General features: G+C 69.8%; 88 protein-coding genes, 1 tRNA gene and 3 rRNA genes (1 of these 92 running past the window's edge). 61 read left to right on the top strand and 31 right to left on the bottom strand.

What is annotated here, in order from left to right; genetic code table 11:
- Positions 1-531: 531 nt before the first annotated feature.
- The 5 genes from VT85_RS04920 (at position 532) to VT85_RS04900 (ending at position 8,042) form a co-directional block, all read left to right on the top strand.
- On the top strand, positions 532-1,593 hold the full coding sequence (locus VT85_RS04920; protein WP_068411382.1) for a peptidylprolyl isomerase: 1,062 nt from the start codon (positions 532-534) through the stop codon (positions 1,591-1,593).
- Positions 1,594-1,790: 197 nt separating this feature from the next.
- The gene (locus VT85_RS04915) at positions 1,791-2,105 is read left to right on the top strand and encodes a hypothetical protein (protein WP_068411379.1); all 315 of its coding nucleotides are present in this window, start codon (positions 1,791-1,793) and stop codon (positions 2,103-2,105) included.
- A gap of 67 nt (positions 2,106-2,172) precedes the next feature.
- Entirely contained in the window at positions 2,173-5,004 is a 2,832-nt protein-coding gene (locus tag VT85_RS04910; RefSeq protein WP_068411376.1) for a hypothetical protein, read from the top strand.
- A gap of 129 nt (positions 5,005-5,133) precedes the next feature.
- On the top strand, positions 5,134-6,471 hold the full coding sequence (gene thiC, locus VT85_RS04905; RefSeq protein WP_068411373.1) for a phosphomethylpyrimidine synthase ThiC: 1,338 nt from the start codon (positions 5,134-5,136) through the stop codon (positions 6,469-6,471).
- A 128-nt stretch (positions 6,472-6,599) separates the two neighbouring features.
- The gene (locus tag VT85_RS04900) at positions 6,600-8,042 is read left to right on the top strand and encodes a glycoside hydrolase family 140 protein (protein WP_082858363.1); all 1,443 of its coding nucleotides are present in this window, start codon (positions 6,600-6,602) and stop codon (positions 8,040-8,042) included.
- 100 nt (positions 8,043-8,142) lie between these two features.
- Here VT85_RS04900 and VT85_RS04895 read toward each other — a convergent pair whose 3' ends face one another.
- The 10 genes from VT85_RS04895 to VT85_RS04850 form a co-directional block, all read right to left on the bottom strand.
- Positions 8,143-9,570, bottom strand: coding sequence for a neutral/alkaline non-lysosomal ceramidase N-terminal domain-containing protein (locus VT85_RS04895; protein WP_068411370.1), 1,428 nt, complete (start codon positions 9,568-9,570; stop codon positions 8,143-8,145).
- Positions 9,571-9,631: 61 nt separating this feature from the next.
- Positions 9,632-10,801, bottom strand: a complete 1,170-nt coding sequence (locus tag VT85_RS28265) for an ATP-binding cassette domain-containing protein (protein WP_197491094.1) — start codon at positions 10,799-10,801, stop codon at positions 9,632-9,634.
- Positions 10,802-10,826: 25 nt separating this feature from the next.
- Entirely contained in the window at positions 10,827-11,996 is a 1,170-nt protein-coding gene (devC, locus tag VT85_RS04885) for an ABC transporter permease DevC (RefSeq protein WP_068411367.1), read from the bottom strand.
- 68 nt (positions 11,997-12,064) lie between these two features.
- Entirely contained in the window at positions 12,065-13,315 is a 1,251-nt protein-coding gene (locus VT85_RS04880; protein ID WP_068411365.1) for an FtsX-like permease family protein, read from the bottom strand.
- Between the two features lie 2 nt (positions 13,316-13,317).
- A complete protein-coding gene (locus VT85_RS04875; RefSeq protein WP_068411347.1) occupies positions 13,318-14,406 on the bottom strand; it encodes an HlyD family efflux transporter periplasmic adaptor subunit in 1,089 nt (362 codons plus the stop codon).
- Between the two features lie 259 nt (positions 14,407-14,665).
- Positions 14,666-15,433 carry a gamma-glutamyl-gamma-aminobutyrate hydrolase family protein gene (locus VT85_RS04870; protein WP_068411337.1) on the bottom strand — a complete coding sequence of 256 codons (768 nt, stop codon included), beginning with the start codon at positions 15,431-15,433 and terminating at the stop codon, positions 14,666-14,668.
- A gap of 592 nt (positions 15,434-16,025) precedes the next feature.
- On the bottom strand, positions 16,026-17,822 hold the full coding sequence (locus tag VT85_RS04865; protein ID WP_068411335.1) for a cytochrome b N-terminal domain-containing protein: 1,797 nt from the start codon (positions 17,820-17,822) through the stop codon (positions 16,026-16,028).
- On the bottom strand, positions 17,815-18,348 hold the full coding sequence (locus VT85_RS04860; protein WP_068411332.1) for a ubiquinol-cytochrome c reductase iron-sulfur subunit: 534 nt from the start codon (positions 18,346-18,348) through the stop codon (positions 17,815-17,817). The genes VT85_RS04865 and VT85_RS04860 overlap by 8 nt, the downstream gene beginning before the upstream one ends.
- Before the next feature lie 205 nt (positions 18,349-18,553).
- Positions 18,554-19,552, bottom strand: coding sequence for a DHH family phosphoesterase (locus tag VT85_RS04855; RefSeq protein ID WP_068411327.1), 999 nt, complete (start codon positions 19,550-19,552; stop codon positions 18,554-18,556).
- A 56-nt stretch (positions 19,553-19,608) separates the two neighbouring features.
- Positions 19,609-20,592 carry a GDP-mannose 4,6-dehydratase gene (locus VT85_RS04850; RefSeq protein WP_068411324.1) on the bottom strand — a complete coding sequence of 328 codons (984 nt, stop codon included), beginning with the start codon at positions 20,590-20,592 and terminating at the stop codon, positions 19,609-19,611.
- Between the two features lie 350 nt (positions 20,593-20,942).
- Between VT85_RS04850 and VT85_RS04845 the strand changes: the two genes are divergently transcribed.
- Positions 20,943-22,043 carry a hypothetical protein gene (locus VT85_RS04845; protein WP_068411319.1) on the top strand — a complete coding sequence of 367 codons (1,101 nt, stop codon included), beginning with the start codon at positions 20,943-20,945 and terminating at the stop codon, positions 22,041-22,043.
- A 120-nt stretch (positions 22,044-22,163) separates the two neighbouring features.
- Here the strand turns inward: VT85_RS04845 and VT85_RS27355 are convergent, their stop codons facing one another.
- Positions 22,164-22,340: a hypothetical protein gene (locus VT85_RS27355; RefSeq protein ID WP_156512679.1), complete on the bottom strand. Its 177-nt coding sequence runs from the start codon at positions 22,338-22,340 to the stop codon at positions 22,164-22,166.
- A 794-nt stretch (positions 22,341-23,134) separates the two neighbouring features.
- On the opposite strand from VT85_RS27355, the gene VT85_RS04840 reads away from it, so the two are divergent.
- The 4 genes from VT85_RS04840 to VT85_RS04820 all read left to right on the top strand — a co-directional run bounded on the left by VT85_RS04840 (position 23,135) and on the right by VT85_RS04820 (position 28,956).
- Positions 23,135-24,859, top strand: a complete 1,725-nt coding sequence (locus VT85_RS04840; RefSeq protein ID WP_156512678.1) for a hypothetical protein — start codon at positions 23,135-23,137, stop codon at positions 24,857-24,859.
- A gap of 389 nt (positions 24,860-25,248) precedes the next feature.
- On the top strand, positions 25,249-26,193 hold the full coding sequence (locus tag VT85_RS04830; RefSeq protein ID WP_068411305.1) for a hypothetical protein: 945 nt from the start codon (positions 25,249-25,251) through the stop codon (positions 26,191-26,193).
- A 127-nt stretch (positions 26,194-26,320) separates the two neighbouring features.
- The gene (locus VT85_RS04825; RefSeq protein ID WP_156512677.1) at positions 26,321-27,469 is read left to right on the top strand and encodes a S1C family serine protease; all 1,149 of its coding nucleotides are present in this window, start codon (positions 26,321-26,323) and stop codon (positions 27,467-27,469) included.
- Between the two features lie 77 nt (positions 27,470-27,546).
- Positions 27,547-28,956 carry a sigma-54-dependent transcriptional regulator gene (locus VT85_RS04820; protein ID WP_068411299.1) on the top strand — a complete coding sequence of 470 codons (1,410 nt, stop codon included), beginning with the start codon at positions 27,547-27,549 and terminating at the stop codon, positions 28,954-28,956.
- 75 nt (positions 28,957-29,031) lie between these two features.
- Here VT85_RS04820 and VT85_RS04815 read toward each other — a convergent pair whose 3' ends face one another.
- The 3 genes from VT85_RS04815 to VT85_RS04805 form a co-directional block, all read right to left on the bottom strand.
- Entirely contained in the window at positions 29,032-29,655 is a 624-nt protein-coding gene (locus tag VT85_RS04815) for a PEP-CTERM sorting domain-containing protein (RefSeq protein WP_068411293.1), read from the bottom strand.
- Between the two features lie 85 nt (positions 29,656-29,740).
- Complete coding sequence (locus VT85_RS04810; RefSeq protein ID WP_068411291.1) at positions 29,741-32,524, bottom strand: S8 family peptidase; 2,784 nt, start codon at positions 32,522-32,524, stop codon at positions 29,741-29,743.
- A gap of 389 nt (positions 32,525-32,913) precedes the next feature.
- On the bottom strand, positions 32,914-34,242 hold the full coding sequence (locus VT85_RS04805; RefSeq protein ID WP_197491093.1) for a hypothetical protein: 1,329 nt from the start codon (positions 34,240-34,242) through the stop codon (positions 32,914-32,916).
- 181 nt (positions 34,243-34,423) lie between these two features.
- Between VT85_RS04805 and VT85_RS04800 the strand changes: the two genes are divergently transcribed.
- The 18 genes from VT85_RS04800 to VT85_RS04715 all read left to right on the top strand — a co-directional run bounded on the left by VT85_RS04800 (position 34,424) and on the right by VT85_RS04715 (position 57,384).
- Positions 34,424-36,427, top strand: coding sequence for a M20/M25/M40 family metallo-hydrolase (locus VT85_RS04800; protein WP_068411289.1), 2,004 nt, complete (start codon positions 34,424-34,426; stop codon positions 36,425-36,427).
- 735 nt (positions 36,428-37,162) lie between these two features.
- The gene (locus VT85_RS04795; protein WP_068411285.1) at positions 37,163-38,434 is read left to right on the top strand and encodes a hypothetical protein; all 1,272 of its coding nucleotides are present in this window, start codon (positions 37,163-37,165) and stop codon (positions 38,432-38,434) included.
- A complete protein-coding gene (locus VT85_RS04790; protein WP_068411283.1) occupies positions 38,431-39,537 on the top strand; it encodes an ABC transporter ATP-binding protein in 1,107 nt (368 codons plus the stop codon). Before VT85_RS04795 ends, VT85_RS04790 begins: the two co-directional genes overlap by 4 nt.
- A gap of 146 nt (positions 39,538-39,683) precedes the next feature.
- On the top strand, positions 39,684-41,390 hold the full coding sequence (locus VT85_RS04785; protein WP_156512676.1) for a hypothetical protein: 1,707 nt from the start codon (positions 39,684-39,686) through the stop codon (positions 41,388-41,390).
- A 126-nt stretch (positions 41,391-41,516) separates the two neighbouring features.
- Complete coding sequence (carA, locus tag VT85_RS04780) at positions 41,517-42,677, top strand: glutamine-hydrolyzing carbamoyl-phosphate synthase small subunit (protein ID WP_068411279.1); 1,161 nt, start codon at positions 41,517-41,519, stop codon at positions 42,675-42,677.
- A 120-nt stretch (positions 42,678-42,797) separates the two neighbouring features.
- Complete coding sequence (locus VT85_RS04775; RefSeq protein WP_068421404.1) at positions 42,798-44,093, top strand: adenylosuccinate synthase; 1,296 nt, start codon at positions 42,798-42,800, stop codon at positions 44,091-44,093.
- A 99-nt stretch (positions 44,094-44,192) separates the two neighbouring features.
- Positions 44,193-45,005, top strand: coding sequence for an isoprenyl transferase (locus VT85_RS04770; RefSeq protein WP_068411277.1), 813 nt, complete (start codon positions 44,193-44,195; stop codon positions 45,003-45,005).
- Positions 45,006-45,104: 99 nt separating this feature from the next.
- Positions 45,105-46,016: a phosphatidate cytidylyltransferase gene (locus VT85_RS04765; RefSeq protein ID WP_068411271.1), complete on the top strand. Its 912-nt coding sequence runs from the start codon at positions 45,105-45,107 to the stop codon at positions 46,014-46,016.
- A gap of 255 nt (positions 46,017-46,271) precedes the next feature.
- Positions 46,272-47,189 carry a PhoH family protein gene (locus VT85_RS04760; RefSeq protein ID WP_231871454.1) on the top strand — a complete coding sequence of 306 codons (918 nt, stop codon included), beginning with the start codon at positions 46,272-46,274 and terminating at the stop codon, positions 47,187-47,189.
- 204 nt (positions 47,190-47,393) lie between these two features.
- Positions 47,394-49,592, top strand: coding sequence for an HD family phosphohydrolase (locus tag VT85_RS04755; protein WP_197491092.1), 2,199 nt, complete (start codon positions 47,394-47,396; stop codon positions 49,590-49,592).
- Positions 49,593-49,594: 2 nt separating this feature from the next.
- Positions 49,595-50,125, top strand: a complete 531-nt coding sequence (gene ybeY, locus VT85_RS04750; RefSeq protein WP_197491091.1) for an rRNA maturation RNase YbeY — start codon at positions 49,595-49,597, stop codon at positions 50,123-50,125.
- A gap of 40 nt (positions 50,126-50,165) precedes the next feature.
- Positions 50,166-51,458, top strand: a complete 1,293-nt coding sequence (locus VT85_RS04745) for a hemolysin family protein (protein ID WP_068411265.1) — start codon at positions 50,166-50,168, stop codon at positions 51,456-51,458.
- Between the two features lie 214 nt (positions 51,459-51,672).
- Positions 51,673-52,416: a DNA repair protein RecO gene (gene recO / locus VT85_RS04740; RefSeq protein ID WP_068411262.1), complete on the top strand. Its 744-nt coding sequence runs from the start codon at positions 51,673-51,675 to the stop codon at positions 52,414-52,416.
- 73 nt (positions 52,417-52,489) lie between these two features.
- Complete coding sequence (gene bamD / locus VT85_RS04735; protein WP_068411259.1) at positions 52,490-53,809, top strand: outer membrane protein assembly factor BamD; 1,320 nt, start codon at positions 52,490-52,492, stop codon at positions 53,807-53,809.
- A gap of 83 nt (positions 53,810-53,892) precedes the next feature.
- Positions 53,893-54,462 carry an LPS assembly lipoprotein LptE gene (gene lptE / locus VT85_RS04730; protein WP_068421390.1) on the top strand — a complete coding sequence of 190 codons (570 nt, stop codon included), beginning with the start codon at positions 53,893-53,895 and terminating at the stop codon, positions 54,460-54,462.
- A 22-nt stretch (positions 54,463-54,484) separates the two neighbouring features.
- The gene (gene folP, locus VT85_RS04725; protein WP_068411257.1) at positions 54,485-55,339 is read left to right on the top strand and encodes a dihydropteroate synthase; all 855 of its coding nucleotides are present in this window, start codon (positions 54,485-54,487) and stop codon (positions 55,337-55,339) included.
- On the top strand, positions 55,332-56,645 hold the full coding sequence (locus VT85_RS04720) for a glutamate-5-semialdehyde dehydrogenase (RefSeq protein ID WP_068411254.1): 1,314 nt from the start codon (positions 55,332-55,334) through the stop codon (positions 56,643-56,645). Before folP ends, VT85_RS04720 begins: the two co-directional genes overlap by 8 nt.
- A gap of 130 nt (positions 56,646-56,775) precedes the next feature.
- Positions 56,776-57,384: a hypothetical protein gene (locus VT85_RS04715; RefSeq protein WP_068411251.1), complete on the top strand. Its 609-nt coding sequence runs from the start codon at positions 56,776-56,778 to the stop codon at positions 57,382-57,384.
- Between the two features lie 79 nt (positions 57,385-57,463).
- Here the strand turns inward: VT85_RS04715 and VT85_RS29740 are convergent, their stop codons facing one another.
- Both VT85_RS29740 and VT85_RS04705 read right to left on the bottom strand, forming a co-directional pair.
- Entirely contained in the window at positions 57,464-60,058 is a 2,595-nt protein-coding gene (locus VT85_RS29740; RefSeq protein WP_068411244.1) for a VWA domain-containing protein, read from the bottom strand.
- 30 nt (positions 60,059-60,088) lie between these two features.
- A complete protein-coding gene (locus VT85_RS04705) occupies positions 60,089-60,625 on the bottom strand; it encodes an RNA polymerase sigma factor (protein ID WP_068411241.1) in 537 nt (178 codons plus the stop codon).
- A 273-nt stretch (positions 60,626-60,898) separates the two neighbouring features.
- On the opposite strand from VT85_RS04705, the gene VT85_RS04700 reads away from it, so the two are divergent.
- From VT85_RS04700 to VT85_RS04685, 4 genes are all read left to right on the top strand, one after another.
- Positions 60,899-63,199: a M28 family metallopeptidase gene (locus VT85_RS04700; RefSeq protein ID WP_068411238.1), complete on the top strand. Its 2,301-nt coding sequence runs from the start codon at positions 60,899-60,901 to the stop codon at positions 63,197-63,199.
- Between the two features lie 130 nt (positions 63,200-63,329).
- Positions 63,330-63,788, top strand: a complete 459-nt coding sequence (locus VT85_RS04695) for a BlaI/MecI/CopY family transcriptional regulator (protein ID WP_068411235.1) — start codon at positions 63,330-63,332, stop codon at positions 63,786-63,788.
- Positions 63,752-65,791, top strand: coding sequence for a M56 family metallopeptidase (locus VT85_RS04690; RefSeq protein WP_068411232.1), 2,040 nt, complete (start codon positions 63,752-63,754; stop codon positions 65,789-65,791). The genes VT85_RS04695 and VT85_RS04690 overlap by 37 nt, the downstream gene beginning before the upstream one ends.
- Before the next feature lie 269 nt (positions 65,792-66,060).
- Complete coding sequence (locus tag VT85_RS04685) at positions 66,061-67,551, top strand: APC family permease (protein ID WP_068411225.1); 1,491 nt, start codon at positions 66,061-66,063, stop codon at positions 67,549-67,551.
- Here the strand turns inward: VT85_RS04685 and VT85_RS04680 are convergent.
- Positions 67,540-68,427 (bottom strand): SDR family oxidoreductase, encoded by an 888-nt coding sequence (locus VT85_RS04680; protein ID WP_068421388.1) that lies wholly within the window; start codon positions 68,425-68,427, stop codon positions 67,540-67,542. The genes VT85_RS04685 and VT85_RS04680 overlap by 12 nt on opposite strands.
- Positions 68,428-68,590: 163 nt before the next feature.
- Here VT85_RS04680 and VT85_RS04675 point away from each other — a divergent pair, with 163 nt between their 5' ends.
- Positions 68,591-69,478 (top strand): ParB/RepB/Spo0J family partition protein, encoded by an 888-nt coding sequence (locus VT85_RS04675; protein WP_068421385.1) that lies wholly within the window; start codon positions 68,591-68,593, stop codon positions 69,476-69,478.
- A 50-nt stretch (positions 69,479-69,528) separates the two neighbouring features.
- On the opposite strand, the gene hemW is transcribed toward VT85_RS04675, so the two are convergent.
- The 3 genes from hemW to VT85_RS04660 form a co-directional block, all read right to left on the bottom strand.
- Positions 69,529-70,815 carry a radical SAM family heme chaperone HemW gene (hemW, locus tag VT85_RS04670; RefSeq protein ID WP_197491090.1) on the bottom strand — a complete coding sequence of 429 codons (1,287 nt, stop codon included), beginning with the start codon at positions 70,813-70,815 and terminating at the stop codon, positions 69,529-69,531.
- Positions 70,722-71,000, bottom strand: coding sequence for a NifU family protein (locus VT85_RS04665; protein WP_068421382.1), 279 nt, complete (start codon positions 70,998-71,000; stop codon positions 70,722-70,724). The genes hemW and VT85_RS04665 overlap by 94 nt, the downstream gene beginning before the upstream one ends.
- 178 nt (positions 71,001-71,178) lie before the next feature.
- A complete protein-coding gene (locus VT85_RS04660) occupies positions 71,179-71,523 on the bottom strand; it encodes an RNA recognition motif domain-containing protein (RefSeq protein WP_068411217.1) in 345 nt (114 codons plus the stop codon).
- A 333-nt stretch (positions 71,524-71,856) separates the two neighbouring features.
- On the opposite strand from VT85_RS04660, the gene VT85_RS04655 reads away from it, so the two are divergent.
- The gene (locus tag VT85_RS04655; protein ID WP_068411214.1) at positions 71,857-73,077 is read left to right on the top strand and encodes a PmoA family protein; all 1,221 of its coding nucleotides are present in this window, start codon (positions 71,857-71,859) and stop codon (positions 73,075-73,077) included.
- A gap of 3 nt (positions 73,078-73,080) precedes the next feature.
- Here the strand turns inward: VT85_RS04655 and VT85_RS04650 are convergent, their stop codons facing one another.
- From VT85_RS04650 to VT85_RS04640, 3 genes are all read right to left on the bottom strand, one after another.
- Positions 73,081-73,677, bottom strand: a complete 597-nt coding sequence (locus VT85_RS04650; RefSeq protein WP_068411211.1) for a 5-formyltetrahydrofolate cyclo-ligase — start codon at positions 73,675-73,677, stop codon at positions 73,081-73,083.
- A 346-nt stretch (positions 73,678-74,023) separates the two neighbouring features.
- Positions 74,024-74,806, bottom strand: a complete 783-nt coding sequence (locus VT85_RS04645; protein ID WP_068411207.1) for a UvrB/UvrC motif-containing protein — start codon at positions 74,804-74,806, stop codon at positions 74,024-74,026.
- Positions 74,807-74,997: 191 nt separating this feature from the next.
- Positions 74,998-76,083 carry a DUF4912 domain-containing protein gene (locus VT85_RS04640; RefSeq protein ID WP_068411204.1) on the bottom strand — a complete coding sequence of 362 codons (1,086 nt, stop codon included), beginning with the start codon at positions 76,081-76,083 and terminating at the stop codon, positions 74,998-75,000.
- A gap of 648 nt (positions 76,084-76,731) precedes the next feature.
- On the opposite strand from VT85_RS04640, the gene VT85_RS04635 reads away from it, so the two are divergent.
- The 13 genes from VT85_RS04635 (at position 76,732) to VT85_RS04575 (ending at position 87,559) form a co-directional block, all read left to right on the top strand.
- A complete protein-coding gene (locus VT85_RS04635; RefSeq protein ID WP_068411201.1) occupies positions 76,732-77,055 on the top strand; it encodes an AtpZ/AtpI family protein in 324 nt (107 codons plus the stop codon).
- 64 nt (positions 77,056-77,119) lie between these two features.
- Positions 77,120-77,944 (top strand): F0F1 ATP synthase subunit A, encoded by an 825-nt coding sequence (gene atpB / locus VT85_RS04630; RefSeq protein WP_068421376.1) that lies wholly within the window; start codon positions 77,120-77,122, stop codon positions 77,942-77,944.
- Between the two features lie 210 nt (positions 77,945-78,154).
- Positions 78,155-78,469 carry an ATP synthase F0 subunit C gene (gene atpE, locus VT85_RS04625; RefSeq protein ID WP_068411198.1) on the top strand — a complete coding sequence of 105 codons (315 nt, stop codon included), beginning with the start codon at positions 78,155-78,157 and terminating at the stop codon, positions 78,467-78,469.
- 153 nt (positions 78,470-78,622) lie between these two features.
- A complete protein-coding gene (gene atpF, locus VT85_RS04620; RefSeq protein ID WP_068421373.1) occupies positions 78,623-79,324 on the top strand; it encodes a F0F1 ATP synthase subunit B in 702 nt (233 codons plus the stop codon).
- Entirely contained in the window at positions 79,321-79,965 is a 645-nt protein-coding gene (gene atpH, locus VT85_RS04615) for an ATP synthase F1 subunit delta (RefSeq protein WP_068411194.1), read from the top strand. Before atpF ends, atpH begins: the two co-directional genes overlap by 4 nt.
- Positions 79,922-81,628, top strand: coding sequence for a F0F1 ATP synthase subunit alpha (gene atpA / locus VT85_RS28950; protein ID WP_068411190.1), 1,707 nt, complete (start codon positions 79,922-79,924; stop codon positions 81,626-81,628). Before atpH ends, atpA begins: the two co-directional genes overlap by 44 nt.
- A 102-nt stretch (positions 81,629-81,730) precedes the next feature.
- Positions 81,731-82,639: an ATP synthase F1 subunit gamma gene (gene atpG, locus VT85_RS04605; RefSeq protein ID WP_068411185.1), complete on the top strand. Its 909-nt coding sequence runs from the start codon at positions 81,731-81,733 to the stop codon at positions 82,637-82,639.
- Between the two features lie 99 nt (positions 82,640-82,738).
- Entirely contained in the window at positions 82,739-84,178 is a 1,440-nt protein-coding gene (gene atpD / locus VT85_RS04600; RefSeq protein WP_068411182.1) for a F0F1 ATP synthase subunit beta, read from the top strand.
- Between the two features lie 45 nt (positions 84,179-84,223).
- Positions 84,224-84,667: an ATP synthase F1 subunit epsilon gene (gene atpC, locus VT85_RS04595; RefSeq protein ID WP_068411179.1), complete on the top strand. Its 444-nt coding sequence runs from the start codon at positions 84,224-84,226 to the stop codon at positions 84,665-84,667.
- 161 nt (positions 84,668-84,828) lie between these two features.
- Complete coding sequence (locus VT85_RS04590; RefSeq protein WP_068411175.1) at positions 84,829-85,230, top strand: hypothetical protein; 402 nt, start codon at positions 84,829-84,831, stop codon at positions 85,228-85,230.
- A 560-nt stretch (positions 85,231-85,790) separates the two neighbouring features.
- Complete coding sequence (locus VT85_RS04585; RefSeq protein ID WP_068411172.1) at positions 85,791-86,339, top strand: RNA polymerase sigma factor; 549 nt, start codon at positions 85,791-85,793, stop codon at positions 86,337-86,339.
- The gene (locus VT85_RS04580) at positions 86,332-86,925 is read left to right on the top strand and encodes a hypothetical protein (RefSeq protein ID WP_068411163.1); all 594 of its coding nucleotides are present in this window, start codon (positions 86,332-86,334) and stop codon (positions 86,923-86,925) included. Before VT85_RS04585 ends, VT85_RS04580 begins: the two co-directional genes overlap by 8 nt.
- Positions 86,926-86,983: 58 nt before the next feature.
- Complete coding sequence (locus tag VT85_RS04575; protein WP_068411160.1) at positions 86,984-87,559, top strand: hypothetical protein; 576 nt, start codon at positions 86,984-86,986, stop codon at positions 87,557-87,559.
- Here the strand turns inward: VT85_RS04575 and VT85_RS04570 are convergent.
- Positions 87,547-88,458: a metallophosphoesterase family protein gene (locus VT85_RS04570; RefSeq protein WP_197491089.1), complete on the bottom strand. Its 912-nt coding sequence runs from the start codon at positions 88,456-88,458 to the stop codon at positions 87,547-87,549. The genes VT85_RS04575 and VT85_RS04570 overlap by 13 nt on opposite strands.
- Positions 88,459-88,505: 47 nt before the next feature.
- Positions 88,506-89,351, bottom strand: coding sequence for a CPBP family intramembrane glutamic endopeptidase (locus VT85_RS04565; RefSeq protein WP_068411154.1), 846 nt, complete (start codon positions 89,349-89,351; stop codon positions 88,506-88,508).
- Positions 89,352-89,771: 420 nt separating this feature from the next.
- On the opposite strand from VT85_RS04565, the gene VT85_RS04555 reads away from it, so the two are divergent.
- From VT85_RS04555 to VT85_RS04510, 10 genes are all read left to right on the top strand, one after another.
- Complete coding sequence (locus tag VT85_RS04555) at positions 89,772-91,022, top strand: c-type cytochrome (RefSeq protein ID WP_068411147.1); 1,251 nt, start codon at positions 89,772-89,774, stop codon at positions 91,020-91,022.
- 147 nt (positions 91,023-91,169) lie between these two features.
- A complete protein-coding gene (locus VT85_RS04550) occupies positions 91,170-92,018 on the top strand; it encodes a cytochrome c oxidase subunit II (protein ID WP_082858361.1) in 849 nt (282 codons plus the stop codon).
- Complete coding sequence (locus VT85_RS04545; RefSeq protein ID WP_068411144.1) at positions 92,015-93,859, top strand: cbb3-type cytochrome c oxidase subunit I; 1,845 nt, start codon at positions 92,015-92,017, stop codon at positions 93,857-93,859. The genes VT85_RS04550 and VT85_RS04545 overlap by 4 nt, the downstream gene beginning before the upstream one ends.
- A 96-nt stretch (positions 93,860-93,955) precedes the next feature.
- Positions 93,956-94,945, top strand: a complete 990-nt coding sequence (locus VT85_RS04540) for a COX15/CtaA family protein (RefSeq protein ID WP_068411143.1) — start codon at positions 93,956-93,958, stop codon at positions 94,943-94,945.
- The gene (gene cyoE / locus VT85_RS04535; RefSeq protein ID WP_068411141.1) at positions 94,942-95,874 is read left to right on the top strand and encodes a heme o synthase; all 933 of its coding nucleotides are present in this window, start codon (positions 94,942-94,944) and stop codon (positions 95,872-95,874) included. Before VT85_RS04540 ends, cyoE begins: the two co-directional genes overlap by 4 nt.
- 24 nt (positions 95,875-95,898) lie before the next feature.
- Positions 95,899-96,837, top strand: coding sequence for a heme-copper oxidase subunit III (locus VT85_RS04530; protein ID WP_082858360.1), 939 nt, complete (start codon positions 95,899-95,901; stop codon positions 96,835-96,837).
- 41 nt (positions 96,838-96,878) lie between these two features.
- Positions 96,879-97,292 carry a cytochrome C oxidase subunit IV family protein gene (locus VT85_RS04525; RefSeq protein WP_068411136.1) on the top strand — a complete coding sequence of 138 codons (414 nt, stop codon included), beginning with the start codon at positions 96,879-96,881 and terminating at the stop codon, positions 97,290-97,292.
- 126 nt (positions 97,293-97,418) lie between these two features.
- Positions 97,419-98,594, top strand: a complete 1,176-nt coding sequence (locus tag VT85_RS04520; protein ID WP_068411131.1) for a DUF420 domain-containing protein — start codon at positions 97,419-97,421, stop codon at positions 98,592-98,594.
- Between the two features lie 324 nt (positions 98,595-98,918).
- Positions 98,919-103,769, top strand: coding sequence for a Calx-beta domain-containing protein (locus VT85_RS04515; protein WP_197491088.1), 4,851 nt, complete (start codon positions 98,919-98,921; stop codon positions 103,767-103,769).
- Between the two features lie 93 nt (positions 103,770-103,862).
- Positions 103,863-104,117 (top strand): hypothetical protein, encoded by a 255-nt coding sequence (locus VT85_RS04510; protein ID WP_197491087.1) that lies wholly within the window; start codon positions 103,863-103,865, stop codon positions 104,115-104,117.
- Between the two features lie 9 nt (positions 104,118-104,126).
- On the opposite strand, the gene pyrF is transcribed toward VT85_RS04510, so the two are convergent.
- Positions 104,127-105,047 carry an orotidine-5'-phosphate decarboxylase gene (gene pyrF / locus VT85_RS04505; RefSeq protein ID WP_255376999.1) on the bottom strand — a complete coding sequence of 307 codons (921 nt, stop codon included), beginning with the start codon at positions 105,045-105,047 and terminating at the stop codon, positions 104,127-104,129.
- A 125-nt stretch (positions 105,048-105,172) separates the two neighbouring features.
- Between pyrF and VT85_RS04500 the strand changes: the two genes are divergently transcribed.
- The 4 genes from VT85_RS04500 to VT85_RS04485 all read left to right on the top strand — a co-directional run bounded on the left by VT85_RS04500 (position 105,173) and on the right by VT85_RS04485 (position 108,486).
- Positions 105,173-105,247, top strand: a tRNA-Pro gene (locus tag VT85_RS04500).
- A gap of 99 nt (positions 105,248-105,346) precedes the next feature.
- Positions 105,347-106,204, top strand: coding sequence for a uroporphyrinogen-III synthase (locus VT85_RS04495; RefSeq protein ID WP_068411120.1), 858 nt, complete (start codon positions 105,347-105,349; stop codon positions 106,202-106,204).
- 268 nt (positions 106,205-106,472) lie between these two features.
- Positions 106,473-107,711, top strand: coding sequence for an ABC transporter permease (locus VT85_RS04490; RefSeq protein WP_197491085.1), 1,239 nt, complete (start codon positions 106,473-106,475; stop codon positions 107,709-107,711).
- A gap of 67 nt (positions 107,712-107,778) precedes the next feature.
- On the top strand, positions 107,779-108,486 hold the full coding sequence (locus tag VT85_RS04485) for an ABC transporter ATP-binding protein (RefSeq protein WP_068411104.1): 708 nt from the start codon (positions 107,779-107,781) through the stop codon (positions 108,484-108,486).
- A gap of 134 nt (positions 108,487-108,620) precedes the next feature.
- Here the strand turns inward: VT85_RS04485 and VT85_RS04480 are convergent, their stop codons facing one another.
- The 5 genes from VT85_RS04480 to VT85_RS04460 all read right to left on the bottom strand — a co-directional run.
- Positions 108,621-109,232 carry a UbiX family flavin prenyltransferase gene (locus tag VT85_RS04480; RefSeq protein WP_068411101.1) on the bottom strand — a complete coding sequence of 204 codons (612 nt, stop codon included), beginning with the start codon at positions 109,230-109,232 and terminating at the stop codon, positions 108,621-108,623.
- Positions 109,233-109,277: 45 nt separating this feature from the next.
- Positions 109,278-109,661 (bottom strand): VOC family protein, encoded by a 384-nt coding sequence (locus VT85_RS04475; RefSeq protein ID WP_068411097.1) that lies wholly within the window; start codon positions 109,659-109,661, stop codon positions 109,278-109,280.
- Positions 109,662-109,956: 295 nt separating this feature from the next.
- Positions 109,957-110,064: ribosomal RNA gene (rrf, locus tag VT85_RS04470) — 5S ribosomal RNA — on the bottom strand.
- Between the two features lie 227 nt (positions 110,065-110,291).
- Positions 110,292-113,095, bottom strand: a 23S ribosomal RNA gene (locus VT85_RS04465).
- A gap of 791 nt (positions 113,096-113,886) precedes the next feature.
- A 16S ribosomal RNA gene (locus VT85_RS04460) occupies positions 113,887-115,343 on the bottom strand (it continues 66 nt past the right edge of the window).
- Together the 16S, 23S and 5S rRNA genes form the textbook arrangement of a ribosomal RNA operon.

Genomic DNA, 115,343 nt, shown 5'->3' with positions numbered 1-115,343 from the left:
CGCTTCGCAAACCCGATGGAGCGATCCGCCGCGCGAGCTTGCGACGGCCCCGACGGCCGAGCCCGCCGAAGGCTTCGCGCCGGCCGAACTCCCGGTCGCGGCCGATGACGCGCCGCCGCTCCCCCCGGCCCTCGAAGCCGATCCCACGCCGACGCCGACGCCGACGCCGGCTCCCGTCGCTGCCGCCGCCGCCGCCCTCGCCGAGCCCGAAGGCGATCCCCTGCTGGGGCCGAGCCCCGAGCTGATGCCGGCGATCGACGTCCCCGCTCCCGAAGCCGCCGACGCGCCGGCGCCCGCCCCGGCTCCGGCGCCCACCCCGGCTCCCGCTCCCGCTCCGGCCGAGCCCGAAGGCGATCCGTTGCTGGGGCCGAGTCCCGAGTTGATGCCGGCGATCGAGGAGAAGCCCAAGGCCGCTCCGGCCCCCGAGCCAGCCCCGGCCCCGGCTCCGGCTCCAGCCGAAGAGGGTCCGGCCCTGGCCCCGGCCCCCCACTCGAACCCGCCGCGCCGGAGCCGGCGGCTCCGCCCACGGCGTTGCGCCGGTCCGCGCCTCGCGACGGCGCCGTCCGTCAGGTCTCCGCGACGACGACCGCCCCCGCGGTCGACGTCGTCGACGACGCCAACTGGAAGGAGGCGGGCCGCGCCGCGGCCCGCGTCGGCGACGAGGTCATCACGCTCCGCGAGCTGGTCGCGGCCGTCAAGGAAGTCATCCGCAAGCAGGGGGGCAAGCCCGGACAGCTCTCGCGCGAGGAGCAGAACACGATCGCCAAGTACGTCCTGGCCTCCCTCATCGAGCGCACCCTGCTGATCCAGGAGGCCAAGCACCAGCTCAAGGACGAGAAGCAGATCACCCGCCTCCAGGACGCCGCCGACAAGTACTGGCGAGACGAGGAGCTCTCTCCCCTGCTCCGCCAGAACTTCGCCGAGGACGAGACCCAGCTCAAGCGGAAGCTCGAGGAGGCGGGGCGGTCGCTCGACGCCATGAAGCACACCTTCCGGCAGGAGTTCCTCGCCCACGTCTTCATGCAGCAGAAGCTGAGCGGCAAGATCGCCGTCGGCCTCCCGGAGATGCTGGAGTACTACAACAAGCACGTCAACGACAAGGAAAACCTCCGCTCCGCCGCGATCGTCTGGCGCGAGATCCTGGTCGACAAGGCGCGCCACGCCTCGCCCGCCGAGGCCCGCGCCAAGATCGACGCCCTGCTCCTGCGCCTCCGCAAGGGCGAGGACTTCGCCGCCCTGGCCGCCGCCGAGAGCGAGGGCCCGAGCCGGATCAAGGCCGACGGCGGCCTGATGGAGACCGCGCCGGGCAGTTACATCGTGGCCGAGGTGAACCAGGCCATCGAGTCGCTCCCCCTGAACGCCGCCAGCGACGTCATCGAAGGACCTTCGAGCTTCCATATCGTCCGCGTCGAATCTCGACGCGCGGGCGGCCCCGCCTCGTTCGCCGAGCTGCAAGACAAGATCCGCCGCGTCCTCCAGGCCGAGAAGACCGAGCACGAGCGCCGGGCCCTCCTCGCCACCATCCGCAAGAAGACGTTCATCACCACCATCTTCGACGGCACCGAGAGCGACCCTCGCCAGATCAGCCGGTGACGCCGGCTTCCGTCCCTTCTCCTTCTCCTTCTGCTTCCCCTCTCCCCCTCCCTTTCCCTTTTGCGTCCAGCCCGCCTCACCTCGTCCCATCCCGCCCTGCGGCCCTGGTCGCCGTTGCCCTGAAAGCGCCTCCGGGGTATCCTGACCCCAGCCCGGGACCGAAGCCCGGGTCGAACCGCGAAGAGGAGCGCCGCTGGATGGAGCCGCCCACACGCTTCCGCTACCGGCCGGTCTGTTCCGCGCCCGGCTGCGAGGAGACGGCCGTATACAAGGCCGGCGCTCTCTGGAGCGACGGACCCCGCCGCGAGTTGAAGAACTACGGCCTGGCCTGCCCGGAGCACCGCGACGCGCAGCTCGCCCGAGCGCGCGCCAACCGCGACCGCCTCAAGCTCGAGGTCGGCGAGGTCATGGGCGAAATCCGCCTGTTCCGGCTCGACCCCGATCGTCGCGACACGGACCTCGAAGACGCCCCCGACGAGGCCCCCTCGACGCCCCCCGACCCCGCCGGCTGACTCCCGACCGCCCCGCCGCGCCGGCCCGCTCGACGCCCCGAGCGACGAATCCCGGAGACCTTCACGGATGAATCGCCGACCGCCACGTCCGCGCCGAGCCCTCTCGGGCCTGTTGGGATTCGCGCTCGCCGCCGCGACGCTTGCGGCCCTCTGGGTCCCGGTCGAGGCCAAGGCCCAGGCGACGCCCTCCAACCCTCCCCTGGGGGCCGTCCGGCTCCCCAAGGAATGGCAGGATCGGTTCTGGGGGGGGCCGCAGGCCCAGGCCCTGCTGAAGCTGTCGCCCAAGGAACTCGCCGACCTCGTCCCCGTGCAGTCCGGCCTGAAATTCTGCGCCTGCCCGGCCTGCGGCGAGCCCGAACGGAACGACCCCCTGGCCTGGTCGATCGAGCAGCCCAAGGTGGTCGAGTGCCGCAAGTGCAAGGGGACCTTCCCCAGCCCCGCCTTCCCCGTCCCCAACAAGGCCGACGGCCTCGTCCCGACCGAGAAGGTGGAAGTGCTGCCGAACGTCTGGCACGCCTACCCTTATCACGTCGTGGTCCTGGAGAAGGCCGGATACGCCGACGAACGCCTCTACCTGGACGCCAAGCGCGACTACGAGGCCCGCGCCTTCCTTTCCAAGGCCGCCCTGTACGCGGCGGTCCGCTGGTCGGAATCCAAGCCGGCCGAGCGCGACCCGAAGCTCGCGCAGGCGGCCGCGGCGCTGATCCTGCGGTTCGCCCAGGTCTATCCGAAATACGCGATGCACAACGACCAGCCGGGGATCGCCAAGCAATTGCTCCCGGCCCGCGTGCCGCCGCCGTACCGCCGCGGCTTCCAGACCGGCAAGTGGGAGTGGAACGGCAGCCTTGAAACGCCCATGAACCTGTTGCTCGCCTACAGCCTCCTCCGCGACGGGGCCGACTGGCCCGAGGCCGGCCGCCTGCTCGAATGCGACGACCCGAAGCGGACGATCGAGGAGGACCTCTTCGTCGCCTCGGCCGAGCTGTCCAGCCGCCAGCCGGACGATTACACCGAGGACTCGCTCCACGTCTACCGGGGCCTCCTCAGCGTCGGCCGGCTGGTCGGCAGCGACGCGATGGTCCGCGAGGCCCTCGCCCGCATCGACGAATTCACCCGCCGCGGCTTCTACCACGACGGCTTCTGGCGGAGCGGCGACGTCCTCGGCCATCGCCGCGTGCTCGGCCTGCTCGACGGCTGGATCGACGGCCTGGCGGGCGCCGGGGCCGACAAGGGAGTCGTCGGCAAGTCGACCCTGCCCCTGATCGACCTGGCGAGGGTCGCCGGCGCGGCGGTCCCCTCGCGGCCCCCGGATCAGGACGTCCAGCGCGTCTCCTGGCCCGTGGAGGCCAGCTACCAGGCGTCGCGTCGGCCGATGCTCCTCGGGGGCGCGGGGCTCGCCCTCCTCTCCGCCGGCGAGGGCCCTCACTCCCTCGACGTCGAGCTTCGAGGCCCGGACGGGCTGACCGATCGCCGCTCCCCCCGGCTCGCCTTCCGCCTGAGCGCGGGGGGGGTCCCGCTGATCGACGACCTGGACGAGCGGCCCCCCACGGCCAACGGCTGGGACCTGGCCACCGCCAGCCACAACACGGTGGTCGTCGACGGCCTCAACCAGCGCGAGACGCCCCAGGCCGCGCGGATCCCGACGCCCGGCAGCGACTTCAAGTTCTTCGCCGCCGACCCCGACTTCCAGGTGGTCACCGCCGCCGACCGCTTCGCCTATCCGATCTCGACGAGCCGATACCGCCAGACCTTCCTCTTGAGCCGTTCGGCCGAGCGGACCTACGCCGTGTCGATCTTCGAGGTGGACGGCGGGCTCCAGCACGACCAGATCTTCCACGCCGCGCCCGGCCGCAAGGAGGCGTGGCGGCCCCACTCCGCCTCGTCGCCGGCGGCGGGGAGCCTCCTGCCCCCTTCGATCACGTTCCTGCCCGAAGCCCGACCCGAGGAAGGCCGCTGGTTCGTCCAGGCCTACGGCGAGTTCCGCCCCCGGCTCCAGGCGGCCGTCTCCGGCCCCACCCAGGTCTCTCTCGGAGGGCCGTCGCCCGCCGCCCCCCTGAAGCTGCACCTGCTGGGAGACATGCCCGCGACGCTCGTCACGGCCGACTCCGCCGACGTCTCGGCGGCCGGCGCGGAGGCCGCGCAGGCGGCGTCGAGCCGCTCCGGCCTGATCGTCCGTCGGCGCACCGAGGACGGCGGAAACCTGGCCTCGGTCTTCGTCACCGTCTTCGAACCGATGGTCCCCGGCCTCGCGCCGCTGGACCGGGTCGGCCGGGTCGAGTCGATCGGGGAGGCCGTCGTCGTGCTCGTCGAATCGCCGGAAGGCTCCGAGCATCTGGTCTTCAACCGCACCGCCGGGACCCCCGTCCGCGTCCAGCTCGCCAACGGCCGGTACGTCGCCACCGACGGCCTGGCCGTGCGGGTCCGGGGCGACGACGTCGTCCTGGCCGGCGGCTCCTTCGTGGAGGCGGCCGGCCGCCTCGTCTCCCACAAGGGCCTCCGAGGGACGATCACCGCCGCGACCCGCGAATCGAGCGAGCGGGGGCGCGGCTGGTTCCTCACCCCCGGGAAATTGCCGGAGGACCTCGCGGTCGCCGGCCGGACCCTGTTCGTGGAGCACGGCGACGGCAGCTCACGATCCTGGACCCTGGACTCGATCGAGGCGACGCCCGAAGGGACCCGTCTCCACGTCCGCGAGGAGCCCGGCTTCCGGATCGACGTCGCCACCGGGGCGGCCGAGTATTACCAGTACCCCCTGACGACGAGTCCCGGCCCGCATCGCTTCCGGCTGGCCCAGATGTCTCGAAGCCCGGCCTCGGGCGCGGGAACGATCCCCAAACCGAGCCCCCCCGCCGCCTCGGCGCGTCGTCTCGCCCCGATGCGGCGGGCCGCTGCGAATTGACCGCGCGAGGGATGCCGGTCTACGATGGAGGGCGCCCCGTCACCCGGCTGGGACGGGCGCATCAGCAGACCTGACTCGGACCGACCGGCCCCCGGGATCGGAAACGAGTGATTCAGAGGACCTTGCACGATGACGCAGATTGAACAGGCCCGGAAGGGCGTCGTCACCCCCGAGATGGAGCACGTCGCCCGCCGCGAGGGACTCGACGCCGAGACGGTCCGCTCGGAAATCGCCCGGGGACGGATGATCATCCCGGCCAACACGGTCCACCTCGGCCTGGGCCTGGAGCCGATGGGCATCGGCATCAAGACCAAGTGCAAGATCAACGCCAACATCGGCAACTCGGCCGTCACCTCCGACGTCGACAACGAGCTGGCCAAGCTGAAGCTGGCCGTCGACCTCGGCGCCGACACCGTGATGGACCTCTCCACCGGCGGCCGGATCGACGACATCCGCCAGGCGATCATCAAGGCCAGCAAGGTCCCCATCGGCACCGTGCCGATGTACCAGGCGATCCAGCAGGTCAAGAAGGTCGAGGACCTGACGGCCGACGACCTCCTGGCGATGATCGAGCACCAGGCCCAGCAGGGGGTCGACTACATGACCCTGCACATCGGCATCCTCCGCGACTACATCCCGCTGACGGCCCACCGCCTGACCGGCATCGTCTCGCGGGGCGGCTCGCTGATGGCCCAGTGGATGATCGCCCACAACAAGGAAAACCCCCTCTACACCCGCTTCGACGACATCTGCGACATCATGCGGCAGTACGACGTCTCCTTCAGCCTGGGCGACAGCCTCCGCCCCGGCTCGCTGGCCGACGCCTCCGACGCCGCCCAGTTCGCCGAGCTGAAGACCCTGGGCGAGCTCACCCGCCGGGGCTGGGAGCGTGGCTGCCAGGTCATGGTGGAGGGTCCGGGGCACATCCCCATGGACCAGATCGCCATGAACATGGAGAAGCAGGCCGTCGAGTGCAGCGAGGCCCCGTTCTACGTCCTCGGCCCGCTGGTCACCGACATCGCGCCGGGGTACGACCACATCACCTCGGCCATCGGCGCGGCCCTCGCCGGCTGGCACGGCGCGAGCATGCTCTGCTACGTCACCCCCAAGGAGCACCTGGGGCTCCCCGAGGTCGAGGACGTCCGCCAGGGGGTCGTCGCCTACAAGATCGCGGCCCACGCCGCCGACCTGGCCCGCCACCGCCCCGGCGCCCGCGACCGCGACGACGCCCTCTCCCGGGCCCGCTACAGCTTCGACTGGGAGGAGCAGTTCCGGCTCTCGCTCGACCCCGAGACCGCCCGTCGGATGCACGACGAGACCCTCCCCCAGGAAGCCTTCAAGACGGCCGCCTTCTGCAGCATGTGCGGCCCCAAGTTCTGCTCGATGCGGATCTCCGAGGACATCCGCAAGCACGCCCTGGCGACGACCTCGCTCGTCCAGCTTGAGCCCCTCGCCGCTGGTTCTTGAAGTCGGCCGCCGGTTCGCGTAAAACGTGCGGAAACCACCGAGGGGTCGTCGGTCGCGCCGAAATGGCGGGGTCCGACGACCCTTCGTCATGCGCCTTTCCCACGGCCTCGGGCCGGAAAGCACCGCCCATGACTCCGCTCCCCAGGATCCTGCTGGTCGCCGCGCTGGCTTCCCTCACCCTCGCCCCCGCTCGGGCCGACGAGCCGAAGTCCAGGTTCCCGGCCCGCGTCAGTGACGACGGCCGTCTCCTGCTGGCCGAAGACGGCGAGCCCTTCTTCTACCTGGGCGACACCGCCTGGGAGCTGTTCCACCGCCTCGACCGCGGGGAGGCCGAGCGCTACCTGAGCGACCGCGCCCGCAAGGGGTTCACGGTCATCCAGGCCGTCGCCCTCGCCGAGCTTGACGGCCATTCCACGCCCAACGCCTACGGCCATCTCCCCCTGGTCGACCTCGACCCGGCCCGGCCGGCGGTGAGCGACGGCCCGAGCGACGACTACTGGGACCACGTCGACTTCATCGTCGACCGCGCCAACGCCCTCGGCTTGACCATCGGATTTTTGCCCACCTGGGGACGCTACTGGCACGAGCCGATCAAGGACGGCAAGCCGCTGTTCAACGCCGAGAACGCCGGGAAGTACGGCGAATGGCTCGGCCGGCGGTACGGCGGCAAGGGGGTGATCTGGATCCTCGGCGGCGACCGCAACGTCGAGAACGACGACCAGAAGGCTTTGATCGAATCCATGGCGCGGGGCCTGCGGCGGGGAGACGGCGGACGGAGGCTGATCAGCTTCCATCCGACGGGCGGCCAGGGCTCGTCGCGGTGGTTCCACGACGCGGACTGGCTCTCGTTCAACATGCGGCAGAACGGCCACAATACCGACTACACCGGCACGTATGACCACACACGCCCGGATTACGACCTCCTGCCCCCGAAGCCGGTGATCGACGGCGAGCCGCTCTACGAGGCCCATCCGATCTCGTTCAAGGCCGATCGCAACGGCCACTCGATCGCCGCCGACGTGCGCCGGCCGCTCTACTGGGACCTCTTCTCCGGGGCCTGCGGCCACACCTACGGCCACCACTCGGTCTGGCAGATGTGGCAGCCGGGACGCCCCCCGATCAACAACCCGCTCCTCCCCTGGCATGAGGCCCTCGACGACCCGGGCGCAGCCCAGATGCAGCACGGCCGCCGACTGATCGAGTCGCGACCGACGGCCTCGCGCATCCCCGACGACTCGTTGATCGTCGCCGATCGCGTGCCGACCTCCGTGCCCGGCGCGGGCCGCTACCGCTTCGTCGCCACCCGCGACCGCGACGGCTCCTACGCCATGATCTACGCGCCGGTCGGCCGGGCGTTCTCGGTCAGAATGGACGTCGTCAAGGGGCCCAAGGTCCGCGCCTGGTGGTTCAACCCCCGCACCGGCGAGGCCGAGTCGATCGGCGAGTTCCCCAACGAAGGCGAGCGTCGATTCGGCCCCCCCGCCCCCGGCGAAGCGCTCGACTGGATCCTGGTCCTCGACGACGCCTCCCGAAACTTCCCGCCGCCGGGCCGACCGCTCACGGGGGACTGATCCCAAACGCCGGATGAGGGGGCAGATGGGAGAAGGAATGCTGACGCGATCATGCCTTCCCCCTGGTGGGGGAAGGACGTGAACGGCCCGACTCGGGTGGTTACTTCTTCATCGACGGGATGAGCGCCTCGGGGACGAGCAGGAAGTCCGGCTCGGGCGTCGCGGCCGTCCGCTGGTAGGTGTCGCCCAGGAGGGATTCGACGGTCGAGATCAGGAGGTCCTCGACGGCCGGGTTGTAGCGCGAGGGCCATCCGTAGTAGATCTGCGAGAAGTCGGGCTCATAGCCGCCTTCGGCCAGGATGCGCCGCGAGGGGATGTAGCCGGGGACGTCGTTGCTCCAGCCGTTGACCCAGAGTCGGGTCCAGTCCATCTCGCGCTTGAGCCGGACGGCGTAGTCGACGGTCACCTCGCCGGGGAGGAAGACGATCGCCAGGTCGTCGCCGAACCGCCAGGTCGCGATCGGGTACGGGACGGCCGACGGCAGCTTGCCGTCGCGGTCGAGCTGGGCGAGCATCCGTTTGGCGTGTCGGCCCTCGAAGCCCTCGCGCCGGGCCTCCTTCTCCCAGTGGGCGCGGTCGTACGTCGTTTCGAGGGGGAGCTCGATGGTCTTCTCGACGACCTCCGGGGCGGCCTCGAGGGGGGTGAGCGAGGTTTTCGCGAGGCGGGCGACCTCGTCGGCGAGGGCGCGGCCGTGGCGGCGCGAGAGGTCGATGCTGCCGGTCGGCTGGGGGCCGACGTCGGCGCCGCAGCCGATGGTGATCAGGGCCGTGGCGCCCGGGGCGTCCTGCTCGATGTCGGTCGCGGCGAACCCGGCCCAGTCGCCCCCGACGCGGTTCTCGGACCCGGCGCTGGTGCAATGGCAGGCGTAGTTGGCCCACACGGCGACGAGCTCGCCGTCGCGGCGGGCGAACATCGCGGGCATGCTGTGGTCGACCGGGGCCTTCTCGGCGAACCCGAACCCGATCCACTGGCCGTCCTTCATCCAGCGGCGGTTGCCGCCGAACTTGGCGCGGCCCTGGCCCCAGGAGAGCTCGGCCGGCTTGCGATCGCGGACGGCCGCCAGGGCGACCTCGACGATCTTGTCGGTCAGCCATCGCGTGTAGGCGACGACCCGCTCATGCTGCTCGGGCGTCTCGCGACCTTCCCAGATCAGCGGGGCGTAGCCGACGAGCGAGGGCGCGTTGTGGGTATGGGTCGAGGCGACCACCAGTCGGGCCGGGTTGAAGCCCCCCTTCTCGGCGATCAGGCGGCGGGCCTCGGCGACGACAGGCGCCGGGACGCCGCAGTTCTCAACGGCGACGAGGACCACGGGATCGGAGTCCCCGATGGCCAGCGCCCGGGCCGAGATGGGGGCGTCGACGGCCTCGTGCTCGCCGACGCGATGGCCGTAGCCGGTGAGCAGCACGGGGTGGGTGGGCGTCACGTCGACCTTGGCGACCCCCACGGCCACCGGCTCGGCGGCGAGCGCCAGGGTGGGGGAGGCGATCGACAGGAGCAGGGCGGCGATCTGGAACGGCGATCGGTTCATCAGCGAACCCTCGGGTCAGGTGGGAATGGGGCGGAAGGCGTCGATCGGACGCGCGCCGCGGTCAGGGGGTGGTCGGGACCGGCGGCGGGGCGGCCAACGACGCGCCGGCGAGAAGGTTGCGGATCCGGGTCTCGAACGACTGGTCCTCGGCCAGCGCCGCCAGGAAGTCGTCCTTCGTCAGGACGTAGAGTTCCATCTCGGTCCTCGCGGTCACGGTCTCAGGGACCGGCCGCTTGAAGTACGAGGAGATCATGCCGAAGCTCTCGCCGTAGCACTTCTCCTCCTCGTACCGGCCGTCCTGGTAGGCGTCGGCCACGCCCGAGCCGATGATGTAGAAGCGGTCGCACTCCGTCCCCTCGGCGACGATCGTCTCGCCCGGGACGCGGGTCTCCACGGTCATGGCGTTGGCGAGCCGCGAGAGAGTGGCCTCGCCGAGCCCTTCCAGGAAGGGGGACGCGGCCAGGGCCCGGACGATCCGCACGGCGACCTTGGTGAGCGAGTTCGTGGCGATCCGGCCCCCCACCATGTTGACGATCCGGTCGGCCTTGTCGATGACCCGTTGGTCGTGGGTGACCAGGAGGATCGTCGTCCGGGTCGGGCCGTCGGCCAGGCCGCGGAGCAGGTCGAGCACGACCCCGCTCGACTCGGCGTCGAGCGAGGCGGTCGGCTCGTCGGCCAGGACCATCTTGGGCTCGTTGACGAGCGCCCGGGCGATCGCCACCCGCTGCTTCTGGCCGCCGGAGAGTTCGGCGGGCCGGTGGTGGATGCGGTCTCCGAGCCCCAGCCGCGTCAGCATGTCGACGCAACGGCGGTTCATCTCTCCGACCGACGCCGGCTTCAGCGCCGTGGCCATGCGCACGTTCTCGAGCGCCGAGAGCGAGGAGAACAGGTTGTGCTGCTGGAAGATGAACCCCACGTCCTTCCGCAGGTCGACCTGCTCCGCCTCGCCGGCCCTGGACAGGTTCTTGTGGAGCACCTCCAGGTAGCCCGACTGCATCTTGCGGAGGGCGCCGATCAGGGTCAGGAGGGTGGACTTCCCGGAGCCCGACGGCCCGGTCATGATCACGACCTCGCCCCGGCTGATCTCCAGATGGTTGTCGAACAGGACCTGGGTCCGGGTGTCGCCGGCGCCGTAGGCGTAGTTCACCCCCACGGCGCGGATCACCACGTCGCCGCCGGCGGGCAGGTTCACGGCGCGGGTCATGGTCGTCGTGAGCGTGGCCGAACTCATGTGGATCCCTCCTCGGATTCTTTGGTCAAGCGAAGAGCTGGGCCGGGTCCGCCGAGATCAGCCGACGCGCCGCATAGAGTCCGGAGCCCAGGCACATCGCGACCGTCAGCGCCAGGATCAGGTACGGGTTGTTCCGCGAGACGTCCATCGGCAAGCCCGTCAACCGCTGGACCCATTGGAACAGGAAGAAGCTGACGACCAGCCCCGCCGCATAGCCGAGCAGCGCCAGGTACAGGGCCTGCGTCATCACCACCCGGTAGAGCGCGAAGTTGGAGTAGCCGATCGCCTTGAGCGTCGCGAACTCCGGGAGCCGGTCGCTGACGTCGGAGTAGAGCACCTGATAGCAGATCACCGACCCGACGATGAATCCCATGACCACGCCGATGTAGAAGACCGTGCCGATCGGGGCCACCTTATCCCAGAAGTCGCGCTCGCGGGCGATGAACTGGTCCAGGGTGAGCACCCGGACGTCGGGCGGCAGCGAGGCGGTCAGGGCGTCGCACACCCGGCGGGGGTCGGCGCCGGGACGGATGCGGACGACGCCGACCTGCACCTTGCGGTCCATCAGGGACGGCCCGTCCAGCTCGGGGAACGCCGTCATCATGTTCCGATCGCTCACCACCAGGTTGCCGTTGGTCTGGACGTTGATCCCCAGCGAGAACGTCCCCACGATCTCGAACCGGCGGCCCGAGAGTTCGGAGACCTGGCCCTCCCGAAAGACGCCGAACTGCTGCTCGCGCGACCGTTCGTCGGCCATCGCCGTGTTGGGCCGGCTCCACAGTGCGCGGGCCGCCTTCAACTCGGGGACGTCCAGCAGGTCGTCCTCCGGCGGGTAGCCGACGACGCAGATCCGCTCCTCCTCGTTCGTCTCGGGATTGCGCCAGTAGGACGACCGCGTCACCGTGTAGAGCGGGCTGGTCGAGGCCACGTCTGGGACGTCCCGCGCCTGAACGATCCGCTCCAGCGGGAACGGGAACGGCACGGACAGGGTGTAGAGGGTCCGGCTGACGATGACCACCTGGCCGTCGATCCGTTCGATCACGTTGACCATGCTGTCCAGGATCGACTTGCGGAAGCCGTTCTCCATGAACATCAAGGTCGTGGCGAACGCGACGCCGGCGACCGACGCGAGCAGCCGGAGCTTGTGCTCGGTGAGGTTCCGCCAGGCCAGGTGGACGTTGCGGCCGGGTTGCATGCGGGGGGGTCCGTCGACGGGGACGGGCGGCCGTCGGGGCCGCCGGGGATTCCGTTTGCGATTCCGATTCAGAACAGGTCGGCGGGGTCTGCGGCACGCAGCCGGTTCACCGTCAGGGCCCCCGTGACCGCGCCGACCGCGACCGCCAGGGCGAAGGTCAGCGCCAGGTTCCGCCGCGTGAGCAACATCGGGATGCCCGCCAGGGTCTCGGTCGCCTGGTACACGACGTATGCGATCACCACAGCGAGGGCGAACGAAATCAGCATGTAAAGCACCGCCTGGAAGACCAGGATCCCCGCCAGCCGGGGCGTCGAATAGCCCATCGCCTGGAGCGTCGCATACTCGGGAAGGTGCTCGCGGACGTCGTTCGACAGCACCTGATAGACCACCACGGCGGCTACGCCCATGGCGACCAGCACGCCGATCGCGAAAAGCTGCCCCGTGGAGGTCTGGTTGACCCAGTGGTCGACCTCGCTCGCCAGGATCGCCGCTCGAGACTCGACGCGGACGTCGGGCGGCAGGGTCTCCCGAAGCCGGGCGACGGTCTCGTCGACGGTCCCGGCCCGGACCTTGAGGAGCCCGAAATTCGTGGTCTCGCGCGACTCGTAGCCGCAGATCCGCACGAAGTCGTCGTCCGAGCAAAGCACGGTCGAATCGGCCGCGAAGCCCCGGAGCATCGGGAAGCCGCCGACGACCTCGACGGCCGTCTCCTCCAGCTCCCAGTCGTGGTAGCGGTCCCGGACCTGCCAGCCGAAGTCCGCGTTGGACAGCTCGTTGAGCAAGACGCGATTCGGCACCCGCATCCTCGCCTTGTCCGCCTCGATCGACTCCAGGATCGGGGAGTGGAACGGCGGGTGGTCCAGGTCGAATCCCAGGACGTAAAGCTGCCGGCGCTGGAGCGGGCGGGGGGCGGCCGACCCGGCGAGCCAGCGCGAGAGCGCCCCCGGCTGCGGCGCGGAGTCATCCGGCGGGTCGTCGAGCGGGTTCGGCGGGCATCGCCAGAGGGCGAAGCTCGCATAAAGCGGCGTCGCCTCGACGACCGTGTCCAGGCCCTCGGCTTGCCGAAGCCGTTCCAGCGGCAGGAAGCCCGGCCCGTAGAACTGCTCGTACCGCGACGACGTCAGCAGGACGTCGAAATCCAGGACGTCGTAATTGTTCGTGGCCGTGATCCGGACCGCCTGGAGGAATCCGAGCTGGAGCAGGACCATCGTCAGCGAGAACGCCGCCCCCGAGATCGCGGCGAGCGACCGACGGCCGCCGTGGGCCACGTTGCGCCAGGCGAGCGGCGGGTTGCGTAATCCGAACCGAAACGTCGCCACGATCAGCCCCCCCCGCCGGGGGTGATGGCCACTTCCGCTTCCATGTTGATCAGTCGCGACGCCGGCCCGGGCTCGTCGAGCGCCACGCGAACCTTCACGACGCGGACGTCCTTCAGGGCCCGGGGGTCCAGGCTCGCGGCCTGGTTCCGCCCGACCAGCGAGCCGACGTGAGTCACCTTGCCCGGGATCTCCCGGCCGAGGATGGAGACCGTCGCGGCGTCCCCCTCCTTCACGCGGGGCGCGTCGGTCTGGAAGACCTCGGCCACGGCGACGATCGCCGAGACGTCGCCCATCACCAGGAGCTGTCCCGAGCCGACCTCGCCCGCGCGGCCGATCACGTCGAGCACCTTCCCGGCGCGGGGCGCGACGACCTGGGTCTGCTCCAGCGCCGCCTTCGCCAGCGCGATCTGGGCGTCGGCCAGTTGGAACTCCGGGTTGTCGTCCGCGACCTGCGCGTCTTCCAGCTTTCGCTTCTGCGCGGTCAGTTCGGCCTCGATTTCGAGGAGCGATTTGTCGAGCTCGGCCTGAGTCGTCTTGGCGACGAGTTCGACAAATCGACCTTCCTCTTCGAGCTTCGCCCGGTCGACGACCCCCGGGGCCAGCGAGCCCAGGTTGTATAGAGGCGTGGCCTTGTCGAGCAGCTTCCGGAGTTGCTCGGCGACCTTGGTCGCCGCCTGCAGTCGGGGGGGGTGGGTCTTGTCGAACTGCGCTCGCTCCAGGTTGAGCTTGTCCTTCGCCGCGGCCCGCTGGAAGTCGGCCTTCCGCTTGTTCAGCTCGGCCATCGCCAGTTGCGCCTCGGCCTCCGTGCGGCCTTCGAGGATGGCCAGGACCTGACCGGCGGCCACGTCGTCGCCCACGGCGACCTTGATCTCTTCGATCCGCTGGCCCGGCCGAGAGCCGATGGTGATCAGGCCGGTCGCGGGCTCGATCCGGCCGAGGGCGTGGATGCGAGACGCCGCGACCGGGGCCGGGGCCGTCGAACTTTGGGCCTTCAGCGATGCGGGAGCGGCCGCGAGCAGGACGAGGATCGCCGCGAGCGGTGGGAAGGACGGCGTCCGAGGACGGTCGCCGCCGGTTCTCGAATCGGTCATGGCTGGGGCGTCTCCGCGGGCGGAACGAGGCTCGGGACGACGAGGCCGACGGTCGGCGGCGTCGATTCCGGGCCGGGTCCACGTTCGTAACGTTGCGATCTTAGGGCAGGGACCGACGGCGTCCAACCCCCGACCGCCCGAAGTTCGCCCCAGTTGCAACCCGCGCGCCGGGATCGGATTCGAAACGCGAGACGGCCTCGCGCCCTGTCGGGAGGTCGCGAGGCCGTCTCGGAGTTTTGGGATCCGCCGGCGTGAGGCGTCAGCCGACGCGGGCGAGGGCGGGGGTGGCGTGCGTGGCGGAATGCCTGGCCTCGCCGGCGGCCTCGACGAAGGCCTCGATGAGCTGCATGTCGAGCGAGATGTGGCCCTCGTTCTCCGGGTGCCACTGGACGCCCACCACCCACCAGTTCGCGTCCTTGCCCTCGTAGGCCTCGATCAGGCCGTCGGGGGCGAGGGCGGCGATGCGGAAGCCCGGCGCGAGCTTGCGGACGCCCATGTGGTGGTAGCTGCTGACGCGGACCTCGCCCGGGCCGTAGATCTCAGCCAGGCGGGTGCGGGGGCGCATCGTCACGGTGTGCCGGTGGGCGCCGCCGTGGGGATCGTAGTGGGGGATGCACTTGGGCAGGTCTTCCGGCAGGTGGACGAAGAGGCCGCCGCCGGCCACCACGTTCAATTCCTGCATGCCCAGGCCGATCCCCAGCGTCGCGATCTTCTCCTGCTGCACCAGCTTGCAGAGGAGCCGGTCGGACAGCTCGCGACGCTCGCACATCACGTTGACCGACGGGTGGGGCGACAGGCCCATCTTGCGGGGATCGAGGTCGTCGCCGCCGGTGAGGACCACGCCGTCGAGCTTGTCCAGGATCGGGAGCATGTCGCTCTCGCGGGTGAACGGCGGGATCATGATCGGCAGGGCACCGGCGGTCAGCAGGGCGTCGTAGTAGCCCGTGGACGCCAGGCTGTGCGGGGTACGGCTCTTGCCCGAATCCCGGAGATCCATGTTGATGCCGATGAGGGGTCGGTGGTTCATGGCGGAATCCCTTCCGATGGTGGTTTGAGGCTTGGCGGAATCCGTTCCCTTCCCCCGAGGCGCACGCCGGGGCGCGGAGCCGCCGGGGACGCGAGTCGAAGGACCGCGCAGTTGCAGGATCGACGAAGGCTTGACGGAGCCGGGTCGCGATGGGGACCACGGGCTCGAAACGAGGACCCAAGGAGGTCGTCGGGTGTATCGGGTGGGCCGGATGGAGAGGGGTCGATCGCCTGTCCGAACTCTGCGTTCCCCTCCGTGGGCCGAGCGTTCAAGGCCGGTGGAGTCTATCCGTCCCACCACCCCGATATCAAGCGAATTTCCAGGGAAACCGCCGGATTACGTTGAATTTGAGGGCTCGCTTTGCCGAGGGGAAGCGGGGTATCCGGAATCCCGTCCCCCCGGTGTTCAGATGAGCCCGAGTGCATCAGACGCCTCGCGGCCGGATTCCGAGCCGGGCGACGATATGGGAACCCGAGGCTCTCGGCGCACGCGGGCCCGGCGAGGCCGTCCCGACCGGATGACGCCTCGACGAGCTGGATTTCGAAAGCAAGCAGCGGGACGCGCCGAGGACCGGCGCGTCCCGCGAGGCGGTTCAGGGCCGCGCGGCGGAACTGGCTTCAGGCTTGAGGTAGTCGTCCTTGAGATAGCGGACGATCATGCTCAGGTCGGATTCGTTCAGATTCTCGGGAGTCGCGGCGGGCATCCGCTGCTTCTCCTCGAGGAAGCCGTAGAGGTCCGCCGCCCCCGGCTTGCGGATCATCTTGTTCATCCAGCGGGGCGACCCCCAGGCGAACAGGTCGGGGGCGTCTCGCATCCCTCCCTCGGTGTAGCCGTCGATCATGTGGCAGGAGCCGCATTCCTTGACGAAGAGGTCGTTGCCGGGGTGGTCGACGACGCCCGGCGTGTTGAGCCACTCGTCGACGGTCTGGTCGGCGGGGATCGCGGCGAACGTCGCCACGAATTCGGCCACCTGATCGAGCTGCTTGGCGTCGAGCTTCGACGCGTTCTTCCACTCGGTCATGCCGTCGCATTCGGGCGTCTTGCCGAAATAGGCGTCAGCGTCGGGCTTCTCCAGCAGGCCCCGGACCCAGGCGTACGAGCCGAAGCCCTTCAGGTCGGGTGCCGACTGGTCCCCCTCCCCCTCGCCTCCCAGGCGATGGCAGCCCAGGCAGTTTTTCTCGAGCAGCGCCGAGCCTCGCGTGAGCGGGTCGAGCCGCATCAGATAGCTCGCCCCTTCGGGAGGCACGCCGAAGTCGGGATGCGCCGCCAGGTAGAGCGCGCGATCGGTGGCCGCATCGGCCTTCTCGCGAGCCTCGCGGAACGACTCGCTCGCCATGTCCTCGCGGAACGACTCGATCGTCAGGTAGCCGGCGCCGCCGGCCAGGGCGAAGACCCCCGAGCAGACCAGGAAGTGGAGCGGCTTCGAGGGCAGGATCTTGTCCAGGAGCGGCAGCAGGGCCAGCGTGGTCATCAGCGCCCCGGGGATGGCGATCGACCCCACCCACTCCAGGCGGCCCGGAAACAGCTTGAGCATCTGGAAAAGGAACCGGAAGAACCACTCCGGCCGCGCGGGATAGTCCGAGCTGGACGGGTCGGCCGGGGCGTCGAGCGGCGCCCCCCCTTCCCAGAGGACCAGGCCGACCATCACGCCCAGGATCGCCGTGACGATCAGGGAGTTGCGAAACGTCTGGTCGGGGAAGTAGGTGGCCAGGGGGGTCCCGGCGGGGGGTGCGGTCGCATTCGCGGGGGGCTTCAGGCCGTGCCGGTAACGAAGCGCCAGGTGGGCGCCCAGGACGACGGCCAGGAGCACGGGGAGGATGCCGACGTGCAGGCCGTAGAACCGGGTCACGGTCTGATTGCCGTACTCCGCCCCACCCACGACCGCCGTCTTGACGTACGGACCGAGGACCGGCGCGCCCCCCATGATGTTGGTGACGACCTTGGTGGCCCAGTAGCCCTTCTGGTCCCAGGGAAGTTGATAGCCGGTATGGCTGAACGCCAGGATAAGCGTCATAAGAATGAGGCCCATCCACCAGTTGACCTCGCGCGGCGCGCGGTAGGCGGCGGCGAAGAGGACCTGCAACAGGTGGACGCCCAAAAGGACCATGACGGTCTGGGCGCCGAAGTGGTGGAGGCCCCGGATGAACCAGCCCATCCACATCTGCTTCTCGATGTAGAAGACGCTCCCCCACGCGGTCGACGACGAGGCGCTGTAGGCCGTCATCATCATCAGGCCGGTGAAGGCCTGGATGAGCAGGATGGCGAGGAGGGCGGAGCCGCAGACGTACCCCCAGCGGGGGCCGGCGGGGAGGGGCTCGTCCCGCATCGACCGCAAGGGGCCGTAGAGGCCGGTGCGGTCCTGGATCCAGTCGACGAGGGTGTTACGCAAGGGGGATCTGCTCCTCGGCCAGAGTCCGGAAACGCTGGAAGCGGACGCGGACCTCGGGGTCGTCGTCCCGGCTCAGCTCGACGTCGAGCCGGTCCATGGGTCGCGGCGGGACGTGATTCAAAGGCTTCCCCTCCAGGTCGAAGGCGCTGGTGTGGCACGGGCAGATGAAGCTCTTGCCGTCGCCCATGAGGTTGATCGCGCAACCCAGGTGGGGACACTCCGCGGAGTAGGCGATCACGGCGGGCTCGACCCCTTCGGGCTGGCGCACCAGCCAGACCGAGCCGGCCGGCTCTTGCGGGTATTTGACCCAGGCGTCGACCTGATCGCGGACGATGCCGAACGACTGGGGGACGCCGACCTTGAGCCGGCTGAGCGGGACCAGGCCCTCGAACGCGTCGGCGTCCGCGGCCTTACCGGTCCTTCGCAATGGGTTGAGGAGGAAGGCGGCCGCAGGCACGGCGACCGTCAGCTTGACCAGCGCGCCCAGGAACCTCGTCCCCAGACGGTGGAAATCGCGTCGATTCATGCGGGGGGCCTCAACAAGGTGGGGGGTCGCGTGCGGCGTGGAGGCGGGGGCGGACGCTCGTCGGCCCTCCTCGTGGAGGAAGGAGCCCGGCGGCGTCCGGCGGTCGGAGGCGGGTCTGGGCGAGAGCGGGTCGCCGGAGACCGGGATCGAGGCGACGGACGCCGAGGGAGCGTGCCCGCGGCGCTCGCGATTCCGAGGTCTATCCTTACGCGCCCACCGAGGTCGGATCAAGAGCCTTGCGGACGGCGGCGAGGACGCGGTCGACGGCCACCGGGAGCGGGCCGGGGAGGCTCAACCCGGCGGCCGCCTTGTGCCCGCCGCCCCCGAACTCGGCGGCGATCCGGGCGCAATCGGCCCCGGCGCGAGACCGCAGCGAGCCCTTCACTCCCCCATGCGGGAGTTCGATCAGGAGCAGGCCGATCTCGACCCCGCGCAGGCTCACCGTGTAGTCGACCAGGTCTTCGGTGTCGGACGGGATCGACCCGGTCCGCTCCAGGTCCTCGAGCGAGACGGTGGAGTAGGCGACGCGGCCGTCGAGGTCGGTCTTCATCCCGGCGAGGAACTCGCCCGTCAGCCGCAGGCCCGCCAGGGTGTTCCGCTCGAACAGGTCGCGGTAGATCCGATCGATCTCCGCGCCGGCCTCGATCAGCTCGGACGCGGCGAGCAGCGTCGAGGGCTTGGTGTTGGGGTGGCGGAACCAGCCGGTGTCCATGGCGATCGCCGTGAACAGGCCGGTGGCGACCTCCTTCGTGAACGAGCCGCCGAGCGCCTTGATCGCCCGCATGACGAGCGTCCCGGCCGCCTCGGCCGACGTGTCCTTGAGGAAGACGGCCCCCAGGTCGTCCTGGCTGACGTGGTGGTCGACGACGACCTTCGGCCCCCGGAAGCCCCGGAAGAAATCGGCCATGTCGCCGAGCTGCGACCACGCGGACAAGTCGAGGATCACCGCGACCTCGCGATCGTCGAGGCTGCCGGCGGGGAGGCTGCTGAAATGCTCGAAGAACGTGCCGTCCGGGTCGAGGTAGTCGTACCGCGGCGGGGTCCGGCTGGTGTTCACGACCCGGACGTCCTTCCCCTTCTGGCGGAGCAGGCCCGCCATGCCGACCTCGGATCCGAGCGCGTCGCCGTCGGGGCGGATGTGGGTCGTCAGCAGGAACCGGTCGTACTTCTCCACCAGGTCGGCGAGCGGGGTCCAGTCGATCATCGTCGGGCTCGATCCATAATCTACGGTGTTGGAATGGGGACGTTCCGGCTTCGAGTTCAGGTCGTGTAGACGTCGGGGCGGAAGCGGTCGAGGTGGTCGCGGATCCAGTCCACGGTCTCGGCCAGGCCGTCTTCCAGGCTGTAGCGGGGCCGCCAGTCCCAGAGCTGCTGCGCCAGCGCGGTACCGGCGAGCAGCCGCTCGACCTCGCTGGCGGCGGGGCGGAGACGGTCCGATTGGGTCTCGACCTCCAGGGTCCGGCCGAGGATCGCGCCGATCTTCTCGACGAGGTCGCCGATGCTCACGTCCGAGCCCCTCCCCACGTTCACCACCCGGCCGAGGGCCGCGTCGCACGAGGCGACCGCCACGAACGCCTCGGCGGTGTCCTTGACGTAGGTCAGGTCGCGACGGGGGTCGAGCCGGCCGAGCTTCACCACGGGACGGCTCAGCGCCTGGCTGATGATCGTGGGGATGATCGCGCGGGCCGACTGGCGGGGGCCGAACGTGTTGAACGGCCGGAGGACCGAGACCGGGGTCTCGAACGAGCGGAAATAGCTCTCGCCGAGTGCGTCCGAGGCGATCTTGGTCGCCGCGTAGGGCGACTGCCCGCACAGAGGGTGCTTCTCGTCGATCGGCACGTACCGGGCCGTGCCGTAGACCTCCGAAGTCGAGGTCAGCACCACCCGCTCCAGCGTCGTCGACCGCCGGCAGGCGTCCAGGACGTGCGCGGTGCCGTTGACGTTGGTCTGAACCACGTCGTACGGGTTCTGGTACGAGTACGGGATCGCGATCAGGGCACCGAGGTGGAACACCTGCTCGCGGCCCTCGACGGCCCGGAAAACGGCGTCGGAGTCCTTCAAATCGCCCCGATGCACCTCGATCTCGGACTGCACGTCCCGCGGCAGGTCGTCGAGATGGCCCCGATCGTCCCGGCCGTTGTAACGCACCAGCGCGCGGACGCGATGTCCCAGACGCACCAGGCGTTCCGTCAAATGGCTGCCGATGAACCCCCCCGCCCCGGTGACCAGGACCGCCTTGCCCATGTCTTACGCACTCCACGACGCCCCCGGCCCCGCCGGGGAAGATTTTCGAACACGCGAATGGGGCCAATCTTAGAGCGTTCCGCCCGTCTTGACCACGCGAACCCGGGCGCAATCCCTCCCGCCAAACCGGAAGGCGACCAACCCAACCACCCTGACAACCCCAACCCCCTGTTCATCAAGAAGGCCGCACGACTCCCAAAGCACTCATTTTCTCGATACTCCGTAAAGCAACCGAGGAGCCCCGTCGATACTGTTTAACAAGAAGCCAAGAGGAAACCCCACTCGCTTGCATCCGAACTGGCATGGAAGAGCGGAACACGATGAATCCGACACGATCCGGAGATAGACCGATGACGCTGCGGCTTGTCTTGGTCAGTCTGGTGGCGGGATTGGGGCTGGGTCTTCCCGCCTGGCCCAAGATTGAAGGCTGGGTCGACACCACGCAGAAGTGGATGAACGCCCGGCTCGCTGAGATGGACGTCCGGCGGGGGGAGGAGAAGCAGTACGTCGTGATCCATGACCTGCTCGCGGCGGAGATGGAGCGGGCTCGCGCCGCCCGCCTCGCCCGTCGCCACCGGGCGGTCGAGCCGGCGGTCGCGCCTCGGGTTGCGACGATCGCGCTCCCGCATCCGACCTCCCCCCGCCACCGCGCCGAGATGCTCGCCGGACGGACCTCCTCGCAGGTCGTCGCGTCGGCGGTCCCGTTCCCCCTCCCCAAGCTCGACGACTATCTGGTCGCGACGAAGATTCCCGCCCCGGTCGTCGCGGCGACGGCCCCCGCGCCGGACGCGTTCGTCGCCCCCGTCGTCCGGCCCGACGAGTTGGCCCGGCTGGCGTGGGATCGCTTCGGCGCCGCCGGGACGCGGCTGGTCGAGACCTTCGCCGAGGGACTCCGCGAGGCCGAGGCCCGGGAAAGCCTGGCCCTGGCCTTCGCCGCCCTTGAGTCCTCGGAGAACCTCTACTTCGACGACGACTTCACCCTCAAGGCCGACCTCGCCCCCGTCGCGGAAGCCGAGTCGGTGGCGATCGTCGAGCCGACGCCCTCGACGCTCCCCGAGGCGATCTTCGCGGAAGCCCCCGCCTCGATCGTTGCGGAACCGGCCCTGCTTCCCGGCTTCGAAGCGATGGAACAGAGCGCCGACCTGTATTTCGCGGCCCCGCTCATCGACGAGTCGGCCCCCGCCCCCGAGGCGTTCGCGGCGACTCCCCAGCCCCGGACCGAGGCCCATGCGGCCCCCGTCGCCGAGGAGACCGGCCTGGCGATGCTGCCGGCGGACGTGTTCGCCCCGGAGGAACCGGCCGTCGCGACCCTGGTCAGCTCCGAGCCTATCGTGACGCCCGACGTGAACCGGGCCGTCCGCCTGACCCGCGAGGCCCTCAGCGCCTGGGTGAACGTCCTGACCGGGCCGGCCCTGGTTACGGCCTCGCACACGACCGCCGCGACCCGCTGAGAATTCGCCGACGGGTTGCATCCCTAGGAACGAACACGCGGCGGCCGTCGAGGGATCTCCCCGGCGTCCGCCGCGTCGGTCGTTTCGAAGTCGAGGGCGCCGACCCTGTCGGGGGCGGGCTCAGGCGTCCTGTTCCATCCGGGAGAACAGGAGGAGGCTGGCCTCCTCGTCGAAGACGGGAGGCGGCGAATCGTCGACGGACTTGCGATAGCCGAGGCCGACGGCGACCTTGATCACCTCGCCATAGGATGGGAACGACTTGCCGGCGAGTTCCTTGAATCGCTGCATCGCGTTCATGAATTCGAGTTCATCGTCGGTGTACTGCTTCTCGAACGTCGTGGGGTCGATGCGCTTACGACGTTCCTTCTTCTCCCGGCGCTCGGCGGGCCGGGGGGGCGCGGTTCGGCCGGGGCGTCGGCGGCGCCGCGAGCCCGGAACGGGCCGCGCCGCTCCCTGCCGAGCCGTCGCTCGTGGAAAACCGTGTTGGGCGGGAAGGCCGAGAAGTCGAACTTCGCCTCGCCCGGCTTGGGGTCGTCCTGGATATCGCTCATCGGGAAACCTCCGGCCGCCCTCGAGGACGGCGATGCTCGGTTCGGGAGGGCGGCGACCGGCTCGGTCCCATCCTCGCCGGATGTCAATTTAGTAGGACGGGACCGCCGGCTTGTCAAAATGGGCCGCCAAGGGGCGTCTCGTCCGGAAATCGGCCGGGGGATCGAAGAAACGCGGGAGGCCGTTCGTCTTGTTGGGACGCAGGTCGCGCGAGGCCCGGGGACCATTCGCCGCCCCCGGTTTGGCCGCGCCGGAAACCGTGTGGCATAATGGTTGACGACGAGCCGAACGAAGCCAGCATCGAACCGCCTCATGGGAATACGAGGAACCGCCTAGGATCAGCAACGCCCAAGGTCTGCGATCGGCCGCGGGGCCGACGAGCCCCGCGTCCATCCCGGTCGGGCCGGCCAGAGTTCAATCCGGATCGCCCGGCGACGGCCTTCCGCCGCGCCATCGGCGATTCCGTCAAATGCGATGAGTAAACACCTAGCGCCCAGACCGGTCATGGCGCCGGTGATCCCTTCTGCTGGAGAGCATCGATCATGTCCCGAACCGCGAGACTGTGGAAAGGTGCCGGGCTGCTGACCCTGGGCGGCGTATTGCTGTCCGGGGCCGCATCGCGCGGCGACGATGCCCCGCCGCTTTCCGACCAACTGACGGATCTCGGGCGGCAAGCGCTGGCGCAGGGCGCCGGCGGGATGGCGCAGTCCTTCTTCCAGAAGGCGCTGGAGATCGACCCCGGCAACGCCGACGCGACCAAGGGCCTCGACGAAGCCCGGGCGGCGCAGGAACGGCTGCTGAAGGTGGCCCTGCAGGAGCCCGCCCCGCCGGCCCCCGGCGTCGCCGCCTCCGGCCCCGGCGCCGAGGCCGCGCAGCCCACGCCCCCCGCCCCGCCGGACGCCGGCCCCAACAATCGGGCGACGCTCGAGGAGTCGGAACGGTACGACGCCATCGCCCGCCAGCAGCTCACCAGCGACGTCGAGCAGCGCCTGAGCGCGGCCCGCGAGATGGTCCGCAACGGCCAGCCCGAAGCCGCCCTCGACGCCCTCCGCCTGACCCAGAACGTCGTCCGGTCGGCCTCGAACGTCCCCGAGTCCGTCCGCAACGACCTCGACCGCCGCATCCAGGCCCAGTACCTCTCGACCATCCGCGACGAGGAACGCATCGTCGCCGAGCGGATCGAGCGCCAGCGGGTCGAGTCGGCCGCCGAGCAGCGCAACCGCGGCCTGTCGCAGCTGGTCTCCAACCAGGAGACCATCAAGGCGATGATGGAGCAGTTCGACACGCTGATGGGCGAGGGGGTCTACAACACCCTCTACAACGGCGGCATGGGGAACATCGCCCTGGCCACCGCCCCCTTCTACGACGCCCGGCTCCTCTCGCAGCACGCCAGGGCGCTGATGCACAAGGGGACGCTCCCCTACAGCGACGAGAACCCGGCCCCCTACGCCGGCATGTTCGTCTCCACCACCATGGGCTTCCTCTCCCAGGAGCGGCAGTTCGAGGAGCTGAAGGAATACCGCTTCATGCTGACGATGCAAGACGTCGCCCGCGCCGCGGTCCCCTTCCCCGACGACAAGATCATCGAATACCCCGACGCCCGGCTCTTCCGCTCGCTCTCCGAGCGCCGGATCGCCCGCTACGGCAAGGCCGTCGACGTCTTCGACCGCGACCCCAAGACCAAGCAGATCCTCGCCAAGCTCGACGAGCCCCTGGCGATGAACTTCCCCAACGAAACCCCGCTGGAAGACGTCCTCAAGTACGTCAAGCAGGCCACCCAGACCCCGGCCGACAGCGGCATCCCGATCTACGTCGATCCGATCGGCCTCAATGAAGCCGACAAGACCGTGACCTCCCCGGTCTCGATCGACCTCGACGGCGTCCCGCTCAAGACCACGCTCCGCCTGATGCTTCGCCAGATCGGCCTGACCTACACGGTCAAGGACGGCTTCCTGATGATCACGTCGCAGGAGTCCGAAGACCAGCAGACCGAGATCCGCGTCTACCCCGTCGCCGACCTCGCCCTCATCCCGATCTCCCTCATCATGGGCGGCGGCGGCGGCGGCATGGGCGGCGGCATGGGCGGCGGTATGGGCGGCATGGGCGGCGGCATGGGCGGCGGCATGGGCGGCATGGGCGGCGGCATGGGCGGCATGGGCGGCGGCATGGGCGGCGGCATGGGCGGCGGTATGGGCATGATGTCCATCCCCGCGACTCCGGCCCAGGACGACCCCGCCAGCGCGCTGATGCAAAAAAAAAGCAACTGACCCCACTCAGGGGTGCCGCTGATCGTCCTTCCAACGACGTCCCGCGGGATCAGTCCGGTCGCAAACCGGCTGATCCCGCCGGCGTTCTAGAGAAGAATCAAACGCCGAAAGCCGGCTCGACCGGTGCCGATCCCAGGGTCCGCCCCGCCCCCACCGGCCGCGCGGCCCGCGAGGGTCTCATCCCCATCACCGGCGAGCCCTCGAACGCCAAGCCCACCCCCGGCGGCGACCCCTACGCCTTCTGGTCCGAATATTTCCGCAAGCATGACGAGACGGCCGACGAGCTCCATGAGACCGTCCGCCTGCTGAACCGCAGCGGCAAGGCCCGCGAGGTCCACGCCGCCATCCTCGGCTACCTCCAGCAGCGGCCCAAGAACGCCGAGTTCTGGATGTACGAGGCCCTCGCCCTGGCCATCGAGATGAACGGCGGCAAGCCCGAGGACATGAAGACCGCCCTCAACTACGCCGCCGATCTCGCCCAGCGCTCGCACAACCCCAACCACCTCGTCAGCGCCGCCGACAAGCTGCTGCTCAAGGGCTTCACCGACCGCGTCGGCCCCCTGCTCGACGAGGCCGCCGAGAAGGTCCCCCATCGCTCCGAGCCGCTCGCCATGTCGATCAACCTGGCCCAGAAGACCCGCGACCCCAAGCGGATGGCCGAGTCGATCGACAAGCTCCTCTCCCTCGGCTGGCCCGGGCAGGACGAGTACTTCCGGACCGAGAGCCGCAAGCAGGCCGAGATCCTCGCCAAGACGCTGACCGAGGAAGGCCGCGCCGACGAGGCCGAGACGCTCCTGGCCTCCCTCCCCGCCGCCGAGGCCCGCGACGTCTACATCCGTTTGACCTGGGACGGCGACGCCGACTACGACCTCGTCGTCGAGGAGCCCCTGGGAGCGACGGTCGCCTACGCCATGCCCCGATCCGTCTTCGGCGGGGCGCTCATCAAGAACGGATTGGGGCGCCGACCGGAGGAGATCTACGTCTGCCCGCGCGGTTTCGACGGAGACTACACCGTCCGGATCATGCCCATCGCCACCGACCCCGCGAAGCCGACCACCCGCCTGACCCTGGAGACGATCACCCACGAGGGCGACGCCGCCGAGGAGAAGAAGACCGTCACCCTGGCTCCCAACGACCCCCAGGCCAAGCCCGTCGTCGTCGCCCTCAAGGGGGGCCGTCGCACCAAGGCCCTCCCCTTCGTCAGCCCCGCCGTCCTCCGCCAGTCCGTCGAGGAGAAGCTGGAGAACCGCCCCGAGAAGGACAAACCGAACGCAAAGGCCGCCGATCCCGCGAAGCCCGAGCCCCGGCCGCGCGACCGGGCGCCGATCCGATGACGATCCGTCGAAGCTCGTGCGGAGGCCGATCGATTGCGACCGCCCGCCGCACGACGTTAGGATCGACGAGACGGGCGCGGGGTGCGAGCCGCTTCGGCGTCGCGAAGCCCGTCTCGGAGGCCCCATCATGTCGAGCCGTCGTCTCGGTCGCGGGCTGATCGTCCTGGCAACCCTGGCCGCCTCGCCGGAAGCCGCCCCGGCGCAGGAGGCGACGAACTCGCGAGCCGCGGCGATCCGGGGGGCGACCGCCGCGGTCGAGGCCTCGGTCGTCTCGGTGCGATCGACGCGGCACGGCTTCCGCGAGCCCCTCTCCAGTTCCGGCGTGGTGGTCGACGCAGCCCGGGGGCTCGTCGCGACGACCGGCGAGGCGACCTTCGGCGACCAGCGAATCGAGGTCGTCCTCCCTGACGGCTCGATCCGGCCGGCCCGACGAATCTTCCTCGCCGACCCGGCCACGAAGCTCGTCGTCCTCCAGATCGATCCGGCGGCGCCGGGGCTCGCCGCCGCGAATCTGGGCGGCTCGACCGCCCTGCAACTCGGTGACGAGATCCTCGCCCTGGGACGCTCGGCGACAGGCCGGCTCCTCGCCTCGTCGGGGATCGTCGCCTCCGTCCGCTCGCGCGACGAGGCGGACTTCGAAGTCGCCCCCTTCGCGATCGACGCCCTCGTCACGGTCGAGACCGCGGGCGGCCCGCTGGTGGACCACGACGGACGCGTGGTGGGAATCAGCCTCCCCGGCGAAGGGCCGACGGCCGACGTCCGGCACCTTGGAACCTTCCCGACGGCGATCACCTCCGACCACATCCGCGCGGCGGTCGCCGCGTTCGGCGACGGCGGGGGACGGCCGAGGAGTTATCTCGGGGTCCAGCTCGCCCCCGCGCGACGGCTTCCGGGAGACTTCTCGCCGACCCTGGGAGGGGCCGTCGTGACCGGGGTGGCGATGGACAGCCCGGCCGCGCTCGCCCGCCTGGAGGCGGGAGACCGCATCACGGCCGTCGACGGCCGCAAGGTCCGCGACGCCCTCGCGCTCCAGCGGGCGATCGACCTCGCGCCGGTGGGCCGCGAGCTGACCCTCGCCGTCGTTCGAGGCGAGGAGACGCTGGAGGTCAAGATCCGCACCGCCCCCCGCCCCGGCGAGTCTCGCCCCTCGCCCGTCCCACCCGAGCCGCCGACGCCCGATCGCACCATCGACTCCCGCGTTCAGGAGCCGCCCCCCGCGGAGACGCCGAAAAACGATCCAAAGGCGGGGTCGGACCTTCCCAAATCGGACCACTAGCGGCAAAAATGGACGAGGACCGTTCCGTCCTGCATGGAATCAGCACACGACGACGACTACGGCGGAAGGATGGAGCCATGAAACGCCGGATCCTCACGGTCGACGACCAGAAGCTGAGCTGCGACCACCTGCGGCAGATCCTCGAGCCCGAGGGGTACGAGATCGAAGCGGCGTATGACGGCGCCACCGCGCTGGAGATGCTCCGCGACCAGGTCTTCCACCTGGTCGTCACCGACCTCAAAATGCCCGACATGAGCGGCTTCGAGCTGCTCTCGACCCTCCGCGAGCGGCGCGTGCCGGTGGGGGTCGTCGTCGTCACCGCCTACGGCGACACGTCGGAGGCCCTCCAGACCATGAAGGCCGGGGCCGACGACTTCCTGCGCAAGCCCTACGACGCCGAGCACCTCCGCCTGGTGGTCGAGCGGACCCTGGAGCGGCGGCATCTGGTCGATCGTCTGGCGCAGCTCCGCAACCAGCTCCGGGGGACCTACAGCTTCCACACGATGGTCTCGCAGAGCGCCAAGATGCGGCGGATCTTCGACCTGATCCAGCACGTCGGCCAGGTCGATTCCACCGTCCTGATCCACGGCGAGACCGGCACCGGCAAGGAGCTGGTCGCCCAGGCCCTCCACGCCGTCAACACCCGGCGCAAGGGGAAATTCGTCGCCCTGAACTGCGCGGTGCTGAACGACTCGCTCCTGGAAAGCGAGCTGTTCGGCCACGAGCGCGGGGCGTTCACCGGCGCCGAGAAGCGGAAGATCGGCCGGTTCGAGAAGGCCGACGGCGGCACCCTGCTGCTGGACGAGATCGGCGACATCTCCCCGGCCATGCAGGTCAAGCTCCTCCGCGTCCTCCAGACCGGGACGCTGGAGCGCGTCGGCGGCGTGGAGCCGATCAAGGTCGACGTCCGCATCGTCGCCGCCACGCACAAGAGGCTGGAGGACGAGGTGAAGGCCGGCCGCTTCCGCGCCGACCTGTACTATCGCCTGAAGGTCGTCCTCATCGACATGCCCCCGCTGCGCGAACGCAAGGAGGACGTCGCGCTGCTGGCGATGCACTTCGTCGAGAAGCATGCGTCCGCCGCCAACCCGATCACCGAGATCGACTCGGCCGCGATGCAGGCGCTCCTGAATCACCATTGGCCGGGCAACATCCGGGAGCTGGAGAACGCGATCAAGGCCGCGGCGGCCATGGCCGAAGGCCCGGTGATCCATCGCGACCTCCTCCCCGAGACGATCGCCCCCCGCACCCCCGACGCCCCCCACGCCAGCCCCTCGCTCATCGACATCGACGTCCGGCTCCCGGAACTCATCGAGGAACTGGTCGGCCAGGTCGAGCGAGAATACTTCCACCGAGTGCTCTCGGAATTCGACGGCAACGTCGCCCGGTGCGCCCGCCACAGCGGCCTCTCGCGCCGGAGCGTCACCCAGAAGTTGCAGAAATACGGCCTCGAACGCCAGGCGTTCAAGAAGCCCAAGTTCGAATGAGACGGGGCGAGGGAGGGGCCCGAGTCGCCCCCCCTCGCCCCACCCCTTTTCCCATTCCGACTCAGGCTCTCCGGGTCACGCCAGGGCGACCCGACGCTCCCGAGCGGCGATCGCGGCGGCCGTTCCCGCCGCCAGCAAACCCATCGCCAGCGAGGAGGGCTCCGGAACGGTCCCGCCGGACGAGCGGACGGTGATGCGAGCGGCCCCGACGTTGGTGGGATCCAGCACGTCCCCCATCAGCGTGATGAAGTCCGCGGACTGGTCGTCCAGATCCTTCACCTGAAGCGTGGTCGTCCCCGCCGCCAGTCCGGTGAACGTCAGCCTGGCCAGCAGGAGCGGGGTCGTCAGGTCGTCGAAGCCCATCAGGCTGGTCAGCCCGAGGGTGATCGTCGAAGGATTCTCGAAAGCCGCGTCGGCGACCCAATCCAGGAGGTAGGCGATCGTCCCCAGGTCGGTTCCGAGGACGCCGGCGGGATCGCCGAACGAGAGGCGGATTCCGGCGGTGAGGAGCGGGTTGGACGCATCGACCTGCGGCCCCGCTCCTTCCTGGCCCAGCAGCACGTCCACCATGACGATCTCGCCGACGTCGATCGTCGACGACGAGGGCTGGAGCGAGAGGAAAAGGTCGGCCCGGGCGGACCCGGCGGGCAGACCGGCCAGGAGGGCGACGACGAAGACCGAAACACCAAGCGTTCGCATGGGCGTGGATCCTGGATGGAAGAAGACGGAATCAGGTCGAAGCCCGGCGCGCGGCCCCGAGGCTTCTCGGGGCCGCGCCCGCCGGTCAGGAAAGGCGTCGCTTGCGGAAGTTGGCCGTGAAGGCCGTCTGATCCGCGAGGTCGATGTCGCCGTCGCCGTCGCCGTCGAAGATCGAGGCGGACGGGGACGTGGGATCGACTCCGAGCGCCGCGGCCCGGAACGCCAGGAAGTCGACGGCGTCGACCTGGCCGTCGCCGTTGGAATCGCCGAAGAAGCGATGGAACGCGAGGGTGCGGACGCTCCCTCGCACGCCGTTCAGAGCGGCGTCGATCGGGTTCCCGGCGTCGTCGAGGATCGCCGCGCCGTCGATCCGGAGCGAGTACCTGCCGTCGGGCAGCGAGCCCCCTTGCAGGGCGCTCGCCTGGAACGTCAGGACGATCCGGGTGGTCCCGTCGCCACGGACGACGAACGACGGCACGACCGGCACGATCACGCCGTCGGTGGTCCGGGTCAGGGTGAACGCCGAGGCCGGGACCGTCGCCAGCGTGCCGGCGACGTCGAGCGTGATCGACCGGATCCGCGAGCGCTGGGCCGTGCCGTCGTCGACCACCAGGGCCGTCGCCTGCGAGATCGCCGTCACCTTCACGTCGTCGAAGGCGAAGCCGCCGGTCGTATCAAAGTGCTGGAACTTGATCCGCACGTCGGCGCCGAGGGTGAGCCCCAGGCCGGCGGCGATCCCTGAAAGGTCGAACGTGCGGGCCTGATAGGTCGACGTGGAGTCCGCCCCGGTGAGGCTGATGAGGCGATACCAGTTGACCCCGTCGACGGAGAAGGCGACGCCGTCGGCGTCCACGCGGCCGTTGAACGAGGAGGGCATCGGCTGATCCCCGTCCCCGGATTCCTTCTGGCGGAAGGCGAGTTGCACGCCCTTGCGACCGGCCAGATTCACGTGCAGGACGGATTCTCCGAGCCCGGAGAAGAAGCCGAGGCTCGAATCCATGACGAGGTGATAGGAGCCCGAGGCCGGCCCGCCGGTCGACGTGACGATCGTGCGAGAGGCCCCGTCGTTGTACGTCTCCCAGTGGACGTCCAGGGCCCGGGATTCGAAGCCGTCGAGGACGCTGGGGGAGGCGGCCGTCGGGTCGCCGAAGATCGCGTCGAAGGCGTTGATCAGCCCGTAGCCCGTGCGGACGTCGCGACCGATCCCGGAACTGACGATGTCGTCGGCGGTCGAGGTCAGGCGATCGTAGACCTGCTGGGCCGTGAAGCCGGGCCGATACTGGCGAAGCAGGGCCGCGACGGCCGCGGCGTGGGGCGCGGCGGCCGACGTGCCGAAGAAGTTCGGCCGGCCGTCGCCGTCGAAGTCGCTTCCGAAGAAGGTCGTGTCCGTCCCGTCGATCGAGGTGACGTCGGGGGTCGCCCGGATCTCCGGGGCGGCCAGTCGCGTCCCGTTGGGCGAGAACAGGATCGTGTTCGGGCCCGTCGAGGTGTAAGACTCCGGGTTCAACTGGTCGAAGAACGGAGCCGCGCCGACGGAGAGCCCCGCGGCCGACGCGTGCGGGTTCGCAGTCGCGCTGTTGGTGGGGAAGTCGACGACCGTGATCGCGCCGTAGTTGTTGGCCCCGTAGTTCACCCACTTGACGCGGCCGGGGTTCGGGCCGCTGAAATTATAGACGAGGAGGTCGTAAGAGCGGGTCGCGCCGGTGGTGTTCTGGAACGCGAGCAGTTCGCTGGGGGTCTGGATCGCCGGATTGTCCGCCGCGGAGGAAGCCACGATGGCGCCGGTGGCCGGATCGATCAGGTAGAAGTCCAGGTCGGTCGTCACGCCGTCGACCGTGTAGAACGGCTGGTCCCACTGCAGGTTCAGGTAGACCACCTGACCGGCGCCCAGCGTGATCCGCTGTCGCGTGTCCACCCCCGCGCCGGGGTTGAAGTCGAGGAAGCCCGATCCGTACGTGGGATCGGCTCCGAAGCTGGGGGAGGTCGATTCATACGCCTGGGTCCCCAGGTTCCCCGCGAGCGCGAAGTAGGCGACGTCCCGGTTGGCCACCACGTCGTTGATCGCCTGGGCGATCGGGCCGTCCTGGAAAAGGGGCTCCTCGAAATAGAAGATGTCGTCGGTGATGATCGAGGCGCCGAAGACCGCCGGATTGGCCAGGTCGCGGATCAGCTGGCCGAACTGGGCCTGGCCGTAGAAGGCCGACCCGAAGGCGAGCGGCGAGCCGGGCGCCAGGTCGTGCACCAGTTCGGCCATGCCGCGCCCCTCGTCGGAGCTGCCGGCCGGCCCTTCGAGGTAGTTCAGGACGCCGGCCGGGAGGTCGCCCGAGGCGACCCCCGCCGCATAGCCCCCCAGGCGGTTGAAGCTGTCGCTGATCACCCCCACCTTCACACCGGCCCCGGTGAGGCCGGCGGGGAGCGTGTTGCGGACGCGGTCGGCTTCGAGCACGAAATCGGCCTGGCTCGTCACGGCGCCGGCGCCCGTCTGAGGACGGGCGATGGCCGAGAGGCCCAGGAGCCCGGAGGCGGCGAGCGTCGTCGCGTCGAGGATCGAGGCGAGCGGCAGGAAGCCTTCGACCAAATGAAGCGCCGGCAGCGACGCCGTCACCTGGAATCCGAGCCGTTGCAGCTCGGGCGTCAGGCGGCCGACGTCCCGGGCCGTCACCGACACGGCGACCCGCCCCTGCGCATCCCGGATGAGCGGGAGCCGCGACGAATCGATGACCTGGGCCGGGCTCACGCCGGCGGGCGCCGTCCGGGAGGCGTAGACGAGGCTCGCCAGCGAGGACGACATCCTCTGGACCTGGGCGTCGCCGTCGCCCAGGATCGCGGGCGTCAGGAGGGAGGTCGCCCTGGGGAGAAGGCCCGCCATGAGCCTGCGGTCCTCCAGCTGTTCCGTCCGAGGGGAGCAGGCGATCGGCCGCCTCGGCCTCCGGGAACGCGCCCGGTCGGAATCCAGGTGATTTCGCGTCAAAGGGCACCTCTTCAGGGTTGCGACTCGAGGATGCGTCGAACGACTTCGGCGACGCCCTCGCGAGCCTCGATGCTTGACGACAAGGGATCTTCATCGAATCCCGGCGAGAGAGCGTGCGGGCGACGAGATCACGATGCCCGCACAATTCGACAAAGTCAAGCATCGAACGCAATTCTTCTTAAGGATCCCACGACAAGGCGGCCCCCGCCTTTCGATTCCGCGCATCCACGAACAATTTCAAACAACCGTCCGAACCCGACGAGCACGCCCCCGCAGGGCGACGCCGGTCAGGGGAGCGGCACGTCCCGGAACGTAAACTCGACGGGGACGGTGACGACCCGGCTCGGCGTCTCGTACACGAGCTGGTAGTCCTCGGGCTTGCCGGGCGCGTCGACGAATAGGTATTCGAACCCCAACCGGCCGCCGTCGCTGCCGGTGTTCGAGAATCCGCCGTTCTGTTCGAATTTGGAGCCGTCGGCCTTCTGGAGCCAGAGCCGGTTGTTGAACAACCCCTGGCGGTAGCTCTCGAACGCGGGCCCCTCGCCCGGATAGCTGAGGACGACCCCCACCTTCCAGACCTGCTCGTCCACCTCGACCCCTTCGAGCGTCACTCCCACCTCGCCTTGCTGGATGGTCTTCTTCTCGGCGAGGTTGGGGAAGCGGAAGGTCTTCACGTCGGCGGGGAGGGTCATCTCGGCCTTCACGCGGAAGGTCGCGAGCTTCATCGCCGACCGATCGGGCGCCTCTAGGTTCACGTTGACGTCGGCCGACGGGTTCTCGGGTCGCAGCACCACGTCGCTCGACTCCGCCGCCACCTGCGGCTTGACCGTGCGGCCCTGGTCGTCTCGGACCTCCACCTGATCGGCCTTGATCGCCATCAGCATCGGGCGGATTCGTGGCTCCCAGGCGATCTCGAGGGCCGCGTTGGCGGACGCCGCCCCCGTCTGGAAATCGCGCATCGCCGTGAACTGCCGGAGGGTCACCCGGAAGGGCCCGACGTACTGCAACGGCGTCGAGGTCGTCGCGGCGGCTCCGGCGGCGGCCTCGGCTCGCCCCCCCATGATGCCGATCGAGCCGTCGCCGGTGTACGGGGTGATCCCGACGTCGGCCCGCCGCGCGACCTCGTCGAGGGCCTCCAGGAACGGCGCGCCGTCCAGGTCGAGGTCGATCGACGGGTTCGTCGCCTCGACCCCGTACTGCTCGCGGAGGTCGGTGATCGGGTTGCCGGTCTGCTTCTGGAGCTGCAGAAGGGCGTCGCTGAGGCGGATCCCCTTCGCCTTGAGCGTCACCCGAGAGGGCTTCGTCGGGTCGTCGCCCGGCCCGTCCTTCCCGATCGACTCGCGGACCCTCGCGAGCCGATCGGCGCTCTCCTTCGGGAGGCCTGCCGGGTCCGGGAGCAAGGGCAAGGCCCGCGCCCCGAGCTTCACGAGCGCCGCCTCGGCCGCGTCGCGAGCCTCCGGCTTGTCCGCGCCCAGCCGCTCGACGAGTTGCAGCACGCGGTCGCGCAGCGCCGCTTCCGACGCCTCCTGGCCGACCGCCGCCCCCCCCGCGACCGCCGCGAGCAGGAGCGCCGGGAGCCACCGCGAGAACCGCCGACGCCCGTTCATTGCGATCATATCCACCGAGCCTCCCGCCGGAAGTGACAATTGTCCTAGCCCCGCCGGGTTCAGTGTAGCGGGGGGTCGGGGCGGTTGCAACGCGGCCCCCCTCGGCCGGGAGACGGCTTGACCCTGCCGACACGGCCCCTCAGAATCGACCCGTCCAGGACGATCAAGGCGTCGAGAAAGGAACGATCGGATGATGAGGCATCGCGTGGGGAGTCCGGGGCGGTTCTCGGGGGTCGCGGCGGGCCTGGCGGCCCTGGCGGCCCTGACCTTCGGGCCAGCCGTCGTCGGGACGCGGGCGCAGGCGCCGGTCGGGGACGGGGGCGGCGGGGCCGACTCGCCGGCCGCGACGTCGACGTTCGTCTCCCCGGCCGAGGTCCGGCTCCGGGACGACGTGACGTTCCTCGCCGACGACGCCCAGGAGGGCCGCGCGCCCGGGACGCAGGGGATCGAGGCCTCGGCCGAGTACATCGCCGGGCGATTCAAGGATCTCGGCCTCCAGCCCCCCCCCGGCGGCGACGGCTACTTCCAGAAGTTCACGATCTCCGGCCAGCCGCGCCTCGGCGACCCCCTCGAACTGACCGTCAAGGGGCCCGGCGACGTCGCGATCGCCGGCGTCCCCCGGACCGATTTCAACCCCATGGCCATTGGGACGACCGGCTCGGCCGACGCCGCCCCGATCGTCTTCGCGGGCTTCGGCATCACGGCCGACCGGCCGGACAAGAATCTGGCGTACGACGATTACGCGGGGATCGACGCGAAGGGCAAGGTCGTCCTCGTCCTCCGCCGCGAGCCCGGCCTGAACGATGAGGCGAGCCCGTTCGACGGCAAGAAGACCAGCGACTTCGCCACCTTCCGCCACAAGGCGACCAACGCCTACCAGCACGGGGCCGCGATGCTGCTGGTGGTCAACGACCTGGCCGGTCTCGGCTCCGACCGCGACGCCCTCCTGAACCTGGGCTCGGCGGGCTCCGAGACCCTCGCCCTCCTGCCGATCGTCCACGTCACCCGCGACTTCGCCGACAAGATCCTCAAGGCCGCCGGCGAGCCCACGCTGGCCGAGTTGGAGGCGGAGATCGACAAGGACTACAAGCCGCGCTCGCGCGAGTTGAAGGGGCTGGCCGTCGCCGGCCGCGTCAAGATCGACCGGCCCGCCATCGAGACCAGCAACGTGATCGGCGTGCTGGAAGGGGCGGGGCCGAACTCCGGCGAGACGATCGTCGTCGGCGGCCATTACGACCACCTGGGTCGAGGCGGCCTGACTTCGGGCTCGCTGGCCTTCCTCTCGACCGACGTGCACAACGGCGCCGACGACAACGCGTCGGGCACCGCCCTGACCCTGGAACTGGCCCGTCGGCTCGCGGAACGTCGCGACCCGCCCCCCCGCCGGATCGTCTTCGTCGCCTTCTCCGGCGAGGAGCGCGGGCTGCTCGGCTCGCAGCATTACGTCGAACACCCCCCCTTCCCGATCGAATCCACGGTCGCCATGTTCAATTTCGACATGGTGGGCCGCCTGAACGAGAAGCGTGAGCTGACGATGATCGGCACCGGGACCTCCCCCGGCTTCGACGGCCTGGTCGACGCGCTCGGCAAGGACTCCGGCCTGACCATCAAGAAGGTCCCGGGCATGACCGACGGCTTCGGCGGCAGCGACCACCAGTCGTTCCACGCCAAGGACGTCCCCATCCTGTTCGCGTTCACCGGCATCCATTCCGACTACCACCGCCCCAGCGACGACTCGGCGAAGATCAACTACGCGGGGATGGCCGGGATCGCCGACTACATCGAGCTGCTCCTGCTCGACATCCTCCGACGACCCCAACGCCCGGCCTTCGCGCGCGGCCCTGCCCCCGCTAGGCACGGCGCCTCGACGTCGCCGTCGGCGTCGCCTTCGCAGTCGGCCTCCACCGGGATGAGCGTCACTTTGGGCGTCATGCCCGACTACGCCGACGAGGGCAAGGCCGGCATGAAGCTCTCCGACGTTCGCGAAGGCGGCCCCGCCGCCAAGGCCGGACTCAAGGGGGGCGACGTGATCATCGGCATCGGCGGCAAGCCGATCGGGACGATCTACGACTACATGGAAAGCCTGGGCCGCTACAAGCCGGGAGACGCCGTCGACGTCCTCATCAAGCGCGACGGCAAGGACGTCACCCTTCGCGTCGAGCTGGGCAAGTCCACCTCGCCGCCCAAGCAATAAAAGGAGACTCCTCACTTAACACCACCACCTCAAGCGGATCGGGAGACGGCAATCGGGGTGCCACGGGTTCTCTGAACCCGTGGCACCCGAAGGGATTTCGCCGGAACTCGGTGGAGTCGAGTGAGGAGTATCAATAGTCAATAAAAGAAAAGCGGGCCCTCCGACGCCCCCCCCTTGCAGGGGAAGAACAGCGCGAGAGCCGTCGGGATTCGCAGCCCGGTCGCCCGAAACGCCGGCGGCTTCCACGCTCAATAGCGGTCTTCCCCCCTCGCGGGGGAAGACAGACCCCGAAGGGGTTAGATGAGGGGGTGCCGAGCACATGGAGCCGTCGGGATTCTCAGTCCGGCCGCACGAAGCGCCGACGGTCTCGGTGCTCGCCCCCCCCGCATCCGGCCCTGCGTGCCACCTTCCCCCGCCAGGGGGCTTACAAGGGGAGGTATTTTCGCAACTACTGGTTTTGAGAGAGGTTGCTGATCGTGATTTCGGGGCTTCGGATCGACGCCCGAGTTCACCGTTCGTGGAGAACCCCGTGATTTACGGGGCCAGATCACGGCGGCGTTCTGGCACATGATTAATCGACTTCCGTAACGGCCGCGATTCCGTGCGATTTGTCCACGCAACCTGTTTCAGCCCAGAATCTTGCAGAATACCTCCCCCTACAAGCCCGCCAGGGGGGAAGGACGTCGTTCGATCCCACCGCGACCGAGAGCCGTCCTCGCGATCCCAGGAGCGTCCATGAAACCGCCCGTCGTCCCGATCCTCCGGCGCCCCTCGGTCGCGATCGTCGTCGCGGTCGCGCTGCTGGAGATCGGCTGCGCGGGCGATCGCGACGACGTGCTGCGGGTCGCGACGAATCGGACGCGAGCCGAGTGCGCGCGACTGGCCCGGGAGTTCGCCGAGTGGCTCCGGGACCGCCCGGAGAGGGAAGCCGTCGACGCCGGGGCCATCGCCTGGATCGAGCTCCCCGAGGACGAGCCGATCGCCTCTTCGGCGCGAAGGGCCGACCTGCTGCTCGGAGGACCGATCTCCGATTACGCCAGGCTCGCGGCCGAGGGAAGGCTGGAGAGCCTGGGCGACGGCGCGCCTCGGCCCTACTGGGTCGTCGCCAGCCGTGGGACGGTCGGGCTCTCGGATGGGTCGGGGTCCTCGACGCGGCTCGCCCTGGCCGACCCCCGTCTCGACCCGGCGACCCGAGCCTGGGCGCTGGGGAGGAGGGCCGACCGGGAACCGTGGTCGGCCCGCTACGCGAGCCTGGTCGGGCTCTACGGCGAGGCCGAGGTCCCCATCGGCTGGCGCGCCGGATCGGCGCGGGCGACCGTGGAGCGAGGTCGGGCCGGGCGGACCGTCGCCGTTCCGGAGCCGGCCGAAGCGTCTTCATTCGAGGCCGTCGAGTTCGTCGAGGGGGCGGCGATCCCGATCGGCGCGCGACGGTCGCGGGCCGCTCGGGCGTTCCTGAAATTCCTGGCCGAGACTCGGGGGGCCGAGCCCGGCCCGAAGTTCGAGTCTCCGCTGGACGCGCGCCCCGAGGCCGACGCGGAGGACCTCGCCGCCGACCTGCTGGGGGCGACCCTCGTCGACGCGCAACCGGAGCTGTCGGCGGCCTCGGCCGCGGTCCGCAAGGCCGGCTCCCCGGCCTGGGCGACGGACCTGCTGACCCAGCCGCCGCCGTGGCCGCCGGCGTCGGTCGAGAAGCTGCTGCGACGCGAGGGCGAGGCGGGCCTGACGCTCGTCGAGACGCTCATCGGCCAGGTCGCCCCCGCCCCGGACCTGCGGCTCTGGCTCGCCCAGAGCTGGCTCAAGCCGCGCCGGCCGCTCGACGGCGAAGTTCTCGCGGAGGTGGCGGCCGGCGCGGGGGGGCGGCTGGCCCGCGAGCCCCGATTTCGATCCTGGCTGAAGGCGGAATGGACGCAATGGGCCCGACAGCGTTACCGTTGGGTGGCGCGGCTGGCCGCCTCGGGGGTCGCGCCCGTCTTTCCCCCGCCGCCGCCCCCGTCGAGCGACTCATGATCCGTGTCATCGCCGAAGGTCTGGTCAAGCGTTACGGCCGCGTCGCGGCCGTCGATCACGCGTCGCTCGAACTGCCGCCGGGCGAGCTGACCTGCCTGCTCGGCCCGCCGGGAGCGGGCAAGACCACGCTCGCGAGGCTGCTGGCCGGGCTCGAATCGGCCGACGACGGCGAGATCTATTTCGGCGACCGCATGGTCCAGGCCCTTCCCCCGCGCGATCGGGGCGTCGGCATGGTCTTCCGCGATCACGCCCTCTGGCCCGCGCTCTCGGTGCGCGACAACGTGGCCTACCCGCTGAAGCTCCAGGGCGTCCCCGGCCGCGAGCGTCGGCGACGGGTCGACGAGACGCTCGCCGCGCTGCGGGTCGACACCCTGGCCGACCTCCGCCCCGCCGCCCTGACGCCCGGCCAGTCGCTGCGCGTGGCCCTGGCCCGCGCCCTGATCGCCCAGCCCGACGTCCTGATCCTGGACGAGCCGCTCGCGGGCGTCGAGCCCCAGGGGCGCGACGACGCCTGGGACGAGATCCGTCGCGCCCGCGTGGAGGCCGGCCTGACCACGCTCCTGTTGACCTCGGCGGTCCCCGAGGCCCTCGCCCGCGCCGACCGCCTGGCGGTGATGGACCTCGGTCGCATCCTCCAGAGCGGCACGCCCCACGAGTTGTACACCCAGCCGGTCGACGTCTTCGTCGCGCGGCTGCTCGGCCCGACCAACCTGCTGCAAGGCCAGGTCGACGGCCTCAGCCACGACCCCTCCCGCCGGGAGGTCGTCGTCCGCACGCCGGTCGGCCGCCTCGTGGCCCGCACCAACCTCCCGGCGCCCACGGCGACCACCTCGCTGACGGTCTCCATCCGGCCGGAGTCGCTCGCGCTGGGGCCCGGAATCCCCAGCGACGCCAACCGCTTCCCGGCGACCATCGAGCGGATCACCTTCCAGGGCTCCACCCGCCGCATCCTCCTCCGAGGCCCCGGCGATTGGCCCGTCACCGCGCTGGCCCTGCAGAGCCAGTCGGCGCACGTCCGCGAGGGCCAGAGCGTGACCCTCTCGATCGCCCCCGAGAACGTCACGCTCCTTCCCGGCAAGTTCGCCGTCGGCGGCGGATCCTAGTCGGCCCGGGGACGCGACGGCGAGGCTCGGATTTCCCCGTCGAGGGAATTCCGGCCCGCCCCCCGGTATCACGACGACGGTCTGCTAAGATGGTGGCGACGATCGTCGGGGTCGTACCTGTCAGGATCGGGTTCGGGGATTTCCGGTTGATTCGTCTGATCGCAAGCTGGTTTTCGTCGATCGCGCTGGGATTGCTCGTGGCCGGGCCGCTCGCCGCGATGGGAGTCTGCGCGCTGCTGGACCGGGCGCCCGACGGCGAGGTCCGGGCGTCGCTCTTCCCGGTCGCGATCGCCGCGCTCGACCCGTTCGTCTGGGCGTGCGTCCGCAACAGCGTCGTCGTCGCCGGACTGGCGGCGTCGACGGCGATGGTCGCGGGGGTCGTCGTCGGCCGCCTGATCGGCGATCGGGCGTTCCGGCTTCGCGGCCCGGCCCTCCTGCTGCTCACGGCCCTGGCGGCGACGCCCTCCGTCGCCCTGGCGATGGGGGCCTCGGCGGCGGTCGGCGACGACGCCGCGACGGCCTGGTCTACGATCCTGTCCCGGTCCGAACGCGCGACCCGTCACCTCCCCGCCGACGCAGGCTGGCTCCTCTGGCTGCTGGCGGCCTCGCTCCCCGGCGCGGCGGCCGCGACCCTGGCGTACGCGTGGGCCCTGGACCGCCTGGACCCCGCCTGGCGCGACGCGGCCCGACTTGCGGGTGCCGACGGGACGCGAGCCTGGCGACGGCTCGCCTGGCCCCTGCTCCGGCCCGCGATGGCCCGCGTCGGCGGCCTCGTCTTCGCGGTGACGCTGGCCGATCCCGGCCCCCCCCTGATCCTCGGCCTGCGGCGGACCCTCGGATTCCAGATGGCGTCCGCCGCGTTCGACGCCGCGCCTTTTCCCCGGCTCGCGGTCCTGGGGCTCCTGGCGCTGCTCGCCTGCGCGACGGCCCGCGCGACGCTGCGGCTCTGGGCCGGGCCGACCCGGCTTGTAGGGCCGCCCCGGCGCGATCGCGACGGGGGGCGGGCGCGTCCCGCCGCCTCCTGGCCGCGCGTGGTCGTCCTGTCGACGCTCCTCGGATCAGGCGCGATCCTCGCGGCCGTCCCGCTGGGGGGGCTCGCGCGGGCGGCCTTCGACGGGGGCGAATCCGGGTTCCGGTCGGCGGCGATCGTCCCTCGGCTCGCCGACCCGGCCGTGACGCGCCTGCTGTTCCGCTCGATCGTCCTGGGTTTGGGCGTGGCGATCCTGGCGGCGATCTCGGGCCGCGCGCTCGGCGGCCTGGAGGCCGGGGCGGGGCCCGCGGCGTCCGGTCGGTTCCGACGCCTGGCGCGACTCCTCGCGCCGCCGCCGATGGTCGCGGGGGTCGTCGTCCTGGCCTTCGGATTCCTGATCGGGCTGGCGGCAGAGACGGTCGACTCGCGTTCGTCGATCGCGACCCGTCGCCTCGTCGAGGGGCTGGACGGCGAGCGACTCGGCCTCGCGACGGTGATCCTCGGGGTCTGGCTGGCGACCGTCGCGTCGCGGCTCGACGGCCGGCGCCCTCCCCTCGCGACCGGGACGGCCGAGTGCCGGGACGCCGCGACCCTCGCCGGGGCGGGGCGCAGCGGGGCGCGGCGGCTGGCCCGAGGAGGGTTCGGATCGGGGCGGTGGCGGGCCGCGGCGGCGACCGTCGCGACGGCGGCGGTGAACGTCGCGCCGGCGGTCGTGCTGGCCTCCTCGGCCCACTCCGCGACGATCGGCCCGGGCCTGCTCCTCTTCCATGAACGGCCCGGCGGCGGGGCGGCGATCGCCGCCTCCCTGGCGCTGATCGCGACCGCGGCGAACCTCGCCTCGGCCTTCCTCGACCCCGACGAACCGGACGGCCGGACCGGATGAACCCGGACCGGCTTCGAATCGACTCGACGACCAGGGTTCGCCGCGCGTACAATCGACTCGGTCCGAAACGACGAATTCCGCGGAAAACCGGAGGGTGAGGGCCGGATCACGGCCCCGGGAGCGACGATGGGCACGGCGAAACTGGCGCTCGAAGACGGCTCGGTGTTCACGGGCCGCTCATTCGGGGCTCAGGGCGAGATCGAGGGCGAGGTCGTGTTCAACACGAGCATGACCGGCTATCAGGAGATCCTCACCGACCCCTCGTACCACGGCCAGATCGTGGCGATGACCTACCCCGAGATCGGCAACTACGGCGTGAACACCGAGGACGCCGAGAGCCGACGGCCCTGGGTCCGCGGGTTCGTGGTGCGAGAGCTGAGCAGTCGGGTCAGCAACTTCCGGGCGGAGAAGTCCCTGGCGGCCTACCTGGAGGAGAACGGCGTCGTCGGCGTGTCGGGGATCGACACCCGAGCCCTGGTGCGGCTGACGCGAGTCCAGGGCGCCCTCCGGGGAATCCTGTCGACCGCCGACCTCGACGACGCCAGCCTCGTCGCCAAGGCCCGCAAGAGCCCGGGGATGGTCGGCCGCGCCCTCGCCAGCGAGGTCATGCCGAGCGAGGCGAAGGTCTGGGACTCGGGCCTGGACCAGGATTACCAGTTCGACGCCTCGGGACGGGGGGGGTCGGAAGTGCGTCGCCGGGCGGACGGGGCGAAGCGTCCGCACGTCGTGGCGATGGACTTCGGCATGAAGTGGAGCATCCCCCGGCACCTGGTCGACATCGGCTGCCGGGTCACCGTGGTCCCCGGCTCGGCGTCTGCCGAGGCCGTGATGGAGCACCAACCCGACGGCGTGTTCCTCTCCAACGGCCCCGGCGACCCCCGCCCCCTCGTCGAGGCCACCAACGTCCTCAAGACCCTGATCCGGACCGCCGCGGAGTCGCGAGGCATCCCCATCTTCGGCATCTGCCTGGGCCATCAACTCCTCGGCCAGGCGTTCGGGGCCGACACCTTCAAGCTCCGATTCGGCCACCGGGGCGCCAACCACCCGGTCCGCAACGAGGCCACCGGGAAGATCGAGATCACCGTCCAGAACCACGGGTTCGCCGTCGACCCATCCACCCTGCCGGCCGACGTGGTCGCCAGCCACGTCAACCTCAACGACCAGACGCTCGAAGGGCTCCGGCACACCCGCCTGCCCGTCTTCGGCGTCCAGTACCACCCCGAGGCCGCCGCCGGCCCGCACGACAGCCAGTACCTGTTCGACGAGTTCCGCACGGCGATGGCCTGAGTCCGGGCCTCGATCCGCCCCGCGATTCCGCCTCATTGACGAGGTCGTCCGGGGCGTGTACCGTGTAACTTTACATTACCAAGCGACCGCCGGGTCGCGAGCCGCTTCGGAGTGTGCGCCGTGGGTTCGACGTGCGTTGTCGGCCTCCAATGGGGGGACGAGGCCAAGGGGAAGATCGTGGATTTGCTGTGCGACCACCACGATGTGGTCGTGCGGTATCAGGGGGGGGCCAACGCCGGCCATACGGTCGTCCATGAGGGGATGACGTACAAACTCTCCCTGGTGCCGACGGGCATCCTCCGCGAGAACGTCGAGGCCGTCATCGCCAACGGCGTGGTGATCCATCCCCCGGCCTTGCTGAAGGAGATGGACTCGCTCCGGGCGCAGGGGGTGAAGTTCGAGGGCCGCCTGCACATCAGCGATCGCGCCCACGTGATCCTCCCCTACCACCTGGCCGAGGAGCGGCTGACCGAGGAGTCGACCTCGGCCGCCGACCACCTGGGGACGACCCGACGGGGCATCGGCCCCTGCTACAAGGACAAGGTCGGCCGGGTCCACGGCGTCCGGGTCGCCGACCTGTATCGGCCGGCGGACCTTCGCGAGCGGCTGGGTCGGATCGTCGACTTCAAGAATCGCCTGCTGACCGCGATGCTCCCCGATTTCGAGCCGTTCGACGCCGCCGAGGTGGCCGAGGAGTACCTCGGCTACGCCGAGCAGCTCCGGCCGTTCGTCTGCGACGCCACGTCCAAGCTCCACGAGGCCGTCGCCGCGGGCCGCCGCGTGATGTTCGAGGGGGCGCAGGGCTCGCTGCTCGACGTCGACCACGGCAGTTATCCCTACGTGACCAGTTCGAGCAGCAGCGCGGTCGGGACGGCGCCGGGCTCGGGCGTGCCGTCGCGCTGCATCGACCGCTGGATCGGCGTCGTCAAGGCGTACACGACCCGAGTGGGCGGGGGCCCGTTCCCCACCGAGCAGGACAACGAGGTCGGCGAACGGATCCGCCGCGTCGGCCGCGAATACGGGACCGTCACCGGGCGCCCCCGGCGCTGCGGCTGGTTCGACGCCGTGGCCGTGCGCTACTCGTCCCGCGTGAGCGGGTCGACCGAACTCGCCGTCATGCTGCTCGACGTCCTCAGCGGAATCGAGGAGCTGCAGGTCGCCGTCTCGTACGAGCTGGACGGCCGCAAGCTCGACGTCCTGCCGGCCTCGCTGGCCGATCTGGAGCGCTGCCGCCCCGTCTACGAGACCCTGCCGGGCTGGACCGAAGACCTGACCGCCGCCCGGAACTGGGACGACCTTCCCAAGGCGGCGCGCGACTACGTCGAGTACCTGGGCCGGATCGTCGGCGTCCCTGCGGGGATCGTTTCCGTCGGCCCCGACCGCCGCCAGACGATCATGGTTCCCCGCGACCGCTGAGCGCCGAGGGAGGCGTCGGCCTGGGCTCGCCGCTTCGGGCGACCCGGCCGCGCCGCCGACGGCATGACCCCCCCGGATGGAATGGGCTGAAGGCGACTCATGCGAGCAGATGAGCAACCCCCGCTGAACATCACCGAGGAAGGCCGGGCCCGGCTGCAAGACTGGGGATTGAAGCCCGAGCAGCTCCCCCGACACGTCGCCGTGATCATGGACGGCAACGGCCGCTGGGCGCAGAAGCGGGGTTTCCCCCGAGTCGTCGGCCACCGCCGGGGAATCCAGAGCGTCCGGGCCGTGGTCGAGGAGGGCGTCCGGCTGGGGCTCGAACAGCTCACGCTCTACTGCCTCTCCGTGGAGAACTGGAAGCGGCCCCCCCGCGAGCTGCGGTTCCTGATGCGACTGCTCCGGCGATTCCTGGTCGTCGAGCGGGCCGAGCTGATGGCGCAGAACGTCCGGCTGCGGGTGATCGGCCGCCGCGAGGGGCTCCCCCCGGAGGTCCTCGAGGAGATCGACCGCACCGTCGCGGAGACCGCCGCCAACACCGGCATGATCCTCCGACTGGCGATCAACTACGGCGGCCGGACCGAGATCGTCGACGCCGTCCGGCGACTCGCCGAGGAGGTCCGCGCCGGGCGGCTCGCCCCCGCCGACATCGACGAGGCGAGCGTCTCCGGCCTGCTGGAGACCGCCGGCTCGGCCGACCCCGACCTCCTGATCCGCACCGCGGGCGAGATGCGGATCAGCAACTTCCTGCTCTGGCAGGTCTCCTACACCGAGCTCTGGGTCACCCCGACCCTCTGGCCCGACTTCCGCGGCGCCGACCTGCTCCGGGCCTGCGCCGATTTCGCCGCGAGAGAGCGGAAGTTCGGCGGCCTGCCCGCCTCCTCCTTGGCCGCCGGGACCCCGGCGGGTTAGACTGGCATCGTCGTCGCGGCCGGCCGGGAGGACGCGTTTTCCCCCGGCCTCGGATCGCGGACGCGTCCCCATTGGACCCTCTCGCCCCCGCTGGGATACATGCTGCGCACCCGCGTCGTCAGCGGCGTCCTGATCGTCGCCGCTCTGGTCCTGCTCCTCGCCGTCGACCAGGCCCTCGCCCCCTGGTTCCCGCTCTGGTTCCTCCTCTCCGCCTTCGCGATGGGAGCGGCGGCGCGCGAGCTGATCGCGCTCATGGAGGCGACTCCGTCGCGGCCCTACCCGCCGGTCGTCTTCGGCGGACTGCTGGCGATCCTCGCGGCCGACTGGGTCCCCCACGTCGTCGCGACCTGCCGCAGCGCCGAGCGGATCTCGGGGATCGTCCACGGGCCGGACGCGGCGGTCGCCGTGCTCGCCTGGCCGTTCCTGAGCTTCACGGCGGTGTTGATGGCCGCGTTCGTGGCCGAGAGCCTGCGATTCGACAAGCCGGGCCGGGCCGTCGCCTCGATCGCCGGGACGATCCTGATCGTCGCCTACGTCGGGCTCCTGGGGAGCTTCCTCGTCCAGATGCGCTGGCTCGACGGTTGCAAGCACGGCCTGGTCCCGCTGGCCTTCCTGATCGCGACCGCCAAGGGGGCCGACGTGGGGGCGTACACCATCGGGCGGCTGGCGGGGCGTCACAAGCTCTGGCCCGAGATCAGCCCGAACAAGACGGTCGAGGGGGCGATCGGCGGCCTGGCCTTCGCGCTGGCGGCGGCGCTGCTCGTCGAGTGGGTCGCCACGACCCATGTGGGGGTCACCGCGCTGGGCTGGCCCGGCGCGGCGGGCTTCGGGCTCGTGATCGGCGTCGTCGCCCAGGTCGGCGACCTGATGGAGTCGATGATCAAGCGCGACTGCCGTCGGAAAGACGCCTCGGCCGCGGTCCCCGGCTTCGGGGGCGTGCTCGACGTCCTGGACTCCCTGCTCTTCGCCGCTCCCGTCGCCTACGGGCTCTGGGCCTGCCTCGGCCCCTGATCGGGCGAGATCGGTCTTTCTCTTGATTCGACCCGTATTGTTTTCGCCGGGCGCATTGATAGCATAGTATACGGATGGGGCCGGTTGGTTCGAGACCGCGAAGCTCGAGGATCGAGCCGACGCGGACGTCTCGACGCGGCCGGCGAAAGGGGAGGCATGCCAGAAGTCACCATTGCGCTCGAGGGCCAGGGCGAGGAGCTCGCGGTCTTTGGCAGTCGCGATCAACATCTCCGCCAAATTCGCGACGCTCTCGGGGTGAAGGTTCTGGCCCGGCACGGCGAGGTCCGCGTCGAGGGGGACCCCACCCGCGTGGAGCAGGCTCGCGAGATCTTCGAGGGGCTGCGCTCCCTCTACCGGTCGCGCCGGGCCGTCCTCTCCACCGACGTGGCCGACCTGATCGACCGGATCGTGATGGTCCCGGCCGACGCGACGACCGTCGAGATCCGCGAGGGGAACCGCGTGGTCCGGCCACGCACCGGCGGCCAGAATCGCTACTTGCAGGCCCTCCGCGACAACGAGCTGGTCCTCTGCGTGGGCCCGGCCGGCACCGGCAAGACCTACCTCGCGGTCTCCACGGCCGTCTCCGCGCTCCGCCAGGGCCGGATCAAGAAGATCGTGCTGGTCCGCCCGGCCGTGGAGGCCGGCGAGCACCTGGGCTTCCTGCCCGGCGACCTGGAGGCGAAGATCAACCCCTACCTCCGCCCCCTGCTCGACGCCCTGCACGACCTGATGCCCTACGATCAGATCCGCCGCTACATGGACAACGACCTGATCGAGATCGCCCCCCTCGCGTACATGCGGGGACGGACCCTGAACGACGCCGCCATCATCCTCGACGAGGGCCAGAACGCCACCGTCTCGCAGATGAAGATGTTCCTGACCCGCATGGGCCAGAACTCGCGGATCATCGTCACCGGGGACGTCACCCAGGTCGACCTGCCGCCGGCCACCCCGAGCGGCCTCGCCGACGCGGTCGAACGGCTGTCCAAGGTCCCCGGCGTCGCCGCCGTCACGCTCGACCGGACCGACATCGTGCGCCACCCTCTCGTCCAGGCGATCGTCGACGCCTACGAGGCCGTCGAGACGCCCCCCGCCGACTACGAGGAGCGGCTCGGCACCCCGGCCCGGCCCCACCACCCCGCGGCGGCCCCGACGGACGTCGAGAGCGAGTGACGAGATGACGAGCCCCTCCAAACTCCTGAAACGAGCCTTCGTCGGCAAGGTCGACGACCCGCCTTCGGGGATCGAACGCAGGGCGCTCGGGGCCGCGTGGCTCCGGCGCGGATCAGCGCGGCGCGCCTCGTGCGATGGCCGCGGCGAGTTGAGTCGCCATCAATGAGCATTGGTAAACGGCGCCCGAAGCCTAATCGGGCCCAATTGCGGACCTTCCCTAGCGTCTCGCTCCAGCAGAGTCGGCTCGCCAAGCAGCGGGCGCGGCTCGTGAGCTTTTCGCTGATCGCGCTGACGGTCCTGGTGACCTCGGCGATCGTCCACGGCTCCGGCCCCCCGTTCGTCTACCGGCTGGGCCAGCGTCCCGAGCGCGAGATCCGGGTCAAGGTCAAGGAGTTCCGGATCCGGAACCAGACCAAGACCAGCAACGAGCGCCAGGCCGCCGCCGACCAGGTCCCGCTGGTCATGATCAACGACCCCGCGCCGATCAAGGATCTGGCCGAACGGCTGGACGACCTGACGGTGACCATCGCCAAGTCGCAGCGGTTCGAGGACGTCGACCCGATCCTGATCTCGACCTGGAAGCTCCAGCCCGAGGCCTACCTCGACATCAAGTCGGCCACCGACACGCCGCAGCGCCGGGACAACCTGCACGTCCAGCTCGCCAAGGCCTTCGAGCCCTTGCTGGACGCCGGCGTCCTCGGCCCCGGGGCCCTCCCCCGGAACGAGGAGTCGAGCCGCACGCTCTCGGTGCGGGACGTCGGCCAGGCGGCCGACGAGGCCCGGATCTTCCCCCGCGAGCGCGTGGTCCCGGAGCGGATCGTCAAGCCCGACGGCGCGGTGGCTCGCGACTTCATCGCCGCGTTCACCCCCAGCCGGGTCGGCGAGACCCTGTTCCAGCTCGTCGCCGACCGCCTCGACGGCCGCCCGACCCTCACCTTCGATCAGGAGGAGACCGCCCGCCTCCGCGAGCTCGCCCGCGACGCCGTGGGCGAGCGCTACGACCCGTTCCGCGAAGGGCAGGTCCTCGTCGAGCAAGGCCAGGCGATCGGCGAGGAGCAGCTCATCCTGCTGCGGATGGAGCACGACACGGCCATCGCCGAGCTGACCTTCGCCGAGAAGCTCCAGCGAGCCTTCGGCGTCCTGGCCCTGGTCTCGTCGCTGTTCATCCTGGCGGGCTTCTACGTGGCGCGGCATGAGCGGCTGATCGCCGCCGACCTGGGGCGGATCGCCACGCTCTGCGCCCTGGTGGTCCTCTGCCTGGGGATCGTCCGGCTGCTGGCCAACCAGTCCTGGAACGCCGACCTGATCCCGGTGGCGGCGGCGGCGATGATCCTGGCGATCGCCTACAACCCCGGCTTCGGCCTGATGGCGACGTTCTCCCTCTCGATCCTGACCTGCATGGCGCTGGGGACCGGCATCTCCCACTTCCTGATCCTGATGGGGGGGACCGCCGCCGGCGTCCTGGGGCTCAACGACGTCCGGACGCGGACCAAGTTGATCAAGGTGGGGGCGACCTCGGCGGGGGTCTACATGATCCTCACCTGGGCGGCCGGGCTCTGGGAGCACCAGCCGATCGAGCTGATCCGCAGCGACGCCTTCTGGCGCGCCGGCTGGGGCCTGATGGCCGGCTTCTTCATGGGGGGGAGCCTCCCGTTCCTGGAGAACGCCTTCGGGATCGTCACCGGCATCAGCCTGCTGGAACTGGGGGACAACACCCACCCCCTGCTCCAGGAACTGGTCCGCCGCGCCCCGGGGACGCACAACCACTCGATCACCGTCGGGGCCATCGCCGAGGCGGCGGCCGAGCGGATCGGGGCGAACGGCCTCCTGGTGCGGATCGGGGCCTATTTCCACGACATCGGCAAGATGCTCAAGCCCCACTACTTCATCGAGAACCAGGTCGGCTCGACGAACCGCCACGCCAATCTCGCGCCCGCGATGAGCACCCTGATCATCATCGGCCACGTCAAGGACGGCGTCGACCTCGGCCGCCAGCATCACCTGCCCGAGCGGATCATCGACCTGATCGAGCAGCACCACGGCACGACCCTGGTGGAGTATTTCTACCACGAGGCCAACCGCCGCAACGGCGGCAACCCCGACGCCGCGCTGATCCAGGAGAGCGCCTTCCGCTACCCCGGCCCCAAGCCCCAGACCAAGGAGGCCGGCATCCTGATGATGTCCGACTGCGTGGAGAGCGCCAGCCGGACCCTGTCGGAGCCGACCCCGTCCCGGATCGAGGGCCTGGTCAGCGAGCTGATCGACAAGCGGCTCCGCGACGGCCAGTTCGACGAGTCGGGCCTCACCCTCCGCGAGATCGCCGAGATCCGCGACAGTCTGGTCAAGTCGCTGATCGGCATCTACCACGGCCGCGTCAAGTATCCCGAACAGAGGACCGCCTGACCTTGAACCCGACCGACGACCAGGACCTGGAGTTCGAAGACGAGGCCGAGGGCCCCCCCCTCGAGGACTTCGAGGTCGACGTCAGCGACTCCCAGACTCACGTCCCGATCGACCCCCAGGCCGCGCGTCGGCTGGTCGAGACGGTGCTTCGCGGCGAGGGGGTGGCGGCGGCCTCGATCTCGCTCGCCTTCGTCGACGACCCGACCATCCATCGGGTCAACCGCGAGTACCTCGACCACGACGAGCCGACCGACGTGATCTCGTTCGTCCTCTCCGACGAAGGAGACGACCGCCTCTCGGGCGAGCTCGTCGTGTCGACCCAGACCGCCGCGCGCGTGGCCTCGGAAGTCGGCGCGGAGCCCTGGAACGAGGTCGCCCTGTACCTCGTCCACGGCCTGCTCCACCTCTGCGGCTGCGACGACCTGGACGAGGCCTCCGCGGCCGAGATGCGCGCCCGGGAAGCGGCCGCCCTGGCCCGCGCCGGGCTGGCGAACCCCTTCCCCCTGGCCGCCGGCCCCCGCCCCGCTCCTTGACCCCGAACGACCCCGACCCTAACCCCGGAGATCCTCGCGCGTGGACGGGCCGAACTGGACCTGGATCGTCTTTCTCTGCACGCCCGTCTATCTCGTGCACCTGGTCGCGATCGCCTTGACCGAGGCGCTCCAATCGTTCTCGCGGAGCCGGCTCGAAGAGCTGACGGAAGCCCGGGGACGGCCGGAGCGGGCCGAGGAGATCGACCACCTGGACGTCCGCACCGAGCGCGCCGCCGAGTCGGCGGCCGTCGTGACCGGCCTCTTGCTGGCGACGACCGCCGGCGTCGTGCTGGGCCGCCAGGGCGCGATCGGGTCCCAGGCGTCTTTGACGCTGCTGATCGCCCTCGTCGGCCTGGGAGGCTACATCGCGGCGGGGGTCGTGGGGCGGATCTTCGCCGAGTCGATCCTGGACCACCTCTGGCCCGCGACGGCCCCGCTCCGGGCCGCCGCGCTGCCGTTCACGGCCGCCGGCTCGGCGCTGGAATGGCTGGTGGAATGGATCGTCGGCAACGACGAGATCGGCAGCCGGCCGGCGAGCGTCGAGGTCGAGGTCCCCGGGGACCTGGAAGACGACGAGGACCAGGAGCCCGAGATCCCCGAACAGGCCCGCGACCTGATCGGGAACGTCGTCGAGCTGACCCGCACGTCGGCCTCGGAGATCATGCAGCCCCGCTCGGCCATGGTCATGCTGCCGTCCACCGTCTCCGACCGCGAGGCGGCCGAGGCGTTCCGCCAGAGCGGCCGCAGCCGAATCCCCCTCTACGGCCGCGACCGCGACGACGTCGTGGGCGTCCTGCTGGTCAAGGACCTGCTCGACCACATGGTCGCCGCCGGCCCGGGCGAGACCGTCGTCCCCGCCGGGATCGCCCGCGAGGCCTATTGCGTCCCCGAGTCCAAGAACGCCTTCCGACTCCTGGAGGACATGCGGTTCCGACGCGCGCCGATGGCCGTCGTCCTCGACGAGTACGGCGGCGTGGCGGGCCTGGTCACGATGGAAGACCTCGTCGAGCAGCTCATCGGGCCGATCCACGACGAGCACGACGTCCCGAGCACGGAGGACCCGGTCGTGCCGCTGGGCGACTCCGCGTTCGAGGTCGACGCCGGCGTCGAGATCGAGGAGCTGAACGAGCGGTTCGGCGTCCACCTGCCGACCGACGAGGACTACCAGACCCTCGGCGGCCTGGCGCTCCACGCCCTGGGCCGACTCCCCGAACCCGGCGCGAGCTTCCGTCGAGACGGCGTCGAGTTCACGATCCTCGCCGTCGGCGACCGCTCCATCCGTCGCATCAAGATGAACCTCGAGCCCGCCCCGGAAACCGCCCCGGGAAGCTGAGCGCGGGCCTCGAAAACTCGCCGAACAAAGCCAATTTCCGCCCCCCTCGACGATCACCAAACATCATCATGGCAAGGGTTTCCGTCGTGGGTTCAGATTTCGGCTCCTGCGCGATCAAAGCCAATCGAACGGACCTCCCCTCGGGACGATGATCCGGTACAATTGAATAGGAGTGGTCGTCCCGGAGAGTCCTTCAGGTGGGAGGAGACGGACCTTGCCCGCGAATCGTTCGCTGGCGCTGGTGGTGCGCACGGTCGACGTCTTCGAGACCAGTTTGGTCGTGACCTTGTTCACGCGCGAGCTGGGGAAGGTGGCGGCGTTGGCCAAGGGGGGGCGGCGGCTGAAGTCGCCGTTCCAGGGTGGCCTTGACCTGCTGGGCGTATCGGATATCGTGCTGCTGCCCAAGGCGTCGGAGTCCCTCGATCTTCTGACCGAGGCCGCGCCCGTGGAGCGGTTCCCCTGTCTGCGCCGCGATCTGGCGGCCCTGTATGCCGGCTATTACATCGCCGAACTGCTGACCGACCTGACGGACTATCACGACCCGCACCCCAAGCTGTTCGACGCGGCGAGGATCACCTTGCGGCATCTGGGCGACCCGGGATTGCGGGCGCGGCGGGTCCTTCGGTTCGAGCTGGCGTGCCTGCGGGAGATCGGCCTGATGCCGGTCCTCGATCGGTGCGCCCATTGCGGCGAACCGCTGGGCGACGAGGATCCGTTGGCGTTCGGGCCGGCGACGGGGGGGACCCTGTGTCCGGCCTGCCGTCCGGGCCATCCCCACGTGATGTCGGCGTCGCGGCGGACGATCGAGGGCCTTCGGGCCCTCGCCAGCCCGGGCGACGCGTGGCGGGAGATGGGGATGGGGGGCTCGGAACTCGCGACCGTCAGGCAGACGGTGGGCGCCGTCGTCAGTCACGTCCTGGGCCACCGACCGCGGGTCTGGCCCTTCCTGGGAGTCTGAGCCGATGAACCCGGCACGATGGATCGTCGGCCACTCCGCCAATCGTCAACCCGGGATTCGAGGACGGGAATCCATGAGCCGATCGTCTCGATGGCCGCTCGCCGCCAGGGTCGCCTCCGTGGCGCTGATCGTGGGATCGGCCGCGGGCTGCCAGAGCTTCAGCGTCCCGTTCGCGCAATGGCGGGCGACCTACGATTCGGGCCTCGCCAAGCCGATCGGCGAGGCCGAGCTGGCGCGGGCCAAGACCGAGAAGCTGGCCGACTCCGACACGCTCCTGAAGCGCTGGCTGAGCCCCCGCGACCCCGAAGCCGGCTCGGACGAGAAGACGGTCGGCGACCGCGACTCCTCGGGCAAGGTCCTGGGCTCCAACGGCTGGTCGCCGTTCGCGAAGCCCAAGATCGACCCCGACGCCCAGAAGGAGCTGGACGACGCCTTCGCGCGGTACGAGGCCGGCGACCTCGCCGCCGCCGAGGCCGCGTTCGCCAAGATCGCCAAGGCCCGCAAGGAATCCCCCTGGGGCGAGAAGGCCCAGTTCTACCTGGCCGAGACCCAGTTCAAGCGCAAGAAATACGTCGCCGCCCACGAGAGCTTCGAGCGGCTGGCCTCGGACTACCCCGGCACCCAGCGGATGGACGACCTGGTGAGCCGCGAGTATGAGATCGCCCAGATCTGGATGGCCCAGAGCGACCCCAAGGCCAAAGCCGAGCAGAAGCTCCCCTGGTACTCCCACTTCAACGGCCAGCAGCCCCTCATCGACACCCGAGGCATGGGCCTGAAGGCCCTGGAGCACGTCCGCCACCACGCGCCCGACGGCCCCCTCGCCGACGACGCCGTGATGCAGATCGCCGGCTACCACATGACCAACGCCGACTACGAGTCCGCGGCGATCTACTACGACGAGATGATCACGACCCACCCCAAGAGCCCGTTCCTGCACGAGGCCCACATGGCCGCGATCGACGCCCGCGTCAAGGGCTACCTCGGCCCCGACTACGACGGCGAGGGGCTCGAGCAGGCCCGCGACCTGGTCCGCAAGACCATGCAGACCTTCCCCGACAAGCCGGAGGGCCAGGAGGGGCTCTACCACACCCTCGACCTGATCAACGATCAGGAGGCCGAGCGGACGTACAACGTGGGCGCGTACTACAAGAAGATCGGCAAGGTCGCCTCGGCCGAGTATTACTTCGGCAAGATCCCCCAGCGCTGGCCGGAGAGCCCCTGGGCCGTGAAGGCCAAGAGCGACCTGGCCTCGCTCGCCAAGCAGCCGCGCAAGTCGTCGCTCCCCAGCAAGATGATGGCCCAGCCAGGCGCCAACGACCCCTACTACAGCGCGGGGGCCGGCGGCATGAACGCCATGGGCGGCATGGGGATGTCGCCCGGCGGCATGATGTGATCGAAAGCCGATGGACGGCCCCGGCGTCCGCGTCGCCCCGTCGACGCGGGCCGGGCTTCAAGGCCCAGGAAGAGGCGGAATTCATGTTCGGACGTCATCACCGATCGGACCTCGCGGCGCGGGCGCCCGGCCTGCGACCGGCCGCCTGGGCCCTGCTGGCGATCATCGGCCTCTCGACGGCGGGCTGCGGCTACAACTTCCGCGCCCCCTACGACAAGAGCGTCCAGACGGTCTTCGTCCCGATGTTCAAGTCGCAGACCTTCACCCGCGACGTCGAGAAGATGCTGACCGAGATGATCCAGAAGGAGATCGGCCGCCGCACCCCCTACCGGATCGTCGACAACCTCGAGGACGCCGACACGATCCTCAGCGGCGTGGTTAACTTCGCGGACAAGAACATCGTCGTCGAGAGCCCGTTCAACCTCCCTCGCCAGCTCACCCGGACGGTGAACGTCAGCGTCAACTGGCTGCACAACCCGCCCACCACCTCCGAGAAGATGCGGCAGCCGACGATCATCTCCGAGACCGTGAACTTCGTTCCCGAGGTCGGCGAGACCTCGCTCACGGCCCTGAATTCGGTCTGCCAGAGACTCGCCGCCCAGGTGGTCGATATGATGGAACAGCCGTGGTACACCGAGGAAGACCTGAAGTGACGCGATCGCCCGGGAGCCGTTCATGAATCGCCGCTGGGAGGCCGCCGGCCGCCCCCTCATCGCCGACGCCGTCCCCAAGGTCATGGGGATCGTCAACGTCACGCCCGACAGCTTCTCCGACGGCGGCCGATGGTTCTCCATCGAGGCCGCCGTCGAACACGCGCTGAAGCTCGTCGAGGAAGGGGCCGACATCCTCGACGTCGGCGGCGAATCGACCCGGCCGGGCTCCGAGATCGTCCCGGCCGCCGAGGAGATCCGCCGGGTCGTCCCGGTGATCGAGCAGCTCGCCGCCGCCACGTCCGTCCCCATCTCCATCGACACGATGAAGCCCGAGGTCGCCCGCGAGGCGACCCGCGCCGGGGCCTGCATCATCAACGACGTCTCGGGCCTGCGCGACGAGGAGACGGCCCGCGTCGCCGTCGAATCCGGCGCCGCCGTCGTCGTCATGCACATGCAGGGCACGCCCCAGACCATGCAGGACGCGCCGCGGTACGACGACGTCGTCGAGGAGGTCCTCGCCTACCTCGCCGAGCGGGTCGACTGGTGCACCAACGTCATGGGAATCCCGAGGGAACGGATCGCGATCGACCCGGGGATCGGCTTCGGCAAGACCTATGAGCACCACCTGGAGCTCTTGCGGAACCTCGGTCGATTCGGGACGCTGGAGTGCGCGATGCTGCTGGGCGTCTCCCGAAAGGGGATGCTCAAGACCATGACCGGCCGCGGCCTGGACCAGCGGCTCGCCGCCTCGGTCGTCTGCTCGCTCGCCGGCTGCACCCTGGGCGCGCAGGTCGTGCGGGTCCACGACGTCGGCCCGATGGTCGACGCGATCAAGGTCTGGAATCTCGTCAGGGGCTGGGGGACGGACGATGTCTGAGGCGGGGACGGTGATCGAGGCCGAGGGACGGGACGGTGGCGCGGCGGCCGGGGAACTGGAGGCGCTGTGTCGCGGCCTGGCCGAGCGGGCCAAGGCGGCGGCGCGCAAGCTGGCGACGGTCGGCCCCGGCGCCAAGGACGCCTGGCTCGCCGCAGCGGCCGAGGCCCTCGCCTGCCGGACCGACGAGATCCTGGCGGCCAACGCCCTCGACGTCGAGGCCGCGCCGGGGCTGGGGCTGAACGCGGCGGCCGTCGATCGGCTCACGCTCACGCCCGAGCGGATCGACGAGATGGCGGCCAGCCTCCGGGAAGTCGCCGCCCTGGCCGACCCGATCGGCGAGGTCGTGCGGTCCGGCCGACGCCCCAACGGGCTCGACGCCGTCCAGGTCCGCGTGCCGCTCGGCGTGGTCTTCATGATCTACGAGAGCCGGCCCAACGTCACGATCGACGCCGCCGCCATCTGTCTCAAGAGCGGCAACGCGGCCATCCTCCGGGGAGGCAAGGAGGCGATCCACTCCAACCGGGCGCTTCACCGCGTGCTCGCCGACGAGCTGGCCCGCCACGGCCTCCCCGAGTACGCCGTCCAGCTCGTCCCGACGACCGACCGCGCGGCCGTCGGCCGCCTGCTCGCCCTCCCGGAGTTCATCGATCTGGCCATCCCGAGGGGGGGCGAGGGGCTGATCCGCCGCGTCGTCGCCGAGGCGAAGATGCCGGTCATGAAGCACTACCAGGGCATCTGCGCCGTTTATGTGGACGAGGCCGCCGATCCCGAGGTCGCCACCCGGATCATCGTCAACGCCAAGGCCCAGCGCCCGGGGGTCTGCAACGCGGCCGAGACCCTGCTCGTCCACCGCGCCATCGCCCCGTCCTGGCTCCCCAAGGCCGCCGAGGCCCTCAAGGCGGCCGGCGTCGCCCTCCGCGCCGACTCCCGGGCCCGCGCGATCGTCCCCGACGCCTCCCCCGCCTCCGACGCCGACTGGGACACCGAATTCCTCGACAAGATCCTGGCGGTCCGGGTCGTCGACTCGCTCGACGAGGCGGTCGACCACATCGGCCGCCACGGCTCGTCCCATACCGAGGCCATCGTCACCCGCGATCTCGCCGCCGCCCGCAGGTTCGTCGCCCAGGTCGACAGCGCCGCCGTGATGGTCAACGCCAGCACTCGGTTCAATGACGGCGGCCAGCTCGGCCTCGGCGCCGAGATCGGCATCAGCACCGACAAGTACCACGCCCGAGGCCCCTGCGGCCTCCGCGAACTGACCTCCACCAAGTGGATCGTCTACGGCGACGGCCAGGTCCGCGAGTAGGCCGGCGCCACGTCAAGTCCGCCCTCGTCGCATCGAAATCGCCCTCCGGGATCGACAAGCGGGTTTTGCGCGGCAAAACTCTCTTGTAGGTCCCGGCGCGACCGAGAGACGACACCACGAGGGCGAACCGATGCAGGCGCGAAGAACGCGGGCGATCCGTCCCAACGGCGAGCAGATGGAGGGCCGGCTCCTGACCGCCGCCTTCCCGTCGATGCGCGCGGCCATGGCCGAGCGCGCCATGCTCCGCAACCGCCCGATCGACCCCGCGCTTCGGACGCCCCCCCGACGCGCGCCCGGCGTGACCGTACCGGGCCCCAACGGCCCCAGGACGACCATCGGCGCGGGCTTCCTGGGCAACCAGGGCCCACGCATCAACCGCCCGGTCGCGCCGGCGCCGGTCGCCAACGTCAACTACGGCCTGATCACGATCACCAACACGACCGAGGCCACGATCACCTTCAGCGTCTCGGCCTCCACCTTTGAGAACGGCCGGTTCTACGACTTCACGCTCAAGGCCGGCCAGAGCCAGGTCTACTTCTCCCGGTTCGGCGGCCCCTTCGACAGCGCCCCCACCTTCCAGGCGAGCTTCGACACCGCCGAGCGCCGAAACGCGATCCAGCTCGCCGAGGTGAACACGGTCTACGCCTCGACTCGTTGGGTTCCGTCCGACCCGAGCCTGGGCCGGCCCTACGCCATCGTCGCCGACGCCGGCGGCCTGCACATCGTCCCCGTCTCCTGATCCCCGGAAACGCAAAAGGCCGGTCGCCCCGGAGAAGGAGCGGCCGGCCTTGAGCATTCGGAGTCGGAGACGCGGTCGATCAGGGGGCGACCGGAGCCGCCAACGGGGGATTCTGAAGGTCCCTGGCCTTCTGCACCAGCCCCATGAACTCCTTGCGATATCCCGAGGGATCGTGGGCGAGCGTGGGCGAGGCCAGCTCGATCACGCCCGAGTACGTCAGGCTGCCGACGGACGGCGAGTGCCGGAGCAGCATGCCGAAGCCGGCCACGGCCGAGGCGAACTTGAAGTCGTCCGAGGCCTCGGAGTAGTCGAGCCCCCGGTCGGTCACGGGGCGTTCGATCAACGCGCTGGCGGTCCCTTCGGGCTTCTTGTACCGCAGCCTCACGACGAACGAGTCGGGCGAGGGGGCGTCGGCCGCCGGTCGATCCCCGGCCTGGTCCGACGGGACGATCTCGTACAGGGCGGTGACGTGGTGCCCCGCGCCGATCTCCCCTGCGTCCTTCTGGTCGTTCGCGAAGTCCTCGTTCGCCATCACGCGGTTCTCATAGCCGACGAGCCGGTACGCTTTCACCCGCTCGGGCCGGAATTCGACCTGGATCTTGACGTCCTTGGCGATCACGTCGAGCGTCGCCCCCAGCTCCTCGACGAGCACCTTGTGGGCCTCCTCGGCGCCGTCGATGTAGGCGTAGTGGCCGTTCCCCTTGTCGGCGAGCTTCTCCAGCGTGCCGTCCTTGAGGTTGTCCATGCCGAACCCCAGCACGGTCAGGAAGACCGGTTTGGGCGCCGTGGCCTTGGACTCGATCAACCGGACGAGGTCGTCCTGGCTGGTGATGCCGACGTTGAAGTCGCCGTCGGTCGCCAGGATCACGCGGTTGATCCCCTCGTTGATGAAGTTCGCCGTCGCCAGGTCGTAGGCGAGCTGGATGCCGGCTCCGCCGTTGGTCGACCCCCCGGCGCGAAGCTCCTCCAGCCTGGCGAGGATCTCGGGCTTGTTGACGCACGAGGTCGAGGGGAGCACCAGCCCCGAGGCCCCGGCGTAGACGACGATCGCGACCCGGTCGTTCTCGCCGAGCTGGGCGACGAGCTTCTGAAGGCCCCACTGCACCAGGGGGAGCTTGTTGGGCTGGTCCATCGAGCCGGAGACGTCGACCAGGAAGACGAGGTTGCTGGGCTTGCGGTCCGCCAGGCCGACCGGCTTGCCGGCGATCCCGATCCGGGCCAGGCGGTTGCCGGCGTTCCAGGGGCATCGGGCGACCTCCACGCGGATCGCGAACGGGTCGGGGCTGGCGGCCGGGGGCGGCGGATCCTGATAGGGGAAGTAGTTGAGCATCTCCTCGATCCGCACCGCGTCCGGCGGCGGAAGCTGGTTCTGCTGCAGGAGCGACCGACGGACGATCGAGTAGGAGGCCGTGTCCACGTCGATGGAGAAGGTCGAGACCGCCTCCTGGCCGACGAGGACGAACGGATTCTCCGCGACGACCGCCACGGGCTCGGGGGCGGCGTCCGGTCGCCGCGCATCGAAATCCACGAGGGCCTGGGCGTCCACCTGCTGAAGCGCCACGACGGCCTTCTCCTCGCGGACCGTCGCCGGGGCCGCCTGGGCCTGGGCCTCCTGATCCTTGACCGGCGCCGTGGCGGGGGCCTTGTCCTCCCCTCCCCTGGCACCCTCGAACAGGGCCTCGCGGGCCGGCTCGGCGGCGATTTCCGGGCGAGCCTCTTGCGTCAGGCCCCTGACATTCGGTCCGAGCGATTTGCTCAGCGCCCTCCCGTCGGGCGAGAAAGCCAGCTCCGACTCCGCCTGAACTCGGCCCGACTTGCGACCCATCCGGCCTGCCTGACCGGCCAGGCCAGGGTCGCCCGCCATGCCCGCCATCCCACCCACCGCGCCGCCCATCATGCCCATCATGCCCTGGCCCATCATCGAGTCCTGGGCTTGCCGGGCCGGCGATCCGGCATAGCCCCCCTGGGTTTGCTGCCTGTAGTTCGTCGAGAACCTCGGGGACGACCGCGCTTCGCTCGACGCGAGCCCCGGGACCGCGGCCGCCGGGGGCGAGGCCACGGAGAAGTCGCGGGGTGCGGCAGCGGCAGCGGCCGCCTCCACGCCGAGCGCCGACGGCGCGGGTTCGTTCCGGGTTGCGACGGACGCAGACGGACCGCCCTTCGCGGGCTTCGCCGCCGCGAGTATTTCGACGTTCGGGCGTTCCCCGGCGACACCCTCTTGCGGTGGCGGCGGGGCGAGGGCCGGCGCAGCGGGTGCCCGCAGCCTGGCCTTGTAATTCGCGTACCTGGGGGCCGCATCACGACCGGACTGGATGGCCGGCATCAGCGCGATCACGGTCCCGACAAGGAGCGTCGCGGCGATCGACGAGAGGATCGACGGCGACCGCCACCAGGGCCGGGACTTCGTCTCCGTCGGCGCGGGCGTCGGCGTCGGCGCGTCGGCCGCCACGAGTTGGAGCGGGACGACGGGCGCGGGCGAGGCCGCGACGGACTCGCGGGCCTGCTCGTCGTGGAGCCGTTCGGTGAGCCAGCCCGCCGTGAGCTTGATCTCGTCGACCTGCTTGCGGGCGTCGGGATCTTCGGCGAGCAGACGCTCGATGGTCTGGGCCTCGGCCTCGTCGAGTTCGCCGAGGGCGAAGGCGGTGAGCCGGGGATCGTCGATGTCGAAGGTCATCTTCGGTTTCTCCTTTCTAAGCTCGCGGGTTCAGGCGCCCGCCTCGGCGGGCCGGCCGTCGAACAGGCGGCTCCGGAGGGTCTTGATCCCGGCGTGGATCAGGTAGCCGACGTTCGAGACGCTGTGGCCGCTGATCCGGCTGATCTCCTGGTAAGAGAAACCGTTCTGGAATTTGAGACGGATGACCTCGCGTTGATTCGGGGGGAGGGTGTCCAGGAGCTCCAGCGCCCTGGTCCCCAGGTCGCGGCGCTCGGCGACGTCCTGGGGCCCCGGCGCGGGGCTGAGGCAGCGTTCGACGTGGTCGTCTTGCAATCGGGTCATGCGATGCTCCTTCCGCAGGACGTCCAGGGCACGGTTCCGACAGACCGTGAAGAGCCACTCGGCTAGGTGGCCGTCGACGTCGGCCCGGCTCTGGGCGCAAAGGCGCAGGAAGACGTCCTGCACCACGTCGCGGGCCGCCTCGGCGTCGTTCAAGAGCCGACGCGCGTAGAGCGACAGGGGCCCCTCGTAGCGAGAGACCGCGTCGCGCACCCACGCGTCGCCGTCGAGGTCGCGTTCACCTGCCATCGGCGTGCTCGATAAGGGACGTGTTCCCGTACATCCAGGACAACGGGCCGGGCCGGGGTCTCTTAGCCGCCGCCCCGAAAAAATCGGTCGAATCCTCCCGAGACCCTCGCGATCGGCGGGGCCTACCCGGAAGGAATCGCGGCGATCGGCCGCGCGGCGACGCTGGAACGTCGCGGGGCGGCGGCGTATCCTGGCCTTCCGGCCGGAGCGGCTTCGAGTCTGTCGCCCGCCTTGGACCCCTGTCAAGCGTCGGCGTCCCTGAGAGGCAACCGGATGCGCAAATCTCGACGACCCCTCGTCCTCGCGGCCCTGTCCCTCCTCGCGACCGCGCCCGGCCGCCTCCTCGGCGACGAACCGCCCCCGCCGATCGGCTTCGCCCCCGCCTCGCTCGCCGCCCATCGCGTGGCCGAAGCCAGGGCGACGGCCGTCCCCACGCCGGTCCAGGCGCGCCGGTGGCTGCGGACGCTGACCGCCGAACCCCACCCCGCCGGGACCCCCGCCGACGAGCGCACCGCGACCTTCGTCCGCGATCGACTCCGTGAATGGGGATGGTCGGCCGAGATCGTCCCCTATGAAGTCCTGCTCAACTACCCCTCCGCCCCGCCGACGCTCGCCCTCGACCGGCCCGAGCCGCTCGACCTGGACCTGGAGGAGAAGCCGATCGCCGACGACAAGGATTCGGCGAACTCGGCCGCGTTCCCCGCGTTCCACGGCTACGGGATCTCGGGGACCGCGTCCGGCCAGGTCGTCTATGCCAACTACGGCCGGCCCGAGGACTTCAAGGCCCTGGAGGGCCTGGGGATCGACGTCCGCGACAAGGTCGTCCTCTGCCGCTACGGCGCGATCTTCCGGGGCCTCAAGGTCCTCAACGCCCAGCGCCGGGGGGCCAAGGGGATCCTCATCTATTCCGACCCCGGCGACGACGGCTTCGCCAAAGGGGACGTCTACCCCGACGGCCCGTTCCGCCCCGAGTCGGCCGTCCAGCGCGGCAGCGTCCTGTTCCTCTCGCTCAGCCCCGGCGACCCGTCCACGCCCCACGGCCCCTCGATCCCCGGCGCGGATCGGCTGCCGTTCGACGCCCGGTTCGGCTTCCCACTCCAGTGGGAGGAAGGCGTGGAAACCTGGGAGAAGAAGACCGGCCTCAAGCGCGCCGAGTATTTCGCCACCATCCCCTCGCTGCCGATCGGCTACGGGGCCGCGAACGAAATCCTGACGCGGCTCGCCGGGGCGAACGCCCCCGGCGGCTGGCAAGGGGGACTTCCCGTTTCCTACCACGTCGGCCCCGGCCCCGCCGAGCTGACGATGACCGTCTCCACCGAGTACAAGGTGCGGACGATCTGGAACGTGATCGCCAAGCTCCCCGGCGCGGTCGAGCCCGACCGCTGGGTGATGCTCGGCAACCATCGCGACGCCTGGGTCCACGGGGCCGTCGACCCCGGCAGCGGCACCGCCGCCACCCTCGAAGCCTGCCGGACGCTCGGCCAGGCCGTCAAGGATGGCTGGAAGCCCCGGCGGACGGTCGTCTACGCGAGCTGGGACGCCGAGGAATACGGCCTGGTCGGCTCGACCGAATGGGCCGAGCAGTTCGCCGACGAGGTCGACCGCAAGGCCGCCCTGATGCTCAACGTCGACTCCGCCGTCAGCGGCCCCGACCTGGACATGGGGGGCGTCCCCTCGCTCCGCGACCTCGTCCTGGGATCGGCCGCCGCCGTCACCGACCCCCGCTCCGGCCGATCGCTCCGCGACGGCTGGCTCGAAGCCCGACGCGCCGCCTGGGTCGGGTCGAGCCCGCTCGTCCTGACCGACCCGTTCTGGGCCCGCGACGGCGAGGCCCCCGCCCCGAGTGGGTTCGTCCCCCAACTGGCGGCGCTTGGCTCGGGGTCGGACTACACCGCGTTTCTGGACCACCTGGGCGTCCCCGCGCTCGACGTCGGCTTCGAGGGCCGCTACGGCGTCTATCACTCGATCTACGACGACTTCGCCTGGATGGAGAAGCACGGCGACCCCGAGTTCCTCACCCACGCCACCGCCGCGAAGCTGTACGTGACCATCCTGATGCGCGCCGCGGGCGCCGACGTCCTCCCCTTCCGCTTCACCCCCTACGCCGACGCCCTCCGTTCCTACGTCGACGACCTGCGTCTGCTCCGCGCGCGGCAGGCCCGCAAGGCCCCAGCGCCGACGGCCGACGAAGGCTTCGAGGGCCTGACCACGCTGGCCGACGCCGTGCTCGCCCTCGGGGCCGAGGCGAAGCGGCTGGACGAGGCGCTGGACGCCCTCGGCAAGCAGGACGGCGCGCGGCCCGAGAAGCTGGAGGCGCTCAACGAGGCCCTCGCCCGCATCGAACGCGCCTTCCTCCTGCCAGACGGCCTCGCCGGCCGCCCCTGGTTCAAGCACGCGGTCTACGCACCCGGCCTCACCACCGGCTACGCCTGCTGGCCCCTCCCCGCCGTCCGCGAGGCGATCGAAACCGACAAGCCCGAGCAACTCAAGACGGCCGTCCCCGCCACCACCCAGGCCCTCGCCCGCGCCGCCGCCGCCATCAGACGCGCCGCCGACCTCGCCGCCCAGCCCTGACCCGATCCGACGAGGCCGAACGCTGATCTACGGTTTCAGCCGTTGACATCGACGGCTTAAACAGTAGACTCGCGAGCGTCGTCACGGAAACGCATCACGGCTTCTCTCGCAGAAAGGAGGGCGAACCCCCATGACGCGTCCGCGCGCGGAACAGCCGACGCCCGGCGAGTTGGAGGTGTTGAAGGTGCTCTGGGACCTGGCCCGACCGGCGACGGTCCGCGAGGTCCTGGAAGCCGTCAACGCCGATCAGGAGAGGCCCCGGGCGTACACGACGGTCATGAGCCTCATGAACGTCATGACGGACAAGGGCCTGCTGCGGCGCTCTCCGCAAGGACGGGCCTTCGTCTACGAGCCTGAAGCCCCCCGCGAGCAGACCCTTCGCTCGCTCCTGGGCGAGACGCTGCGGCGGGCCTACGACGGCTCGGCGTACCTGCTCGTCGCCCACCTGCTCGACCAGTCGAACCCCTCGGTCGGGGAGCTCGACGCCATCCGCGACCTGCTCGATCGTTACGAATCCCGGCCCCCGGCGAAGGATCCGAAAGGAGGCGGCGCATGCTCCCCGAAGCGATCGAGGCGGCCCAGGGACTGATCTGGCCCGCCCTGCTCCACAGCGTCTGGCTCGGCCTCGCCGCGGCGTCCGTCGCGGCCCTGGCGGCCAATCGCCTCGAATCGCACCGGGCCCGCCATGCCGTGTTCCTCGGCGCCCTGGTCGCGGTCGCGATCGGGTCGCCCAGCGTCGCCGTCGCGCTGCGACGCCTCGCGAGGGAAGACGCCAGGCCGACGACCGATCCCGCGACGGTTCGCCTGACCTACGGCGTGGCGTCCACTCCGGTCGAGACATCCTCGCCGGCCGATTCCTCCGCGGCGATGGCGGCGGTCCCGCCGCATTCATGGCCCGACTCCATCCAAAGGACGCTCGATCGGATCTCCCTCGGAGTCCAGTCCGCGCGGCCCTTCGCGATGGCGATCTGGGCGGCGGGTGCACTCGCGATGTCGAGCCGCCTGCTGATCGGCCTTCTGAGCCTGCGTCGGCTCCGACGCGAGGCCAGGCCGAAGGTCGGGCCGGAGGTTCGCGTCCGCGTCCTCGCCCGGCGACTCCGGCTCCGATCCGTCCCGACGGTCCTGGTCCATGAGGGGATCGCCGAGCCCTGCCTCGCGGGCGTGTTTCGGCCCATCATCCTGCTCCCCTCGCGGTGGCTGGAATCGGTGACCGAAGCGGCCGTCGACGCCGTCCTCGCGCACGAGCTGGCCCATGCGCGGCGGCTCGACCACGTCACGAACCTGACGCAGCGAGGGATCGAAGCCTGCTTCTTCTTTCATCTCTGCGTCGCCTGGCTGTCCCGCTCCGCCCGCCGCGAATCCGAGCACGCCGCCGACGCCCTGGCCGCCCGCCTGACGGGCGATCCCCTGGCGCTGGCCCTCGCCCTGGAATCCGTGGCGCGGAATCGCCCGGCCCGTCCGAGTTCGATCCGGCTCGGCCTCGGCCTCCCCATCGGCGGCGATCGTTCGACCCTTCTCCCTCGCATTCAGGAGCTCCTCGGCATGAAGCCCTCCCGCCCCCGCCTCGCCCGCTGGCCGTTCGCGGCCCTTCCCGCAGCCTTCGTCGCCGCGATCCTTGCGGCATCCGTCGGGCTCGCGCAGGAACCGACGCCGCCACGCCCGCCCGACCCCGCGAAGCCGGCGCCGCCCGCGCTCGACATCCCCGCGGACGAGCTCGCCCGGCTTCTGAGGGCCGAGCCCGAGTCGCTGTCCCGCGAAGACCTCGTGAAACGGCTCCGGAATTCGGGACGCGGCGGCACCCGCCTGAACGAGCTTTCCCGTGAGGAGATGATCAAGCAGGCGAACGCCCACATGATCACGTACGAGGTGGCCTTCCTGGAGGTCGATGACGAGGCCTGGAAGCGCGTCGGCAAGGGCCGCCTCGAGCAAATCGGGGATTCCCCCGGCGTCTCCTGGCTCGTCACGGAAGCCGACCTGGCGGCCGTTCTCGATGGCCTGGCAGGCGAACAGGGGATGCAAACGATCCAGGCGCCCAGGATCTCGTGCTTCGAGGAGGCCCAAGCCCACGTCATCTCCGGCCCGGCACCGCAGTCGGCGGCGCTCCTCAAGCCCCGGGAGCCGAACTCCATCAACCCCTTCGGGCTGATCGTGGCCCTGGACGAAGGACGAATCCCGAAGCACGTGGCAGGCGTTCTCCGGGGGGCCATGAAGGGGACGAGCGTGTGTCGGTTGACGGGAAGCCGGTTGCCGGACGGGCATCGCATCGAGGCCCGCGTCGCCAGCTCTCTCGGAACCGGAGTGGAGTACAGCGACGATCATGAGGCGGGGCCGCAGGCCACCGATGCCCCCAAGCCGTTCGACGAGGAACACGCGATCCAACGGGAAGTGGCGTGCAACGTCCCCGACGGCTCGGGGCTCGTCATCGACGCCGGTATCGAATTCCGAGTTCGAGGCGCTTCGGCCCCGTCGTCGACGCGGACCGTCCGCAACCTCGTCGCCGTGATCCCCCGGCACGTTCTCACCGAAGCCGAGGAAGCCGAGGCGTCCAAGGAAGGCGAGACCAGCGCCGCCGGCGCGAAGCCCCGGAAATAGCCGCCCCCCTCGCGTGAATGGCCGGGCGTCGCTCTCGAATCCGGGATTTCTCAAGAGAGCGTCGTCCCGCCCCCGAGGTGCGAGCGGGTCGCCTGGACCACTCCTTCGGTCGAGTCCCGAGCCCTTCGGACGAAACTCCGCGATCTGAGGGCGACCCCCTCCACGGCCCCCGGCCTTTCGCGTCGCCGGTCCACTATGGTTGAATACGTCCTCCTCTCACCATGGGACGACGACGCGGACGCCGAGTGATCGAGCCGAGGGACTTCTGCATGGAAACACGAACGACGACGCCCCCGCGGCCCGTGGTCTTGCCTCGGGTGCTGGGGCCGGTCGCCGCGCTTTGCGTCGTGGTGGGGTCGGTGATCGGGTCGGGGATCTTCCTCGTCCCGGCGAGGGTCGCCCACGAGGTGCCGTTTCTGGGGGGCATCCTCGCCGTCTGGATCATCGGCGGGTTGTTCACGACGGCCGGGGCGCTCACCCTGGCGGAGCTGGGCGCGATGATGCCGCAGGCGGGCGGGCCGTACGTCTACCTGCGCGAGGCGTACGGCAGGCTCCCGGCGTTTCTGTTCGGCTGGTCGGAGATGACGGTCTCGCGGGCGGGGTCGATGGCGACGCTCGCGGCGGCGTTCTCGCGGTATTTCGTGCAGGTCGTCCCCCCGCCGGCGTCCCTGAACGAGCAGGTCTGGCAGGCGTGCGCGGCGATCTCGGCCATCGCGATCGTCACGGCCATCAACATCCTCGGCACCCGGGGCGGCGGCGGGCTCCAGGTCGTCGGCACGGGGCTGAAGGTCGGCGGCGTGCTGGCGCTGATCGCACTCCCCTTCGTCATGGGGGGCGGGGACGCGGCCAACCTCGCGCCGATCATGCCGGAGACGCTGGACACGTCGATCTTCGCCGGGATGATGGCGGCGATGGTCGGCGTGCTGTGGGCCTACGACGGCTGGATGAACGTGACGCCGCTGGCCGAGGAGATCCGCGAGCCGGAGAAGAACATCCCCCGCGCGATGGTCTTCGGCATGTCGATCCTGGTGGCGATCTATCTGGCGATGACCCTCGCCTATCACTACGTCCTGCCGATGGCGGAGGTCGCAGCGGCGGATCGGCCCGAAGGGGGGATCACCAAGGCCGTCGCGGCGGTCTACTGCAAGACGCTGCTGGGGCCTTCGGGCGTGATGGCGATCTCGATGCTGGTGATGTGCTCCACCTTCATCTCGCTCAACGGCAACGCCCTGACCGGCCCACGGTCGTACTTCGCGATGGCGCGCGACGGCATGCTCCCGCAATGGTTCGACCGGATCCATCCCCGATTCCAGACCCCGGCCAACGCGATCTTCGCGCAGGCCGTCTGGGCCGTCCTGTTGACCGTCATGGGGACGGCGCTGATCCTCGTCCCGCCGCCGTCCAACTCGGTGCTGCCGGGCTTCGTCACGTCGGCCTGGGGGGCCCTCAACAAGACGCCGCTCTACGACATCATGCTCACCTACGTGATCTTCGGGGCCAACATCTTCTACCTCCTGGCGATCACCAGCGTCTTCGTCCTGCGGAGGACCCGGCCCGACCTGGCCCGGCCGTACCGGACCTGGGGCTATCCGATCACCCCGCTCCTTTTCGTGATCGCCTCGCTGGTCCTCATGGGCGACATGCTCCGCAACGAGCAGAGCCGGATGCAGGCCCTCGTCGGCGGCGGCCTGATCCTGCTGGGCGTGCCGGCCTACTACCTGCTCCGGCGGAAGCCGACGCCCGAGGGATCACCCGCCTGATTCCCGCTCCATCGCCCGGACGGCCTCCTCGACGGGGGGCCGTTCGAGGCCCGGGAGCAAGTCGGCGAGCCGGCTCGTCTCCATCGAGAGGTCGGCCGGGCGAGGCTCCGCGAACGGGACGTCGGCCCGGCTGTTCGCCTGGACGAGAGCGGCGTCCAGTCCCAGCCCCCGCGCGACCCGGCTCATCAATTCGAACCGGCTGATACGTTCTCGACCGCCGACGTGGACCACGCCCCGGAAGTCGGAGGCGAGCAGGCCGACGAGGGCCTCGGCCGCGCTCCGGTAGTCGAGCGAGGTCCGGAACTCGTCGTCGAAGAAGGTCTGGGGGACGCCCGCCCGGAGGCCGGCGACGGCCTTGTCGTAGAACGTCTCGCGGCCGGATCGGGTCGGGCCGTACAAAAGGCCGATCCTCGCGACGACTGCGTCGGGCGCCTTCCCCGCCTCGATCTCGGCCTCGCGCTTGGACGCGCCATAGGCCAGGATCGGCCGGGGTTCGTCGGCCTCGACGGCCCAGGGCCTGGCACCGTCGAAGACCATGTCGGTCGACGTGAAGAGCAGGCGACGCCCGCGCGAGGCGCACCATCGTGCGACGCTCGCGACGGCCTCGACGTTCACGGCCCTCGCGCGTCGCGGGTCGCGGCGGCACGACTCGACGTCGCTGATCGCCGCCGCGTGGAGGACGGCGTCAGGGTCGGCCCGGTCCAGTTCGCGCGCGATCGCGGCCGGATCGGCGACGTCGACGGTGATTGTGGGGGCCCCGTTCCACTGCGCGCCGGTCGTCCCGCTCCAGGCGACGACCTCCCAGCCCGTCCTGGCCAGCGGCCTCTGCAAATACGCGCCGAGCCTCCCCGTTGCGCCCGTCAACACGATCCGCATGACCGTCGAGTCCTTCAGTGGGCGTGTCGTCCCGGTGCGAACGGTCGCAAGCCGGGTTCGGACCCCGCCGATCATAGGCGATGGAGATCGTCGAGAAAACGAGGGAGCGAATCCGCGCGAACCTCCCCGCCCCGGGCCGACGCGCGACATGGGAGCGGCCGAGATGGATATCCGCAACGTGGCCCTGGACGACCTGGTCCTCGACCCGAATTTGAACCTCCGCGACCGGCTCGACGACTTCACCGTCGAGCGCTACGCCGAGGCCTGGGACCGGCTGCCGCCGATCACCGTCTACGACGTCGACGAGCGCTGGCTGCTCGCCGACGGCTTCCACCGCCACGCCGCGGCCATCATGCTGGGCAAGCGGACGATCCCGGCCGAGGTCCGCCCGGGGACGTTCAACGAGGCGCTCGACTACGTCTCCAGCGTCAACCTGTTCCACGGCCTGCCGCTCTCGCGGACCGAGCGTCGGCGCGCCGTCGAGGTGAAGCTCAAGCTCCATCACGACTGGTCGGACCGCCGCACGGCCGAGGAGCTGGGCGTCTCGCGCGAGCTGGTCGCCAAGATCCGCAAGCAGCTGATCGACGGCCACCAGATCCCCAACAATCCCGGCCGGGTCGGCGCCGACGGCAAGCTCTACACCACCGCGGGACTCCCCAAGGACCCCAACGAGAATCGACCGCGCGACAACGAGAGCGCGGGCGCGTCGCCCGAGCCTTCCGAGCGCGGCCGGCGCAACATGTCCGCCGCGACGGCCCCCTGGGACGACGAGCCCCCCGTCGCCGCCGGCCCCGCCGTCGCCGAGGAGGTCCATTTCGCGGGGGGCGTCGATCCCCGGATCGTGGCGATGCAGCCGCCGATCGACGTCGAGGCGCCCTCGATCGACGAGCTCCTCGACGTGATGGCGAAGCAGATCGTCGACGTCGTGGGCTGGACCCAGGCCGAGGGGTTCGTCGACAACTACCGCTCCGCCAGCTCCAACTCGCGGGGCGTCTTCCACGCCGCCGTCATCAAGCTCGCCGCCCGCGCAGACCAGCTTCGGCGCGCCTGAGCCGGGCCGCGCCCGATCCCGGGCGGGCGGGCGATCGAGCGGTCGGTCGGTCAGACGACCTCGCAGAGGACCCGGTCGGCCAGGAAGCGGCCCTCTCGCGTCAGGCGGATGCGTCGGCCGTCGTCCTCGAGGAGCCCCTCGGCGACGAATCGGGCGATCACCGGGCCGAGCATCGCGTCGAGGTCGAAGCCGGTCCGGAGCCGGAAATCGTCGCGGTCCATGCCGACCTGCGTCCGGCGGAGCATGAGCATCGCCGTCTCTCGGGCCCGCTCCTCGGGCTCCAGTCGCTCGCGAGGGCCGGTCGCCGACTCGTCCGCCTCGATTCGTTTGAGGTAGGCGGTCATGTCGCGCGTGTTGACGGTGCGGACGCCGTCGACGTACTCGGCGGCCCCGAGGCCCACGCCCCAGTAGGCGTCGTTGGCCCAGTAGACGAGGTTGTGCCGCGACTCGTGGCCGGGCCGGGCGTAGTTGGAAATCTCATAGAGCTGGAGCCCGGCCGCCTCCAGGCGGTCCATCACCAGCTCGTACATCTCGCGCTCCACGTCCTCGACCACCGGCGCCACGTCTCCCTTCTGAAGTTGCTTCCAGAGGGCCGTCCCCTTCTCGTAGACCAGGCCATAGCAGGAGAGGTGCGACGGCTCCAGCGCGAGCGTCGCCTCCAGATCGGCCCGCCAGTCGTCGAGCGTGGAGCCGGGGACGCCGAAGATCAGGTCGAGCGACCAGCGCGGGAATCGGCGTCGGACGATCTCGACCGCGCGGCCCACCTCCTCCGGGGCGTGGTTCCGCTCCAGGGCGGTCAGCAGCCGAGGTTGGAAGGACTGCGCGCCCAGGCTGACCCGATTCACGCCGGCCGCGGCCAGAACGTCGGCCTTGTCGGCGTCGATGGTGCCGGGATTGGCCTCGACGGTCCACTCCCCCCCGTCGGCCAGGGGCAGCCACCGCCGGATCATCGTGGCCAGGCGTTCGAGAGCGGCGACGTCCAGGCGCGTGGGGGTTCCGCCGCCGATGAAGATCGTGTCGACTTCTCGAGGCTCGACGAGCTTTCGGGCGGTCTCGCGCTCCAGAGCGTCGAGGTAGCGGTCGGCGAGGTGGTCCGCGCCGGCGAGCGAGGCGAAGTCGCAGTATCCGCACTTGTGCGCGCAGAACGGAATGTGGACGTAGGCCGCCCTGGGATGGAGCCAGGGGGGGCCGTCGGCCGCGGCGGGCCCGTCGGTGCGAGCGTCGGGCGTCTTCGTGGGTCCTGTCAGGGGATGGCTTCCAGAAAACGGACCTCGGGGACCTGGGCCTTCACGGCCTTCTCCACGAGCATCGTTGTGGTGTGGACGGTCGAGACGCACCCCTGGCACGCGCCGAGGAGCCGGATCTGGACGATGTCGTCCTCGTCGATGCCGACGATCTCGACATCGCCGCCATCGGCCCTCAGTTCGGGACGGACGTGGTCGTCGACGACCTGACGGATGCGTTCAAGCCGCAGTTGGCGGTCGTCGAGCGGCGACTCCCGCGACGGGACGGGTCTATTCATCAGTAGGACTCGCGCGGTCCGGAACGATGAGGATCGCGCCGACCCGGCGCGATCCACTTTCGTCTTGATCCCGTGCGAAGGCCGGACGCCGCCCGATCAGATCAAGGCCGCCGCTCCGTCGCCAGGGATCCCCTAAACAAGTGTAGGGTCCGAATCGCTCCGCGGCGACCCCTCGTCCTCAATAATCGTCGCCGTAGCCGCCGCCGCCGCGGTATCCACCGCCGCCGCCGCCGCCGCGATATCCGCCGCCCCCGCCGCCACCCCCGCCGCCGGGGGTGCGCGGACGTGCTTCGTTGACTGTCAGACGGCGGCCGTCGTTGTCCTGACCGTCCAGGCTGTCGATCGCCGCCTGCGCCTCGTCGTCGTTGGGCATCTCGACGAATCCGAATCCTCGGCTCCGCCCGGTTTCCCGATCGCTGAGGACCTGCGCCGAGGAGACCGCCCCGAACTGTTCGAACAGTTCCTGGAGGTATTCGGACGTGACTGTATATTTCAGATTACCGACGTAAAGCCTCTTCGCCATCGCTATCGCCCGCTACAGGCTCTCCACCGATCGACCGAAACGTGCCAGTCAGCACGACCCCGGGGGATCCCTCGCCAGGAGGAAACCGACGGGACGTCGCCACTCCAGGCTCGGCGGCGGGCCTGTCGGCCGACCCCGGATCCTCGCCTCCCAGGCTGGAGCGTCTGGCAATGTATCCGGGCGGTTCGAACGGTTCAACAAAAAAAGCTTCGAAGAAAAACGCAGGTCTCGCGAGCCTTGGGAGCGGCGGATCTTCGCGCTTGCAAGTCTCCCCGTGGTGATGGACATTGAAACCCTCACGCTCGATTCCCACCTGACCGAGGCTGACGGCTCATGCGAGATTCCGCGACGACGTTCTTCCTCCGACCGGTCGCCCTGGCGGGCCTGGCGCTCCTGATCGGCGGCCCCTCGCCGGCGATCGCCGAGGGCTGGCGGCTGACGCTCCGACCCGAGGCGAAGGTCCCTTCCGACACGCCCCTGACGCTCCCCGCCCCCGACGGCCTGGCGCCGGGCCTGTACAGCCTGAAGGCCTCGGCCGATTCGCCCGCGATCCCCGGCGTCGTCTCGGCCGAGGGGGGCCGCGCGACGCTTTCGATGATCGCGCCCGAAATGTCCGGGCCCACGACGTTCGCGATCTTGAAAGCGACGGAGCCCGCCGCGCCGGGCGCGGGCGTCGTCTTCAGGCCGGAGGGGCCGAACCTTCAGATCGAAATCGACGGCGACCTGCTCGGCGTCCATCGCGTCGACCGCGAGCCCAAGCCGTTCCTCCATCCCCTGCTGGGACCCGGCGGCGTCCCGATGACGCGTGCTTATCCGATGGAGACGGTCGAGGGCGAGGACCAGGACCATCCCCACCAGGCGTCCTTCTGGTTCACCCACGGCAAGGTCGACGGGATCGATTTCTGGTCGCTGGGCCACGGGACGATCCGCGAGACGGGCCGGGAAATCCTGGCGACGGGGCCGGTGCGGGGACGGCTCCAGACTCGAAACGACTGGCTCGCCCCCGACGGCCGGAAGGTCTGCGAGGACGAGCGCGTCCTGACCGTTTATGAGACGGCGAAGGTCCGCATCCTCGACTTCGACCTGACGCTGACGGCCTCGGAAGGCCCCGTCGTGATGGGCGAGACCAAGGAAGGGTCGTTCGGCGTGCGGGTCGCGTCGTCGATGGACGTCGACAGGAAGAAGGGGGGCAAGATCCGCAACGCCGAAGGTCTTGAGGACGCCGAGGCCTGGGGCAAGCCCTCGCCCTGGGTCGATTATTCGGGCCCGGTCGGCGGCGAGACCGTCGGCCTGACGATCCTGAACCACCCCCGCAGTTTCCGATACCCGACGACCTGGCACGTCCGCACTTATGGGCTGTTCGCGGCGAACCCGTTCGGCGGCCATGATTTCGGCGTCGAAGGCTACGGCGAGCACACCCTGGCGAAAGGCGACTCGATGAGCTTCAACTACCGGCTCGTCCTGCACAAGGGGGGCGCCGACGCCGCCGACCTCGCCCGCCGCTTCGCGCTCTACGCCGCGCCCCCGGACTCCTCGTGGGAATCGGCCGACTGACCGTCACTTCCGGTCGCGAGGCGCTCGATCGAAACGCCGCGACGGGGTGATGACGCCCCTCAAGGGGACGTCGTGGGGCTCGACCGGCAGGCCGACGAGGATCTGCCGGTCGAAGGCCATCGCCCAGACCTCGACGTCGTCCCGCAGCCTGGGAAGAAGCCGGTCGTAATGCCCCGCGCCCCGGCCCAGGCGATTGCAAGCGGCGTCGAACGCCACCCCGGGGGCGAGCGCCCAGTCCACCGCGTCGGGGGCGACCGTCGGGGAGTCGAGATGCGGCTCGGGGATGTTCAGCATCCCCGGGCGAAGGTCGCGCGCCAGGTCCCGGATCTCATGCAGGACCAGCCCGGCGCGACGGTCCACCCGGGGGCAGACCACGCGCTTGCCGCTTTCCAGGGCGTGGGCGAGCACCGGCGCGATCTCGATCTCCTCGGGGAACGCCTTGATGTAGAGCAGGACCGTACCGGCCTGGTCGTAGCTCGGCAGTTCCAGAAGTCGCGCGGCCATCCGCCCCTCCTGCTCCCGACGAGAGGCCTCGTCGAGTTCCAGGATCGAGGCGATCGTCGCCGTCCGCAGCTGCTTTTTGACGGGCGTCGTAGGCATGGCCTCGGAACGAAGAAGGTGGGGCCGACCCGAAACGGAAAGAGCCCGTGACTCCCCACCGAGATGAGGCGACACGGGCCGATGAACCTCCACCGCAATGCCGTTGAGGCGCTTTTGAGAACCCGCAGTTCAGGTGGGAGCCGCAGGCCTTCGAGAAGACGAGCTTCAAGAGACCGATATGGGATCCCTACGGGTTAAACGTTGGTTCGCCAAAAGTAACGCCCCGTATCGAACATGGCAGAGGCTTCGTCCGGCCGAAACCGAACGAACCCATCTTAGCCCAAGGCCCCCGGAAATCAAGTGAAACCCAGGGCCGCACGCTTCCCCCGCGTCCGCGGTCTCGAGATCAAGCCGGCCCGCGACGTTCGGAGGGCTCTGACGGCTCGGCGGCCTTGATCTGGGCGATCTGATCGCGGAGCCGTCCGGCCTCCTCGTAGCTCTCCCGGGCGACGGCCTCCTGGAGCCGGTGCTCCAGGACTTCGAGGGGGCCCGTCGGCCGCTCGCGGCTCACGTCGGCCCGCCAGCGGAGCAGGAAGTTCAGCTCGGAGCACTCGGTCTCGCGATCGTCCTGGCGGTATTCCAGGAGGAACTCGCGGATCCGCCGCACCCCTTCGTCGATCCGCTCGAGGGCCGCCGGCAAGTCTCCCCGTCCCATCTCCTTGATGGCCAGGGCGCGGGTGAGCATCATGGTGACGTAGGGACGGTACTGATCGAACTCGATCCTGTCGCGGTTGCGGGCGGCGTGCCTGGAGACGAACGCGAAGAGGCGCAGGTTGCGCTCGGTGTCGCGGGCGACCATGTCGTACAACTGGAGATGGAACGCCGACAGGTAGCGGTGGTAATACTGCAACCCCTCGCGCATCAACGCCGCGCATTCGACGGCGTGGAGCGCGAACTCCTCGCCGGCCTCGATGGCCTCCTGGCGACGGGCCTCGTGATACTCGAGCAGGGATTCGACGCCGTGGGGGCGGCGGCCGTCGGGACGGCCCTCGCATTCCATCTGGAGGACGCCCAGGTCGACGCGCATCTGGATCTTCTCGCGGCCGTCGTCGCCGGCGATCAGGCGGACCTGGAGGTCGTCGGGCTGGAAGTCCCACCCGGACAGCACGTTGCCGATGTCGAGACTCAAGATACCCTCCGAGCCGGATCCGGGCCGTCGAACGCGCCGACGCCGCGGCCCGCCTTCGCCTCCACTTTACTTTCGTCCCCCGCCGGCGGCAACCTCGCGCAGGGGACCGCCCTCGGGCGTCGCCCTTTCGCGGCGACGCCCGAGGGCGGTCGAAGTCCCATTCCGGCCGCGCCGGGGCGGCCGATCGAAGATCACAATTCGTTGCTGTCGTGGATCATCGGCTCCAGTTCCTTGGTGTTCCGCTCGACGGCCAGGACGATCGTCCGCTCCTCGACGCCGTCGGCGCTGGCGGCGACCGCCGGGATGATCTGCCGCGAGTCTGGCAGGCTGAAGCGGACGGTGAAGGTTCCGTCGGGACGGAGCTGGACCGTCTCGCCCTGAAGGGTGACCTGGGCGTTGGGCTCCGTCGTGCCGTAGACGATCAACTCGGCGTCGATCTCGAAGTGGAAGTTACGCCCCAGGCCGGGAAGCGCCCCGAGCGAGAGGTTCTGCATCGAGACGCTGGAGAGGGGACGGCGGAGACGCTCGTCGAACAGGTCGTTGAGGTCGATCGAAACCGGCCGATTGGCGTTGATCGTCGAGGGGTTCTGGACCCGCTCGAACTGCTGCTGGACGCTGGCCCAGTTCTCCTCGAGGACGTCGGTCGCGCCGGCCTTGGGAGTGGTGACGTTGTTGGACCTCGCCAGGACGTAGAACTTGCCCCGACGCGAGAGGTAGCCGACGTCGATCCGATACGAACGAGGCGGCTTGGAGACGTCGACGTACCAGTTGTTGACCCCGCCGTGGATCGGGATGTCACGGATCGGCCTCTCGGCCGCATTGGTGGTGTCCTCGCTGGTGACGTCCATCAGGCGGAGGATCGGCTGGGCGCTGTGCCACTCCTGACCGAGAGCGGCCTGGGCGCGGGCGAGCGTCGTGCGGCTCAACTCCCAGTGGGCGTGGAGCCAGTACGGATCGCGGGCGAGGACGATGATCCGATCCTTCTGCGAGGCGTGGTCCAGCGTGTGCAGGGCGGGCGCGGCCGAGGGGGTCGACAACGTCCGACAAGCGGCGGCGTCGGCGGCCGGGGTCGGGGGGGCGGCGGGTCGCTTGACGTTCTTCAACGCCCGGGGGGCGGGACGTTCCTTCTTGGCCCGGGGCGGCGTGGCCGGCCGGATCGAGGAGAGCGCACGGATCAACTGGTCCTTCCGCATCGCGTGCCATCCCGCGATGCCCCGCTCCTTGGCCATTTGCGAGAGGTGCTTCTTGTTACAGTCCTTCAGCGCGTCGATGGTCATACGGAGCCACTCCAACACCTTGGCCCCGCCCGGGGGCTCGGCCGCGATGTGTTGACGGGTTGCGTGATTCTTCCGTGAGTGGACCGATCCGGAAAACTCCCTGTGTCCCGGACGAGGGTAGTCGACTTCAAGACGCAACGGGCCGGGGCGATCGCATGCGGGGAGCGAGGGGCAAAAAAAAACGGCCGTCGACCCATCAAAGGTCGAGACCGTTGTCCTCAGCCGGAATTTTCTCGTCCACGCCACTGCGACGTCATCGCTGGTACCCCCATCGTTGAACCGGGGCTCGCGGGCAACATGCGTTACGCCGACCATTTCGGTGCTCGCTGACATCGGGATACCACATTGACACAAACCCTGTCAATTCCGATTTCGCCGCGGGACGGCGACGACCGACGCTTCGACACGTTTCGACCCGTCCGGATCCGCGCGCGGCCCGGGCCGCGGCCGGCGTCCGAAACCCGGGCTCCGGACCGGCCGCCGGACTTTGTGAAAAATTTCGCGAACCGGGTTCCTGGGCTGTTGACAGGAGGTCGGCGGGACTGCTTAATGGTACGGGCGTGCGACGCATCGTCTCGACGAGGACCTCGGTCCATCCCCTGCGTCCGGCGGTCCGGCTCGCCCGCGAGCCCTCGCCTGGAAGCGGACGTGGCCCGGCATCCGACGCCCCGCGTCGATGAGCTGGAGGCGGCCGTGGAGCGGGACCGGGATTCGCGATCGGGGGTGTCCGTCGGCCTCGAATGGGGGTCGCGGGTGACGACGATCGGGCTGGAGTTCGCGCTCCCCGCCGTACTCGGCCGCGGCCTCGACCGCTGGCTGGGGACGGCCCCCTGGCTCACCGCCGGGGGGGCGGTGCTCGGCCTGGCGATCGGGATGCTGCACGTGCTCCGCCTGCCCGCCGAGATCGAGCGGGCCGAGGAAAGGCGACGACGCCCGCGATCGGGCGGCGACGCGGATCAAGCCAACGGTTAAGCCCCGGTCGACGTCGCGAGACGCCCTCCCCGGGTCGGTTCATTTGAAGAGCGAATTCCCCGTCATGGCAGCACACGACCCCCTCGGCCATGTGGTCGACCATCCGACCCTGGAATTCCCCTGGTGGAACCCGCCCTCCCACCAGATGGAGATCCGGCTGCCGAACCCGCTGGGTTTCGAATCCACGCAGATCACCCGGTTCATGGTCATGGAGCTGATCGCGGCTGTCCTGGCGGTGGTCATCCTGATCCCGGTGGTGCGGCACATCCGGCGGCAGGCGGTGAGCCGGGGCGGCTTCTTCAACGCCTTCGAAGCGCTCCTGCTGTACATCCGGGACGACGTCGCCCGGCCGGCGATCGGCGGCCACGGGGCCGACCGGTTCCTCCCCTACCTGTGGACGGCCTTCTTCTTCGTCCTGTTCAACAACCTGCTGGGGATGATCCCCGGATTCGCCTCGCCGACCGGGAACATCAACGTGACGGCGGTGCTCGCGGTGATGACCCTGGCGACCGTGGTCTCCGCGGGCGTTCGCGAGATGGGGGTGTCGGGCTACCTGACCGGCCTGGTCCCCCACATCGACGTCCCCTGGCCCCTGAACTACTTCCTCTGGCCGCTCATGTTCGTCATCGAGGTGGTGGGCCTCCTGATCAAGCACATCGTGCTGGCCGTGCGACTGTTCGCCAACATGTTCGCGGGCCACGTGGTGCTGGCGGTGATCCTGGGCTTCATCCTGATGGCCAAGGGGCCGATCTTCTACTTCGTCATGCCGGCCAGCATCCTCGGCGTCATCACGCTGAGCCTGCTGGAACTGTTCGTGGCGTTCCTCCAGGCCTACATCTTCACGTTCCTCTCGGCGCTCTTCATCGGCTCGGCGGTGCACCCGCACTGACCGTCCGAGGGGCGGCGGGGGTTCGGTTCGCGGCGCGTCGCGGCCGCCCCGGCGAACGACCGAGGTTCGATCCGTCCGCGTTGCCTTGATGATGAAAACACCGGCGAGGGGGGCGTCCGACGCCGGCCCCCGCCGGGACGGGGCGTCGGGAAGCCTCGTCGCGTCCCCCTGCTCGTCGCAGTCGTCACCATTTAGTCTCCAGAGGGTCTGATGAAACTGATCAAGTCCGGACTGTTCGCGTTCGCTTTGCTGCTCATGAGCCAGGGCGCCTCCTTCGCCCAGGACGCCGTCGCCGTCCCGGTCGGCGGGACCGCCGTCGTGGCCCCGGTCGACCTCAAGCCGATCGGCGCCGGCCTCGTGATCGTGGGCGCCGGCCTGGGCATCGGCCTGCTGGCCCGCGCGGCCGTCGAGAGCATGGCCCGCCAGCCGGAGATCGCCGGCAACATCCAGACGGCCATGATCATCGCCGCCGCGCTCATCGAAGGCGTCACGTTCTTCGCCCTGCTGCTGCAGATCATCGTCTGAGCCGGCCCCGAGGGACGTCGGCGCCTTCGGGCGTCGCGTCCCCCCCGGCCCGGCCCGCGTCCCGACTTCGATCGGGTCGAGGGCCGGGCCCGGCGCCGCGTGGTCCCGTCCGACGACCGCACGATCCCGCCCCGCAAACGCGAGAACCCATTCATGCTCCGCATCTCAAAGTCCGCCCTGGGGTCCGGACTCGTCGCGCTGGCCCTGGCCGTCTCCGTCCCGACCGCCGCCCGCGCCTTCGAGGAAGCTCCGGCGGCCGCCACGGTCGCGGCGGCCCACGCGGCCCCGGCGGCCGACGGCCCCGAGGCGGTTGACGCCCACGGCGAGCACGGCGGCAAGTCCGACCCGATGGAGGTCCAGCCCGGCCTGGCGGTCTGGACGCTCGTCGTCTTCCTCGGCCTGCTGTTCGTCCTCGGCAAGTTCGCCTGGGGCCCCCTGCTCCAGGCCCTCCACCGCCGCGAGGAGCACCTCGAGCACTGCCTGCTCCAGTCGGAGAAGGCGCGCAACGACGCCGAGGAACTCCTGGCCGAACACCGCAAGCTCATGGCCGAGACCGACGACAAGGTCCGCGACCTCCTCTACAAGGCCCAGCGCGACGCCCAGACCCGGGCCGGCGAGCTGCTTCGTACGGCCCAGGCCGACGCCGACGCCGCCCGCGACCGCGCCCAGCGCGACATCGCCACGGCCCGCGACCAGGCCCTGTCCGAGATCTGGACCCGGACCGCCGACGTCGCCGTGACGGTCGCCGGCCGCGTCCTCGCCAGGGACCTGGGCGACGACGACCGCCGCCGCCTGCTCGACGACGCCATCCGCGAATTGCCCGAGGGCGCGAAGTCCGGAGGCACCCCGGTATGACGAACCCAGCCCCCAAGGCCCCCCGGACGAAGTCGCGGCGGCCCCTGGACGCGGGCGACGCGGAGGCCGCGCGCTCCTACGCCGGGGCCCTCCTCGGCGCGGCGGGCAAGTCCGACGAGGTCGACGCCGCCCTCGCCGACCTGGACGCGATCCGCGACGAGGTGCTCGCCGCCAACCCCCGGTTCGCCGAGGTCCTGGCCTCCCCGCAGGTGCCGACCGCCGAGAAGGACCGGATCCTCCGGGAACTGCTCGACGGCCGGGTCGCCGACGTGACCTCCCGCTTCCTCCGCGTCCTCAACCGGCACGGCCGCCTCGACCTGATCGCCGCCGTCGCCGAGGAGCTGCGCCGGCAGTGGGACCGCCAGAGCGGCCGCGTGGCCGTCCGGGTCCGGGCCGCCGCCCCGCTCGACGAAGGCCAGATGGAGGCGCTCCGCAAGAAGGTCGCCGGCATCACCCCGGGGACGCCCGTGTTCCACGTCGTCACCGACCCCGAACTCATCGGCGGCCTCGTCGTCCAGATCGGCGACGTGGTTTTCGACGCCTCGGTGCGCAACCGTCTTGAACAGATACGCCAGCGGCTGATCGAAGGAAAGACGCATGAAATTCAGAAGCGAAGAGATCAGTTCAGTCATTCAGCGTGAAATCGAGCAGTTCGCGCCCGAGGTCACCCGGTCCGAGGTCGGCACGGTGCTCGAGGTCGGCGACGGCATCGCGCGGGTGCACGGCCTCTCGGGCGTCATGGCCGGCGAGATGGTCGCGTTCAAGAACGGCGCCAAGGGGATCGCGCTCAACCTGGAAGAGGCGTCGGTGGGCGTCATCGTCCTGGGCGAGTACACCCAGATCGAGGAAGGCGACGAGGTCGTGGCGACCGGCCAGCTCCTCCGGGTGCCCGTCGGCGACGCCATGATCGGCCGCGTGGTCAACCCGCTGGGCGAGCCGCTCGACAACGCCGGCCCGATCGTCACCAGCCTGAGCCGCGCGATCGAGTCGCCGGCGGCCGGCATCGCCGACCGCCAGCCGGTCGACGAGCCGCTGCAGACCGGCATCAAGGCCATCGACGCCATGATCCCGATCGGCCGCGGCCAGCGCCAGCTCATCATCGGCGACCGCAAGACCGGCAAGACGGCCATCGCGATCGACACGATCCTCAACCAGAAGGGGACCGGCGTCATCTGCGTGTACGTGGCGATCGCGCAGAAGGAGTCGACGACCGCCGGGCTGGTCGACATCCTCCGCCGCCACGGCGCCATGGACTACACGATCGTCGTCGCCTCCGGCGCCAGCGATCCGGCCCCGCTCCAGTACATCGCCCCGTACGCCGGCTGCGCCATGGCCGAGTACTTCATGTACGAGCAGGGCAAGCCGACCCTCTGCATCTACGACGACCTTTCGAAGCAGGCCGTGGCGTACCGCGAGGTGTCGCTCCTGCTCCGCCGCCCGCCGGGCCGCGAGGCCTACCCGGGCGACATCTTCTACGCCCACTCCCGCCTCCTGGAGCGGTCGGCCAAGCTGGCGAATCGGTACGTCATCGTCCCCGATTCGACTAAGCCCGAGGCCGTGACCGAGGAGTCGGGGGTCGACAAGAAGGTCTACGTCGGCGTCCCCGGCGCCGAGGAGGCCGCGCACGCGCTGAAGGCGAGCTATCCCCAGGGTCACAAGGTCGTCAAGACCCCGACCTCGGGGGGATCGATGACGGCCCTGCCGATCATCGAGACGCTGGAAGGCGAGGTCTCGGCGTACATCCCGACGAACGTGATCTCGATCACGGACGGCCAGATCTACCTCCAGCCCGACCTCTTCTTCGCGGGCGTCCGGCCGGCCATCGACGTCGGCATCAGCGTCTCGCGGGTGGGCGGCAAGGCCCAGATCGCGGCGATCCGCAAGGTCGCCGGTGGCCTGCGGCTCGACCTGGCGGCCTTCCGCGAGCTGGAGGCCTTCGCCCAACTCGGCACCGACCTCGACAAGGCGACGCAGGCCCAGCTCGACCGCGGCTACCGCATGGTCGAGCTGCTCAAGCAGCCCCAGTATCAGCCGCTCTCGGCCATCGACCAGGTGATGAGCATCTTCGCCGGCGCCGAGGGGGCCCTGGACGACATCCCGGCCCGCGAGGTCCAGCGGTTCGAGCGCGAGTTCCTGGAGTTCCTCCACGCCTCGCGGTCCACGCTCGTCGAGGACCTGACCCGCGAGAAGAAGCTGACCGACTCGGTCCTGGCCGGCCTCAAGGCGGCCCTCAAGGACTTCAAGGCCCAGTTCCGGCACGCCGGCCAGGGCGCCGCGACGGCCGCGGTCGCGGCCAAGTCCTGACCCCGACGTCCCGAGCGATCGGGCCAACCGACTGAGCGAGGCCCCCGCCGCCGCCCCCCGCGGCGGCGGGGCCTTTCCGAGCGAATCCCGAGAGACCCCACGATGGCCAAGGCCCGCGCGATCATCAAACGCCGCAAGGCGGTCGACAATATTCGGAAGATCACCCGGACGATGGAGCTGATCGCCACGGCCCGGTTCCGCAAGGCGATGGACCGCGCGGTCGAGGCCGAGGCGTATACCAAGAAGATCGCCGAGATGGCCGCCGACCTCGGCGAGTCGTCGCCGTCGACCCCGCACCCCCTGTTCGAGAAGCGCGACCCCGTCCGCAACTCCCTGCTCCTGGTCCTCTCCAGCAATCGAGGGCTCGCCGGCGGCTACAACGGCAACGTCCTGCGGGCCGCCTTGAAGGACTACCAGGACCTCCAGGCGGAGGGCTCGACGATCGACGTCGAGATCTCCGGCAAGCGGGGCCAGAACTTCTGGAAGTATCGCAAGCTGCCGATCAGCGCCGGTTACCTGCAGTTCGAGGACAAGCCCGCCTTCGGCGAGGTCGAGCAGCTGGCCGAGCGTTACCTGGCGATGTTCCTGGAAGGGAAGATCGACCGGATGGACGTCGCCTACACCCGGTTCGTCAACACGGCCCGGCAGGAGGCCGTCGTGCGGACCTTGCTGCCGATCCAGGTGGACGCCGCCGACGCCGACCCGACCCCCGACGGCCACGCCCCGGCGGCCGACGGCCCCGGTCGCGAGCGGACGCCCTACGAGTTCCTGCCGGACGCCGAGGGGATCCTCAAGGAGATGGTCCCCGTCTCCTTCAAGGTCCGGCTCTTCAAGTGCTTCCTCGACGCGGCCGTCAGCGAGCAGATCGCCCGCATGGTGGCCATGAAGGGCGCCTCGCAGAACGCCGACGAGCTGTCCAAGAACCTCACCCGGCAGTACAACCGGGCCCGCCAGTCCCAGATCACCGGCGACCTGGCCGACATCGTCGGGGCCGCGACCGCCCTGAAATGACCCGAGGGCGGCCCACGCCCGCCCTCCCGCCCCCCCCGGCCCAGACACACAAAGAAGATCCACGCGTCCCAGGCGCTTGAAGACGAGGAATCCCGCGATATGGCGACTGCTACGAGGACCGGACGAATCGCCCAGGTGATCGGCTCGACCTTCGACGCCGAGTTCGAAGAGGGCGACCTGCCGAACATCTACAACGCCCTGACCGTCGACTCCGACCAGAAGGGCGCCCCGATCCACCTGACCGGCGAGGTGCAGCAGCACCTCGGCGGCAACCGGGTCCGCTGCGTGGCTCTGGGGTCGACCGACGGCCTGGTCCGCGGCATGACCGTCGTCGACACCGGCGCGCCGGTGAGCGTGCCGGTCGGCAAGGAGTCGCTGGGGCGGGTCTTCAACCTGCTGGGCCAGCCGATCGACGGCCGCGGCCCGGTCCCGTCGACCGAGAGCTGGCCGATCCACCGCGATCCCCCCTCGTTCGACGACCTCTCCCCCAAGACCGAGCAGTTCGAGACCGGCATCAAGGTCATCGACCTGCTGACGCCGTTCGTCCGCGGCGGCAAGATCGGCCTCTTCGGCGGGGCCGGGCTGGGCAAGACCGTCATCCTCCAGGAGATGATCTCCCGGATCGCGTCGGTCCACAGCGGCTACTCCGTGTTCGCCGGCGTCGGCGAGCGGACCCGCGAGGGGAACGACCTCTGGCTGGAAATGCAGGAGACCAAGGTCGGCAGCACCGGCAAGTCGGTCATCGACTCGACGGTCATGTGCTTCGGCCAGATGAACGAGCCCCCGGGCGCCCGCCTCCGCGTCGCCCTGACGGCCCTGACCATGGCCGAGTGGTTCCGCGACGCCACCGGGGCCGACACCCTGCTGTTCATCGACAACATCTTCCGGTTCAGCCAGGCCGGCTCCGAGGTCTCCGCGCTGCTGGGCCGGATGCCGTCCAACGTGGGCTACCAGCCGACTTTGGCCACCGAGATGGGCGCCCTGCAAGAGCGCATCACCTCGACCAAGAAGGGCGCCATCACCTCGGTGCAGGCCGTCTACGTCCCGGCCGACGACCTCACCGACCCGGCCCCAGCGACGACCTTCGGCTTCCTGGACGCCTTCATCGTCCTGTCGCGGTCGATCTCCGAGAAGGGGATCTACCCGGCCATCGACCCGCTCGGCTCCAGCTCCCGCATCCTCGACCCGCAGTACGTCGGCCAGGAGCACTACGACGTCGCCCAGCGGGTGCAGAAGATCCTCCAGCGCTACAAGGAGCTGCGGGACATCATCGCCATCCTCGGCGTCGACGAGCTGTCCGAGGACGACAAGCTGATCGTCCACCGCGCCCGCCGCATCGAGCGGTTCCTCTCGCAGCCGTTCTTCGTGGCCGAGGTCTTCCTCAACAAGCCGGGCGAGTACACCAAGCTGCCGGACACCATCCGCAGCTTCAAGGAAATCTGCGACGGCAAGTGGGACCACCTGCCGGAATCGGCGTTCATGTACGTCGGCTCCATCGAGCAGGCCGAGGAACAGGCCAAGAAGATGGGCGCGATCTGACCGGAACGGTAAACGAGCCCAGCCCGACAGGGGAACCCGCGAATCATGGCCAGCCAGACCGAAACCACCCTCCCGGAAGGGTCGGGACTCCTGTCCCGGCCCCTCGTCTGCCAGGTGGTGACCCCCGAGAAAACCGTCTTCGCCAAGACCGTGGACTTCGTCGCCCTGCCGCTCTACGACGGCGAGCTCGGCGTCCTCCCCGGCCGGTCCCCCCTGCTCGGCCGACTGGGGTACGGTGAGCTGCGGATCAAGGTCGACGGCGGGACCGAATCCTATTTCGTCGACGGCGGCTTCGCCCAGGTCCGTGAGAACACCGTCACCGTCCTGACGAACCGGGCGATCCCCGCCGCCAAGATCGAGACCAACGGCACCGCCGAACGCCTCGACGAGCTCCTCAAGCGACCCGCCGTCACCGACGCCGAGGTCGCCGAGAAGTCCAAGGCCGTCTCCCAGCTCCGCGCGATGCTCCACATCAGCAACAAGCCCTGACGTCCCCGCGACCGACCCCCCTCCAATTCGGGACCCGACGAATGCGCCGACGCTTCGTCCGGTCCCGATTTTGCCTTTCATCCTTCCAACCCATCCCACGTCCTCGAATCCCCGACCGGGAATGTCGACGGACGCGAGGGCTTCGCCCAGGAGCGACCACCGTGACCGAACAGAACCATGACGAGCTTGAGAACGAACAGGCCCACGAGCACGACGACAACTGCGGCTGCGGCCATGACCATGACGACGACGAAATGGTCGAGATCGTCTACCTGGCCAAGGAAGACGTCCTGGAAGCCGAAGGGATCTCGGCCGACGAGTTCGCCGAGGCCCTCGACAAGGCCATCGACGGCCTGGAAGCCCTCGCCATGCGGGAAGACGTGACCGACGAAGAGATCCCCGCCATGGAGGACCTCACGCTCGCGATCAAGGGCAAGGAGTACCGCCTCGGCGACCTCGCCGACATCTCCTTCGAGGGCGACCTCGACGAGGATGAGGACGACGAGGAATTCGAGGACGACGACGAGGTCGAGGACGCCGAGGTCGAAGGTGAAAAGGCCTGACCGCGACTCCCGCCGATCACGCACCGGATTGGGTTCGATCGCAATGGTCGAACCCAACCCCGGATCTTCCCAAGTCTTGATTCCTAAACCACTTGCGACCGTTTCTCAGCTCATCGCATTGGCTTCGTTCGGCGGATTTCACCGTCTCGTCGCCTCGACTCCGCGGAGCATTCGCGATTGGCTTCGTCAGCGCCCCTTGAAATCGAAGCCATCGCACGTTAATCGTTTCAAGACAGGCGATTGCGCACAGATCGACTGTTCCGACTTTGGCTTCGTTCGGCGATTTCCGTGCAGCGCCGACCCAAATCCCCGCCGTCCTGAGTTCCCGAACCGAGCCTTCGGTTCGTCGTATCAACTCGTCCCCGATTGCGGGATCGGCGCCCATCCGCGCGCAGCGCCCCCTGCTTTCATGATGGGAGACGAAACCGAGATCGAGCGAGCCCTGCTCTCGTACGGCCCCGTTCCTCCACGCACGCCCGGAAGAAAACTCGGGATCGGATGAACCGACCAGGGGGCTTCCCCGACTCCTTGATCGAGGTTGTTCAAGGGGGAGCCGAACCATGGATCGAGACGAGACCGAGGTGGTGCTCGAGCTGCTGGTCGTCCGCTGCCAGCGCGGGGAGCGGGCCGCGTTCGACGAATTGATCGGGGGATGGGAGCGCAGGCTCTTCGTCTTCATCCGGAAGCTCGTGTCGGACGAGGAGGAGACCTGGCAACTCTTGCAGGAGGTCTGGCTCCAGGTCCTGCGCGGGATCGCGACGGTGCGGGACCCCCGGCGTTTCCCGGTCTGGCTTTATCAGGTCGCACGCAACACGGTGATGACCCACCATCGCCGCGAGTACGCCCGCGCCCGTCAGCTCGACGGCGACGTGGCGGACCCGGGGGACGACGCCGACGGCTTCGACGACGCGGAGATGGTCCACCACGGGCTTTCTCGGCTGCCGCTGCCGGACCGCGAGGTGCTGACCCTGCACTTCCTGAACGACCTCAGCATCGCCGAGACGGCCGAGGTGCTCGGGATTCCCCCGGGCACGGTCAAGTCTCGACTCTACAGGGCCAAGCGCGCGCTTCGCGACGCGATCGGCCCGGAAGGAGGTCCTCATGGCTGACCGCAACGACGTCCGACTCGCCGGGTTCCTGGATTCCGAGCCGATCGACCCGGCCCTGCGGGAGCGCTATCAGGCGATCCTCGAAGCTCGCCTCGGCTCAAATTGGCCCCTGGGGAGGAAGACCCGCTACGTCCTCATCGCCGCGGCGGGCCTGATCGGGTTCCTGGTCGCGGGCTCGTTGAGCCTGACGGAGCCGGACGCCACCCCGAGGGCGGTGCGGGGGTTGCTCGGCCTCTTCGCCCTGTTCGGCCTGGGCTGGGCGACCTTCGCCGGCTGGGCCCTGGCTCGACGGCGGGGGGGGATCGCGAGCGAACGGCGCGCGGCGTCGCGGATCGCGCTCGGGTTCACCCTCGCCGCGCTGGTGGGGATCGGCCTGACGGCGATCGCGCTCGGGAAGGAGGCCGCCGCCGCGCCGATGCTCGTCGTCGGCCTGGGATTCCTCGTCCTGGCGGCCGTCGGCTCGGTCCAGGCGCGGATCGAGGAGGCCGAGCTGGCGGTCCGGGAGCAACTCCTCCGGCTGGAATCCCGTATAATCGGAGCGGAGGGGGCGGCGGGACGTGCCCGCGGCTCGGGAAGGGACTCTTGAGACGGCGTGGGGCGGTCGCGAGTGCGGCCGTCGTACATCGCGAAGGCGGACGACCCGAATGAATCGACTTCGCGAGCGACTCGCGGGCCTGGCGGAAACCCGTCGCCACGTGCATCTGACCCGTCGGGTGGCGGGCGGCTGGGAAGCCACCGGGTTCGTCCTGGCGGTGGGCCGGCGGCTCGTCCTCCTGCATCAGACTCGGGACTTCCAGCTCGACGGCCTCCTCCTGCTCCCGCTCCAGGACGTCGCGAGGCTCCGATGCACCTCGGTAGACCGCTTCGCCGAGAAGGTGTTCGCGGGCGAAGGGATGCTGGACCAGATCGGCACGGACCTGGACGTCTCGCTGGAAGGGATCGCCCCCGCCCTCGACGACCTCCGTCGAGGCGGGCGATTCGTGGTGATCGAGTGCGAGAGCCGTTTCGATCCCGAGGACGACGATTTCCTGATCGGCCCGATCGTGGGGCTGAACGTCCACGAGGTCGCCATGCGAGGCTTCGCCCCCGACGGCCGATGGGATCGGAAACGTTGCCGCGTGGCGCTGGACTCGATCACCCAGATCCAGTTCGACACGCCCTACATCGAAGCTTACCGAAAGTACCTCGCCCCGCCGCCGCTGCCGCGTCAGTTGGACTGAATCGGCCGGGTGGGGACCGCGAAGAATCCCGGTCGGCGTTCCATCCGTCGCTCGGTCCAGCCGGACTCGGTCCAGGCGTGGTGGATCACGTCCACGTCGGGGCCGTCGAGGACGATTTCCAGGAAGCCGGGGGGATTTTTCCCGGTCTCGTCGCGCAGCAGGGGCGCGCCGGCGTTCAGGCAGAGCTGGTCCGGGATGTCGGGCGGGGTGAACGCCCAGGCGTGGTGGACGTGGCCGCAACAGAACAGGTGGGGGCCGAGGGTCGCCAGCCAGGCGGCCAGCCGGGGAGCGTCGTCCAGGCGCTTCGAGTCGAGCTTACGCCTCAGCGCGGGGGGGGCGTCGGTCGGGTAATGGCAGGCGACGATCAGGCGATCGACCGAGCCCCGGTGCTCCTCCCAGAGCTTGCGGGCGGCGTCGAGCTGAGCGAGCGGCAGGTGGCCCCTCGCGTGAAGCGCGGCGCGTGTGGGGTCCAGGCCGAGGACGGCGGTCTTCTCGGCGACGAACTTGATCCAGGGGAACCGTGGGGCGCCCATGAATCGGCCGAACGCGCGTTCGAAGTGGTTCTCCCGGAAGGCCATCCCGGTGTAGCGGTCGTGGTTGCCGGGGATCACCGTCGCGCGGGAGGGGTCGCCGAGCAAGGGGGCCAGGGCTTCCAGGGCCTGGTGGAACTCCGCGGTCATGGCCGTCGTGGTCAGGTCGCCGGTGATCAGGAGGTGGTCGGCGTCCCTCGCCCTGATCCGCTCGACGACCTCGCCGAGCCGTTCCAGGCGGAATCGGCGGGCCCGCCCCAGCAGCAGGGAGGCCATCCCGACGAGCCGTTTGTTCATCAACCGCATCGGGTTGAACTCGTGCTTCCAGACGTGCACGTCGGAGGCGTGGATGAGTCGCAATGGGGGCACCGCGGAAGTCCAGCGATGAGGACGGAGGGACCTCGGGCGGCGGGACGTCAACCGTCCCAGCCGACCCAACCGACCAGGACATCGTACGCCGTGTGCGCCCCGACCGCGATGCCGAACCCCCGGAGGATGAAGACCCAGGCGAAGAAGACGCCGGCCATCCAGCGGAAGATGAACGCGAACCAGGTGAACGCCTCGCCCGGGTTGCCCGCGTGGTGGGCCAGCGAGAAGAGGAGCGCCGAGCCCGTGACCGCCGTCGCGTTGGAGAGGACCTGGGGCGTCTGCAAGCCGCGCAGGAGATAGAAGACGAAGGGGACGAGCAGGAGCCGGAACAAGGCTTCCTCGTAGACCCCGGCGCCCAGGTAGCCCACGAGCTGCGCCGCCGAGCCGTCGGCCGAGCCGGGGACCTGGAGCAAGACGGTGGGTGGATTCGTCCGCTCCATCAGGTCGAAGCCCATGTCCACGAGGCGGCTCACCCCCACCAGGGCGACCGCCAGGACCAGGCTCTCGAAGATCATCCCGGCGACCACCATCGGCGAGAACTTCCAGCCCTTGGGCTGGAACGCCTGCCATCCCAGGAGGATCAGGAAGAGCGACAGGGGGAGGAGCCAGTGGTCCGTGAGCCCGGCCGCCGCCAGGCTCTGGCGCATCCAGGCGTCGGCGCCCGTCCGCAGGGCGGAGGCGGAACTCCCCCCCAGCCAGACCACCCCGAACTCGTAGGCCAGGACGATCGGCGCGACCAGGACGAGCGACGGGAGCGGCTTGCGGGTCGTCGACCAGTACCCCGGCGTCGGGTCCTCGATCGGCTCGACGAAGATCAGCCGCCGCAGCTTTCGCCGGCCGTCGGCGGAGCGCGACTTCGGATCCAGGTCCGGGAAGTCTTTGATGGACTTCAAATCTTCCCTCCCTCGGGCCGCGCCCGCGCGGCGGGGCCGCGTTCGTTCGGAACAGTCGTAGCGTTCGAACTCGTCGAACCAGACGAAATCGGCGTTCGGCTTGCTGGCGGTGCAACAGGCGGCTACGATAACCTTACCATACAGATGAGGTGCCAGCTCGACGGCGCGGCGGGCGGTCGAAAATCCTCCGCGTCATCAACCCCCGCCTCCGTTCGAGGCTCGCCCACGGCGAGCCCAAATCGACGGCGGCCCATGCCGCGCGTGGCGTTCGCGACGGCGACGACGAACGCCCGTGGATCGTCGCGGCCCGCGACGCCGCCGCCGAGTCGTTCTCTTGACCTGCCCCGAGCGTAGATGGGAGATGTTGGCGTGATCGTGCGACGGCGCTTCGTGGTCGGCCTTGGCCTTTCGATATTGCTGATGCCGGCGGTCGGGTGCTCGGACGCGGAACTCGCCGACTCCATCGTCTACGAGGAGCAGCCGGCGATGACCCGCGAGATCGAGGGCAAGGCCCACCTCGCCGGCAAGCCGAAGATCCAGGAGAAGACCCGCGAGGCGATGGCGAAGCTCTACGGCCCGTCGCCCCGGGAGATCCACGTCCCGGAAGACGCACCGCTGACCAAGGACGAGTCGGGCCGGGTCGGGATGCTGCTCGGGAATTACGAGCAGACGTCGGAGGGGCCGAAGAAGCTCCCCCACGCCGGCGGCTACGCCCTCTACCGCCGCCACTGCCTCCACTGCCACGGCGTGACCGGCGCGGGGGACGGGCCGACGGCCGCGTTCGTCTTCCCCCCTCCCCGCGACTTCCGCCGGGGCCTGTTCAAGTTCACCTCGACCCCCAACGGCGCGCGGCCCGCCCGGGAAGACCTCCGGCGGACGATCCGCGACGGCCTCCACGGGACGTCGATGCCCGCGTTCGAGGCCCTGCTGACCCCGGCCGAGATCGAGCAGGTGGTCGACTACGCGACCTTCCTCAGCCTCCGCGGCGAGACCGAACTGGCCCTCATCGAGGAAGGCTTCATCGCCGACGACGAGGACGAGGACGCCCTGGAGCCCGACGTGGTCGACGAGCTGGTCCAGTCGGTCCTGGGCAAATGGGCCGACGCGGACGACCAGGTGGTGGACCCGCCGGTCCCGCGCACGCCCCCCTCGGCCGAGAGCGTCGCGCGAGGTCGCGACCTGTTCCTGGGCCGCACCAAGGAGAAGCTCGAGTGCGCCGGCTGCCACGGGGCGAAGGGGAAGGGGGACGGCCCCAGCTTCGTGGACCTGAAGGTCTTCAACCGGATCGTCTTCGGCGGCGACCCGAGCAAGATGCCCGAACGGGTGGCGAAGCTCGACCAGCCGACCCAGGAGCTGTGGAAGCAGAAGCTCGACGAGTGGGGGACCCCGCTCCGCCCGGCCGACCTGTCCCGGGCGGTGTACAAGGGAGGGAGGCGGCCGATCGACCTCTACTGGCGGATCGCCAAGGGGATCACCGGCGCCCAGATGCCCGCCCACTACCCGGGGATCGACCACGCCCAGATCTGGGACCTCGTCAACTTCGTGCTCGCCCTCCCCTACCAACCCGAGCTTGTGGACGTCGCCCCGGCCGCGCCCCCTGTCGAGACCGGGACCGGAGCCGGGGGGGTGGCGGCCGACGCCGACTCCCAGGACCCGGCGGTCCGACGGTGACCGCGACGACGACGCCGAGCGAGCGAGCGGCCGGCTTCGACGGGGAAGCCGGAATTCTGATACCTTGATCGAGACCGAGTCACCGGCCCGGGTCGCCCGCCTCTTGCCGCGGCGACCGGGGACGCCCGACCGTGGGAGCCCCCTTTTTTGCGATACTGGAGCCTGATCTTCGCACTCGCGGGCGTGTTCAGCGTGGGGGCGTTCGCCTACGCGCCGTTCTCGGCCGACTGGTGGCTCCCCAACCCCGCCGGGGAGCCGTACCACTCCGTCTCGACGTTCGGACGCGAGATCGACGCGCTGTTCGTCATCATCCTCGTCCTCTCCGGGGCGGTGTTCATCGCCACCCAGGCGGCCCTGGTGTGGGCGCAGTTCCGCTACGCCGACAAGCTCGACGAGGACGGGCGGCCGGTCCGCCCCGCGCAATACTTCCACGGCAGCCAGCGGCTGGAGGTGATCTGGACGATCATCCCGGCCGGCATCCTGGTCTTCCTGGCGCTCTACCAGATGGGGACCTGGGCGAACATCAAGTTCCGCTCGGCGGCGCCGCGGACCCCGGCCCTGGCCGAGGTGACCGCCCGCCAGTTCCAGTGGGTCGTCAAGTACCCCGGCCCCGACGGCCGGTTGGGGACGGAGGACGACCTGTTCACCGTCAACGACCTGCACCTGGTCAAGGACCAGATGGCGCTCATCCACCTGAAGTCGGCCGACGTGATCCACTCGTTCTTCCTCCCGCAGATGCGGGTGAAGCAGGACGCGGTCCCCGGCATGGCGATCCCCGTCTGGTTCGACTGCGACCGTGCGGGCCGGTATGAACTGGCCTGCGCCGAGCTTTGCGGCTGGGGCCACTACAAGATGCGGGGCGAGGTGGTGGTGCACGAGACCGAGGAGGAGTTCCAGGCGTGGCAGGCGGCCAAGCTCGCCGAGCAGGGCCGGAGCCAGGCGGCGCCGCCCCCGGATCGGGCGGACGAAGCGGAAGCGGAAGGGGACGAGAAATGAGTGCGGAACCGACCACGGCCGGCGTCCACCCCCCGACGGCCCCCCACCCGGCCGAGGGCTTCGGGGCGGAGGTCCACCATCCGGTCCCCTCGAACTTCCTGACGCGGTACGTCTTCTCGACCGACCACAAGGTGATCGGGATCCAGTTCCTGTTCTCCAGCCTGATCGCTTTCCTCGTCGGCGGCCTGCTGGCGATGGTGATCCGCTGGCAGCTCGCCTGGCCGTGGAGGCCGATCCCGATCCTCTCGCAGTGGCTCTGGTCGAGCCCCGCGCTGGGGGGGCAGATGCCGCCGGAGTTCTACAACAAGCTGTTCACGATGCACGCGACGATCATGATCTTCTTCGTGATCATCCCGCTCTTGACCGGGGCGTTCGGCAACTTCCTGATCCCGCTGATGATCGGCGCGCGGGACATGGCGTTCCCGAAGCTGAACATGTTCTCCTACTGGATCATGTGGCCGGGCTTCGCGCTGATCACGGCCTCGTTCTTCGTCGAAGGCGGGGCGCCCGAGGCCGGCTGGACGAGCTATCCGCCGCTGGCGACCGGCTTCCACGCGGCGCCGGGGTCGCTCAACGGCCAGACCTACTGGCTGCTGGCGCTGTTGTGCGCCGGGATCTCGTCGCTGACCGGCTCGATCAACTACATCACGACGATCGTGATGCTGCGGTCGCCGGGCATGAAGATGTTCCGGATGCCGATGACGGTCTGGTCGCTGTTCATCACGGCCCTGCTCCAGGCGTTCGCGCTGCCGGTCCTGACCTCGGCACTGGTGATGCAGACCCTGGACCGGCTGGCGGGGACGAACTTCTTCTCGCCGGCGGGGGGGACCATCGCGAACGCGCCGGCGGTGGTCGGCGGCGGTGCCCCCCTGCTCTGGCAGCACCTGTTCTGGTTCTACTCGCACCCGGCGGTCTACATCATGATCCTGCCGGGGATGGGGATCGCGTCGGACGTGATCTCGACGTTCTCGCGGAAGCCGCTGTTCGGCTACAAGCCGATGGTGGTGGCGCTGGCGGCGATCGCCGGCCTGGGCTTCATCGTCTGGGGCCATCACATGTTCCAGTCGGGCATGAATCCCGCGCTGGCGGCGACGTTCATGCTCTCGACGATGATGATCGCGCTCCCCTCGGCCATCAAGGTCTTCAACTGGATCGGCACGATGTGGGGGGGGCGGATCCAGTACACGACGGCCATGCTCAACGCGATGGCGTTCGTCTCGATGTTCATCATCGGCGGGCTGTCGGGGATCTTCATGGCGGCGACCCCCGTGGACATCCACATCCACGACACGTATTTCATCGTCGGCCACATCCACTACGTCCTGTTCGGCGGCAGCACGTTCGCGGTCTTCGCCGGGATCTACTACTGGTTCCCCAAGATCTTCGGCCGGATGATGAGCGAGCGTCTGGGGCTGATCCACTTCTTCCTGACGTTCCTGTTCTTCAACGGCACCTTCTTCTTCATGCACATCGTCGGCTGGCACGGCCACATGCGGCGGATCGCCGACCCGACGGTGTACGAGTTTCTGAGGGCGCCCGGGGTCGTCTGGATGAACCAGTTCATGACCATCAGCGCGTTCGGGCTGGGGCTCTCCCAGCTCGTGTTCGCCTGGAACTTCCTCGCCAGCCTGGTCGCCGGCCCGGTCGCGGGCCCGAACCCCTGGCGGGCGAACTCGCTGGAGTGGACGACGACGTCGCCCCCCCCGCCCTATAATTTCGCGACGCTGCCGAGGGTGTACCACGCCCCCTACGAATACAGCGTCCCGGGGAACGAGGAGGACTTCCTCCCCCAGACCCGGCCGCTGCCGCCGAACATCACGCTGGACCCGGTCATGGCGTGACGTGCGCCCCGGCCCGTTTCGTTCGTTCCGGCCCCGCCCGCTCGATTCCAGGAGTCCCTTCGCGGCGACGCCCGAGGTCGCCCCGAGTCTGACGCCATGACGAACCTCAATACGAATCCGGCAGCCGACCGATCGCCGGGCTACCGCCGCGCCCCCCACTGGGCGGCGGTGCTGGCGGCGGTCTTCACGCTCCCCCTGCTGTACGTGGGGGGCTCGGTGACGACCTACCGCGTCGGCATGGCGGTCCCCGACTGGCCGACGACGTTCGGCATGAACATGTTCCTCTACGACTTCTGGAACGCCCCCTTCGGCGTCCAGGTCGAGCACAGCCACCGGCTCTACGGCGCGGCGGTAGGCGTGGCGATGATCGCGCTTTGCGCCTGGTTCTTCCTCCACGAATCCCGGCGGTGGATGAAGGTTTTCGGGCTCGCGGCGTTGGTCATGGTGATCGTCCAGGGGCTCCTGGGGGGCTACCGGGTGACGCAGAACTCGACGACCTGGGCGGCGGTCCACGGCTGCCTGGGCCAGGTCTTCTTCGCCACGACCGTCGCGCTGGCGACGTTCACCGGCCGCGACTGGCTGAGCGACGCGAAGCCCACCCCCGACGCCGGCGGGGTCCGCAAGCTGGCCGTGATCACGCTGCTCCTGATCGCCGCCCAGATCGGCCTCGGGGCCTGGGTGCGGCACTTCAGCGGGCAGGGTGCGGCCGTCTTCCACGGCATCGTCGGCACGGCGATCCTGGGGGTCGCGGCCCATCTGTACGTGAAGACCAAGAGGCTGGACCCGCCGAAGCCGTCGCTGCGATCGGCCGCGCGGGTGCAGGAGATCCTGGCGGGCGTCCAGATCCTGCTGGGGGTCGCGTCGTTCGTCGCGCTCTGGCCGTTCGACGGCACCCCCCGCGTGGTCGGCTTCTACCAGGCGGTGGTGCGCACCGTCCACCAGACCAACGGCGCGGTGCTGCTGGCGGCGTCGGTCGTCGCGACGCTGCGGGCGTTCCGCCATTTCGGGCCGACCTCGGCCACTTCGATCCCTTCGTCCCCTTCCTCGTCCACGTCCGAACCGACTGATTTGGAGGTCGTCGCTTGAAATCCGCCTCGCTGGGCGAATCCGCCCTCGCCGCCTCCGCCGCCGACGTCGTCACCCTGGACGAGGTCGAGAGCCGGACGTCGGCGTACATCTCGCTGACCAAGCCCCGCATCGTGCTGATGGTGCTGATCACGGTGGGCGTGGGCTTCCTGCTGGGCGCGCGCGGCAGCGCGCATCCGGCGACGCTGGCGATCACCCTGATCGGCTCGGCGCTGGTGGCCGGGGGGGCGAGCGCCCTGAACATGTACCTGGAGCGGGATCGCGACGCCTTGATGAAGCGGACGCGGCGGCGGGCGCTGCCGACCGGGCGGCTCGCCCCGATCGAGGCGGCGGTCTTCGGCGTCGCGATCGGCCTCGGCGGGACCCTGATCCTGCTGCTGGGCGCCGGCGCGACGGCCGCCGGGGTGGCCCTGGCGACGTTTCTGCTCTACGTCTTCGTCTACACCCCTCTCAAGCCGGTGACGACGCTCAACACGGCGATCGGGGCGGTGCCGGGCGCGCTGCCGCCGGTGATCGGCTGGTCGGCGGCGACCGGGACCCTGAGCGTCGAGGCCTGGACCCTGTTCCTGATCGTCTTCCTCTGGCAGTTCCCGCACTTCCTGGCGATCGCCTGGCTCTACCGCGACGACTACGCCCGGGGCGGGATGCGGATGCTCCCCGAGGTCGACCCGGCGGGCGTGATGACCGGCCGGCAGGCGACGCTCTACGCGCTGGCGCTCGTCCCGGCGGGACTCCTGCCGACCGTCGTGGGCCTGGCCGGGCCGTGGTACTTCCTGGGCGCCCTGGGCTTCGGCCTGTTCTACCTGGCGGCGTCCTTCCGGTTCTGGGCCGACGTCAACGAGGTCACCGCCCGTCGGCTGCTCCGGGCTTCGATCTTGTACCTTCCGGCGGTGCTGCTGCTGCTCGTGCTCAACCCCCTGCCCGCCTGACCGCGACCCGAGGTTCCCTCCACGATGGCCCAAGCGGAAGCCCCGACCCACGAAATGCAAGCCCACCACCATCCCCTCCCGGACGCGACTCCTGCGCCGGCGACTCCGGGGAAGGTCGCCGTGTGGCTGTTCCTGGCGACCGAGATCATGTTCTTCACGGGCCTGATCGGCACGTACATCGTCTGCCGAGCGGGGAGCCCTCCCACGGCGTACAGCAACCTCTTCGCGCCGACCACGCCCCTCGATCGGCTCGGGTCGGCCCGGGGCGTGCTCCTGGAAGCCCCCGGGGCCGATCCCGCCAAGGTTTCGGCGGCGATCGTCGCGGCGACTCACAAGGGGGACGAGGAGGTCGCCCACATTCTGGCGGCCGTCCCCCACGGCCTCGTCAACGGGCTGTTCGAGGAAGGGGCGACCACCCTCGCCGACGACCTCGCGAAGCTGGGGGCGACGGCCAAGGTCGTCTCGCTCGAGACGTCGAGCTGGCCCAAGCCGTATGATCCCCTGACCAACCCGCTGAGCATCGACCTGACGACGGTCAACACCTTCATCCTGATCTGCTCGTCGGCCACGATGGTCCTGGCGCTCTCGGCGATCCAGCGCGGGCGGAAGGTCCGCTGCTCGCTCTACCTGCTGGCCACCGTGGCCCTGGGGAGCCTCTTCCTGGGGATCCAGGTCTACGAATACCACGAGCTTCTGGAAGGGCGGATCTACCCGCCGGGGATCAGCCCGACCGGGCACTTCCGGCCGGGCGTGAGCCTCTTCGCCTCGTGCTTCTTCACCGTGACCGGGTTCCACGGGCTGCACGTCGCGGCCGGGGTGGTCACGCTCGCCCTGGTCTTCCTGGCGTCGCTTACCGGGCGATATTCGGCGAGGAACTTCGCGACGATCGAGTACGCGGGCCTGTACTGGCACTTCGTGGACGTGGTGTGGATCCTGCTGTTCACGATCGTCTACCTCGTCTGACCTGGCCCCGCATCGGGCCGCGCGCCGCAGAGGACCGATTCATGACCGAGACCATCGACGCCACGCCGACGCCGCCGGTCGTCCCCGCGACCCCCGCCCAGGCGGAGGCCGCCGCCGAGGCCGAGGCCCACGACCCCTACCTGAAGGTCCTGTTCGGCCTGATGGTGATGACGATCCTGGAGTACTTCTACGCCCGCGTGTTCAAGGACGCCCCCGGCCCGCTGATCTTCGGGCTGGTCTTGATGGCCGCGGCCAAGGCGTCGCTGGTGGGCTGGTTCTTCATGCACCTGAAGTATGAGCGCCTGTGGGTCTTCCTGGTGCTGGCCCCGGCCTGCGTCCTGGCCCTGATCCTGACCGCGCTGCTGTTCCCGGACTTCGTCATGCAGCACGAGCCGCTGGACGAGCCCGTACCGGCCACGGCGTCGGCCTCGGCGACGCCCCCGATCGCGTCCTGAGACCAAGATCCGCCGACCTCCATCGCTTGCGGGCGGGACGTCCCGCCCCCTCCCTCCCTCTGCTCCTCGACGATCGCCCCACGACTCGGGTCACCCCCGCGACCGACGGGCGACAGGTGGTGACACGTGCAACCGGCCTATCCTCGCGGCGTGCTGACGGTCGTCCTCGCCATCGTCCTCTCCGGGGGCCTCTGCCTGGCCTGGGTTCGGGCCACCGACGCGGCCCGGCCGGCGGGCCAGGATCTCGGCGAGGCCTCGACGCGGCTGGGGTCGTTCGCGCTCGTCGAGCGGTCGGGTGAAGCGGTGACCGACGCCGACTTCGCGGATCGGGTCGCGGTGGTCTCGTTCGTCTTCACGCGCTGCCAGCTCTCCTGCCCCCGGATCACGAGCATCATGAAGAGCCTGCAGGACCGGCTTGCGGGGGCCGACGTGCAGCTCGTCAGCCTTTCGGTCGACCCCGAGTACGACACGCCGGAGGTCCTCCGCGACTACGCGGATCGGTTCGGCGCGGACCGCGACCGCTGGTGGTTCCTGACCGGCCCTCGCGACCCGATCCTGGCGATGATCAACGAGAAGTTCCACCTCACGGCCATGACCAACCCCACGCCGGCGGCCGACGGGAGCGACGAGGCCGTCGTCCACAGCGACCGCCTGGCGCTGGTCGATCGGGGGACGGTCATCGGCCTGTTCGATTCGCGCGAGCCGAAGGCGCTGGAGGATCTGGTGGCGAAGGCCCGCCGGCTCGCCTCGCCCCGGTGGATCCGCACCCTCCCGGCCGTCAACGCGACCCTCAACGGCCTCTGCACGGTCCTCCTGCTCGCGGGCTGGGTCGCCATCCGACGGCCGTCCGGCTCGGCGAGCCTGGCCGCGACCGAGGCGCTGGCCTCGCCCACGGCCCCGGGCGGCTCGACGGTGCGAGCCCGGCTGTCGGCCCTGTTCGGCAACCCCGCGACGCGGGGCCACCTGCTGGCGATGTCGCTGGCGCTGTTGACCTCGGCCGTCTTCCTGAGCTGCTACCTCGTCTACCACTTCTTCGCCGGCGGGACGAAGTTCGCCGGCCACGGCTGGATCCTCTGGCTCTACCTGACGATCCTGCTGTCGCACACCCTCCTGGCGACGTTCTTCGTCGTCCCGCTCGTGGCCCTCACGGTGATCCGGGCCCTCAAGGGGGATTACGCCCGGCACGCCCGGATCGCCCAGGTCGCCTTCCCGATCTGGCTCTACGTCTCGATCACCGGGGTCGTCATCTACCTCATGCTCTACCAACTCCCGCTGGCCGAGCTGGGCTCCCCGAGCGCATGACTGGATGAACGCGCCGCCGGCATGCCGCCCCGCGAGCGGCCGTCAAGGGGGTTCCGGGAGTGGATGCGATCCTTGATGATTCCCGGCAACATCGGAGACGGAAGCGACCTTTTTGACGCCCATTTCGTAACATGGTCCTAAGGTCCTGGGCCAGCCGGCGTCGAACCGGGGTACGGCCTTCGCGTCGGGACGACCGCCGACCGAAGCAGGGCCGCCGTCCCGACCAACTCCTTTGAATCGACATCCATGCTTTTCCCCCTGAGCCTTCGACGAAGTTCGGGACGGGCCGTCGGTCGCAAGGGCGATCGTCCGCGCCTGGAGTGCGTGGAGCGTCGAGTGCTGCCGGCGACGTTCCTGGTGGAGACCGCGGCCGACGACGGGCCGGGCTCGCTGCGCTGGGCGCTGGCGGGGGCGAACGCGGACGTCGATCCGACGCCGACCACGATCCTGTTCGCCATCCCGGGCGACGGTCCGCGGACGATCCAGCTGCAATCGCCGCTGGCGCCGATCACCCGTCCGGTGCTGATCGAGGGGCGGTCGCAGCCGGGCTACCAGGGTGCGCCGCTGATCCGGCTGGACGGGTCGAACTCCGGCGCCGGCGTGTGGAACGGCCTGATCGTCTCGGGGGGCCGCAGCGTGATCGCGGGCCTGTCCGTCACCGGCTTCACGGGGGCGGGAATCATCCTGACGGGGGCCGGGGGGGACTTCGTCGAGGCGACCTACGTCGGGCTCCTCCCGGACGGCGAGACGCCCTCGGGCAACGGCGTGGGGGTGCTGATCCTGGGGTCGTCGGGCCACACGATCGGCGGGGCCGAGGGCCAGGGGAACCTGATCTCCGGCAATCGGGGAGCCGGCGTCCGGGTCGCGGCCGTCGAGGCGGGCGACGCGGCGCGCAACGTGATCCTCGGCAACCGGATCGGGACCGTCGCCTCGGGTGCGTCGGCGATGGGCAACGGGCAAGACGGCGTGACGTTCGTCGGGGCGACGTCCGGCCGGATCGTCGACAACGTGATCTCGGGCAATCAGGGGAACGGGATCACCCTGACGGGGCGGTCGGTGGGCAACCTCATTCTGGGGAACGTCGTCGGGCTGACGGCCGCCGGGCTGGAGCCGCTGGGGAATTCCCGAGACGGCGTCCTGGTCGACGGGTCGCCCGGGAACCAGATCGGCGGGCTTTCTCCGAGCGAAGGGAACCAGATCTCCGCCAACGCCGGCAGTGGCGTGCAGGCGGGGGGCGACGCCTCCGGCCTGATGATCCAGGGGAACCAGATCGGCTCCGACGCCTCGGGGACCCGGGCGCTCGGCAATCAGCAGAACGGCGTCACGCTGCGATCGAGCGGCGTGACCGTCGGCGGCAAATCCGACGGCGCGGGGAACCTGATCGCCTTCAACGGCCAGGGGACCACCGGCGCGGGCGTGCAGCTCATCGGCCTGGTCAGGCTCGACACGATCCTGTCGAACCGGATCTTCGCCAACTCGGGCCTTGGTATCGACTTCGGAAACGGTCCGACCCCCAACCACACCCCCGGCGAATCCGACGGCCCCAACGACTGGATCAACTCTCCGCTGCTGGCCGCCGCTTCCACCGACGGGTTGACGACCAGGGCCGACGGCTCTTTCCTGGGCGCGGCCTCGCGGAAATACACGATCCAGTTCTTCTGGAGCCGGAAGGTGGACCGCTCGGGGTTCGGGGAGGGGGAGCGGTTCCTGGGCGAGTCCCAGCTGACGACCGACGGGGACGGCCGGGCGAACTTCGCGCTCCCCATCCCGGCCTCCCTGACGGGAGGCTACCTCTCGGCCACGGCCACGGACGTGGCGGGGAACACGTCGGAGTTCTCGCAGTCCGTGCTGATCCGGCCGTACGCCGACCTGAACGTCACGATGCTCGCCACGCCGGCCCTGGCGCCGCAGGGCTCGCCGATCACGTTCACGGCCACCGTGACGAACCGGGGCCATCTCGTCGCCCACTCCGTCGACCTGATCGGCCGACTCCCCGGGACCGCGACGATCCTGTCGGCCCAGTCGAGCCAGGGGGGCCTCTCGATCGCGACGGACTCGGGCTCGGGGACGCAGCTCGCCTTCCGGGTCGGCGACCTGGACCCGGGGGCGTCGGCCGTCCTCACGGTCGTCGTGCAGCCCCCGATCGGCCTCGCCGGCGACTTCGTCGCCACCGCGTCGGCGACGATGACGGAACTGGACTCGCGCCCCGGGGACGAGTCGGCCGTCGCGACGGCCCGGCTCGCGGCCGTCGCCGACCTCTCGCTCGCGCTGGCCGGCGGGCCGTCCTCGGCCCATCGCGGCGACGTGCTGACCTACGTCCTGACGGCGGCCAACGCCGGGCCGGGGACCGCGACCAACGTGGTCCTGACCCTGCCGATCGGTGCCGGGGCGTCGTTCGTGGAGGCCAAGGGCCCGCAGGGGAATGGGAAGATCCAGGCCGGTCGGCTGGTGGTGAATCTGGGCTCGCTCGCATCCGGAGCTTCGGCAAGCGTGACGATCTCGCTGCGCGCCGACGCTTCGGGCGTCTACACCGCCGACGCCGTCCTGGCGAGCGACGCGTTCGACCCGGTCCCCCTCAACGCCTCGGCGACCCTGACGACCCTCGTCCTCGGCCGGACCGACCTGAAGCTGTCGATGCAGGCACCGGCCGTCGCCGCCCAGGGTCGCGACCTGACCTATTTCATCGTCGTCTCCAACGACGGCCCCGACACCGCGCGCAAGCTGGTCGTCCAGGACCTGATCCCCGCGCAGGCGGACTTCATCTCGGCCGATCTCGACGGCGGTACGACGTCGTTCGGAAACGGCGTCGTCACCGCCCGGCTCGATGCGCTGGCGAGCGGCGGCACGGCCACGATCCGGCTGGTCGTTCGGCCGTCGGCCGCGCCTGGCGTCGTCCTGACGAACGCGGCCCGGGTCACCGGCGACGTCGACGACGGCGACCTCGGCAACAACGTCGCCTGGCGCGAGACCACCGTCCGCCCGGCGGTCAACCTCGGCCTGACGATCGAGCCGACGTCCCCCACGATCCTCCAGGGGCAGGCCGCGACCTTCCGAATCCGGGTCTCCAACCAGGGCCCGGCGACCGAGCCCGGCGCGGTGCTCGCGGTCGTCGTCCCGGCCGGAGCGAAGCTCGGCCTCGGGTCCCGATTTCCGGGACCGCCGCCGACGCTCGCCGCCGGCGTGCTCACGTTCCGGCTGGGGGCGATCGGCGTCGGCGAATCGGCCGAAGTCACGATCGTCCTGACCCCGGACCCGAAGGCCGTCGGCCCGCTCGTCCTGGCCGCGTCCGTCGGGGGGGACTACGCCGACGTGAATTCGGCCGACGACGCGGCGACCGCCTCGCTGACCGTCCTCCCGGCCGCCGACCTGGCGGTCTATGTCGATCCGCCGTCGGCGGTCCACGAGAGATCGACGTTTCAGTACACTCTCACGGCGGCGAACCGCTCGGCCTCGGCGACGACCGGGGTGCGGCTCTCGGCGACCCTGCCGGAGGGGGTCGCGTTCGTCTCGGCCGTCGCCAGCCAGGGCTCCGCGCCCGTCTTCCAATCCGGGAGCGTCACGGTCTGGTTCGGGGACCTCGCCGGGTACTCGACCGCCACGGTGACGATCACCGTCCGGCCGACCTCGTCCGCGGGCGCCGTCCTGCTCCTCTCGGGAGCCGCGACCAGCGACCTCCCCGACCCGTCGAGCGTCAACGACGTCGGCCGGTACGCGGTCACCGTGTCGCCCGCCGTCGATCTGACGGTCCGCCTCCGACCCCTTCGGCCGGACGTCGAGCGAGGGGGCGACGTGACCTGGGTGGCCGAGGTCTGGAACGCGAGCCTCACCACGGCCACCGGCGTCGTGCTGGACATCCCCTACGAGGCCGGCGGGGCGTTCGTCGGGTCGGCGACCACGCAGGGGACGGTCCGGGCCTCGGGGGGGCGGATCACGGCCCTCGTCGGCACGCTCGCTCCGCGGGCTTACGCGACGATCGCCTTCGTCCTCAAAACCCAGGCCGTGGGGACGACGACGTTGACCGCCTTCGCCGCCGCCGATCAGTTCGAATCCAACCCCGACGACTCCCGATCGAGCGCCGCCGTCTCGGTCATCGAGCCGATCGGGACGCTTCGATTCGCCGCGCCGGAGGTCTCCGTCCCCGAGACCGCGGGCGTGGCCTGGATCACGGTCGAGCGTGCGGACGGCGCCCGGGGGACCGTGACCGTCCGCTACCGCACGACGCCCGGCGACGCCGTCCCCGGGGTCGATTATCAGCCGGCCGTCGGCGTGCTCACATTCCAGCCCGGCCAGAGCACCGCGGCCATCCCGATCTCGGTCCTCCCCTACGCGCACAACCGGGGGGACGCGTCCTTCGGCCTCATCCTTGAGGATGCGACCGGCGGGGCGGTCGTCGGCGACCTGACCACGACCCGGGTCGTCGTCAGGGATCTCGACCCGGACCGGATCGCCCCCACGGTCGATCGCGTCACGCTGCTCGGCGATCCCTCGTCGATCGGCGGCCTGGCGATCGGCTTCAGCGAGCCCCTCCGACCCGACTCCGCAACGAACGGCGCGGGGTACACGCTCTACGACCTCGGCCCCAACGGAGTCTTCGGCGACGGCGACGACTCGCCGATCGCCTACGCGGGTCCCGGTTACGACCCGACGACGCGGACCGTCTATCTCACCCCCGCGGCCCCGATGGTCCTCGGGCGGAATTACGCGGTCGTCGTCCGAGGAGCGGGGGGCGCCGCCCTGACCGACGTGGCCGGAAACCCGCTCGGCGGGGGCTTCGACTTCGTGGGCCTCTTCGCCCGGGGCACCTCGCTGAAATACACGGACTCCAACGGCGACGCCGTGTCGCTCCAGGTCAAGAACGGCGGCTATCTCGACCTGATCCGCTCGGCCGCCGGGGAAGCCCGGCTGCTGTCGCTGCGGGGAGTCGTCCCTGGCAAGACCCAGCTCTCGGGGACCGTCTCGAAACCGCGAACCGGCGGCGACGGCGTGACCCGGATCGACGCCGTCGAGGGCCTTGGCGCGTTCGGCGACGTCCGAGTCGCACTCAAGAGCCCGCCATTCCTCACGGCGGGCCTGCCGGTCAGCCTCCCCCGCCCCATTCGACCGATCACCGCCCCTCTGGTCCGCCCCGGCTTCCGGGTCGGCGGCCTGGTTCGCCAACCCGCACGTTCGCGATGAGGGGGGCCGCCGTCGTCCCTTGCCGACGGCGGACGAAGCCTCTAGATTGGTTCCTGAAGCGTCCTTGACCCCAAACCCGTTTGGAGCGTTCCCTTGCGACCCATGCACCGAGGACTCGGAATCGGGGTCGTCGCGATCGCGACCCTCCTGATGATGGAGCCGGCCCCGGCGCGGGCGTGCCCGAACTGCAAGGAGGCGCTCTCGGCGCAACCGGGGAATGAAACGCTGCTGGCCGATGGGTTCAACTGGAGCATCCTGGTGATGCTCGGCGTCCCCATCGGCCTCCTGAGCGTCGGCGGGCTGGCGGTGCGTCGTGCGGTCCGGCTGGGCGTCCTGCCGGAGATGTGAACGCCCGACTCAGGCGGGCCGGAGCCGTCCGGCCGGCGTGTTCTGCGCGAGGTCGTCGACCATCTCGAGCACGGCGCGCTCCACGGCGCGTCGCCAGTCGGCCCCCGGTTCGCCGCGGAAGGCGGGCTTGTTGTAGGCGAAGGTCACGCCCCGCGAATTGTTGACGAGCGCCCCCTGCCCGTTCGGATCGAAACCCGCCGCGATGTCCTTCGAGGTCCCCCCCTGGGCGCCGTAGCCGGGGACCAGGAACAGCACGCCCGGAAGCTCCTCGCGCAGCTCGGCGAGTTCCGCGGGGTAGGTCGCGCCGACGACGGCGCCGACGAGGTTGTATCCCTCCGCGCCTTGCCTCCCCTTCCCCCACTGCTTGAGCCGATCGGCGACGTGACGATAGACGGGCCGACCGTCGCAGACCAGGTCCTGGAACTCCCGGGCCGAGGCGTTGCTCGTGCGGACCAGGACGAAGACCCCCTTGTGCTCGCGAGCGGCGATCTTCACGAACGGGTCGATCCCGTCGCTGCCCAGGTAGGGGTTGATCGTCATCGCGTCGACGTCCCAGGAGGTTTCGAAGGCCTCGCCGACGGGCGTCTTGCCGAGATAGGCCCGCGCGTACGCCTCGGCCGTCGAGCCGATGTCGTTGCGCTTGCCGTCGAAGATCACCAGGACGTCCCGCTTCCGGGCGTGCTCCACGGTCGCGTGCAGAGCCGCGACCCCTTCCGGGCCGTACGCCTCATAGAAGGCCGACTGGAACTTGATGAGCGGGACGAGCGGAGCGACGACGTCGACCACCTCGCAACCAAACTCCCGGAGGGCGTCCGCCACGCCGGAACGCGTGCCCGGGAACCGCTCCAGGAACCCCGGGGGGAGCTCCTCGGGCCTCGGGTCGATCCCCACGATCACCGGATTCCCTTTGCGCCGCACGGCTTGCACCACTCGATCGCCGAATTCCACGCGTCTTCCCCCCTCCACGATTGACAGAATCTCCTAATACCCTACAATAAAACCCGTCGAGCGAACACATGCCGAGGGCGACCAAAGCTGTTTTCCAAAACGACAATCGGGGCGTAGCGCAGCTTGGCTAGCGCGCTAGCTTGGGGTGCTAGAGGTCAGGGGTTCAAATCCCCTCGCCCCGACTGAACGAAACACGAAACCCGGGACGGACTTGCCATAAGCGGTCCGCCCCGGGTTTCGGTCGTTTGTGCCCGACCGCCCCGAACGGAGCCACTCGTCGCATGAGCAGCACCCATCCCAAGGGCCTCGACGGCCTTCGCGTGGCGATCTTCGAGGCCCGGATGGCGGGCAGCCTGGCCGACCTGGTGACTCGTCACGGCGGCGTCCCGATTCCCGCCCCGGCGCTTCGCGAGATTCCCCTGGAAGACAACCCGGCCGCCCTCGAATTCGTCGAAGGGCTGGCCGCCGGGGCGTTCGACCTCGTCATCTTCGAGACCGGCGTGGGCGTCCGCTACCTGGTCGAAGCGGTCGCCCCTCGGTTCTCGCGAGAGGATCTCGTTGCAGCCCTTCGTCGGACGACCGTGGTCGCTCGCGGGCCGAAGCCGTCGACGGCGCTCCGGGAACTGGGCGCCTCGATCGACATGCAGGTCCCGGCGCCCAACACCTGGCGCGAGACGCTCGCCCTGCTCGACGAGCGACGACCCGTCGCCGGCCTGCGGGTCGCGGTCCAGGAGTACGGCAAGCCGGTCCCCGAATTGACCGAGGGACTGGCGGGGCGCGGGGCGACGGTGACTCGCGTCCCGGTCTATCGCTGGGCCATGCCCGAGGACGTCGCGCCGCTCCGCTCGGCCCTGGCCGAACTGGCCTCGGGACGGATCGGCTCCGCGCTCTTCACGGCCGCTCAGCAGGTCGAGCACGTCGTCGAACTCGCCAGGGCCGAGGGGATCGAGGACGCCCTCCGCGAGGCGTTCTCCCGTAGCGTGGTGGTCGGCTCGGTCGGCCCGACGACCTCCGCCGCGCTCCGCGCCCACGGCCTGCCGGTCGACGTCGAGCCCGAGCACCCCAAATCCGGCCACCTCGTCGCCGCGGTCGCCGCGGCCTGGCGTGGGATCGGCAAGGCGTCTTCCGGCTCATCCTGATGATAGGATCTCGCCGGTCGCTTGCGACGACGTACGCCGGAGATCCTCCGCACCCTCCCCCGCCGTCGTCGGCCGCCCTATAATCGAATCATCAAACAAGCCGCGAGACGATGACGTCCGGCTCCGGGGCGGAACGACGAGGCGACCACGACTTGAACGCGTCGCCTCGGCCCGAGGAGGGCCTGTCACGGTTGGGGTCGCCGACCTGGCGATCGACTTCCACCGGCCGTTTGCGCCCGCGCCGGATCCGCAGCGATCGAAGGGGTTGATGATGTGGTCTTTCGCCTGGATGAACCTGGTCACCCGCCCTTCGCGAACCGCCCTGGCGGTGCTCGGGCTGACGATCCCGGTGCTGGCCTTCCTCGCGCTCTTCAGCCTCTCCGGCGGCATCCGTCACCTGATGGGCGATACGCTCGCGGGCATGGACAACCTGATGGTCATGAGCGCGAACGCCCCGGCCCCGGTGTTCAGCGACCTCCCCCCCGGGACCGGAGACGTGCTGCGCCAGATTTCCGGCGTGCGCGCGATCGCGGCGGAGGTCTGGAAGCTGGCCCCGCCGATCGACGGCCAGGGCGGCGGGGGGCTGGCCGGGGCCGCTCTCCGTGCGATGACGAAACCGCAGGACCAGGGGCTCGGCGGCATCAGCCTGACCACCATCCAAGGCCAGGATATCCCCGCGCACGCCAGGCTCAAGAACGTGACGATCCGCCAGTCGCTGCTGCCCGCCTCGAAGGGCGGAGGCCGAATGCTCGACGAGTCGGACGTCGGCCGGCCGAACATCCTGATCAGCTCCCGGATCGCCCGCGAGCACCCTGACGCCGACGGCTCGGCCCGGAAGGTCGGCCAGACGATGCGGATCGGCGGCCAGGATTTCACGATCGTCGGCCTCTTCAACACCGGCTCGCTGCTGATCGACTCGACGATCGTCATGGACATCCATACGGCCCGCAAGCTGCTCAACCTGGGCCCCGACGTCGTGTCGACCTACAACGTCGAGTTGGAGGAGACCACCGAGCGGGACGCCCTGGCCGAGCGGATCGCGCAGGCGGCCCCCGGACTTCGGGTGCAGCGGATCTCGCAGTTCAACATCTCCGTGGGTGCGATCATGGGGCGGCTCGACCTGCTCCTGCTCCTCGCGGTCGCCCTGGCCGTGCTCGTCGGCGGCGTGGGGATCGCCAACACGATGCTGATGAGCACGTCGGAACGCTACGTCGAGTTCGGCGTGATGCGGACCAACGGGTGGACCCGGCGCAACGTGCTGGCCCTCGTGACGGCCGAAAGCTCGCTGCTGGGCCTGCTTTCCGGGCTCCTCGGCACGGGGCTGGCGACGCTCGGAGTGCTCGCCGTCAACCGTTTTCTCGACGGCTTCACCCTGGAAATGAGCCCGAGACTGATCACCGTCGGCCTGGCCGGCGCGCTCGCGATCGCCACGCTGTCGGGCCTCTATCCCGCGTGGAGGGCGTCCCGGATGACCCCGATGGACGCGATCCGACGCAGCGACGCCTGACGACGCCCCGCGCGTGGACGCCGTCGCCCCACGCGACGAACCGACCCTTTTCGGAGCCCCTGCCGTGATGATCGCCGCCGTCGATGTCCACAAGACGTTCCAGAGCGGCGACGAGGTCGTCGAGGCGCTGCGTGGGGTGACGTTCCAGGCCCCGGCCGGTTCGTGCAACTTCATCGTGGGCCCGTCCGGCTCGGGAAAGAGCACCCTGCTCTACCTGCTCGCCGCGCTCGACGTCCCCACGTCGGGGACGATCCGCGTGGCCGATCACGACATCACCACCATGTCCGAAGACGAGCGCGACGGATTCCGGCGCAACCGCGTGGGGTTCGTCTACCAGTCGTTGAACCTGATCGGCAACCTCACGGCGGTCGACAACGTCCTGTTGCCTTACATCCCGCTGGGAATCACCTCCGAACTCCGCGAGAAGGCTTGCGACCTGCTCATGCAACTCGGCCTGGGCGCCCGGCTGAAGCGCCGGCCGAGGCAGTTGTCCGGCGGCGAGCAACAGCGGGTCGCGATCGCCCGCGCCCTGATCAAGGACCCGGTCGTAATCTACGCCGACGAGCCGACGGGGAGCCTCGACCGCGCCGGCGGCACCCGGATCATCCAGCTCCTCCGCGATCGCCAGGAGGCCGGAGGCCCCACGCTCGTCATCGTCACCCACGACCGCCGGTTCATCGGTTCCGGAGACAACGTCGTGGAGATCGAGGACGGACGGGTCAAAGGCGTGCCCGAGCCCTCCCCCGCGTCCAGCGCCGCGGACTTGACGACGTGAGGGACGCGGGGAACAGGCGACGAACCGATCCCTGACGACGCCGCGATCATTCCTCAACAGACGGTCGTCTCGGTTGTACGAAGGGGTCTCAGCGGCGTGATCCTGTTTCCCCTGGCCGACAGGGTCTGCCTCGATCAGCCACCGAGGTCGTCGGTGGAGTCGTCGCGGACGGCTTCCGGCCTCCCTGACCAGCGCGGGACGCCCGGCACCTCCAGGTCGAACAGGTCGAGGGCGCGAGCGGCGGTGTGATCGATGATGTCCTGGATCGTGCGCGGCCGCGAGTAGAACGCCGGGACCGGCGGCATCACGACGGCTCCCATCTCGGTCGCGCCTAGCATCGCCCGGAGGTGGCCGGCGTGAAGCGGGGTCTCGCGCACCAGAAGGACCAACCGCCTCCGCTCCTTAAGGGTGACGTCCGCCGCCCGGGTCAGCAGCGAGGCGGTGGCGCACGAGGCGATTTCCGCCAGAGTCCGGATCGAGCACGGAGCCACGATCATCCCCATCGTCCGGAACGAACCGCTGGCGATCGCGGCGCCGACGTCCGCCGCCGGGTAGTGGACGTCCGCCATCCCCTCCAGGTCCCGGGCCGACAGATCCGTCTCATAGCTGCGGGTCAGGTGGCCCGCCTTCGAGACGACCAGATGAGTCTCCACGCCGGCTGCGCGGAGGAACTCCAGCACCCGGACGCCATAGGCGATGCCCGTCGCGCCAGAGATGCCGACGATGATCCGTCGCCGCTCGTTCATGACGTCCTCCCGCCCTCCAGTGGCGTCCTTGCAGATCGGGGGGGTTCAGGTGGCGTGATCCACCAGGATGATGCGATTGCCGTCGGGGTCGTAGCCGTAAATCTCCCGGCCGTGCGAGCCCCGCATGATCGGGCTCGGAGACGGGCCGCCGAACCGCGCCAGCTCGACCGCCGCGCTCTCAACATCGGCGACGACAAACACCAGGCTCAGCCCGCCCTGCCGATCTGGGGGATTGCGAAATCGGTCGGCCCCATCGGCCCGGGGCCTGAAGATCGCCAGGTGAAATCCCCCCGGAAGGTGAAACTCCGCGTGCACATCATTCGTGCGGACGTCGGGCTCGCGGCCGAGGATAGCGGTGTAAAACGTGACCGACGCCTCGAAGTCTCCGGACCCGATCGCAGCGAACGCTTCGGTGAACTGGATCGCCAAGGTGGCTTCTCCGTGCGGACAGGGTCTCGCCATTCCGGAATCGCCCCGCGATCCGGAAACGACGTCCAGCGATTCCGGGAGAGCGGCATGCCAGCCAATATAGGGGTCCGGATCACCGATTGCGAGTTCGGATCGCGTGGAGACCACCGCCCCCCCGCCGGAAACGATCGAGAAGAGGGTCGCCGGCAACGGATCAGCAGAACCAGGGGCCGGGGTGCCGTGCGGTTCGGAGGCGGGGCAGCGGGGTTCGAAACGAAGACGCCCCCGCCTTGGGGGCGGGGGCGTCTCTGGGGGATTCCGGCGATGACCGACTTTCGCGCCTGAGCACTATCATGGGCCCGTCGGGCTTAACGGCCGTGTTCGGAATGGGAACGGGTGTGGCCCCGACGGTATGGTCGCCGGAAAAACGGCCGGCGGGGGTTTCGCCCCGCCGGGCGTGGATCTCGGTGGGTCGGTCGATACGTCACGAGGCGAGCGGTTCGTCCACTCCAGCTTCCGATCTCGAGGATCACGGACCCGGGGTCCGGACCGGGAGTCGGCCGGTTTCACTTCGGCGAGGCTCGCCGTGCGGAGGATCTTGCAGCCGCCGCGACCCGGGCCCGGCTCCGCGTGCGGAGGGGACGGATCGGGGTGGTCAAGCCGCTCGGCTGTTAGGACCGGTCGGCTGAGGCGGTCGCCCGCCTTGCACTTCCGGCCTATCGACCTGGTCGTCTTCCAGGAGCCTGTGCGGGACATGCCCGCTGGAGACCTCATCTCGGAGAGGGCTTCGCGCTTAGATGCTTTCAGCGCTTATCCCGTCCCGACCTGGCTACCCGGCGGTGCCGCTAGCGCGACAGCCGGCACACCAGAGGTCGGTCCTCCCCAATCCTCTCGTACTAGGGGAGAAGCTCCTCAAGTCTCCTACGCCCACGGCAGATAGGGACCGACCTGTCTCACGACGGTCTGAACCCAGCTCGCGTACCGCTTTCATTGGCGAACAGCCAAACCCTTGGGACCTTCTCCAGCCCCAGGATGCGATGAGCCGACATCGAGGTGCCAAACCTCCCCGCCGCTAGGGACGCTCGGGGGAGATCAGCCTGTTATCCCCGGAGTACCTTTTATCTGTTGAGCGACGGCCTTTCCATCCAGCACCGCCGGATCACTAACGCCGACTTTCGTCCCTGCTCGACCCATCGGTCTCGCAGTCAGGCGCCCTTCTACGTTTGCGCTCGCGTTGCCCGATTGCCGACCGGGCTGAGGGCACCATTGCGCTCCTCCGTTACTCTTTGGGAGGAGACCGCCCCAGTCAAACTGCCCGATGAGCACGGTCCCGGTACGGGCTGCGTACCGGTGAGGGCCGACGATCATTCAGGGTGGTATTTCACCGTTGGCTCGCCGACGGCTGGCGCCGCCGGGTCGAAGCCTCCCACCTATCCTACACAGAACGAGCATCGGACCAGTGCCAACCTGCAGTAAAGGTTCACGGGGTCTTTCCGTCTAACCGCGGGTACGTGGCATCTTCACCACGACTACAGTTTCACCGGGTCCCTCGTGGAGACAGCGCTCCAGTCGTTACGCCATTCATGCAGGTCGGAACTTACCCGACAAGGAATTTCGCTACCTTAGGACCGTCATAGTTACGGCCGCCGTTTATCGGGGCTTCGGTCGCCGGCTTCGCTTGCGCTGACCGCCTTCCTCAACCTACCGACACCGAGCAGGCGTCAGACTCTATACGTCCTCTTGCGAGTTGGCAGAGTCCTGTGTTTTTGATAAACAGTCGCTAGAGCCGATTCTCTGCGGCTCCCCCCTCGCGGAGGGAGCACCCCTTGTACCGAAGGTACGGGGTCATTTTGCCGAGTTCCTTCACGAGGGTTCTCCCGAACGCCTTCGGATTCTCACCTGGCACACCTGTGTCGGATTGCGGTACGGGCCGGCGGATCGTCCCGAGGGGGCTTTTCGCGGCCGGATTCTCTCGAGCTTCCAGATCGAATGCTGTCGGCCTTGCGGCACGGGGGCGTCTACCACCCCGACTCGAGAATCCTCCGGCGTCCTCCCTCGTTCAACCTCCCCGCCGGGTGACGGAATATTAACCGTCTGCCCATCGACTACGCCCTTGGGCCTCGTCTTAGGACCCGACTGACCCTGGGCGGATTGACCTTCCCCAGGAAACCTTGTGCTTTCGGCGGACGGGCTTCCCACCCGTCTTGTCGTTACTCGTTCCGGCATGCGCACTCGACGCCGCTCCACGGCTCCTCACCGGTGCCGCTTCGACGCTGGCGTCGACGCTCTCCTACCATTCTTGCGAATCCGCGACTGCGGCACGACGCTTAGTCCCCGTCATTTTCGGCGCGGGATGGCTCGACCGGTAAGCTGTTACGCACTTTTGAAATGGTGGCTGCTTCTAAGCCAACATCCCGGCTGTCACGGCGATCCCACTTCCTTTGCCACTGAGCGTCGCTTTAGGGGCCTTGGTCGGCGGTCTGGGTTGTTTCCCTCTCGAGCATGAAGCTTATCCCCCACGCTCTGACTCCCGGGGTCCGACGCACGGTATTCGGAGTTGGGTTCCGATGGGTAGCCGGGGAGGCCCCCAAACGGATTCCGTCGCTCTACCCCCGTGCGTTACTTCCCGAGGCTGGCCCTAAAGCCATTTCGGAGAGAACGAGCTATCTCCAGGTTTGATTAGACTTTCACTCCTCCCCACGGGTCCTCCCCCAGTTTTTCAACACTGGTGGGTTCGGTCCTCCACGGCCGGTTAGGGCCGCTTCAACCTGCCCATGGGTAGTTCACCTGGTTTCGCGTCTATCGCGCCCGACTGAGTCGCCCTGTTCAGACTCGCTTTCGCTGCGGCTCCCCCCCTGAAGGGGTTAACCTGGCCGGACACGATAACTCGCCGGATCATTATGCAAAAGGCACGCGGTCAGCCCGACTTGCGTCAGAGGCCTCCCACCGCTTGTAGGCGCGGGGTTTCAGGTTCAGTATCCTCCCCTTGTCGGGGTTCTTCCCACCGTTCGGTCGCCCTACTGGGTTCGCTATCGGTCGTCGTCGAGTACTTAGCCTTGCGGGATGGTCCCCGCGAATTCAGGCCGGGTTTCCCGTGCCCGACCCTACTTGGGCGACCGGATGAGGAACCGCCGCTGCACCTACGGGGCTGTCACCCGCTCCGGCGCGATTTTCCAAACGGCTTCGGTTCGCGTTGGTTCCTCGTGATTCCGGGCCCTCGACCCCGGACGGTGACCCGTCCGGTTTGGGCTCTTCCCCGTTCGCTCGCCGCTACTGAGGGAGTCTCGGTTGATTTCCTTTCCTCCGGGTACTGAGATGTTTCAGTTCCCCGGGTGTTCCTCGGGCATTCCGGGATCGACGCTCGTTATGCAGCTCCCCCGGACTTATCGCAGCCTTCCACGCCCGAATTCCTGACGACGCCTAGGCATTCCCCCCGCGCCCTTAGGGGCTTGACCACGCCGATCGGGCCCCCGCGCCTGGGAAGGCGCGGGCCTCTCGACGGGCAGCCGCTCGATTCTTCGCTTCGCGATTCCTCGCCAAGCCGGACAGGGGATTCGACCCCGGCGTCTCGCGACGCGGGAGCCGGCCCAAGGCCCGATCCAGATCCTAAAGGGTTCGTGTTCTTCGAGGCCGCCCCGACTCGCGTCGCGGCGGCGTGAAACTGTAGTGGAGTATGCCACTCGCCCTTCCCGCCGGTGCGTGGCGGCCCGCGTCCGAGGACGCCGACCGCACGACCCGCGTTGGGGCTCGTGTCGAATCCGCCCCGCTTGGGGCCCCCCCGCCCCGAGGGGCGAAGCGGCCGGCCGCGGCCGGATTCGTGTATCGACCAACCACCGAATTGTCAAAGAGGCTCGCGGCCGGCGGACCTGCGTCCGCCGCCCGGGCCCTGGCGCCTGGCCAGGGGGCGAGGCCGTCCCTCGAAGAGGACGGCCCCGCCCCGCGTCCAGGAGGCGAGGGTGGGAACGTCGACCCGCCCGGCGGGGGCCGGGCGGGCGACGCGTGTTCCGATCGATCGCGGCCCCGGGCCGCCTGAGGCGGACCCGGAAGGCCGGGCGCGGGGCCCGGCGTGATGGAGAGAGGCGGATGCGCGAGCGGTTTCGGCTTTCAAACCCTCGGGGGGAGCAGGCGTACGGGCGTCTCCTCGGGGTCCGAGGCGGCGCCGACGAGCCGTGGGGGCCGACGAAGGAGGCCTGGCGGCAACCTTCGCGATCCGGCGTCCCCGGCTTGGTTTTCCAAGTTTCCTTAGAAAGGAGGTGATCCAACCGCAGGTTCCCCTACGGTTACCTTGTTACGACTTAGTCCCCATCACGGGTTTCATCTTCGGCGCCTGCCTTTCGGCTCCGACGACTTCGGATGCCCCCCGCTTTGGTGGCTTGACGGGCGGTGTGTACAAGGCTCAGGAACACATTCACCGCGGCAATGCTGATCCGCGATTACTAGCGATTCCAGCTTCATGCGGGCGAGTTGCAGCCCGCAATCCGAACTGAGGGACGGTTTTTGCGATTAGCGCGGCCTTGCGGCCTGGCGACGCTTTGTCCGCCCCATTGTAGCACGTGTGCAGCCCTGGGCATAAGGGCCATGATGACTTGACGTCGTCCCCGCCTTCCTCCGGCTTGACGCCGGCGGTCTGATCAGAGTCCCCGCCATGACGCGCTGGCAACTGATCACAGGGGTTTCGCTCGTTACGGGACTTAACCCAACACCTCACGGCACGAGCTGACGACAGCCATGCAGCACCTGCACAGGTTCCACCTTGCGGCGTCGCCGACGTTTCCGCCGGCTAATCCCTGCATGTCAAGCCCAGGATAAGGTTCTTCGCGTAGCCTCGAATTAAGCCACATGCTCCACCGCTTGTGTGAGCCCCCGTCAATTCCTTTGAGTTTCAGCCTTGCGACCATACTCCCCAGGCGGAGCACTTCACGGTTTCCCTGCGGCAGGGAGCCCATCGGCGAGCCCCCTACCCAGTGCTCATCGTTTACGGCTAGGACTACCGGGGTATCTAATCCCGTTCGCTCCCCTAGCTTTCGCGTCTCAGCGTCAGTAGACGTCCAGGGTCTCGCTTTCGCCACGGGCGTTCCTTCCGATCTCAACGCATTTCACCGCTCCACCGGAAGTTCCAGACCCCCCTACGTCCCTCCAGACCGGCCGTTTCGTGCCGCGTTCCCCGGTTGAGCCGGGGGATTTCAGGCGCCGACGCACCGATCCGCCTACACGCGCTTTAAGCCCAGTGATTCCGAATAACGTTCGCACGGTTCGTCTTACCGCGGCTGCTGGCACGAACTTAGCCCGTGCTTCCTCCAGGGATCGATCAAGCCCCTTGCAGGGCCTTTCTCCCCCTCGACAGGAGTTTACAACCCGAAGGCCTTCGTCCTCCACGCGGCGTCGCTCGGTCAGGCTTGCGCCCATTGCCGAAGATTCTCGACTGCAGCCTCCCGTAGGAGTCTGGGCAGTGTCTCAGTCCCAGTGTGCCGGGCCACGCTCGCACGCCCGGTAGGCATCGAAGGCTTGGTGGGCCGTTACCCCGCCAACGACCTAATACCACGACGGCCCGTCCCGAGGCGGACGGATCCTTTGGCGAAGCGTCGATGCCGACGCCCTCGCATCGCTGGGGATTACCCGCAGTTTCCCGCGGCTATACCCATCCTCGGGGTTGGTTGCCGTCGCCTTACTCACCCTTCCGCCACTGGCCCCTTGCGGGGCCCG

Source organism: Planctomyces sp. SH-PL62 (assembly GCF_001610895.1).
In the GTDB taxonomy this organism is placed as follows: domain Bacteria; phylum Planctomycetota; class Planctomycetia; order Isosphaerales; family Isosphaeraceae; genus Paludisphaera.
This window is presented reverse-complemented; position numbering and strand designations above follow the sequence as displayed.

Coding starts and splice junctions, on each gene's coding strand:
- VT85_RS04485 (WP_068411104.1), top strand. CDS start 107,779: ATGATCGCCGCCGTCGATGTCCACAAGACGTTCCAGAGCGGCGACGAG.
- carA (WP_068411279.1), top strand. CDS start 41,517: ATGGGCACGGCGAAACTGGCGCTCGAAGACGGCTCGGTGTTCACGGGC.
- atpB (WP_068421376.1), top strand. CDS start 77,120: ATGGCAGCACACGACCCCCTCGGCCATGTGGTCGACCATCCGACCCTG.
- VT85_RS04650 (WP_068411211.1), bottom strand. CDS start 73,677: ATGCCTACGACGCCCGTCAAAAAGCAGCTGCGGACGGCGACGATCGCC.
- folP (WP_068411257.1), top strand. CDS start 54,485: ATGAATCGCCGCTGGGAGGCCGCCGGCCGCCCCCTCATCGCCGACGCC.
- VT85_RS04715 (WP_068411251.1), top strand. CDS start 56,776: ATGCAGGCGCGAAGAACGCGGGCGATCCGTCCCAACGGCGAGCAGATG.
- VT85_RS04575 (WP_068411160.1), top strand. CDS start 86,984: ATGAATCGACTTCGCGAGCGACTCGCGGGCCTGGCGGAAACCCGTCGC.
- VT85_RS04860 (WP_068411332.1), bottom strand. CDS start 18,348: ATGAATCGACGCGATTTCCACCGTCTGGGGACGAGGTTCCTGGGCGCG.
- thiC (WP_068411373.1), top strand. CDS start 5,134: ATGACGCAGATTGAACAGGCCCGGAAGGGCGTCGTCACCCCCGAGATG.
- VT85_RS04815 (WP_068411293.1), bottom strand. CDS start 29,655: ATGCGAACGCTTGGTGTTTCGGTCTTCGTCGTCGCCCTCCTGGCCGGT.
- VT85_RS27355 (WP_156512679.1), bottom strand. CDS start 22,340: ATGAACGCGATGCAGCGATTCAAGGAACTCGCCGGCAAGTCGTTCCCA.
- VT85_RS04825 (WP_156512677.1), top strand. CDS start 26,321: ATGTCGAGCCGTCGTCTCGGTCGCGGGCTGATCGTCCTGGCAACCCTG.
- atpE (WP_068411198.1), top strand. CDS start 78,155: ATGAAACTGATCAAGTCCGGACTGTTCGCGTTCGCTTTGCTGCTCATG.
- VT85_RS04675 (WP_068421385.1), top strand. CDS start 68,591: ATGGATATCCGCAACGTGGCCCTGGACGACCTGGTCCTCGACCCGAAT.
- VT85_RS04700 (WP_068411238.1), top strand. CDS start 60,899: ATGCGCAAATCTCGACGACCCCTCGTCCTCGCGGCCCTGTCCCTCCTC.
- VT85_RS04875 (WP_068411347.1), bottom strand. CDS start 14,406: ATGACCGATTCGAGAACCGGCGGCGACCGTCCTCGGACGCCGTCCTTC.
- VT85_RS04910 (WP_068411376.1), top strand. CDS start 2,173: ATGAATCGCCGACCGCCACGTCCGCGCCGAGCCCTCTCGGGCCTGTTG.
- VT85_RS04915 (WP_068411379.1), top strand. CDS start 1,791: ATGGAGCCGCCCACACGCTTCCGCTACCGGCCGGTCTGTTCCGCGCCC.
- VT85_RS28265 (WP_197491094.1), bottom strand. CDS start 10,801: ATGAGTTCGGCCACGCTCACGACGACCATGACCCGCGCCGTGAACCTG.
- VT85_RS04855 (WP_068411327.1), bottom strand. CDS start 19,552: ATGATCGACTGGACCCCGCTCGCCGACCTGGTGGAGAAGTACGACCGG.
- VT85_RS04850 (WP_068411324.1), bottom strand. CDS start 20,592: ATGGGCAAGGCGGTCCTGGTCACCGGGGCGGGGGGGTTCATCGGCAGC.
- VT85_RS04800 (WP_068411289.1), top strand. CDS start 34,424: ATGATGAGGCATCGCGTGGGGAGTCCGGGGCGGTTCTCGGGGGTCGCG.
- VT85_RS04585 (WP_068411172.1), top strand. CDS start 85,791: ATGGATCGAGACGAGACCGAGGTGGTGCTCGAGCTGCTGGTCGTCCGC.
- VT85_RS04805 (WP_197491093.1), bottom strand. CDS start 34,242: ATGATCGCAATGAACGGGCGTCGGCGGTTCTCGCGGTGGCTCCCGGCG.
- VT85_RS04555 (WP_068411147.1), top strand. CDS start 89,772: ATGCCGGCGGTCGGGTGCTCGGACGCGGAACTCGCCGACTCCATCGTC.
- VT85_RS04530 (WP_082858360.1), top strand. CDS start 95,899: ATGGCCCAAGCGGAAGCCCCGACCCACGAAATGCAAGCCCACCACCAT.
- devC (WP_068411367.1), bottom strand. CDS start 11,996: ATGCAACCCGGCCGCAACGTCCACCTGGCCTGGCGGAACCTCACCGAG.
- VT85_RS04765 (WP_068411271.1), top strand. CDS start 45,105: ATGCTGCGCACCCGCGTCGTCAGCGGCGTCCTGATCGTCGCCGCTCTG.
- VT85_RS04870 (WP_068411337.1), bottom strand. CDS start 15,433: ATGAACCACCGACCCCTCATCGGCATCAACATGGATCTCCGGGATTCG.
- VT85_RS04655 (WP_068411214.1), top strand. CDS start 71,857: ATGCGAGATTCCGCGACGACGTTCTTCCTCCGACCGGTCGCCCTGGCG.
- VT85_RS04495 (WP_068411120.1), top strand. CDS start 105,347: ATGAGCAGCACCCATCCCAAGGGCCTCGACGGCCTTCGCGTGGCGATC.
- lptE (WP_068421390.1), top strand. CDS start 53,893: ATGTTCGGACGTCATCACCGATCGGACCTCGCGGCGCGGGCGCCCGGC.
- VT85_RS04795 (WP_068411285.1), top strand. CDS start 37,163: ATGAAACCGCCCGTCGTCCCGATCCTCCGGCGCCCCTCGGTCGCGATC.
- VT85_RS04770 (WP_068411277.1), top strand. CDS start 44,193: ATGCGAGCAGATGAGCAACCCCCGCTGAACATCACCGAGGAAGGCCGG.
- VT85_RS04680 (WP_068421388.1), bottom strand. CDS start 68,427: ATGCGGATCGTGTTGACGGGCGCAACGGGGAGGCTCGGCGCGTATTTG.
- VT85_RS04490 (WP_197491085.1), top strand. CDS start 106,473: ATGATGTGGTCTTTCGCCTGGATGAACCTGGTCACCCGCCCTTCGCGA.
- VT85_RS29740 (WP_068411244.1), bottom strand. CDS start 60,058: ATGACCTTCGACATCGACGATCCCCGGCTCACCGCCTTCGCCCTCGGC.
- VT85_RS04545 (WP_068411144.1), top strand. CDS start 92,015: ATGAGTGCGGAACCGACCACGGCCGGCGTCCACCCCCCGACGGCCCCC.
- VT85_RS04480 (WP_068411101.1), bottom strand. CDS start 109,232: ATGAACGAGCGGCGACGGATCATCGTCGGCATCTCTGGCGCGACGGGC.
- VT85_RS04695 (WP_068411235.1), top strand. CDS start 63,330: ATGACGCGTCCGCGCGCGGAACAGCCGACGCCCGGCGAGTTGGAGGTG.
- VT85_RS04900 (WP_082858363.1), top strand. CDS start 6,600: ATGACTCCGCTCCCCAGGATCCTGCTGGTCGCCGCGCTGGCTTCCCTC.
- VT85_RS04820 (WP_068411299.1), top strand. CDS start 27,547: ATGAAACGCCGGATCCTCACGGTCGACGACCAGAAGCTGAGCTGCGAC.
- atpD (WP_068411182.1), top strand. CDS start 82,739: ATGGCGACTGCTACGAGGACCGGACGAATCGCCCAGGTGATCGGCTCG.
- VT85_RS04720 (WP_068411254.1), top strand. CDS start 55,332: ATGTCTGAGGCGGGGACGGTGATCGAGGCCGAGGGACGGGACGGTGGC.
- VT85_RS04705 (WP_068411241.1), bottom strand. CDS start 60,625: ATGGCAGGTGAACGCGACCTCGACGGCGACGCGTGGGTGCGCGACGCG.
- VT85_RS04580 (WP_068411163.1), top strand. CDS start 86,332: ATGGCTGACCGCAACGACGTCCGACTCGCCGGGTTCCTGGATTCCGAG.
- VT85_RS04525 (WP_068411136.1), top strand. CDS start 96,879: ATGACCGAGACCATCGACGCCACGCCGACGCCGCCGGTCGTCCCCGCG.
- atpH (WP_068411194.1), top strand. CDS start 79,321: ATGACGAACCCAGCCCCCAAGGCCCCCCGGACGAAGTCGCGGCGGCCC.
- VT85_RS04690 (WP_068411232.1), top strand. CDS start 63,752: ATGCTCCCCGAAGCGATCGAGGCGGCCCAGGGACTGATCTGGCCCGCC.
- atpA (WP_068411190.1), top strand. CDS start 79,922: ATGAAATTCAGAAGCGAAGAGATCAGTTCAGTCATTCAGCGTGAAATC.
- VT85_RS04810 (WP_068411291.1), bottom strand. CDS start 32,524: ATGGCGGGCCTTCTCCCCAGGGCGACCTCCCTCCTGACGCCCGCGATC.
- VT85_RS04660 (WP_068411217.1), bottom strand. CDS start 71,523: ATGGCGAAGAGGCTTTACGTCGGTAATCTGAAATATACAGTCACGTCC.
- VT85_RS04840 (WP_156512678.1), top strand. CDS start 23,135: ATGTCCCGAACCGCGAGACTGTGGAAAGGTGCCGGGCTGCTGACCCTG.
- VT85_RS04665 (WP_068421382.1), bottom strand. CDS start 71,000: ATGAATAGACCCGTCCCGTCGCGGGAGTCGCCGCTCGACGACCGCCAA.
- atpF (WP_068421373.1), top strand. CDS start 78,623: ATGCTCCGCATCTCAAAGTCCGCCCTGGGGTCCGGACTCGTCGCGCTG.
- bamD (WP_068411259.1), top strand. CDS start 52,490: ATGAGCCGATCGTCTCGATGGCCGCTCGCCGCCAGGGTCGCCTCCGTG.
- VT85_RS04685 (WP_068411225.1), top strand. CDS start 66,061: ATGGAAACACGAACGACGACGCCCCCGCGGCCCGTGGTCTTGCCTCGG.
- VT85_RS04830 (WP_068411305.1), top strand. CDS start 25,249: ATGTACGAGGCCCTCGCCCTGGCCATCGAGATGAACGGCGGCAAGCCC.
- VT85_RS04845 (WP_068411319.1), top strand. CDS start 20,943: ATGACGCTGCGGCTTGTCTTGGTCAGTCTGGTGGCGGGATTGGGGCTG.
- VT85_RS04895 (WP_068411370.1), bottom strand. CDS start 9,570: ATGAACCGATCGCCGTTCCAGATCGCCGCCCTGCTCCTGTCGATCGCC.
- VT85_RS04540 (WP_068411143.1), top strand. CDS start 93,956: ATGACGAACCTCAATACGAATCCGGCAGCCGACCGATCGCCGGGCTAC.
- atpC (WP_068411179.1), top strand. CDS start 84,224: ATGGCCAGCCAGACCGAAACCACCCTCCCGGAAGGGTCGGGACTCCTG.
- atpG (WP_068411185.1), top strand. CDS start 81,731: ATGGCCAAGGCCCGCGCGATCATCAAACGCCGCAAGGCGGTCGACAAT.
- VT85_RS04790 (WP_068411283.1), top strand. CDS start 38,431: ATGATCCGTGTCATCGCCGAAGGTCTGGTCAAGCGTTACGGCCGCGTC.
- VT85_RS04640 (WP_068411204.1), bottom strand. CDS start 76,083: ATGACCATCGACGCGCTGAAGGACTGTAACAAGAAGCACCTCTCGCAA.